This is a genomic window from Bacillus sp. FSL K6-2944, assembly GCF_038005385.1.
GTDB lineage: Bacteria > Bacillota > Bacilli > Bacillales > Bacillaceae_G > Bacillus_A > Bacillus_A cereus.
In genome coordinates, this window is record NZ_JBBOTE010000007.1 from 1 (window position 1) to 94,870 (window position 94,870).

Genomic DNA, 94,870 nt, shown 5'->3' on the forward strand with positions numbered 1-94,870 from the left:
ATTGGTTTGATATTAGTAAGCGCTTTGATTGCTATTGGCTTAGTAAATTAAAATTTGAATTTTATTGAAGAGCGGAGAGAGTAGGTGGAATATCTTTAACGCATAAGCATTTGTACCTGTGAATTTTGTAGAGCAATTGGTGGATGAAGAAAATGCCCACTGAATAAATTTTGAGGAGGGAGTGTTATTGCTGTAAATAGCGGGAGAAAGGTTGTTTTTCCGCCACTGGTAGAACCAGTACCAACAACCTATACCATTCGTTAAAACGGAAGAAATTCTAATTTTATTAAAGGAGATGGAGATCATGAGAGAACGTGAAAATTGGGATGTATTATGTGAGGTTTGCGAGATCAAGATTGAGCATGGAATAGCAACAGAATCTGGTGAGAATTATTGCGAATCATGTTACAGCAAATTAGCGTATGAAACAAAAGCGTAATCTAATAAATTTTGAATTGTACTAAGAAAGGAGAATGCTGAATGGGTCAATTCATTCATACTTTACAACAAGTAATAGTGCTATATGACTCTTCAAAGAATCCTTATAAAATTGGTGACGTGGTAAAGTTGAAAGGAAAATCGTTTCTTATTATCGGCATCGAAGCTTTTAAAATATCCGGCATAGAATTAACAGTATGGTACACCATGCAGGATTTAGAATTTCATGATTTTATCTCTGTATCGCCGAAACCTACGTTAAGTAAGTTGGAACATTTGTCAGTTTTATACCGATATAATGATGAACGTTTTGAAGACCTTCAGCCAGGGCGGACAGTTCCACATCGAGGGAAGAGATATAAAGTGATAGAGCATACCCGTATTGCTGTAAACAATGACATGATTACATTGCATTTTTTAGCAACACAAGTCCTACCTATGGAACGTGGGATTGTAAGAACAAAATATTTTGATGAAAAAAAGAAACAAGTAGAACTCAATGGTTATTAATCAAAACGTTATTTTGCACAAAAATTAAGATTATACGTAAAAATGGCAGGTAATTGACTAAGTTACCTGCCATGCTCAAAACAATACGGAGGAACGAGCTCCGATTTGAAAGAGTGTAGCCGTGGGAAGCTGACTTGTAGATAGTATGTGTAATGTTAAAAAGATTATTCGAAGGAGAATGAGAGATGAAAATTAGTGTATCTGAATGGAAAGCGCTTCGCAAAGAAACAAAGTTGAAATTACTTCAATATGCGGTGTTGGAAAGTAGAAATAGGAGGGCTGTATCATGATAAAGTCTATAAAATTGTTAAAAGGTGAAGAACTTGAAATTGGGACGGCTGATAGACATGGAAATCAATTAAAACAATCGGATTTTGTTGTAGCACAAGATGATTTTGAAGGAATTAGTATATGCCAAATTCTTTATAACGGCATTACAAAAGAATTTGTTGCTATGAGTTCCTCTGGTTGGTGGGTCCCGTATCACGATTTATCAATTGCAACTGAAAAGCTAGAACACGTCATTGCACAGGAATTTCTAGGGTTAGAGAAGTGTGGAGCATATTGGGGAAAAGGAAATACACCATTTATCCGTATGTCAATTGAATACTTTAATGCTGTTGAAGAATCTACATTGATTTTAGAAACGTTAGGTAGACGTTACAAAGACCTTTTTACAGTGATAGAGAATGGCTGCTGGTATTTAACAGTAAACAAGCAGATATATAGTGAAGAACGTCTTGGAGTAGCTGCATGTTTAGCAGCAGTCAATAGTGTAAGAAATAAGGATTAATTAGAAATTGATACTCACTTTAGGAAAAATGGATAACTTAAAGACTGAATATTAAATCTATTTGTAAAGGGGAAATCAAAAATGTTACATGTAGCATTACAAGAGCAAACCTATTGGAAAGAACAACAAAAAATTCTTCGGAAAAATAATAAAAAGTTACTTATTTCATTAGAATCAAATTTATACGAAAAACTGCAAGGTCTAGCACTCTATAATGAGGATTTAGATCAAATTGCCTCGGATCTTGTTATGGAAGGGATAGAGTACATTTATATGGAGGACACCCCTGTTCGTGAATATCATGCATTTCAATATTTTATAGAAATCGAACTATCGCAATTTCAACTAAAGTTACTGCAACAATTAGCACTCAAAAGAGGATGTTCAGCAAGAAAAATGGCGTATACAGTGTTACATTTCATGCTCAAGGCACAGTAAAAGAACCCTACACAAAAAGCAGGATTCTTTTCATAAGGTATTCTGTTGGCAAATGAGTTTTCACCACGAGGAATTGAGTCTAGTCCACTCAATTCCTTTTTATGTTATAACAATCTGGAATGAGATTTCAACAACAATACGAAAAAAGATAGGAATAATCCTATCTCTCTTTCGTACAAGGGTTTCGATGACAGAAAACTCATTCAGCTCATACTTTATTTTAAATTAATAAAACAGAAAATTCAATTTTTTATTAATTTCTCAATATGATTTTTTTGCATTTTTAAATTATAATATAGTTAATTCTTTTTATTGTTATATATTTGTTATTTCCTGTTGGAATCCTTATGAAGGGTTCTTTTTTTTATAATAAGTATACAATTTAATCCCTGCAATAACTATGTATTTTTTATACAGCTACGGTTGAGATAGCCTGTTTATATATCAATTGTTGTTTATCATTGTTTTTAATCATTGTTTTTAATCAAAATTGTAAACTTATCCACTGCAATAATCTGTCCTGGTATTCTAAAACCATTTAATAAAATAATTATAACTTCTTTTTTAGATTGGATGACTTGTTGATACAGATCTTCTTGAATGTTAATCATTTAGATGGTTGCAACTCCTTTACTTTTTTAGAATCGTTCATGGCTTCTAAAAAAGCATATTCTTTTACCGTCATTTCAACGGTTGGACAATATTCAGTTTTTGATAATTCATGAAGTAAAGAAAGGTTTTTACTTAATTGTTTTACCATTTCATCTAATGTAATTTGATTCGTACCATATCCAATCACTGGGTTTAAAAATACATCTAACCTTATGAGACTTGGTTCAATGAGAGAAACAATCTCTTGTACTTTTGGCAATATAGCCGTTTCATAACGTTCTTTAAAGGATTCTAAATCATCTGGCGTTGGTTCATTTGAACAGAATTTTTTAAATGCTACCACACGAATATCACTACGCAATTCCTCAATACGTGTTTGATACAATTCCTGGTCAAATCCGTCTTTATCCGCAACATCAAAATGGAGCTCCGTCTGTGATCTACGCTTTTTCTTGTAAAAATTCATGAGGAGCTGTTCTTTTGCATTAAACATCATAATAAAAACAGTACGCTCTAAATTCATAACTTGGTTTGCGACGCTTAATGTTTCATCTAACACTTTTGCGCGTTCTTCTTCACTTAACTTTTTTATAGAGGATGGAACAAGTTTTTTTACATTCTCAAACGACTCTGAATTTGTAATGTGTTGAAGAGAAAATTGAGCGACCTCTGGTAAACAAGGATCAGTTGTTTTGTCGAAAAGTAACAAATCTTTAATCGTTCGCACTGTATTTTTGATCTCTTTTTGAGCTTGGCGAACTTTTTCTATGCTTCTTTCCGTGTATTCTGGTTGTTTAAGACGATTGAAAATGTATTCTCTTCTTTCTTCAAAATGTTGCTGTAATCGTGACATAGTTGTTTCCCCTCTCTAATTTTCTGAATTGAATAAACTTTCCTTTTATATTGTATCATTAAACTTTATGGATTGGAGGACGATAGCAAGGTTTATTTAAAAAGACAACACGTGACAACGTATATGAGACAATCAACAACGAATATTCTTTACCAAGGTAATGATCAAAGTGAATACCAAGTTCATAGCCAAATCGTCAACCATGGTATGACTACCAAAAGAAATCGTTGATTTCACTATGTATTTATGCATTTTTGATTTTTGTTTATAAAGGGGGAAGTGCGGTGGAAAACAAAATGGTAGCAAAAGAAAACTGTGAGTATTGTCACTGTCTGTTGTCGCTTTGGATGTATTGGGAGTATTACGGAAAGAAGTATTGTTCTGAATCTTGTAGGCATCTAGATAACAAATAAGGGGACGTGACAATGGAAAATACCTATGAGGTGATTGGTAACAAAATAAAATTCTATTTGAAGAGTGATCCAATGAAAGGATGGAATCAAATCCCGAGTCCGCAATTTCGAACTAGCCAAGAAATAGCTGAATGGTGTAGGAGTTCGACAAACGAGTTCATGTGTCAATGGGATGCGCTAAATCAAAATGCAATGAGTGCAACAGATACGACGGATTTTTTGTACAGGTGGATCAGCTGGTATGTGACAGAGCCACTAGATGGTACTGCACGCGAAATACGAAAACTACCAGATGAACTTGCAAACTTCCTAACAAATGTACCTGTTGATGCATTTGAGCTCATCAAAAATACCTCTCACATGGTTTTAGATTGTATTTACATTGCATTGGACTGGATACCGCAATTATTAACGATTTTGTTTTTCTAGGAGGGAACAATATGTTGAAGCGAAAAGAGACAATTTCTTTCCAATCCTTCATGAATCAGTCCTATAAGAAGAAAAGACAAACAAAGATATATAGTATAGGTCCTATGAGTCCACTTGCATTCTTTCATATGTCACAGCCACTTGTTCATACGTATCTTGCACTTGGCGTATTAGGAGGGCTTACAATTGGAGCTGTTTTATTAGAGAAATACCTAGTACGTAATGATCATATGTTTCCGGCAAAACTTGTTTCAGAAGGGCTGTATTACGGTGTACGGATAGGTGGAATTGGCTGTATTGGCTATGTATTTATTCGTATTTTAATGATGTTATAGGGGGGCGATGGACTTGAAAGAGTGGTTACAAAAAAGAAAGTATAAACATCAATTAGAAACAGTGTTTCGAAAAGCGAAGTTGTATGATGAACATCTTACAAGAGGAGGAAAGGTTCCGGTTTTCCCTAAAATCCATGACATCTTAGAACAAAAAGAAAGTGTGCGGTACACTTTTACATTGCCAAATGGAGTGGATCCAGCGCAAATCCAAAAGAGATGGTTTTGCTTTCAGCAAATTTTAGGGAAGAATCTTATGATTCAAGGTAGTGTGAAAAAATTTGTACTTCATGTATTCTTTTCCGATGCGGGATTACAGCAATACACATACCGATATAAGCATTGGCAGCCCTTGCTACAAGAGTACCGTTTGCCAGTTGTCGTAGGACGTGACCAATTTGGGAAAATGATTGTCTATGATATGGTGGAGGCAAATACACCACATCTATTGATTGCGGGGGAAACTGGGAGCGGAAAGAGTAGTATGGTGCGTGTTGTTTTATCTACACTCATTCAATATAAGTCACCGGACCAACTCCATCTATACCTGGGGGATTTAAAGAATTCAGAGTTTCATTTTCTACGAAGAGTGAAGCATGTAAAAGATGTTTGTATGGAAGAAGTGGAAATGGCAGCGATGTTGAAAAAACTGTGGAAAGAAGTGCTGCATAGAAGAAAACTGATGGAAGAATATGAAGTGGGTCATATTGATGAATACAATGAAATGACCTCAAATGAACAAATTCCTTACATCTTACTTGCAATTGATGAAGTGGCGATGCTACAGGATGAGCAAGAATGTACCACCATCATAGAAAAAATATCCGCCGTTGGCCGATCGCTTGGTATTTTTCTGATGCTGAGTATGCAACGTCCCGATGCGAAAGTGCTAGATGGTAAATTAAAGCTCAATATGACGGTAAGAATGGGATTTAAATGTGCTGATTCTATAAATAGTAATATTATGGGCACTCCTGGATCTGAACACCTAGAACAATCTGGCCAAATGATTCTAAAATTAAATGGATTGCAGAAGGTGCAAGCTCCTTTTCTAGAATTAAGTAAAGCGAAAGAAATCGTAGAACCCTATCGTATCCCAAAAGGCCAGGATATTGTGAATAAGGAGCTAGAAGAGCATAGACAAGAAGCTGTATTTGGGGTGTTAGATGATGCTAACGAGTAGAGATAAACAAATCATAAGTCATTTACAGCAATTTCGTTGCTTATCAAGGGATGATATTATGGATCTTCATTTTAATAAAGTAAAAAATGCAGTGACTTGTTGCAATACTGTCATGAAGCGCTTATGTCGTGAGGGATACATTGATGTAGACACTTCTCAACGCCCATACGTATATTTCCCCTACCCTAATCCAATCCGTAAAGGAAGCCAAAAAATCCGGCATTTCTTAGCTATTGTAGATGTATACAAACAGTTACTACAGGTTGAAAAACCAAAGGTATTCCAGGTAGAACCAAAATACCAAAAAGGGTATATGGAGCCAGACATATTTGCGATTTGGCGAAAAAGTCCATTCTTTATTGAAGTGCAAAATTCAATTTATAGTAAAGCCGTGATGCAAGCAAAGATAAAACGATACGAATTATATTTTCATAGTATGGATTGGCAAAGGGAACCTTGGCAGCCAAAGCATACACATGTATTCCCTTCTCTGTTACTTCTTACCGATTCTATGTATCCTATCTCCAGCTCAAATTTCCGCATCTTTCAAGCTCCTTCTATTCAGCACTTTCTAGAGCAAGTAACTCCTAAATCGAAAAATATTTCTGTGCAGGTTGGATCTTCAAGAAAACAATTGTAACGAATTGGCGAAAAAAATCATCTCTAAAAAAATTAGAGATGATTTTTTATTTCAGGTTAACACGTCTTAATTAGCCTATTGAACGTTCGTGATAATGTATTTTCCTTCTTCATTTTTATCAATTTCCTCTGTGGCAAAGGAATCTACCGTAACCTCATTCATTTTCCAAGCTTTTTGATCTGTATCATATAATGCTTTTGCTTGCACATTATAAACTGCATCTTTTTCAGGTGAGTACTTTTGAGCTGGAAGATGGTACTTTACCTTTCCTTCCATTTCTAAAATAGGGTATCCTTTATCATTTGAAACAATCTTTACAATCTCTTTATTCAAATAGGATTTTACAAGTGTTCCTTTCCAAGGATCAGACCATGTATTACGTGCTGCCGAAGCAAAAGATTCTGCTTTTTGATTTTTATATTTTTCAGTTACTGATTTGAAAGGATCAATGCTTTGTTTTGTACTTGCATCCCCATATTCTTTTAAAAATGTATGGAAAAATTGATTCACTTTTTCTTCATCGACTTTAAATATATATTTTTGTTGTTTTCCAAAAAAAGAGTTATTTTTTTGATCGTTTAATTTAGAAATACCATTTTTGCCCCAAGGAAAGTCTGCTTTTAATTGTATTTTTTCTTCATCTTTTTTATTAATTGGACCAAATTTTTTCGATTCAGCATCTCCAACCTTAATACCTGTAGGTTTTCCCTTAAATACAATTTCTGAGCCTATAAATTCCTTAGATAAGTCTAGTTCGTCGCCTTTTAAACTGAGTGATACAGTTTCAACGGGATCATCTCCACCTAAATTGATAGTAGTTTTATCTGTTACAGTGGTCCATTTGTATTTTTTTACTCCAGTTAATTCGTATACGCCAGGTAAAAAAGGTTTATCAAATACGGAAGGTGAAACTTTTTTGCCGTTTAAAGATAAGACAACATCTTTATCTATATCTTTAAGACTAACTTTTACCTTTACTGGTTTAATAGCATAATTATCGAAAAATATCCAGGTCTTTCCTTCTTTTGCTATGGTATAAGGTAATATAGCTTTACTACGCGCTTCCAATGCCTTAGCAGAAACGGTTGTATTCTCTACATCCATGACATCTACCATCACAGGATACATTTGCTTATATTTATCAGATTCCTTTAAAAAAGATTGTACACCATCCTTAGCAAAAGGAGCGGACTGTGCATCTTTTGGTAAAAGTGATAAAAATGTATCGGCATCTTTCTTTTGAAAAGCCTGTAGTAATTTTTCTCGTACTTCTTCTTTAGAATGACGGGCTATTAATCCAGTTACAATGAATCCTATGATACATAATAAAATAATACCTGTTGTCAGTATTCCTTTTTTCCTTTTTAGATAAGAAATTTCCACAACTTCTGTCCCCTTTTCAATTTTTTATAATCTCATTATAAGATAATGAAAAAATGGAAAGAAGTGGTTAAGATAAATTTTTCAGAAAAATAAATTTTATCAATAATTTTCAAGATTATCAAATCCTACTTCCACGTTACATATCCCAGAAATCACTCATTTTTTTATTAGGATCAATTTTGCGTATTGCTACTAACAGTTTTTTTATAGTACTTTGGCTTGGAATATAATAAGGATCGTTACAGATACGAGAAATAGTAGTACGATTGATTTTTGATTCTTTTTGCAAATCTTTTTGATATAAACCATGTGAATCTAGCCATCTACCTAATTTGCTCCGTTTCTTTCCGAGGCCCCACATACTACATACTCTCCCTTTTCTTTTTTACCTCAAGCTTGTACAAAATGTTAAAATTATATACCTTTGAGGTTAATAAAAATTAACATAAAGCTTTTGTAGATTGCATATCTTATAGTAATAATGATTAGCAGCCTGCAAAAGTTTTGTAATTTTTTTGTGGAATATGGAATACATATACATTGCAACACTTGTTGATAAAAACATGTATAGTGACAAGTGTTGCATAGCCGGTTTCGTGAAAAGATTGTAATTTTATTAGATTGATAGTCGATTTAAGAGAGCATTGCGGTAAAATCGCAGTGTTTTTTTGTTGCATATATGCTAAGGTATCGATCTTATTTTATTTGCCTGTATCGTTAATTATTTTTGTTATTCAATAAGAGGTGATTAAAATAAAGTTCAAAGGCATGTCTTTTTTAATGTAGAATAATAACAAAATAGGAGGTGGACGTGTCCATGGACGATACCATGAATATAGATAATACTACACAAGAAAAAGCCTATTGGGCTGCGGAGGTTGCAGAGCGCCTGAAAACAAATACCTCTACATTGCGTAATTGGACAAATGCATTAGAAAAAGAAAATTATCAGTTTATTAAAGATGCTAACGGACGTCGAGCATTCTTAGAAAAAGATATTGAAAATCTAAAATTACTCCAAAAATGTTTGAAAAATAATATGAGTATGAAAGACGCTGTCCATGCTGTTATATCAAGTATTGAAGGGCAAATACGGACAGGTGTTGTCCGTGAAAAAGACCGTCCGTTAATACGTCCATTAAGTGAGGACGCTGTAGAAAGAATTGTAAATGAGGCATTAGAAATTCAACAAAAAAAATTCGAAGAAAAATTAGAAAAACAGAATAAAGATTTCGAAAGAATGCTGAATCAAAAACTGACGGAACAAGCAGAATTCATTTTTAAAAATATAAATGAAATAACGGAAAAAAGGGATAGAACAGCCTTGGAAGTAGAAGTTAAAAAAATAGAAGAAACTAAAAAAAATGGATTTCAAAAATTACTGGGTTTTTTTAAAAGTTAAATTTAAAAAAGAGTTGCCCTTATATAAGAGCAACCCTTTTTATTTCACTGTATTATGCATAGGGATCATCGTCTAAATCATCTAGTTTACTCCAAGATTTATTTTCTTCTTCGTCACGGGATTCCCCAGGCTTCGTTATTTCTTGTTTTGTTTCGATATGTGTTTGATCCAGAGCAAGCGAATGAACTGGTTTTGACGCTTCCTCTTGTTTTATTGGTAAAGGCTTTGTTTCGCTATCTAATGTAAAAGTATATTTGCGCGGTAGAATTTCCGCCACATCTGTATCACCGATTTGTTTATGAAGCTGTTGCGCTGCATACAAAAAGAACATTGTTAAATCGCTTTGTTTGTTGATAAAATCAAGCATTTCATGTGAAATGTCTTTTTTGATGTAGACATTTGCTCTGTCTCCAGCTTTGTATACTTTACGAGCCATTATTTTTCACCGGCAGGAGTCATAGCTTTTTCTTTTAAAGCCTTAAACCGTGGAGAGCAAGTATATACCAACAAACCACGAGCGTTTACGAAAAGTGGATTTTTTAAGAAAATAACATTTGTTAAGCGTCCTTTTTGTTCTAAAATTTGCTGTAAGCTTTCTTTTACGATTGCGGCACCACCACCATAAATAAACACATATGGATCATCTTTCATATCATCGATTTTATTGATAATATCCGTTGCAATTCGATTAGCTAAACCTAATAACGCGCCGCGTGATGCTTCTTTTAAGCGAGTATGACGGGGATGCTCTGAATCTAGATAAATCGCATTGAATTCAGCAATACTATCAATTGTTTTTTGTTTATTGTTCAAGTTCCAAACTTTGATGATATCAAGTAAAGTTTCTTTAACTCCATATGGTAAGCCTCTACTCATTTTATGTTTAAAGCTAACACCTTGTGAAACAACTTCTTCAGTAGTACCAGCGCCAATATCAAAAGATAATAATGTTTTATCAACAAAGTCTGTTTCTGTAACTTTGTCTTCTGTAGTTTCTACTTTACGTTTAATTACTTTACCTTTTTCATCATATACAATTCCCCATGACCCAGCAGCGCCCTCTGGTAAGCATTTGCAATACTCTACCTGGATATTAACTGTTACTTCGCGTCCGCTTGGATGATGGAATTTTACTGTATGATGATTCATATAGCGTTGTGCATATTCTTCGGCTGTTTTAGGTGTGATTGTTGCGACAGGTAATGCAACAGAAAGATCATACTTTACATTGATTGTATTTTTGTCTGGTTGCTTTTTAATTGCACTAACTGCTAAACCAGCTAAAGTCACAAGGACCACAAGATCATCCTTAGATTTATCAGATTTCTTTTCCATTTCAATTCCTTTGATGTTCTCTTCGATAACCTTTTGCCCAACGATATAACGCATATTGTTTACTGTTAAGGCTGGTGATGAAATTGTAACATCAATATTATTTTCTAATTCTTCAACTGGAATATCTTCATCACTTAAAATGTTTGTTGCTTCTCCAATATGATGTGAATAGATACTTGGTATAAATAAAGGGTCTTGCCCTAAAACCATTAATTTTAAACCACTGTTCCCCGCGTCTGCACCAGCTTCAAGAATTGTCATATATAAAACCTCCTAAAGATTATTTATCATCGATTAACTTAATTCCATTATATGCTAAATATAACAGAAAAGTCAATACAATTTCACACAAATAAATATAATTTAATACAAGTCAATACAAAAATACCCACAAAACCTCATGAAAATCATAAAAATAACAGCAATTTTTATATTGATAAGTATTAACTTATATTCATTTGTATTGACTTGTATTCACTTTCCCGCGAATGACATATAAAAGCCTTGGCTTTCTTGCACCAAGGCTTTTATATGTTAATTAGATTGTGTTTGTTTTGTTCTTGATTCCAGAATTGAGTGTATCTATGCAATGCTTCAGTGCTTTTTAAGCCTAAAAACGCTTTAATTTCAAGCGGCTTCATACCGTTTTGTAGTGCGCTTAAAATGAATCGATTCCGCAACATAGTGGGCGTCACTTTAATTTCAGCTCGTTTCGCTTCTTTCTGTAACATCCTTTGAACGGCAATTCTTGTTAGGGCAGCCGGTTGATCTTTGCCATAATCCCAGCGGAACGTTTGCGGCGCAAAGTCAAATGCAACAAAGAAGGGATCCCCTGTCTGTTGGCGAGGCCGTATGAGTTTTGGAATCTGTTTGTAATAGGATAGGGCAAGCTTTACATCTTCTTTGGAAAGCTTAATAGAGCGCTTATAAGCATGCAAACCGCCTGGCGTGATGGTATTGGTCCCGAAATGAATATCGTGCATAGAGAGCGTGATAATGTCTTGTATTGATAAACCATAATGCAGCATGAAATGAACCAATAATACATTGCGGTCCATAATGAACTTCCTACCAGATGCCTGGTATTCCGTCAGTCTATTGTAGCTTCGCATGAATCGTAATAACGTTTCTATTTCTTCATCGGATGCAAAGTGCTTAGAGGTTAGTTTGGGCGGCGCTATGTCGCTTTTTAAACTGTCTGCAGCACCGTGAAATTGTAAAAAGTTAATTAAAATCCCTCGGACACGTTTCGCATTCGAAATCGAAGCCCCACGTTCCTTTCTAAGTGCCTTTAGATAACTCTCTAATACATTTACATCAAAAGAGAGGAAAACGTCTTCTGGAGCCGGTTTAAGCCGTTTTCGAATCCAAGAGACAAACAAGGTCAAGTCATACCGATATTGTTTCACTGTGGAAGGTTTGCGGCCACGTTTTAACAAATCAGCAAGAAACAAATCAAGGGCGGATTCCCATGTCATGGCTATATACTCCTTTTTCCTAAAAATTGTGTACCGCAATTATATCTGAAAACCACAAAGACATGCAATAGGGGATCCTTGCTCTGCTCGTTTGTGTCTGGGCTCTGACCACCATTGTTGCCATGCTGGAGGGATTTGCTGCTGCGCCGAGAAGCGACGCAAGCGGAGACACGAGGGCCGGGCTAGACAGGAGAAGGCACTAGAGGCAGAGACACGCGCGATAAGTGAAAGACGAATGGAAGGGGGGCCGCCGCGCCGTGACTGTAGTTGTAGAAACTTTCTGCCTGTCAACGGAATCTGATTCATAGCTGAATCGAGATACCCTTAACAGGAGAGCTTCACCTGGTACTTATATTTTGTAAGTAGCAGGGCCGCCGAGTCTTCAAGGGATTCCGCGGAATATGCCCTATGCTAAATAGATGCCCCCAATATTGATTAAACATATATATTCCATAACATAAACATAGGTTTAGCATTGGTAGTTTGTAGCGTTTTTGAATATCCTCGTTTTGTTCCTGTAGGCCCGACACGACCAAAATAAGAAAATTGTACGTTGACAAATTTCGACATAGTAAAGGTGTTTTTATAGCCATTATACAGTTAACTAAACACAATATTATCAATAGGGTACACTCTATTGAGAGTGAAATTAACATTATAATAAACATTGAATATAAGAATAATACAATAAAAAACGCATAAGTTCATGTGGATTTGGTATATTTTGTCTTATTCCCCCTTTTCGGGGGTTGGGCAAAGAAACCCAAACTAAAAATATAGGATACTCTTATTCATTAAATCTTGTTTTAAAAGAATTAAAAACATTAAATACATTAGGATTTATTTTGGGGCTTTTATCCTTACTCTCCCAAGGGATTAGAGATTTCTTCTTATTCAATTTCTTATTTAATTGCTGATGAAAGTCAGTTAGCATTCTATGATAAATCTCACGTGTTTTTTTGCTGAAAATGGCGCTAACACATTAAAGTTAAATAATAAGATTAGTAGATTTTAAAAATAACAAGTATGATTGCATGACAAAAAGCCTTGTTAGTTTCCATTTTTTTGAACAAGGCTATCGTATTCTTATTTTGTTGTTAGGCACGGGCTTTAAGAGTTTGGATCTAGACATTTTCGGAATACATCGAATGAAATCTTACCCTTATAAGGCTTTCTAAGTGCCGTATTAGCGAAATATTCGTTTGCTTTACGAGTTCGGCGTTTTCTAAGTTCTTTTACACTATTCGTATACATTTTTATGAAATGTGCAGGGGTACTTACATCTGCTTGGTTATATTCAAACCATTGTACACAATCCTTGAAAACCTTTTTTGTATCTCGATCTGGATCTGCTGGCATACGTAAAGCGATTGTATACGCATCTTTTTCAGTTATATTCGTGTCTTGGGTTAGAATGTACACATAAAGTTTCTGTTGTGCTTCACTCATGTGGTCCTTCATTTCTTCTAATCTTGCCGCCAGTTTATCTCGTAAGCTAGCTTCTAATTTTTTATCTTTGTCAGAATTCGTTTCTTGTTCTTCAACTTCTACTTCAACAGGTTCGACAGGAGTGAATAAATCGAATCCATGACATGTAGAAACGGGAGCATCCTCTTTTGTATCTGTATCCTTATGTTTTTTCTTACTAATTTTCTTGGACAGAAACTCTGTAAATGTAGAAAAAACATCGATTGTTAATGCCCATTTTTGCTTAAAATATTCAATAATTTTCAAGTAATTATTATGTAGGCTTAAAATGTAGATAGATGGCGCAATTTTATTGTGACGTCTGGTTTTAATTTGATGACATACTTCTAGATCTTCTAGCCAATTCAGAATAAAGTTGATTAGTGGTACAGAAATACCCGATTTTTGGCTAATTTGTTCTTGCTTTACCTGGGAGTACCCCTCCTGAACAAGGTAGGAAAGTACGACTTCCAATGCCTGATATCGGCGTGGAGTTTTTTCGAAGAATTCTTTTGTAGTTACGTTCTCCAAATCTAAAAGAATGCTATCAATATCTTTGATTACACTTTGGACTGCTTGATTGATAGCGCCCTCTTTACACTTAGGGATACGGTATAATTGCGGACTTAATTCTCGTTTTGCGGTACTTAGTAAAAAATTAGTTAATAACACAAAAAGCCCTCCTAATTTTCCCACCTTAAATAAACAGAAAAATGCTGGAAAAACAGAGGTTCTATATTCACATTACATATACAATATGGTATAATTTCAGTATCAAGTATGATACTGAAAAAAGTCATATACATTTTTTTGTGAATGAACCCTGTTAGGGAGCTTTTATTTGGCTGAAGTTTGGCGACGACACCAGATAAAAGCTCGAGGTGGGTTTATTTTTTTTTGTTATATTTGTATTGTAAAACGTTCCTCGCAAAATATCAATAAAAGATGAATAAAACCTATTCGAAATTCCAATAAAAATTTTCTGAATTTTTAGTGTTTATTTTTTCAACTATTCTGATGAAGTTTCTTAATATTTCAAAATAAAAAACATAAAGTTATGTTAAAATTTTGTAAAGGGCTAATAGGGTTTAGTGAGGAGGAATTGTCACTATGAACGAGATCATTACAAAAGAAACTACAATGAAACATCTTATGGATGAAATATCACAAAAGATAAATGAAAAATATACATTACGTAAAATAGCTAAATTATCGGGGGTAAGTAGAGAGAAAATAACTAGGGCAATTGAATGTAAAAATAAATATGAAATGAAATTAGATAGCTTTTTAAAAGTGGTTAGTATCTTATATGACAATTTAGAGGTTAGGCGCCAAAAAATTAATACCTTTATACTCTTGACAAAAAGTCCTTTGAACATTAGGAAAGCTTTATGTTATTCGCATGTTTCTGGTGATTATGAGATTATAGATGTGTTAATAAAAAAGCATATTAATACTGACAGTGTGAGTCAGTATCTATTAATTTATGATTTGTTTAATCAAAGAAATAAAAATGAAATTAAAGGGCAAAAAATAGTCGATGAAATAAGGGAACTAAAACTTTCTTCTAACGCAGAATGTCAAGCCTTATCAAACTTGCTTTATACTGTGGCTATGTATGATGAGGACGAATCAAATGCAGTTGCTCCATTTGCAAAAGACGCGGAAAAATTTATAAAAGAAATTAAACAGACATATATAAAAGAGCATTTATATATGCAATATAAAGAAAGGCTTGCATATATATATTTGTTGAGTGATAAAATTGATAAATGTAGAGAGGTCTGTGAATCCATCTTAAAATCAGATTTAGAAATTCCGATGATTAAGGCTGTTGCAAAAGGGTGTTTAGGGGAAAGTTACATGTATGAGGACCCTTTGATAGCAGAAATGTACATGGAATCAGCTTTGGAGCTTCTTGATAATATCCATGTCCCTAGAAAGTCTCAAAAATATTTTGCTTTTAAAACAACATTAGCACATCTTTATATCGAAAATAATTTCAATCTTCATAAGATTGATTTTAATTATATCCATATTGGTGAACATGCTCACTATGAATGTTTACATGGAGATCGAGAAAAAGGGCTTGCAATGTACCAAGATTTGGAACAAAATGGATTTAGTGCACATCAATTATATTCTTATTCAAAAGTAATTGGAGACATACAAGGATTAAAAGAGGCATTAATATCTTTTGAAAGATCTGGAAACTTGTTTTATGCTAGAGGTGTGAAACAAGCGCTATTGAAAAGCGAGGTGAATTTAGTTGACTAAATATTTAATGTGCATACTACTTGTTTTAGGGATTTCAGTAACTTCTTTACATAATGAGCCTGTTGAAAAGTTTGCTAAGGTTCAAGAAAATCCCTCTGTAAATTCAACTTATATGGTAGACCCTGGGACTGGTTGAGTGTAAATTAAAAAAACTGAATTTTAAAATGATTAGACGCTACTTATTGTAGCGTCTTTCGTACTTTTTAGGGCGTGGTGCGATTTTTGATTTAGTAAAAAAAATACACCACCTTGACGCTGATTCTTAAACTATAAGAAAAGGACGTGGCATTGTCATGGAATTAAATATTCATTGGTTAGAGCAAAACGTTAAAAATAATTTTGGTGAAACTGATGTATATACTATATTCAGCCTATATATGGATTTGATCCAAATATGCAGACAAGAAAGTACAGGAGAAAATATAGAAAAGACAGGATAATTTAAACATAATTATCAGAATTCAACCTATTTGATATTTTTTTGGGATTTAAATTTATTCATATAGGTGATTAATTTTTTTTCTAATTCAGCTTTATGCTCATCTGGAACACTTATGTACGTTTCAAATAAATTCTTAGATAAGCGTGAAATGAGCTTTAATTTATCTTCATCCCTAACGGCCGCTTCTGGATTTAATAAATCATTTATACTTACTTTGTAGTATGAAGTTATATTATTCAGTGTGGAAATATCAGGCTCTCTGAATCCATTTTCCCAGCCAGCATAGGTGCTATAGGGAGTATTTAATTCTTCGGCAATCTTTTTGCGACTTAATCCTTTCAATGATCGTAGTCTTTTTAAATTTTCTTCAAGTGGCTTTAATACATCCGTTTTTTCTAATTTTTTTATCATATCTAGTTTTTGAGATTGTATTTCTATAGAATCTGATGAAATTATTTGTGTATTAATTAATTCATCAATAAGAATGTCATAGTAAATAGAAAATTTTTTTAAAGATAGCAAATCTGGTTCCCTTAAATCATTTTCCCAATTGTTATAAGCATAATAAGAGATATCAATTTTTGAAGCTAGCTCTTTTTGAGTTAGCTTTTGTGAATTTCTGAGATATTTAAGGTTTTTTCCTAGAAATGTATTGGCCATAATTAAACTCCTTTACATGGATTTTTTAAAAAAAGTTGTGTTTTTGAATAAAAATTATTCGTTTTGTGTTGACTTTCGGCTTAAAGCCGAATACAATGTAACTAAGGGAAAGGAGGGTGAAAAAATGCTAGCGTCAGAACACAAAACCATTGTACGAGAATATAGGGAATCCAAAGGTTTAAGTATTAAGGAAGTCTCTAAAGGCGCTAAAATTCCAATCGGCACATTATATGATGTTGAAATTGGGAGAAGGAGTCTCAAAGATAATAAAGCTAAAAAAATAGCGGATTTTCTTGAAGTTCCGATCGAGAAAATTTTCAGACCAACATATTATCGTGCAATACCCATCGCAGAATGAATTAACCTTATGTTATTGATTACATCTATTTTGTTCATATTCCTACTAAATGTATTGTAAATGAAATTCGGCTAAAAGACGAAAAAATTATTACTAAAGTATATTGTTCTATATTTAGAAAGGTAAAATTCTGAATATTCCGCCCTTTAAAAACTGAATAATCCTAAAGGAGCTGTAAAAATGATTTTGAAACGATCCTATCAAACATTACTACTCGTCATGAGTGTATTCTTACTACTCACGAGCTTCTTCATACCGCTTAATCAAGCAAGTGCGGAGGTCATCAATCATGAAAAATACAACATGGATTGGGCGTACTCTCCACAGTATGGAAAAGACGTACGGACAGAACTACTCAAGAATGCAAGTGGTCAAATAGCTTATTGCCTGGTATATGGCCTGAAATCACCTAATGGTCAAGACCTTCCTGAGAGTGGAAAAACAGATGATATTGTGTATCGTGTCTTATTGAATGGATACCCACAAAAGAGTCCAGAAGAATTAGGGGTTTCCACTTGGCAACAGGCACATTATTCAACGCAGCTCGCCTTATGGAATGCACTTGGGCAAATCAATACGGCAGAATTACAATTTAAAGATGCAGCTGTTGAAAAAGCAACGAAAGCAATCATTCATGCAACGGATCAGAGTCAAGACACACAAGATGTATACATGAATGTAGTTCCAACAGATAAGAAAGAAGCACAGCTAAACGGCGAATATTTTGAAACTACAACATATGCAGTACAAACAAATGCGAAAAAGGGTACATTCGTAGTGCAAATGAACAATGAACCAGAAGGTACACGTGTTGTCACAGAACAAGGTGAAGCGAAAGAAACGTTTCAACTAGGAGAAAAGTTCCGTATTCAAGTGCCAAAATCCTCTAAGAGTAGTGAACTATCTCTAAAAGTCGTTTCAAATCTAACGAACTACAACGCTGTTGTATACAAGGGAACCAGCACCATCCAGGATGCAACGGTTTTATTAGAACGTAGTACAGAGCAAGTAAGTACAGACTTACAAGTGTACTGGAAAGCAAATGGTGGCTTAAAAGTTATGAAAATAGATGAGAACAAAAAGCCACTTCCAGGTGCAGTATTTGAAGTCTTTAATAGTAACCAACAAATCATGGGAACGATTACAGCTAACGACAAAGGAATTGCTGAACTTGGTAATCTAGAGCTAGGAACCTATATTGTAAAAGAAGCGAAGGCGCCTGTAGGATATGTTTTGGATCAAAATCCAAAAACATTTGAAGTGAAAACAGGGGAAGTTGCTGTAATTGAAATGAAAAATGAACAAATTAAAGGAAATGTACAGCTTTTGAAAGTAGATCAAGATGGTAAAAAGAAATTAGAAGGCGCAGTATTTATCCTTGCGGATGCAAAAGGGAATTTAATTCATGAGTATACAACGGATAAAGAGGGCCTAATCAAAGTTGATAATTTGAAGTATGGGGAGTATCAGTTTATCGAAAAATCTTCTCCAGTAGGTTACATGTTAGTTAAAGAACCAATTTCTTTCAGTATTAAGGAAAATGGAAAGAAAATTGAATTAATCGCAAAAAACACACAAATAAAAGGATCTCTTGAAATCACAAAAGTGAACGTAGCAGATGAAAATAACAAACTACCAGGCGCAGAATTCACAATTTACGATGAGCAAGGAAAAGAAGTAGTAAAAGGAACAACAAATGAGCAAGGCATTGCGAAATTTGAGAAAATACCAGTAGGAAAGTACACATATAAAGAAACGCTTGCACCGGAAGGATTTTTAATTAACGAAGAGACATTCTCTTTTGGAATTAAAGCAGATGGCGAGATTATCAAACATACAGTACAAGATAAGAAAAAAGAATTTCCACCTACACCAACGAAACCACAACCAGAAAAGCCAGAACATCCTCAACCACAACCGGAGAAAACACCACAGGTAATTAAAAAGCCTGTACCAACACCAGAGAAACTACACATCATTGAAAAACAACCAGAACAACCAAAACAAATCAAAGAACAACCGAAGAAAGTAGAAAGTCATTTGCCAACAACAGGCGGTAAAGCAGAAAATCCATATTGGTACTGGATTGGAGCTACACTTGTCGCTCTTGGCAGTGTCGTAGCAGTTTACGCGTACAGAATGCGTAAAAAAGCAAAACAATAAATGTAAGTAACACTCTCAACTGATAAGGGAGGGCGGGACACAATGTGCGTGTTTGATGTACATTATCAGATCGATGGGATCAAATACAAAAAATCGTATTTGCTAGCATTACCTGAAGATGGGTTTCAGTTGCGAAATAATATACAACATGTTCTATATCAAGATCACCAACAAGCAGTTACGATCCTTTCTACAGATTTAGAAGAGCTATATGTAAATGAATTGTAAGGGGGAAAGTAATAAGTATGTTAATACAGTATGAGATCTTTCAATACGCTGTACTTACAGGAGCTCAAATCGTCATTTGTGCAGCTTTATGGTTATACAAATCAAAAATTATAAATGCTGTGCAAAAGTAGTAAAAGAATCTAAATTAAGAAAAAGAAAGGTGCGATTTTTATGAACGGAATGTTTATTGGAAGAAGTGAAAAGTCATTAAATTTTATCAAGCCAGAGTGTTATGACAGGAGTAAGTCAAATGTATTGGTAACGGAGACAGCGGGAAAAGGAATCAGTCCACATTCCGTGTTTGCAGAAGAGAATAGAAATATCTTGGTACGAGGAAGCGTAGGCAAAGGGAAAACATGGCTACTGAAACAATCAATCAACATCATGATACTAGAGGATGTCCAATTGACCCTATTAGATGGTTGTGGAGAATATCAAGAATACGAAGAACAGGTTTGTGTGATTCCTTTTGCACATGAAGGAGTGTTTCTCACCTTGTCAGAACAACAGCAGTGCAAGCAATCTCAGGTTGTTGTGATAGATGAAATGATGAAATGGTATCGTCAAGATTCAGAGCGGTTCCTTACATTTTTAGAAGAATTAGAGCAGTTGAATATAGGAATCATTGCAAGCTGTCAAGAGGAACCACCACCAGAATTAGCAGTGAAATTTGGTGAACCGTATCATTTAGATGAGGAGCAGTCTTAAAATCACACAATATTTCCATTTAACGATATAAAAAGATAAAAAGATGAAAGGGGAAAATGGAATGAAACCAATGAAGCATATGCGTAGCAAACGTGGTTTTTATATCGGTAGATTGAGACAGGGAATGGGAAAACACATGAATCCCTCAACGTTATCATCTGAATGTATTGGGAAACCAGGTGGAGGCATGGGATGGGCATTTCATCGACTGATGACATTAGATGGAGGTCATCAAAAGAGAATGAAAGTCATAGATCCAAAAGCGAATTTCCATGAGCATTTTCACAAGTGATCACAAATGTAGTGTAGGAAGGATGCTCTTTCATAGAGTATCCTCCATACAAAATAACGAAGGGGAGGGAAGAAAGCGAATATGAACATCCAAAATGAAAAGGTATTTGCAGATAAGGTATTAGAACAGCTGGAACTCAAGGTGGATTTGGTAGCAACAAAATTGATGAAAAGACAATGTATGTATATGACATGATTCAGAGAGCCTCTCAATTGTTTGATGAAATGGAGGGAGTTGGCTCCGATTGTAAATGAAAAAGTAAAAAAGAAATATGGCGTGCATGCAGAAAATAAAGATGCTCTTTTGTTAATTGGGAAGAGAGTTATAAGGGTTTTGTGTATTGTTCTCTTTATCAAAGGAATGAGATTGTATTTCATCCAAAATGAACATCTCAAAGAGAGTATGAGTCGGACGTTGTCTCAAATGGATATCGAACAACTTGTACAGATGGTTTCTGTTCGGATGATGGTTGCGATCTTTATCGTTGTCTTCGGTGGTTATCTCATAAAGGGGATTTCAATCTTAGATCATAAATGGTTCACCTACATGGTTCTATTCGGTTTCATTGATTTGGTATTGATGTATGTGTTTCCCGAAATCTACGTCACCATGTTTCAAACGATGTTTATCGAATAGGTTCTAAAAAATGATAGGAAAAGAGAGGAGAAAATGTATGTATGAAAACAGGCAAGTATGCTGGGAGCAATTTTGGAAAGAACAACTTACCATCAATGGAGAAATGGATATAGAACAAATCAAGCAAGAACTCTTCGAATATAAAACACTTTTAGAACAAATCAATCAACCTCAACAAGCAGTGATGCAGCCTCAAATATTGATTCAACTAGCCGTAGAACAACGCATACAAAAACATCAAGAAAAGACGTTGGCACTCGCGTAAACCATGTCATGACTAGAAGGGAAGGAAGTGAAAGAGTGGCGCGCAGCAAGTTTGATAAAGAACTTGAAAATATGATTGAGAAGAACTGGAAAGTACTTTTAGTGTTAGGGGCTGTGGGATTTGTCTGGTTCTCCAGAGAAAAAATAGTGATGGAAATCATGAAACGTGTACCAACAGTGCTTGATGTAACAGTTCGTATATGCAGCCTGATCTTGTGGGGAATTTTCATATATGCTGTGATCCGCATAGCTCTGCATTACTTGTACTTGCATTTTGAAACAAAACGGTATCGATATGTCATGTTGATTCCGCATATTGAGGATGAAGTGACAACGGAAAAGTTAGGACAAATGATCCGACATGTACATGGTACAGGACGTAAACCACTTGAACGCCTGAGAAAAGGGCGGGATTGGTATCGGATGATCATGTATCGTCCAGAAGGTCGCAAGGAACGGGTTCGTTACTATATTGGTGGTCCAGAAGATAAATTACAGCTCATTGTGGAAGCCGTGCAGAGTGTGTATACCAACAGTGAGGTGTATACCATTCGGAAAGAAGAAATGCCATTTCCAACGAAAAAAGCAGTAGGAGGAAGAATGGTATTAAAAAGAAAACGTTTAGAGGCAACGTTGTCATTAGCACGGTATACACGAGATGTACTACCGATGCTGGGAAATGCGATGGAGGAAAAAACATGGGTAGACGTCGCCTTTTCTCCAGACAATGGATATCGATTGACAAAGGGCATAAGAAAAGCAGAGAAAGCAATCAAAAAAAAGAAAAAAGATGGATTAGATGCTTTTGAGAAAGAAGAAATACGTGCATTAAACAAACGCTTTTCCAAGAACGAAGTAGCTTTTCAAGTGTCTGTTTCTTTTGCAAGTGATCATTATCCAGGTGTACCAGTCATTAAAAATATTGGTCACATGGTAGCCAGTTTGATGGCAGATGTGAATGAGCTTCGGTATAGAAGGTTGAGACGTTGTATAGCATTTGTCCCGCGTCCCGTATACGGAAAAATGGTCTGGACGGGATCAGAGCTCCTCAACTTGATGCATCTTCCGAATGTGACAGGTGATAAAAACAATAAAACAGAGAAGAACATTTTATACCTCGATAAAGGAGAAGCAATGATACCAGATGATATGTTAGCAGAAGGCATTACGATTGGCCATGTCATGCATCCTTATATCAAAAATAGATTGGTAAAGATTCGAGAAGAATTTTTCAAGAATCATGGCTACATTACAGGGAAAGTTGGTTCTGGTAAAAGTACAGTTGCTATGAAAGTGATGCAAAGCATCATAGATGAATGGTTAGAAAATCCAGATGAAGCTGGGGGACTATCTCTTTTTGATCCAACAAAAGATTTGGCGTATGTTGCGCTCAATCGTTTATTGAAAGCAGAAAAGGATGGGAAACGTGTTGATTGGAGTAAGGTTCATTTTATCCGTTTCCGAGATACGGATTATCCACCAGCACTTAATTTATTTCATCGCTTTCCAGGAGAAGATATCCAAACGGTTGTTGAGTCCATTATGGAAATGATTCAGTTAATGATTCCAGGGCAAGCGCAACAAACAGAGCGTTTATTACGAGCAATTATTGGTACCTTGCTGTGTGATGGGAGTCAAAATCATACGGTTTTAAGTATCCCGTTATTCATTAGCGATGAATTATTTCGAGCAAATGTGTTGCAAAATTTACAAGGGATAGAGAAAAAGTACTACGCTCATTTTTGGAGAAATGAAGTAGGGAAAGCGTTAGAAGACAGCACACAAGCGATATTAAATCGGTTAGATATATTCCGAAATACCTTGTACTTGAAAAGGATGTATGGGCAAACTGACTTTTCATTAGACATCCGCAACTGGATGGATCAAGGCCACCTCATCTTTTATGAGGTAGCAGGAATGAGTAAAGAAGATATTCAGCTTACAGTCGGTTATATCAGTAGTCAATATCACCGCATTGCACAGCAGCGTCCACATGGCTCTAAACTTCATTTAGCGGTGATTGACGAAGCGCATGACGTACAAGTGCCAGTTCTTCCAAAAATTATTGCGAAGGACCGGAAGCATGGATTAGGTCTTTGGGTGATTACGCAGCAAGTATCAGGGCAGCTAGACAAAGAACTGACAGACATGTTAACAGAAGCAGGCGGAAATTACTTTGTATGTAGGCAAGGTTTTAATTCCGCTAAAACATTGGAAGGAATTATGCAAAAGCAATTTCGTACAGAGTACCTGCAAGGTTTGCCTAACCTGGTGGTGGCGATTCAAACACAAGACCGAATCGATGGAGATGCTCAAAATGTGTGGTGTACCATACGTGTTCCGCCATTAGAGCGATATTTACCAAGTGGAAAGGTAGCCAATTATCAAATCGAACAAGAAATTCAAGCTTCGAATGAATGGACGAAAACAAAAATTAAAGAACTGGAGCGCAGCACTGGAAAATCCGGATCAGAAATTGATCAAGAAATTGATGAGTTCTTATATGGAAAAGGGAAGTATTTGACTTCTGAAAAAATCACACTCAAAAAAGAAGAACCAGTTGTTGAGTCTGGATGGGAGGCGTTAGAGCAAAGTTCTCCTTCAGCACAACCGAAGAATAAATCAGTAAAAAAGCAGCCAACAGAAGTTGGGAAGAAGCAAGAAACAATACCAGAAGTACGAACGGAGTCAAAGCAGCAAGCACAAGTCATTCCGTTTCCTAACACAGCCATAGCCACGATAGAGCGGGTGGAAGAGGAAAAAGAACGAAGTGTAGAGCCTAACCTAGATAAACAGAAAGAGCAATCAACGTTAGCTGATGCAACGAAAACAGAGAAGAAAGAAGAAATGGAAGAAGACAGTATTTTTGATATCTGGGAAGAGGAGTAGAGATGATGAGCAATATTTTATTACACGAATCAGATTTGGGGTTGCTTAATGATTTACACAATCATATGTACCTAGATATGGAATACATTCGCTTGAAAGATTATCCGAATCATACACCAAAATCCGTGTCCAATCGACTTCGCAAATTGGCAAAAGAAAACTACATTAAATACGAGCAATTGCCGTTATCCTCGACTCGATCCGAGGCGCGAAAATCAGGTAGACCAGAGCATGTTTTTACACTAACGCGAAAAGGGGTTGACATTGTTCGAGGGTTGAAAGGAGAAGTACATTGGAAATCGAGTTGGTCACAACGTTCCGCTACTTTTGTATACCACAGTTTAATGTTAGCGCGTATTGAATGTGCGATGACACTTTCTTCACAGCAAGAGGGAAGGTTGGAATTAAAAGAGTGGATCAACGAACCATGTGCCACCTTTCAGTATGCAAAAGGGAAGGACCGGGTACTTCGGCCTGACGGTGTTGCAATTGTAGGATTAAAAGAAGAAGTAGATAAAAATTTAGGTGTTTTTATAGAGATGGAACGCTCTTATGGATCAAAGAGTGTTTTGGAAAAGAAAATCCTTCGGTATAACGATTTTTTACAACGGGAAGAAAAGCTAGCTGATTACCGTATGCATATGGGAATGGCTTATGAGGTTCCAAAAGCGAAAGCAGTACCTGGAAAAGATGTATCTGTTCCGCTTTGGCGCTTGGTCTTTGTAGCGGGAAGTGAGAGTAGAGAAAAAGAATTAATCCGCTATTTGAAGGATGTCAGTAGTCCAGACATTCCAGTGTATATCACAAGGTATGAGGAGATATTACAAGATCCATTTGGTAGCATTTATCGCAATATTCGAAATACAGACAAGAAAGTGAGGTTGTAAGAATGTGTTCAAATTTATTATCTCTTCTGTAGCAAGTATCATCGTATTAGTGGTTTTCTCGGATTGGATTTTTGCAAGAGTACCAGGAGCGCAAGCAGCGTGGGGAGCGATACAAGAAACGGTAATCGAGACGTATCATAGCCAAGGCTGGGAAGGGGTACTGATTTTAGGAGTAGTTGCAGTTGGTATATATAAACTGGTGGATCGATAAAGGAGGAACAGGGTGATGGATATGATACATCCCATGATGCTTGTAAGGTGTGTAGGTCTCGCCATATGGTTGTATTCGCTTTTAGGGTTAATCATTTGTGCCAAACGGAAACAGTGGGAAGGCTGCGTGAAATTCTTAGGATATGGCCTGGTTGGTACGACGCTCTTCTTTAGTCAAGAAATGGTAGAGGTTGCAAAGTTTCTGGGTGGACCAATCGCTGTTGGTGGTGAATTGTAACAAATAAAGGAGGAATGATAGCCGTGTTTCAAAAAATCAAACAATGGTTTCAGAACATGAAAAATGGAAAAGAAGGAGAACCACGCAAGGCGTTACGTGTCCCCTCGTATAAAGGGAGATTGATAGGGAAATGGCTTTTTTGGGGGATATTAGCGTGGATGTTTTTCGTTTCTTGTACAACAGTCTTCAAAACAATGAAAGCAGATGCGAAAGTAACCCCGCAAACCGAAACAAAACAAGTCACACCTAAACAAAACCTGACGACACGTCCAGAAGGTATCGAATTTGCTCGCTTATTTACAAAAGAGTACTTTACCTGGAAGCGGGGAGAAGAAGAGCTTAGAAAGCGCGCAGAGCGCTTAAAAGGATATGTGTCACAAACGGAAGATTCGCAAGCTGGGCTAGAAACAAATGGTCTACAGTGGGATTCAGACTTTCTCTATGCAACGCTTTTGAAAGTGGATGAAACGAAGGAGAATGGATCGAACGTCATTTTTAAAGTGAAGTATAAATTACACAGGCAGAAACCAGATAACAGCGGAGAAGAAGTAAAAGAAGTTTGGCAACAAATATCCGTTCCCATCCAAACAGACGGAAAAGCCTTTGTTGTCAATGGGTTACCGCAAATTGTGAAAGTCGATGAAAAAGCAAATGTGAAAGAAAGCGAAAAAGAAAAGGAACGAGAAGAAATAAAAGATGTGAAAACAAAGAAAGATATCCAAGAGTTTTTACCCACATTCTTTAAGTCGTATACAACAGCATCACCAAAAGAATTAGCGTATGTACTTGATAATTCTCGTGTGAAAGGGTTAGAAGGGGCCATGAAGTTGGATAAGGTTACTTCCTCAAAAGTGTATCCAGGCAAAACGAAAGGCTCTTATGAGGTGCAAACAGAGGTCGTGTTAACGGATGCACATTCTGAAACAAAAATGAAGACCGTATACACCTTGTTTGTAAAAGAAGATGGCAAACAATTTGTTGTGACAGATTTACAAAATTAAAGAAGAGAGAGGGGCATGTGATATGTTTCAAATGCTAAACGATATGGTATTAGGAATGGGATTAAAAGGGGTTTTCGATGAAGTAAAAGAGCAAGGAACGTACGCTTTATATATTGTGTTTATTTTCGGGGGTATCTTTTTAGCGGTGAAACGTGCATGGACGATTTTTGCATCTTTAGTGGTAGGCGGTGCGGCAATGGTGTTCTTCATCAATAAACCAGATGCACTAAAAGCAATTGGGACATTCCTCGGGGGACTCATTGGTCTGTAGGAGAAGGAGGGCATAGCATGCAAGAACCAAAACAAAATTCTATCGTGGTGTATTGCTACGGGAGCTACATGAAGTTTTTGAGAAGGCAATATGAACTCATGGGGAAACGACTTCCCCGCGCAATTACTTGGCGTGCAATGGGTTACTTTGTTGTGGTAGAGGCGGGGCTTGTAGCGCTCCGCATCCTGCCACCATTTAAATGGTGGCTCGGGGATTTTATTGATCGATTCTATCTCATTTACTACATTGTCCTTCCTGTCTTTCTTGTTTGGGGTGTGGATCAATATAAAACAGACGACAAGTCATTATTCGCCTATTTTCGTGCTCGGATTGGATTTCTGTTTCGAAAACACCAGAGTAGCCGCTTGGCTCGTATGTCTAAACTGAAAAAACATGTGATAAGAGGAGAGACGTTTATACAGTATGGTCCATATGATTGGCAAAATAGAGAAGAGCCCATAGAAGAGAAGAATGTAGATGTTCATGCGTACTCGCTCACATTTTTACATCAAAAGGAGGAAGGAAATAATGTTGAAAAGTATGAAACGGAATCCACTGAAACACATTGAAAGAAATCTTGTGATTAGTATAGATGGTCGTTATTCCGGGGTATATGAGGTAGACGGTTTTGGATATGATCACAAAGATGATAGTACAAAGAAAACGTATTATCGCAATCAGCTTGCCTTATTTAATCAACAAGATTATGACGTGCATTTTCTGGTGATTCCGCGTACAACCAATTGTGATGAGATTATTGATGAACATATTGCGACATTAAAAGGGCCAATGGCACCAACGGGAAGATACTTTTTTGAACAAGTAAAGAAGTACCTTCGAAATTCATCCATCGCAAAGGAAAGTATGGAGTATCGCTTTTATATTTTGGTTCAGATGAACCAAGCAAAAAAAGAAAGAAAAATTATGAATCCCGTTGTAGAGTCATGGAAGTTCTTAAAAAAGATGGGAGAGGGATTCACGCAAACGGCAAGCAACATTTCAGGATTAGCTGTAACAGATATTTTAGAAGAGGAAATCGAATCGTACTTAGAAGTAGAAGAACTCGTGTATCACCAAGTACGTAGTGCGTTTCCCAATACAAAGCGGGCAACACCATCTTCGATTCGTTTTCTCTTCCAGCATAACTTTACACGTGGCATGACGGAACCAACGCAGAACAAGAATTGGAGAGTGGGTACAACAATGGAACTCCCGAGAGAAGATGGCGAAATGGTAAAAGTGCGCCGTCCAAACTTGCAAGAAATGATTCAACTGACAGATTGCGTCATTGATGAAAGTCCAGGACGTTCTCTTATCCTAGAAGGACAAAATGAAGAGGGTGAGGTAGAACAAGCGCATGTTGCCTTTTTAGCAGTCAAGAGTATGCCAGAGGCCTCTCTTTTCCCAGGTGGGGAATGGATTTATCGACTCCAGTCACAGGCGTTAAAGTTTCCTGTGGAGCTGAGTATTCGTGCACACCATTTAGAAAATGAAATGGTAACCAAAACTTTAACGAACAGTGAAATGGAATTAGAGGATCAGCAAAAACAAGCGATGATGGGACGCGGTTCAAAAGATATGACCATTGAGGGGAAACGACAAGGCGTTCGGATGGTGAAAGACCGCTTTGAAAGAACAGGTGCGCCAGGGTATGAGTTAAGTGTTCTATTTTGTGTCTATGCAAATGATGCGAAGACATTACAAAAGAGAATCAAGACACTGATTACCGAGTATAAAAAAATGAAAATTGAACTGGTAAATCCATATGGAGACCAATTGGCCTACTTCTATGAATTCTTACCAGGATCAAAGCGATACAACAAAGACTTTAAGTTGTTTGTAGAACCAGGTGTACTCGCACAAGGCATGTTTGGTGCCACCACACAAATTGGAGATAATCAAGGATTCTATATTGGGAAAACCAAAAAGTTAGAGCGTCCGGTTTTTATTCGTCCAGACTTGGCGGCAAAAGCATTAGAACATATTGTGACAGAGTTTGATAGTTTATCCGTCATCTTTGCAGGACAAACCGGAAAAGGAAAATCATTTTTAATGAATCTATTAGCCTTTTGGATTGTCCTAAGTGGCGGGAGAGCATTTATTACAGATCCTAAGGGCGACAGGACCAATTGGCCCAAGCTATTACCTGGTTTTAACAAACCAGAATTAGGATTCTTAGAAGTTTGGACACTCGGAAAACAGCAAGAAGATGCTGGCTGTTTAGATCCATTTCGGATTAGTGCTTCTATAGAAGATGCGAAGAGTTTGGCTCTTGAAATCTTAACGTTTTTAGCGGAAGTTGGACTAAATGATACACGATACGATTACTTATACAAAGCAATTGATACAGTAGCGGAAGAGAAAGATGCTTGTTTAGCACTTGTTCGAGTAGAGTTAGAAAAAATGAAATTAGGTTCCGATATACTGCCAAATGAACTAGAAAAATTAAACGCATTAACAAACAGACTAGCGACGCTAGAATCCATTCAGCTAGGAAACTTGTTATTTGGAAAACCGGGTCAAAACTACCGTGTACTGAGCTTAGAACGACCACTACAAGTCTTACAAATTCAACATCTACGCATTCCAAAAGGGAACCAAGACCATGAAGGTGTATCGGATAAATTATCTCGTAGTATTTTAATTGCGCTAGGTGCATTTGGAAAATCGCTTATGTTCTCGGATCGTGAAATTTTCAAAATTTACATGGTCGATGAAGCTTCTAGTATGTTGAAAAACCGTGAAGGTGCAAGCGCTTCTGACAAAATAATTCGGGAAGGTCGTTACCATAACATCGGGTTATATCTAGGAACACAAAATGCATCTGACTACAATTCAGAAAATAAAGAGATTGCCAATGTCGGAATGAAGTTTTGTTTCTCTCTTAAGCAGGATGAACAGGCAGAAGAAATGTTGAAATATTACAACTTACCAGTGACAGAAGAGAATGTTCGCATGTTACGGGAATTACGACGCGGAGAAGCCTTATTCCAGGATGTGCGCCCATACGGGCTTGTAGAGAATCTGTAATGACCAAACAGTGGGTAAAAGGTACAAAGGAAACATACCCATCATCAGCCAGCTTATCCGGAAGGGAAACCTAAAGGGGAGCATAGCATGCTGGAAAAGCCGTAAGTTGACTAGTTACCGTGTCACTACTGAACGGCAAGATGAACGGTTATGAATAAGGATGAAGGCTATACTGCTTGAATGACAGTCTGGCTGGGATAAAGAGACCCATAACGAAAAGGTAACTATATACGTTATGCAGTTCAACATTTGTACAGAGAGACAAATGTTAGGGAATTAAGATAATGTCTTGGTCTTAATTTGAAGTACCTCCGAACTGAGCGCTTCCAATAAGGAAGAAAACAGGCGAACGTCACATCCGACATCATAACAAGTCTGTCTCTACAAGCACTAAATGGGGATTACCTAAGTTGGAGTGCCGTAATAGGCTATGACAGTTTCGTGTCTAAATATCCAATATGGTAACGGAAATCCCGTAGTAGTCAGAGCTAGGGAAAGCCTAGTACACGGCGAAGGGGATTAGCTTGTTTCGTTTAATAGAATCCAGGAAGGAGCGAGAGGCTCTATGAGAAATCCAGAGTTTGTATTAAACAGTCTAGTCCAAAAGTCCAATACTATCAATTTTAAGTACGAAAGATTATATCGAAACCTTTATAACAAAGAATTTTTCCTACTTGCTTATGCACGTCTAGCTTCAAAAGAAGGGAATATGACGAAAGGAATCGATGATTCCACTATAGATGGCATGAGTATGGAAAAAATAGAAAAACTGATTGAACTCTTAAAATCAGAAAAATACCAACCCAAACCAGTAAGAAGGGTTTATATTCCTAAAGCAAATGGAAAGATGAGACCCTTAGGGATACCATCTTTTGAAGATAAACTCATACAAGAAATCGTAAGGATGATATTAGAAGCAATTTACGAAGGGATTTTTTCAAACCTATCGCATGGTTTCAGACCTAAGAGAAGCTGCCATACGGCTCTTCAGCAAATTAAGAGTACATTTGGTGGAACAAGATGGTTCATCGAAGGGGATATCTGTTCTTTCTTTGACAATATTCATCATCATACTCTTGTCACACTTCTGAGAAAAAGGATACAAGATGAAAAATTTATCCGTCTTATTTGGAAGTTCTTACGTTCAGGTTACATGGAAGAATGGCAATTTTATAAGACGTATAGTGGCACTCCCCAGGGAGGCATTATAAGTCCGATTTTATCCAACATATATTTACATGAACTAGACCGATACGTAGAACAATATATCCAAAATTTTAACAAGGGAACACGACGAAAGACAAATCGAGAGTACAAAATCCTAGACAGTAGGATATATAGACTTCGAAAAAAAATGGAACTGTATCCAGTAAAATCTCCAGAACGAATGGAACTCTTACGTGCAATCGAAGAACTTCAAAGACAAATGAGGCAAATACCTTGTGCAGATCCTCTTGATGAAGGTTTTAAACGTCTCACATACTGTCGATATGCGGATGATTTTATCTTAGGTGTGAGTGGTTCGAAAGCAGATGCAGAAAAAATTAAGTTGGAATTATCAGGTTTCCTTCAAAAAGAACTCAAACTTGAGCTATCGAATGAAAAAACATTAATTACTCATACTAGTAAATTTGCGACATTTTTAGGATATAAACTTACGATGTGTAAAGATGAGTCCATTACGAAAAATAATTTAGGAATTAAGAAAAGGCATCACAGTCATAAATGTAAACTGTATGTCCCGAAAGAAGTTTGGGTAGGAAAAATAAAGGAATTCGGTGTTTTGAAAATTGATAAAAATGGAGTTTGGAAACCGGTACACAGACCATACCTTCTACAACTTAGCGATATAGAAATAATAAGTATCTATAATGCGGAAATAAGAGGTCTCTATAATTATTACAAACTAGCAAATAATGTGAGCGTATTATATAAGTTTATGTATTTTATGAAATATAGTCTTTACAAAACGTTTGCAGCTAAATATAAAAAAACGATGCGAAAAATAATCAAAAAATATAGCCGCAACAAAATATTTATGGTCTCTTACGAGACAAAAGAAGGTACGAAATATAGGGCGCTCTATAATGAAGGATTTCCTAGAGAATTGAGACCAATGAAGCAACAGCAAATTGATACACTTCCCAATAAAACAATGTACACATGTCGGACAGAATTAACCCAAAGACTTCTTGCCAATCAATGTGAGTGGTGCAAAGAGGAAGGTAAATCTGTTGAAGTACATCATGTGCGAAAGTTAAAAGATTTAAAAGGAAAGAGTAAATGGGAAGTAAAAATGATCGCAAGGAAGAGAAAAACAATGGTGTTGTGTAAGACATGTCATCAAGATTTACATGCGGGTAAACTAGATTAACAAGTGGAGAGCCGTATACCCTGAGAGGGGTACGTACGGTTCGGAGGGGAGTTCATGGAAACCTACCATGGAAACATGGCAAGGCGCTGGGTACTTACCCTACATTTACGGTAGAACAGCGATTGTAGATATTGATCCTGTATTCGAAGAATTGGCACATGCATTTGATTCCTCTACCAAAACCGATGAAGAACGTTCCATGCAAATGGCATAAAGCGTAGTACAATACAGGTAAGAAAAGTCTAAATTATCTGTATATGGAGGATGAGGGAAATGAAAAAGATGAAATTCGTATCTGGAATGTGTGTGGCAGGGATGTTAGTAATTGGGGGAATGGCTGGCTGTGGAACGAACGAAACAAAGAGTACAGTAAACCAACAAGAAAGCCAAAAAGAAAGAGATATGAAGGAATCGGATAAGGCTGCAATGGAGTATGTAAGAGCGTTTATTGAAGTAGACACGGTTAAATTAAATGAGCTTTTATATAACAAATATAAATTCTATGAAGAACATGTAGTTGATCCTGGCACAAGTAAAGAAATGGGAGAAAGATACGATTTATATCGATACGATTTAAAGGAAGGGAAAAAAGAGTATTTTTATAAAGTCCAGTATTATCATCCTGTAAAAGAGACAAAGAGTACGATGGAATTAAGAATAGTGAAAGATGAGAAAGACGGAAAGTGGAAAAATTATGAATGGTCATGGGATACACACTACAATGTTAGTGATTTTGCAGGGAGTATAAAACCAATACATGTTCATAAATGGGGGCAAAAGGAATGAAAAAATTACTTTCACTTTGCATGATCTTTGTATTTCTACTCATGCCGCTAGGGTCATCAGTTACCCTAGCGGAAGAGGAAAAAAAACAAGAACAAACAGGGCAACGGATATCAGAGAACTTGTTCAAAGGATATACAGATGAAGTTTATAAAGATAAGTATTATGAGATTGATACAGAGTCTCCCAAGAAGGATGAAAAAGGAACGTTAGAAAAAATAGGTGGCTATTTATTTGGAGACGACAGTGTAGGGCAAGATATTCAACGTATGATTTATACGACTTGTCAATGGTTTGTAAACTTGGCCTTTAAACTGAACATCATGTTAACACAACTCACCATGTTTTTAGTGGATCAAGCGTTGAATTTAGATATTGTTTCGGGGGTAGCGGATAAATTAGCAGCATCCATGCAAAATATCTCTGGTATTGGTGAAGGTGAAGATGGGAATGTAGGCTTTTTAAGTGGAGGGTTATTTCCGTCTATCATTAGCTTGATGTGCGTATTATCAGCATGCTATGCAGCGTATGTCTTTTTTATAAAGCGTCAGCCTACAGCGGGATTAAATGAATTGGTGAAAACAGTGTTAGTGATTGCGTTTATCCTAGTTTTTATTGGAAATGCAGGAACTGTACTGAAAACTGCAAATACAATTAGTTCGGAAGTTAGTACAACGATTTTAGCGAAGGCAACAGGTACAGTCGCTGGAGATCCAGGTCGCTCACAAAAACAAGCAATATCTTCAGTTAAGAAACAAATTTGGAGTATTTTAGTAGAAAGACCGTACTTATTTATGCAGTATGGGGAAGATTCAAAGGAGAAAATTGGTGAAGAACGTGTAAATGAATTATTAAAAACAAAATCTGGAAAAGAAAGAAGTAATATTGTCAACAAAGAAGTAAATGAAAAGAAAAACCAAATGATGAAATTAGATTCTGTAGGGGATCGAATAATCTTCACGATTATTTATTACATCGTGAACACATTTATAGGAATTCCTATTCTTGCATTCTGTTTGCTGATTGTAGCTTTCCAATTATGGTTCCTTGTCATGAGTTTAATTGCACCAATTGTTTTAGCTGTAGCTTTATTACCAGGGCATCGTAAAGTCATTGAGAGCTGGGTAACACAATGGATTAGACCGCTCGCATTAAAAGTCTTAATGTCTATTATGTTGGTTATTATTTTCACAGTATCAGAGTTATTGTATGTGTTACCAGAAGCAGGGCTTGCGGGATATGTATCAACAATGGTGTTCCAAATTATCGTGTTTATCTTATGTTATATCTTCCGTGACAGCATTACAGCATCCTTCAAGAAAACAAAAAATATTTATAGAACAGTGACAGATATCTCGCTGATGACAGAGAATTTTGCAAATCGCGGAAAAGAAATGGCAACGGATGTCGGTGGAGCAGTAAGTGAACGAGTTGGAGATCATTTTAACTCGGCAGCTGAACTAGTTGCAGCTGGTGAGCCAGAACCGATAGAAAAGGGAGAAACAAAAGAAGAGGAAGATAAGAAACCAAAACTCGCGAAAGTAGATGTTCCAGCCGATTTGTCAGCTTATGAGAAGAATGAAGAGAGCGAAGAAGACGAAGAAAACAGTAAAAGTAAACAACTCATTTCTTTACAAGATCATAGACAAGAAGAGCAAGAAGATCCAGAACAAAATGAACAGGATATGCCAGAGCAACAACTTGCACGATTGGATCCAGAAGAATTAGAAAAAGCAATGGAAACAGCTGAAGAAGCGGGAGCAATAGATACTGAAAATCAGGACCAAGATAGAGAATATGCGAGTTTAGGAGAATTTACAAATACAACACCACTAGAAGAGAATCTAGAGGAGTTACCACACTTAGGTATTCCACAAGAACATATATCCGATGACATAGTACCAAATGATCCAGTAGCATTAGATGAAAATGTTATTCCAAAAATCATGCCAGAACAAATAGGCACTGAAGGAGTTATTTATCCGCAAGATACAGATATAGATGTAGAGTCAACTATACAAGAAAATATAACTGAAACACCTACCATTTCAGCACCAAGGGAAACGGCAACTATTCCAGATTTAATTCCAGCTGCAGTAAACCCAGATGGAGAAATTCGTCCAAAACAAGAAATCGGGATTCCGGTAACGCCATCAGAAATTGCAAATACAAATGTAGGTTCTATGGCGTCACAAGGTGTTATTGAAACGCCAATTGTATCTACACCAGCTGAAACCGTAACTATTCCAGATTTAATCCCAGCAACCATAACCCCAGATGGAGAAATTCGCCCACAACAAGAAATCGGAGTTCCAGTACTGCCATCAGAAATTGCAACTTCAACTATTCCAGTAAATACACACGTGGATGCTGTGGTACCACAAGATGTTATTGAAACACCTAGTGTATCGACACCAAATGAAACAGTAACTATTCCGGATTTAATTTCAGCTACAGTAAGCCCAGATGGGAAGATTGAACCACGACAAGAAATTGAAGTTCAAACACCACCTGTTATTCCGGATGCTATAGCTGCTGGAAGTGAAGATTGGAACTTGCCAACACAGGAGCCGAAACAATTAAATCATCTAGACTCAATGGAAGACAAATAACATTCTAGAGTGTGAGGGTATCCCTCACCTCTAGTTCCAATATGGGAAGGGGGAAGTAGGTGATGAAGGCACAAATTAAAGAGCACATCGATGAGATGGTGCAAGAAGAACTTGTAAAGAATACGCAAAAAAAGAAAAAGAAAAAGAAACCTGGGAAACTTCGAATCTTTTTCTTTATCTTACTTGCTAAGATTTTCGGTGTGTTATTGTTTTTTAGTTTCCTTGTATTTGTATTGTTTGGGCAAGGAATTGGGAAGAAAGAGGAGACGACGCCATCATCTACGGTCCAAAGTAATGGGATGACAGTGTGTCGTCCAGGTGGGAAGACAGTGACGCCGGAAGAAATCCAACCGCATTTAGGTGGTGTGTTCACGGGGCAGGCACAGTCTTTTTTAAACGCAGGAACACAAAATCAAATTGATCCTGTTTTACTAGCAGCGATAGCGAAACTAGAGACAGGGAACGGTACTTCAAACGCTGTTAAAAATTATAATAATCCAGGTGGTTTGATGGACCCAAGTAGTTCTCAAATGAAGGGATTTCAGAAGTTTGCCACACTTGAAGAAGGGATTAGCGCCATGGCGCGCAACTTATATAAAAACTATATTGGCATGGGGATTACAACGATTGAAGCAATTGGCGCCAAATATGCCCCACCAGGTGCCGCAAATGATCCACATGGTACGAATGGGTTGTGGCCCATATTGGTAACGAAATTTGTCGGTCAAATGGGAGGGCTGTCGTTTAATTGCGAAGCTGGGAAGCCTGGGGGCGTCGTGGATACAGGAACAGCAAGTTCGCAAGGTTTTATCCGTCCGATTGCACAAACAACGATTACAAGCCCATTTGGCCCACGTTGGGGTACGATTCATAAAGGTATTGATTATTCTTGCCAAGACGGTGTCACCGCAATAGCTTCGTCGAAAAGTGGGGTTGTAGAATTAGCGAAGTTTGGCGAAGGCGGTTCTGGGTTCGGCGGCTACGGAAATGTCGTTGTAATCAATCATGGAAATGGATATTGGAGTCTATATGGCCATATGTCATCTATTACGGTACAAGAAGGACAGAACATTGGAGTCGGCCAGCAAGTCGGTGTTTGCGGAAAGACAGGGCAAGTTACAGGGCCGCACTTACATTTTGAAATCAAAACATCCTTTACATTTGGGCAAGTCGATCCAGCGCCATTTTTACCACAATGATAGGGAGGAATGAGAATGAAACAAGGGATAGCAGCCATTCTAATTGTTGGGCTCGTAATCACAAGCACCTGGTTATGGAGTCAAAATCGTGCATTGCAAAATAAAGTGCAAAAAACAGAGAAGAAATGGACGGAACAAGTCAAAGAATTGACAGCAGAAAATAAATCGCTCCAAAAACGGATTACAGTGTTAACAGAAAATACACAAGACAAAGGGCAGGAAGTAGCAAAAAAATTCGTGACACTTCTGATGCAGCAAGATAATCAACAAAAAGAAAAGTCCGGATTAATGCAGATTAAAGAAATGGTGACAGGAGAGGCAAAGAGAAAGTTATTTGAAGCACCTGATGATGCACATGGACATTTGATGGATCCTTCGCTTCAGATTCAGACAAAAGCAAACATTACAGATGTGTATTACAGGAAGACGGCTGATAATAAAGCAGAGGTAAACGTGAAATACGATTATGTGGCTACGGTAAATAGTACAGAGCAACAACAAAAACACACGATGAAGCTTTATTTGATATTAGAGGAAGAAGAATGGTTTGTAGAAAATTACGAGTTTCAAATCAATGCAGGAATCGAAGGGCCATAATACGGAAATGGAAGGGGAGAGGATATGAATCAAAATATATTACACGATATCGGACATGAGATATTGCAGGAAACATTCTTACTCATTCGAAATGTATGTTCACATCCAGGAGAAGATTTTTATAGCATGAAATACGTGCGGGATATTGTTGATGCCATACATAATATCCCGCATTCTATTCAGAAACAGAGTGATAAGTTTTTAGAATTCGAGCTAAAATTGTTGCAAGAAACTTTACTGTATATGGATTTTGGAAAAGTAGCTGTAGAAAATGCTCCGTATTTTAGAGCATTTTCTACACATGTATATCATGTACTACAGAAAAGGCATGAAAGGATATAACACAATAGAAATGGGGCGGTGGGGAATGATCGCAATTGGAATAGGGCTGTCGGTTTTGCTGATAGCCTATTTGTGTATCCAGGTATATCCGTTTCAAGAGCAAAAGTTAGAACAAGGTAAATATGATGGATATGGTTTTTGGTTTATTCTTTGGACTGGATTCTCTATGTATATATCTGATCATGTTTTGCAAGAAAGTGAATTGCAATGGGGCATCAAAATGGGAGGAGTCATTTTGATGACAGGAATTGGAGTTGCATGTGTGGGAAAACAGCTTATATATGATTTGAGACATAAAAAATTACCATTTCAAAGAAAATGACTTTTCAGATTCGCTTGTAATCCTTTTTAAATGAAGTGTGAATACATTTGGTATTAAGTGACGTTTTTTTCTTTATTCGTTTTATTAGATAGCTCAAATGGTTATAGGGGTATGGCAACCAAAAGCGAAATATGGGGCCATATGCAATAATTTTCCAAAACAAAACCAAATATTGTAACAAAAATGGTGTTAATTCATATTGTGACAAATTATTTTTGGTACAGTATTTAGTTACAGCTAATTCAACAGTTAGGACATTTATATTTTCAAATAGAAAACGTAACAAAAATGTTCGTTTTTGTTACAGTTTTCCCTCTATATTAAAGAGAATTGGAATTTATTTGCATATGGCCCCAGAAAATCATTTTGGTTGTCATACCCCTTATAGGCAGAAAAAGGAGAGGGAAATGATTTTTTCAAGGGTAATTGCATATATTTTTTTAAGTATTGTAATTTTTCAAGGCTATTGTAGCAGGGTTAGCTGGGATTGTGAAGAAACATAGTGTAATCGTGAAAATATACAAAAATAAAACGCATGTCAAGGTGAGTTGTAAGTGAACTTTTGGAAAGGAAGTGGGGAAATCGTGATACATCGGTATGAAATTGATTTTTCTGTGATGTATGATGGAAAGGTAACAGACTTACAATCAGCAATTATTCCAGCACCTTCTTTAGAAGAAGCAAACATGAAATTACAATTGGAAGTAAAACGACGGTTAGGGAAATGTCGTGTCAAAATTGATCATACAAGTTTACTTGTTTCAGAGGATAGTCGATACACAATTAGATGAAATAAAGAGAAGAGTCTTGCGAATAGCAAGGCTTTTTCATTTGGAAATGGACATGAATCTTTCTTGAAAAGATTTCATCTGAACGGAGACTTTTGAATGTTAATTTAGATGTTGTGCGGTAGTAGAAATGTCAAAATTGTATTTCGTTTTTTATAAGAGCTTTTTGTGGAATAGAGACATATTTCTAAACAAAATCATCTATTCCAAGGGGGTATTAAGTTGCCGTTTTGAGAGGTGTCTTTTTCTTTTAAAAAGCCGACTGAAAATCTAAGTTAAACATTTTCGTTATAAGGTTCTTAAGGAAAGCAGGTGTATGTACATAAGTTATGCACCCTAACATAGACTTAAGCACACATACCTAGACATATGTGCTTAAGTCTATGTGACTATCGTTATGTGACAGATGGAGAGAATTTCGGAGTTATGGAGCATCAAAAATCTATTTTGGATACAAAACATAAGAAAAGAGTGCTTCTACTGATTGAAATGGCTAGATTATATGATGAAGTGGATAATTTTAAAGTGATTGAAAGTGTCTTGGGAAGGGAGTAGATTTTCTGTTATGATAGAAAAAGTAATGAATCAGCGAGGTGAAAGTAATGATTTTTTTGTTTCGATTTGATGTGACAGACAAGGGAATGGATTTTATTCTAAATGAAGAAATAGCAAAAGATATGTATCCTGACTTGGAAGAAATGCTCCGTGATGTAGTGAAATCTTTATGCTCCATGCTTGATTACTATAAAGTCTATAACAAAGAGAAAACCATCTTTTCAGGAGTCATTCACGATAATGGGGAAGCTGAGGTTACACTCAGTAAAGGTTTGGGAAAGTACATTGACGCATATACCAAGAATCAAATTATCTTTGAGCATGGAAAACTAATTACTGAACTTTGTACCACAATCATGGATCGGAGATCGGCAGAAGCCAAATTAAAAGGAGAACGATGGTAGCGTATCGTTCTATTTTTATAAAAAGTTTGATTACATTGTAAGGATTAATTAGTGGCGAGTAGTTCAATGAAAATATGTGTTAGAAAAGCTTTATACATACGTAGAAAAATAGAGTACTCATGGCTCATTTGTTGTATACTAAAGAAGCTCAAGCAAGAACTATATTATGCGGTTTTAGGCATAAAAAAACGTCTTTTATCAGCACGTAAAAGACGTTTTTTTATTTGAACATTATAAATATAGCATGTCTTATGAGTAGTAAGACATGCCACGTTCAGAAAATGTGCTGACCCAGAAACGTATATTATCCCTACATAGCTTGTTGCACAAACAGAATCCGCAAGTTTATCATATCATAAATCAATGATGAAAAAGCGATATATTTCACCATTCCTTGTATATATTTCTAATTAGATGTATACTAAATATGGTTTCTTTTGTAAAATTTTTAGGTGTTTTTCAAGTCAATTTATGGTCGTTATCTAATCTATTGTATGTATCGGCAGTCGGGCTCTTATGTTCATCATAAGAGCCTATTTGCATGTTCAATTTGTTTTTATGTACAATAAGAAAAAAGAGATATTATCAGACAGGGAGAGGAAGCCCATGTCCAATCAAAAATTGGTCAATTTACGCATTGATTTTGCATTTAAACAATTATTTGGTACATCGGGAAGTGAAGAAATTCTCATTACATTTCTGAACGCAATGTTAAATAATTCGTTAGAATCACCGATTCAATCGCTTCAATTTGAAGACCCACATTTGCATAGGGAACATGAAGAAGATAAATTATCAATTTTAGATGTCTCCGCAACATTAGACACGGGAACTAGGATTAACATTGAAATTCAAATGAATAATCATCACGACATTCTAAAACGTTCCCTTTATTATTGGAGTAGATTGTATGCATCTCAATTAAAAAAAGGGAAGCCATATAGTTCCCTTCATAAAACCATTACCATTAATTTATTGAACTTCGCCATGTTTAAAGAATATGAAGATTTTCATACGACGGGGAAACTGTGGAATATACAACAGCAGCAACTCCTAAGTGACGATATAGAAATTCATATCGTTGAAATTCCAAAATTGCTACAGCAGTGGCGTGAGGAAAAAGTAAACCCATGGGAGGATTCGTTTGTTCGTTGGTTATTATTGTTACCAGCCAATGAAGATGAACATTTAACACATACACTGGAGGAGATTGCGATGAATCAGGATCCAATTTTACAAAAAGCGATGGATAAATGGGAACATATGAGTCAAGATGCTTCTTTTCGTAAAGAGTATGAAGCAAGGGAAAAAACTTTGATGGATGAAGCGGCCGGTATTGCACATGCATTAAATAAAGGGGTTCAACAGGGAAAACGTCAAATGATTCTGGGTATGCATCGATTACAAATCCCAATAGAAACCATTGCACAAGCAAGCGAACTAACGATTGAAGAAGTAAAGAAAATCATAGAGCAAGCATAAAAGAGGCGGACTTTGGACCGCTTTTTTTACGAAAAAACACAACAAAGACAGTTATGCCAGACTGTCTTTGTTGTGTTTGTGATTTTGCAAGCATTCGTACATATATATCATATCAAAATAGCTTCTACCATACAAAAGAAAAGCCTATACGTATAGAGTGTGTTGTGTAAATACTTCTCAAAGGGGTAGTTAAGACGATTCGTGCTCTAGTCCGTCAGCTACCTCCTGGTTCACAATGGTGCCCCATACACCCATCTGCATATTTCCAACCTACACCAGGTTCGTTAATATGATGCCCTGTATCTCCGTGAGCAGCCACCATTGCCATGTTGACCCTTCAACTCATTATTTCTGCGATTGTAACTTGGAATTCTATCTATATCTCTCGTGCAATTGAAACGTTACGGAATAATGGTATTCATATTCCAGAGGAATATATTCAGCACATCTCTCCATTAGGTTGGGAACATATCGCACTTACAGGAGATTATATTTGGAATTTAAATCAAGAATTGAATTTTGAAAACTTACGGCCACTACGGAAAAATAGAATAAAACAAAAATAAAAACACAGGGAAAATTATTTTCTCTGTGTTTTTATTCCTTAATAATATGTAAAAATATTCCTTAGCGTACAATTTTCTTTTTTCGGTCGTGTGCCCCCTTTAAGCAGAATGCTTTTATTTATATTCCTTTCGCAAAGCGGATGAGGTTAAATTTGCCGTATGCAAATACATACATTTTTATAATCATCAAAGATTTCAAAAGAAATTAAATAACCTGAGTCCATATAAATATAGAACTCAGGTTATGTAGCTGCACTTTTTAATTACACACTTTTCTTGTGTGATCCAGGTGTTACTGTAAAGTAGTATTTTGAACCTTCATATGCATAATTCGTATTTGCTAATGCAGCTGTACGCACAGGATCTTTAAGATCTTGCTTTGCTACAACACGAGATAATCCTTTACCCGGTTCTAATGTATAGTCTGTTTGTATTTTGTATACAGCTGCCGCATAGTCATTATACTTATAGTCAGGGTTATCTACTCTTGATATGTCAAATTTTACTTGCGAACTCGTTTGGTTTGAAACGTTTACAGTATGCTGATAACTAGCTGTTAAACTTGCACTAATCTCTGACGTAACGTCTGCAACAAGAGGAACAACCGATACTTTTATCCCCATTTTCCACCCAACTGTTGTCGCTATTCCAAACATATTTGTAGTTGATACACCCGAAGTTAACGTTTGATTATAACCAAATGCCGATGCGTCATCCTGTAGACCTGAGGCATTTGGCAGAAGTTTATAGTTTGTTTCTCGTTTTAGTTTACTTGTGCCATCCCATATATCGCCATATGCTCGATTTAAATCTTGTTGCATCTTAGCTTTCGCTTCTGCTGACAGTCCGAAACCTGGTACTCCTGCGAAAGCATAGTTTGAATCTGTAATCAGAGATAAATCTTCTGGATTATAATATCCAACTCTAATTTGACCATCGGCTTGTTTTTGAACAAAGTATCCTACACTTTTATATTTCTTTGAATCTACAACTACGGCCCACTGAGAAGTATTATCATCAGAGTCACCTAACGCTAATACATTATTTTGAGGGGTGTCAAATGGTTTGAAATATACAGTATCTCCTATATCGGTTGATTCAACATATGCAGTTCCATGATCAGGAATTGGATTATATGGATTCTCTGGGAGTAGTGGAAGGCCAGGATCGATATCGCCGTCTGTATCAAACTTAGTAAGTTTATTTTTGTACACAGGGGTCATCTTACCATTTTCCATTAGGTAACCCTGGGCCGTTCCTTCTTGTAGTGAAACTTCGTTTTTTTGTGTTTCCGCTGCAAAAGATGTAGCCGGTGCAACCGCAATCGCTGACATACTTAACATACTTGTAAGCGGTATAATAGTAGCTAACTTTTTATAACGTTTTCGCAATATAAACTCCTCCGTTTCTATGTATGGATAAAGTAGGATACTAGTAACCTACTTACTTAAGTATAAAGGGAAAACTGTATATTGCCTCCCTCATAATGGGTTTTTATAAAGGTAATATTGAGGTGTCGCCACAGTACTATTAAGTTGACTTAGTGACAGGTGAAGTAGGAAGCCAAGCGCCCTCAGGTCGCATCAACTCCCCCTTCCCGAACCGTACACATGCCACTTTCACGGCATACGGCTCTCCAAGAACCTACAAAACTATATAAGTCCTCTTTAAAAAATCGACATATCTGCACGTTGAATACGACTGAGGATTGCATCAGGATTTTATCAATAGATTCTATAAATTGATAGATTGAATCCACTAAATAATCCATCGTTTCATGATAACAATTTGCTAATAGGCCTCACGATACATGCCCATCAACTTAAGCATTTTTACTACCCCCAAGTACAAAAAAACGTTATTCTTTCTTAATAGACTATAAGGTAGTTGTAATTGCTTCGCAATAAAGTGTAACATGTTCTTAGGAACTTCACTTTTTCCTGACGGAAAACAGTATTCTAACTGAAAATATTTCAGTAGAACAGCAAAACCAACTCGAGTCGCTTTATGCTTACTTGTAATTAACGCTAATTCTTGAGGATTTAACATAAAAGCTTCAATTTCTTCGTTAATATTTAATTGTTGTTTCATAAAGTGCTCCTATCGTTGAAAGACATTGTCTATTGCTTGTTCCAAATCGGTCATTGAAGGTGCGGCATACATGCCCATCAACTTAAGAGTTGTGAACCTTTTTTATAAAAAACAAACATTTATGTTAATGATGAACCGCTATTTTTAACTATAATTTGGAAATTATCTTGCGGACCATAGCAGCTACCCTGTCAATAAGCCTAATAGTCCTATTTTGTTTGTAAAGGTATGGATAAAAAGATGATTTATTGGAATGATGTAGTATGAAGTATATATCTTTTGTATCTCAATATATAACTAATCCAAGAAATGTAGGTGCTGTACTTCCCGGTCCAAAGTTTCTTGCAGAAAAAATGATGGAAAGTATCAAATTTGAGAAAGCTAAATATATTAGACCTCTTCGAAAATTAAAACCGGATAGGAATTTATTGCAAAAAAATCCTAAAAAACACTTGGAAAAATGCGAGCTGACCAGAGAAGAAAACAAGCAAAATCAGGCACTAGCTATCAAGTACATCTTACTTATGGAATGTATAACTTTGAATTTTGATACTGAATAATTAATTTTCGAAGAGGTCTATTGTTGAATATGGACCAGGTACGGGTGTATTCACTGAAAAATTACTTGAAAAACGAAATTTGAATATCACTCTCTTATTAGTGGAAAATAATAGAGAGTTTTATTTAATATTGAAAGAAAAGTTTGCAACAAAGAAGAATGTATTCATTGTATGGGGGTCTGCGAAAAATACCGATGAGTATTTAAAAGACTTTACTATTCCTTATGCAGACTATATTGTTTCAGGCATTCCTTTTGCTAGTCTACCTCAACATATTTCAGATGAAATCTTATTCACTACCACCAAAGTGTTAAAGACAGAGGAGGTATTTATTACTTTTCAATATACAAAATTTAAAACGAAGTTCCTTAAGCAGTTTTTTTCTAAAATAGATGTGAAACGGGAGCTTAGAAATGTACCTCCAGCTTATGTCTTTAGCTGCTCAACACAAAAAAACAAGGAGGTGTATTATGGAAACTAATATTCTTGTTGTTGATGATGATAAAGAAATCAGAAACCTTATTTCTGTTTATTTGAAAAATGAAGGTTTGCAAATTCAAAAAGCTGAAGATGCTATTGAAGCTTTTAGATTATTGGAAGAAAAAGAATTTGATCTCATTATTTTAGATGTTATGATGCCTAACATGGATGGAATTGAAGTATGTATGAAAATTAGAGAAGAACGAACGATTCCAATTATCATGCTTTCTGCAAAATCAGAAGACATGGATAAAATTCAGGGTCTTACTTCTGGTGCGGATGACTATTTATCCAAACCGTTTAACCCATTAGAATTAATTGCTAGAGTAAAATCTCAATTAAGAAGGCATTCAAAATACAACATTACAACGAACAAGCATACACATAGGATTGAAATAGATGATTTAACTTTACACACAGATACACGCCAAGTATGGGTAAAAGGTAAAGAAGTGAGACTCACTCCTAAAGAATTCGATATACTGGAACTTCTTGCTCGCAACAAAGGGGTTGTCTTGAGCATAGAAAGAATATATGAAACTGTTTGGAAAGAGGATTTTTATAAATCGGATAATACTGTAATGGTACACATTACAAAGATTAGAGGTAAACTAGACGAAGATTCCAAGAACCCTCTCTATATTAAAACCATCTGGGGGATAGGGTATAAGATATGAGAATGTTTGATTTTCAAACTAAGTTAATGGTAAAACTTATTATTGCGGTAGCAATTAGTATTGTTATCACATTTGGTGTGACAATACTAAGCTTCTTGAGTTTATTATCTATTAACAGTCCAAGTTTCTTTTTGAATATTACCTCCCTTTTTTCAGTGGTGATAGTCACCTTTATTAGTATATTATGGTTAATAGTAAGAAGAAAATTATTATATTTGAAATCCATTACAAAAAGTGTTCATGATATTGCTAATGGAAAACTGGGTTTAACAATTAGAATAGAGAGTAGGGATGAATTGGCTCACCTTGCAAAAAATATCAATTATATGTCCAAAGAACTAACGAATAAATTTGAGTACGAAAGAAAATTAGAAACGATAAAAAATGAATTGATTACAAATATATCCCATGATTTACGTACACCTTTGACATCTATTATAGGCTATTTAGATTTATTGAAAAAGGGAAAATATAACACTGAAACGCAACTTCAAGAATATATTGAAACCATTTATTCAAAGTCACAGAGATTGAAATATTCAATTGATGAGCTGTTTGAGTATACCCGTTTATCAAGTCCTGATACTAAGTTACACCTTAATAAAGTTGATTTATCAGTGTTATTGGAGCAATTAGTTGGAGAATACACTCCTATATTTGAGAAAGAAGGTTTAAGTGTTAAAAAATCGATAACGAACGAAAACATACCTATTGTCATGGATATAGAAAAAATGGTCCGCGTTTATGAAAACCTGTTTATAAATGCGATAAAATACAGTGTAAAACCATCTGAATTATCAATATATCTCGAATGTGTTGGCAACAAAGCAATTTTAAAAATATCAAACACCGCCGAAAGGCCTCTCGTAAATGATGTAAATCAATTATTTGAGCGATTCTTTATGGGAGATCAAGCTAGAATAAATGAACGAGGAACTGGTATTGGACTGGCTATCTCGAAAAGAATTGTTGATCTTCATAATGGTAGCATTTATGCAAAATATAAAGACGGACGGATAACCTTTGTTATTGAGCAACCTAGAAATATATAAAGGGGCATGGAATTTAGACTTCTATGCTCTTTTTATGTCGTAATTCACTGTACATTTAAAAATTTAAGTCTGGTGTAAAATAGGGTCTCTGTTTAGAAAAAAGTGGAGATATCTCTCCTTAAAAATATCTCATTTAGGACGCTCCTCACCCTATTCTATAAAGGAAAGACCTATTAGACATACAGGATATTCGTACTCTATACCGATACTGGGATGTTCTTTTCCAGACTCTCAAAAAATGAGATAAGTTTCATTCAGACGGGAAAAATTACCGTTCTTGTAACGTAGCTAAAAATTTAAAGTTTTACCTATAGATCTTAAATTTTCTATTTTTGTTAAGAAAACTTAAGAAATATATGCAGGGTTTATTAAGAAATTCCATTTATAATTCAAATTATCTTACAAAATAATTAGTACAGAGGTGAAACTTATGAAAAAAAAATCTTATGTAAATACAATATTATGGATATTAGCCCCATTCATAACGATTATCAGTCTTTTATATATATTAGAGCACAACATAATCTCATATCCGATTATTGTTGGTATTCTTGTTATTCCGTATATTATAAATGTGTGCTATTTTATTTATAGTAAAAAAGCTGACTTATAAAAACAAGCTATTAAAGTTCTTCTCTTAGTTTGAATCATAAACTAGGAGGCGTTCTCAGAATTTGATTTGCATGAAAAACGAAAATAGGAGGATATATATGATAAAGCCAGTTGTAGATGTAAAGAACGTTCAAAAAGTATACGGTAAAAAAGGGGATAACGAATCACATGCATTAAAAGGTGTCTCATTCTCCATTCAAGAAAGTGAGTTTGTTGGCATTATGGGACCATCTGGTTCGGGAAAAACAACACTATTAAATGTTATTTCAACCCTCGATAAAGCAACAGGCGGCGTTGTTGAAATTGCAGGTACGGATATTACAAAAATGAAGCAAGGTGAGCTTTCAGATTTCCGTTCACAAAAGTTAGGATTCATCTTCCAAGACTTCAATTTATTAGAAAACTTATCTATTTATGAAAATATTGCACTTCCACTTTCGCTTCAAGGTGTTTCATCACATAGGATTGGACCGAAGGTAGAAAAAGTAGCCGATATGTTAGGAATTTCAGCAATTCTACAAAAATATCCATCTGAAGTATCTGGTGGACAGAAACAACGCTCAGCAGCCGCACGTGCATTAGTTCATGAACCGGCCATTATTTTAGGGGATGAACCTACGGGAGCCTTGGATTCTAAAAACGCAACGAGTTTACTGGATGCCATGACAAACTTAAATACAGAACAAGGCGTTTCAATTATGATGGTTACACATGATCCATATAGTGCAAGTTATTGTCAGCGTATTTTATTCATTCAAGATGGTGAGTTATATAAAGAAATTCATCGCGGTGGTACACGCGAAGGTTTTTATAAAGAAATTTTAGACGTGCTGGCAGACTTAGGCACACAAAAAGCATAAGAGGAGGCCTAAGGACATGTTATTTAAACTTTCTATGTCAGGGCTAAAAAGTAAGTTACAAGATTATATTGTCTTACTCATTGGTCTTATTATATCTATCTCAACTTTTTATATGTTTCAAACGTTAGCACTCAATAAGGCGTTTCTTAACTCTAGCTCCTCTATTAAGAATATTGCATTTGTATTCTACATTGGTTCCACGTTGCTAGCGATTATCACATTTTTCTTCATTTTATATGCAAACTCTTTTTTAATCTCTCTTCGCCAAAAAGAGTTTGGTATGTATATGATGTTAGGAGCAAAAAAGCATACGGTTACACTACTTATGTTTATTGAAACAATCCTATTAGGCGCAGCGTCTCTTGTGATTGGAATTACAATTGGTGTAGGACTTGCATCTGGTATCGGACAGTTACTAATGAAACAGTTAGAATTCTCTGGCGATGGGTATCAAGCATTTTACATACCATCTATGACTGTTACTGGTATCTTCTTCCTTGCATTATTTGTACTATCAGCAGGTATGAATAGTATTAAATTAGCACGGATTTCTGTATTACAACTTGTACATGCAGATACACAAACAGAGCCTGTCATAGTAAAAGGGAAACTGACATCTGTCGTTGCATTACTTGGTCTGATTTTGCTAGGTATTAGTTATGCATCACTGATTTATATGAGACAGGGAAAGGGGCCGGAGATTCTCGGATTCATGGCTCTTGGATTAATTACAGCAACAATTAGTACTTACATGTTATTTGGATCACTTCTCCCCGTTATGATCAAAAAGTTAAAGAGTAATAAAAAACGTAGTGAAAAAAGGCTTAATGCTTTTACGTTTGCTCAATTAAACTTCCGCATTAACAGTCTAACAAATGTGCTTGCTACGGTAGCGATGTTAGTGGCTCTTGGAGCTGGTGGAATCTCGTCGGGTCTAGCATTTAAAAATAACATTATGCCGATGGTTGATACAGTGGGAATTTACGATTCAGTCGTTCATAATCCAACAGCGGAAGAAAATAAAGTTTTGAGTGGTATCCCATTTAAAGAGAAAGTTGAATATCACTACAAAGTAGATGATAAGTATGTTTACTATATAAAAGAAGAGTTAGAAAAAAATCGTCCCTTAGCAAAAGATTGGACAAACATGTTACCGGGACAAAAAAGGGTTTCAGAAGACTTACCCATGGGTGCATTTTCAACAAAATGGGGTAAAAAAGATGCGAATACGAAAAAATTACCAACACAATGGAGCGACGCTTTCAACACTATTCAGCCAGATTATATATATCCTAATCATGGCATAAAAATTGTAGATCAACACATGTACAATAGTATGGAGAATAGAGAAAATACTGTATTTATGGGGAAAACAAATAATTTTGAAGCATACTTAAAAGAATGGAAAAAACTTGACGAATTACAAGTAGTTAAATATACAAATGTGAAATCTGAAGCACTATGGGGTAGTAAGTATCAAACGTACAATTCTTTTTATAGTGCTTTCAGTGGATTGATGTTTATGGGCATATTTGTCGGAATTGCGTTCTTAGCAATGATGGCAAGCTGCCTGATGTTTAAAGTTCTGTCTGGTGCATCAAAAGATATTACACGTTATCAAATGCTTCGTAAAATTGGTGTTCGCCGAGAATTATTAACAAAATCGATTTATAAAGAGCTATTCTTTGTATTCTTATTCCCAGCAATTGTGGGTATTGTTCACATATTAGTTGGTATGAATATGTTCAGCGGTCTTTTAAGTAATCCGTATGCCCGCATTTGGTTACCACTTGTGATTTTCGTAGTGATTTACTTGATTTACTACCTCATTACAGTTCAATTATATAAAAGAATTGTACTTCCGAAAGAAAAGTAATGTAAATATGATTTATATGAAGTGTCAAAATAATCAGCCCTCATGTATTGATTATTTTGAAGGAGGACAAAAAAACTGGAAATAAAAAAAGGACTCGCACTATGGTTAAACAATTGGTTCTTGTGCAAAAAAACTCAAATTGTATCATCTCTCTCAGAACAGATTATTTCAATAATCTGTTCTTTTTCGTTCGTAAAGACATGTGTAAGCCGCTTCATGCAAGGTCCCTCACTAAAGGGAGAATAAGATGAAAAATAATTCTAAAGAATGAGGTCAAACTTGCCGTGCGTAAATATATGTACTTTTATAATCATTAAAGATTTCAAAAGAACAGGCTCATTCCAACTAAAAAAATGATGACTATGTAATGAATCGATGGAATAAGAACGCAACATAGAATGACTTCTAAGCATAAAGTACCTCTTTTCAAAACTTCGTAATTCAAAATTTTTGTGTCATGTAGGCATTCATTAATCACAATAGGTTAATCCCTTATTTACCTCTTGTATATCGAATGCAGTAGGATCAAAATCTAATAAATCCCATTCTGCGAAGAGTTTATATTGTGGATGTGAAGAATCTTTTATTGCCTCTAAAAATTCAATATATCCCGGAATACCTCCGATATCCTCTAAAGGAGCTGCATTTTCTCCTCCAATGCATGTTATTTCATCAGAGTTTTGATCGAGTACATCTTCAACTTGAATCTGTAGCAACCAGTGATCTCCAAAGTCGTATACATATTGAAAAATTTGCCCCTTCTTTTTGATTTGTTCAAGTAGCATGGTTCTATGAGCGCGCAGCATTCGAGATGGTGTTGTCAATTCCAACATGGAAAAGGGAATACTCGAATCAGGTGGATCCGATATAGTATATTTTCCTACAGTGAATTCAAATAAATGTTGGTGCTCCCATTGAAATAAGCATTGAATCACATCATGTAAATCATCAAAAGTTAATTTCGCAGGTAAAATAACTTTTCTCCAAATAGGGAAAGGGCATCCCACTAATTCCAAATGTAATTGATAGCATTTCATTCTTGTTTCCTCCCGTCTGAAGTAATAACATATTTCTCATTTTCACCGAAATCATGAGAAATAGATAGTAAAAGGCAAATGAAGGAATCAAAAATTTTGATATTTTACAAAGAATCACTTGAAATGTGTCTAAATTGTGTCTAAACGTACAATTTTCCCGAAATGGTATCGTGAGGCCTAATACAAAATGACGTGTATTTTATAACATAAATATATTTTAACTAAAAGGATGGATTCTTAAACAGATATGAACACGAAGAACAGACTGAAGATTTTATCAGATGATGAAATACATCGCCTTTATAGCAGACCAATATTTACCCATCAAGAACGTGTGCGGTATTTTACACTTTCACATGTCGAAAAAGAAGTATTACATACTTTACGTTCTATAAAATCTAAAGTATATTTTATTCTCCAACTTGGATATTTTAAATCAAAGCAATTGTTTTTTCAGTTTAAATTATCAGAGGTGAAAGAAGATATTCAATACATTTTAAAAATCTATTTTAAAAACGAGTCTTTTGGGGATTATGAATCAATTGATAAAAAGACACGATCTACTCATAAAAAATTAATTCTTAAAATATCTAATTACCGTATTTGTGACTCCTATCACCGAAGTGTTTTAGAAGAAAAAGCCCGCAGGGCTGCAACAGTAAGTGGAAAACCGATTTTTATTTTTCGTGAATTACTTAATTATTTAGTAGAAGAACATATTATTATTCCTGCGTATAGTTTTATGCAAGATGTTGTAGGGACTGCGATTACATCTGAAGAACAACGACGGTTCCGTTGCAAAGTTTTTGGAGCTGAGCTAGACTGTAGAAAAATGAGATGAGGAGCCTAACATATGGGATATTTTAAAGGAAAACAATTCGAGAGAGACATTATCTTGGTAGCTGTCGGCTACTATTGTCGTTTTTCTTTAAGCTATCGCGACGTATCTGAACTTTTGAGAGAGCGTGGTGTTTCAGTTCATCCTACAACTATTATGCGTTGGGTCCATGAATATGGAAATATCATTTATCAAATTTGGAAGAAGAAAAATAAATCAGCACATTCCGTATGGCATTTAGATGAAACCTATATCAAAGTCAAGGGAAAGTGGCGTTATCTTTATCGTGCGATTGATAAGGAAGGTCACACATTGGATATTCAACTTCGCAAAAAGCGAGATCATCAAGCAGCCTATATGTTTATGAAAAGGTTAGTGAAAGCTTTTGGAGAACCAACGGTTCTCACAACAGACAAGGCTCATACTTTACTTTGTGCGTTTAAAAAACTAAAACATAATGGCTTTTATGTGCATACGAAACATTGTACTGTTAAGCATTTCAATAATCTCATCGAACAAGACCATAGACATATCAAACGACGTTTTGTTAAATCCGCAGGATTTCAAAACCTGCGTCATGCTTCACGTACATTGAAAGGAATCGAAACGGTTCATGCCATATATAAACAAAAGAGAAGTCACATTCCAGACTTCTCTTTTTCAACGTACAAGGAATTACAGCAGTTATTTAGAACTGCTTAAACTACAACCGTATTTTGTAAGCAGGTTGATGTTTTTTCAAACTTTGCAACAGAACCTTATTTTTTGGGAATGTATCCTTTATTTGCACCAGAACCCAAAAAATTAACCCGTTACACCTGGAGTAACTGTTAAGTATAAAACAGAATCAGCATATGAGAATTGTTTTTGTGCTAAAGTAAGCGGAGCATTTTTCAATGCTGGACCTGGATTTACAGTATAAGTGGATGATAATTGATATACAGCTCCTACATATCTAGCATATGGATAAGAATCTGCAACTTTATTATTACTTAACGTTCTTGTATCCGTTTCTTGATGCGAAACTGTAATTGTATGATTATAACTTGCTGTTAATTGTGTGCTAAATTCATGTTCTGCTTCCACAGGTAAAATACCGCCCCCTGCTTTTACTTTTAATTTATACCCTAATGTTAAAGCACCACCAATGGCATCTGATGTAGTTAATCCAGAGGTTACGGCTTTACTAAATGTATATATACCTGTTTTAGGAACAATTCCAACATCTATATTTTTATAGGATGTATCTCTTGTCAGTGTTGTGCCATCCCAATACGGTTTATATTGTGCATCTATTAAATCTTGAAGTTTATGTGTACCGTTCATATTATCCAGACTTTTCATTATATTTTTCTGCATGCCTGAGAGTTCGTTACCAGATGAATCTAGTATAAGACCTGCAGTATTATCGGGCGTTCTTTCTAAAGTATCTGGATTATATTTTCCAAGTTGAATATGACCATCATCTGTTTTCTCAGCGTAAGTACCATAATCAAAATCCGAAGCAAACTTATTAAAATATAGTATGGAACTTGGTAATGCACTTTCCGTTTTTATCTTTCCTTCGTATGGAACTGGATCATTTGGATTAGCTGAAAGTTCCGGGTAAGATATATTATCATTGGTTTGATCTAGAGCCACATTGTTTTTATATACCGGTGTCTTTACTCCATCTTTAATTAGATAACCTTTAATTCCTTGTGCTTGTTCCATCGATTGGGACTGCCTAGCCGTTGGTGTTTTTTCTGCTGCAAAACTAGATGCTGGCGAACATAACATCGTCGCACTTAATACAGCAATAGGGGCAATTTTCTTCATTTTCTTATACATTTCCTTCACCTCTGATTATGTATTTTAATTATCTGATAATTAAATTGTAACGTAATAAATGTGAATCCTATATAATAAAAAGGACATTTATCAAAGGTAACTCATTAAGACGTTCTTAATAATAGGGGGAGAACCCCACATCCATCAACTTAAGGATTTTTACTACCCCCAAGTACAAAAAAACGGTATTCTTTCTTAAATAGTGTAAATGAGAAAGGGGCTGTTTTTTTATGAATCTCTCGATTCAAGAAGAGTTACAACCATTTGCAGAAGAATTACGGTTCTGGTGCAAAAAAGTTAGGTTAATTGCAAGTAATCTTCTAATTTGGGACATACTGATACGATTACTCTACAAAAGGGATGTGATCAGTATGAAAAAGGACAATTTGTTTAAATGGAAGCATTACCAACCAGATATAATTTTATTAACTGTACGTTGGTACCTACGGTACAATCTAAGTTTTCGAGATTTGGTGGAAATGATGGAAGAAAGAGGATTATCTTTAGCTCATACAACGATTATGCGCTGGGTCCATCAATACGGACCGGAACTGGATAAACGTATCCGATGTCATTTGAAACAAACAAATGATTCATGGCGAGTGGATGAAACGTATATAAAAGTAAAAGGGCAATGGATGTATTTATACCGTGCGGTTGATTCTGAAGGAAATACGATTGACTTCAATCTTAGTAAAACTAGAAATCATAAGGCTGCAAAGCGATTCTTTAAGAAAGCTTTGCAATCTTTTCATGCCTCAAAACCTCGTACAATTACAATTGGGGGTTTCTTGCCCATCCCCTCCAAAAGGTACATTAAGGATTTATTCCATAAAAGGAAATGTCTCTGAATCAGTCTGCCCTACTCGATTCAGAGACATTTTAGTGATTATATTCGTAAGAATAGATACAGCGAAGTTAAGATTCTTTCATTAGCCCACGTTTTTCAATCTCACGATATAATGTTGATTTTGTTACAGTCGTCTTTTTCTCGATTTGCTTAATCGTGTACTTTCTCGTTTTCCAAAGATCAATGGCATGATCTACTAAATCCTTGTTTTTTCCTTTACGTCCAAACTTTACTCCATGTTCCCTCGCTCTGAGTTTACCGGCCATCGTCCGCTCACGAATGAAATTACGTTCCATTTCCGCGAACAGCCCCAACAGCGTAATCATTGCTTTGGTCATAATATCGTTGTTCCGGCGTGTGTCAATCCCGTCAGATATGCAAACGAGATGAATCCCCCTCTTAGTAAATGATTCGTAGGTCTTCAACACATCAGATATGGATCGTCCCATTCGATCTAATTTGTAACCAACCACAGTATCACCGGGTTGCACTACTTCTAGTAACTGCTTAAATTCTGTACGGTCATTCACATTCTTACCTGATATCTTTTCACAAAATAGCTTATCGACACCATATCGTTGTAATTCTTCGATTTGTATTTCTAAATCTTGATGTGCAGCTGACACGCGAGCATATCCATAAACATTCCCCATTTAAATTCCTCTTTCCTGTAGATTTTCTCTTGATTATAACCTTGCATTTAGGGAGAATAAATAGGGAACGTTCTAGACTAGGAAAATGGGGATTCCTAAAGGATTCCCTAAATTTCAGATTTTAGGGAATATAACGAGCTATATATGCTCTGTCACAGGGAGGACAAATATTATGGATATCGAAAAAAACACAACGAACCAAAAACGTTTGAGAATTCTTAATGAAGATGAAATACAAACGATTTATTCTATACCGAACTTTACCTATGAAGATCGCTGTCAATATTTTTCTCTCACTCAACCAGAAAAAGAATTGGTAGAAACATTCCGCTCTGTAAAATCTAAGGCTTACTTTATCCTACAACTCGGCTATTTTAAAGCGAAATGTTTATTTTTTACCTTCGATCTCCATGAAGTAACGGAAGATTTGCGACATATTCTAAAAAAAAATTTCAATGGTAGTAAAATAACTGACCTTAGTTCCATTGGTAAAGTTACTAAGCTTAAACAACAACACTTCATTCTTGAACTGTTCAATTACCAAAATTGTGATGCTGAAAAACGGCGACTGTTAAAGAAGAAGGCTCGTAAGTCTGCCACATTTTGTAGTAAGCCAATTTATATCTTCCGTGAAATGATGAATTATTTATCCGAACAACGGATTATTGTCCCTGGTTACAGCTTTATGCAAAAAACGATAGGGAAAGCCATTACCTACGAACAAAACCGTTTAATTACAATGTTGCAAAATCATCTGAGTGTACCCACTATCAAAGCATTGAAGCGATTGTTAGAAGATTCTTCAGGTCTATATGAAATCACCCGACTGAAACACGAACCGAAAGATTTTAGTATCACTGAAATTAAGAAGGAGATGGATCGAGGAAAGCAAATACAAAATTTATATCAACACGCTCAAACATTGCTACCCAAGTTTGCTATCTCTAACGAGAGTATCAAATATTATGCTTCCTTGGTAGATTATTACTCTGTTTATAAACTGAAACGATTAAATGAGTGGATTGGTTACTTGTATTTATTATGTTTTGTTTTCCATCGCTATCAACGGATGCATGACAATCTAATCCATACGTTTACATATCGAGTAAGACGTTACATGGATGAAGCGAAATCGGCAGGAAAGGAACAAGTATACAAATCTCATCTAGAAAGAAACCAGAATATAAGGAAAGTAGGAGAAGTACTTTACCTATTCACTGATGATCAAATCCCTGCAGAGGCTACTTTTCAGGAGATTCAGGATCGAGCCTTTGCTATCTTGGAACGTCCCAAATTGGCAGCCATCGCTGATCAAATCGTTACCAATACCAAATTAGATGAAGTTGCTTTCCGATGGGAATACATTGATCAGTTATCTCATCAATTTAAACGATCTCTGCGTCCCGTATTTTTGATGGTTGATTTCTTAGCCGCCTCTGCTCATGATCCATTGATGGAAGCTGTCCATTTTCTGAAAAAAGCTTTTATGAAAAATAAGCCATTAGGAAAGTATCCTTCCGATACGTTCCCTCAACAATTTATCCCTAACGGGATGAAACGATACCTCTATCAATTAAACTCTTTAGGACAAAAAGTGCTGCAGGCTGATCGCTATGAATTTTTCGTCTATCAACTTTTACGAAATGGTTTAGAAGCAGGAGATATTTTTTGTCGGGATAGTATCCGATTTCGCAGTTTTGAAGATGATCTCATTAGCGATCTAGAGTGGAAACAAAAAGAAACTTTACTTGCTGAGAACGGTCTAACTATTTTTAATCAACCGATTCAAGTCCATTTAGCAGAGCTTGAGAAGGAACTTGAAACTCGTATTAGGGGTAGAACCAGCATCTCCGAGTAAATCGGTAATTTTGTAATATTCTGAAAATATTTATATAATTAATGATGCCGGTTCTCCTTTTAAATAGCCATTCTTTTATCCATATCTAAACGAAATTCACCATACGGATTAATATGAGAGTAAATCATAGGTGTAAGTGCTCGATAATCTTCTTCGTCCAAACGATTTTTCCATTCATCTTCACTAAGTAATTGTTGGATGATTAAAGTATTAATATAAATGATGCAGTTTTGGATTAATTGCAAGCTTAACATGGCAACCTCTTGCTCTTCGAGCTCATTACGACGTATTTTCCCACCTTGGCCATAAAAAATAAAATCACTTGCTGAATGCCAATTTTCAACCGTATTCAATCCAGAATGGATTTCTTTTCTTAATTGTTCTGAAGCTAAATAATCACACAAAAACATTGTTTTAATCACTTTTCCTAACTCTTGAAATGCTAAAAATGTTGGATGAGAGCTATTCTTAGAAAATTGTTTCAAAATGGCTTCTGTATCAGCAGTATTTACTCGTAGTGCTGTCGCATACTTAACCATTTCGTTATATTGCCGCTTAATTAAGTCCCAATTAATAGCTCGTTTCGCAATGACAGGAGACAAATCATCATAACAATCTGTCGCAGATGCTTTATAGAGCTTTTGAGATTGAATATTTTTAAAGCGTGGTAACAGTTCGAAACCCAGTAAATGACAAAAGGCGAAACCCACTGTACTTTGGCCATGTGTATCTACATAATTACGATCTATCTCTTTATCTGTATCATGATTAAGTAATCCATGTAACATGGCAGCCACTTCAGAAGAATTAGGTGCGTTTACTTGAGAATAAATGCACATTGATTTTTCCTCAACGTGCCAATAAACAGAAACACCTGGTCCACGATATCTAGGAAACCATTGTGTCCTTAAATTTTGATCGTAAGCTACTACGCGTGAGGAATCGGAAGCACAAGAAGTGGTACCTTGTCCCCAAATAGCTTCAGCTCGTTCAGTTAAAATTGCATTCACTACACTTTGATTTGCAATTCTTAAATTTTCTACATGTATGTACTTTCTCTTCACATATAAAAGTGCTTTATATTGCATACTGGCATCACCAGAAGATACCCGTTTAATTCCAGTATTTGTTCCTATGCCATACAAGCATAGCAATAATCTTTTTTGGATTTCATCCCGATCTAATCGTTCGTGAGTAGCTAAGCTTTGGAAGTGATTGATAAAACCAGTCCTTAGCGCTGTCTCTTTTAAAATATCGATCAAATTTGTCATCCACCAACGGTTGGACAGTTCTTTTTTTAGACGACCTAATTGTTTTGGTTCTGGGCTTAATTCATTTGGTGCTATTGATATCCACCCATTGTGTTTACTTAAAATTTTCACTTTTTTATTCTTAGGAATATTATTGTTTAACATATCTAGTTTTGCACGTAGTTGTTTTTGTAGGTCATCTATTTTCTCTTGAGATTCTAAAGGTTGATTTAATTCTTCATAATGTTGAATACGATTTTCCTCAAAATCAGCTGGTAAATACTCTTCTGGATTCCGATAACGATGAGAAAAAGCAACCCAAATTTCTCTACATTTCAATTTATCTCTTAAGGCATGTAAAACGCAGATTTCATAGTTGATTCGATTCACACGTATATCTCCATTTTTATCTTCTGTTACAACTAAATCATACCATTTCCTTGGAATGATTTCTGTTCCAAGGGGAATAGCTTCATGCGGTGAAAATGTGATTTGTTTGGAACCATTATAACTTCGTAGAAGTTCAATCGCTTCAATAACAGGTTGATGAAGATGATTGTTAGATTTAAAATCAAGTAATTTTAATATTTCTGTTACGGCTGTCCGATAAGAACTACTGTAAGAATTACGGATTTTCCAGTGAACTTTTTGTTGATACATAGACTTTTTATACTTTAATTCTTTCACGATATCCTCAAGAATCTGTGGCTTTACGACTGGAAATAAGGTATCTTTTATAGTCCCTTCGGGATTTTGAAGTGCTGTTTCGAGTAAATCAATTAACATTTTATTTTTTCCAAACACTTTTTTTACCTCTAAAATCATTTCCATTTTTACTTTTTTCTCAGCGCGACCATCAATTTTATGAATCAAAGTAATAAGGAGCTCAATTAAGTTGTCGTTCAATTCTTTTATTTTTAACCAGAAAAAAGTGGCGAGTAATGTATACCTAATCGGATTCTTGTGACGTTGCAACTCTGTTTTATCTTCAGAAGTAGCACGTAACCTGTATTTCTGGAGTACTTTAGGTGGTATTTCAGAAAATAAATTCATAGGTAGCTCTAAAGCTAGCAAAGTTTTTAATTTATCAAGTTCATTAAATAATGTAGCTTGGCTCAAACGTCCAGGTCCCATTGTTAATTTTCGGAATGTGATTTCTGATGTTTCACCTTCATTAGAACCGCTTTCTTGACTTTCTAGATATCCCCAGTAGTCCAGTAAATCATCAATTTTTTTCAAAGTACTATCCGAAAGTTTATTATAAGTTTCTTGATAAAAATCTTGTTCTCTCTGAAAAATAAGTTGCTGAATCAGTTGATTTATTTGCCACTCGGGAGGAGCTACAATTTTCTCTGTTCGATATTTGATATATAACTGTTTTCTCAATAGATTAGCATCTAAATTATATTCGTAGATCCGATTATAGAGCCATGTTCGAATGAATTCTCGGTCTTTATCTTGTTCTTCTTTGAAACCAAAAAAATCAAGTATTTCTTGTTTATGTTTTCTAGCTGTTTTAGAATCAAGAATGTAAGTGTGATAAGAATTTAAAGAAAGATTTAATTGTTTAGAAAGAAAGTGTAGCATGTCAGATGGAATTTGACTTTTTTTCGTTGGGAATTGATGAAACAATTGAAAATACTTAAGTAAAGCTGCAAAACCGATTCTAGTTAGTTTATATCTAGCATTAACTAATTTTAGTTCTTCAGAACTCAGTATAAAAGAAGTAATTTCTCGATCTAAATTCCAATGTTGTTTCATTTCATTCATCCTAACTATTAAATATTTTTTCAACAGCTTGCTCTAAGTCACTCATTGAAGGAGCTGCATAGCGTTTGGTTGTATTCACATCATTGTGCCCCATTAAATCAGCAACTGTTGCAAGATCAATACCAGAAGCCACAAGTTCACGTCCATATGTATGTCTGAGCATGTGTGCACCAATGCCGTATTGTTCAAATATTCTTTGGGCTGATCGTTTAGATAATCGTTTTCTAAAATTAGAAAGAAACAGCGGAACTTCCAAGTCTGTTCGTTTTTGTAAATAGTTTTGTAGATGATAACGACTTTCTGCTGGTAAAGGAATTTTTCTTGAAATACCACCTTTACCATCTCTAATAATTATAAATCCAGACCGTTCTTTCATTTCAACATCATCACGGTTTAAAGCCACAAGTTCAAATACTCGAACACCTGTATAAAGCATTGTATAAACAATAGCGATATTCCTAAGGTTTTGAGACTTCTCAACTTCTCTCAATAATCGATTTCTCTGCTTTTTAGATAAGGATTTCGGAGAAATATTACGAATATGCCTAACTTCTGGTCGTTTTATATGATTTAGAAGTTCTTCTTTTCCGACAAACTTCATATAAGCTACGATAGCACTGTATTTCGGTGTAATGGTTGTTGCTTGGTTTCCTTGAATGGATAAAAAATTGATATATTGTTGAATATCATAACGCGTAATGTCGTGAATTGAGCTACCTTCAGTAACTAACCATCGATGAAAATTACAAATATGACGAGAATAATCATGTACAGTATTGGGACGTTTCCCTTGCTCAAAAAGAAATTTCTCGAACCCTCCGAGTTCTATGTCACTTTTTTTCACTCTTAATACCTCCAAATTTAATATATTTCAAAGCTATTATAACAAAAAGTGGCACAGAATGACTCTTCTGTGACGAAATCACATAATGTAAAATGTTAATTTAGAACAGAGTTCGATGTATGTTCCTGTTTTACTTTGCCTAGACTATGAAAAAAATGTACTTTTTCAAACTAAAAGTACAAACATAGTAGGAGGAAATTATATTGACACATCCTTTGAGAAAAAATGTGATAAAGTTTCAAGAGGAAGGGAAATCAGAAGAAGAAATACTAAGAACTATATATACATGGGGCACACAAGCTGATATTGCCGCAGCACTAAGTATAAGCGTAAGAAGGGTTAAATATTTATCAAAAAAGTACGAATTAAAAAAGAATGATAAGTACCGTGTGGTAAAACGGTGTATGAATTGTGGTGAACAAACACATATATCCAATTTTGACACAATTTTTGTAGATGGTATTCCAAAGACAAATCTCTTGTGTTGTTGGTCATGTAAAAGAGAATATAACAAACAAAAATACATGAACAAGGTTATAGAAGAACATTGGGAACAAGAACGAATTAAAAGAGAAATTGGAACAAAGGAAGATGAAATCGAAGGATTAAGAGCTCTGTTGAAATAAATTAGATTTTAATCAAATCCCATCCCATAAAATATTCTGAAAATTACAAAATTACCGATTTGCTCGGAGATGCTGGGTTTACCCCTATTACAAAGGTGAACCACCATATTGCATCTGGAGAAAATAAATATATTCAGATCAAAAAGCGTGGCTCACATAGTCGCTGGACACTTCCATATGTTCGTGATAGTGAATCGATGAATCATCCCTTCTTTGAAACGGTAAAGCCTGTTGAGATTAAAAATGTTTTGCATTATGTGAATCAACGCTGTCAGTTTCTTGAAGCATTTGAACATATTTTAGGTCGTTATGCAAAACAACCCCGGGAAGAGCAAACCCTAGTAGCGTGCTTACTCGCTTGGGGAACCAATATGGGCTTAGGGAGAATGGGTGACATTTCTGATATGAATCATTCCACTCTTATTTCCACATCGGATAACTTTATTCGATTAGAAACATTAAAAGAAGCAAATGATCGGGTCAGTAATGCTACAGCTAAACTGCCTATCTTTCAACATTACAATATTGACGAAGTTATTCATTCCAGTAGCGATGGACGAAAAGCTGAAACAGGTATTCATACGATTAATGCTCGTCATTCCCCGAAATACTTTGGGCTGAGAAAGGGGGTTGTTTCTTACACGATGGTAGCGAACCATATTCCTGTAAATGCGCGAATCATTGGAGCGAATGAACATGAAAGCCATTATGTATTTGACATTCTTTACAATAACACCACAGATGTTCAACCAGATGTACATTCCACAGATACGCATGGGACGAATGAAGTGAACTTTGCCATTCTCCATTTTTTTGGTTATCAGTTTGCGCCTCGTTACAAGAATATCCATGATAAAGTCAGTAAATCCCTTTATGGATTCAAACATCCCAGTCAATATGATGATGCGCTGATCAAACCTGTTCGAAAAATCAACATGAACCTGATTATAGAAGAGTGGGAAAATATACAACGTATCATGTTGTCACTTGCCCTTAAAAGTACGACACAAAGCATAATTGTCAGAAAATTGAGTTCTTATGCCCGAAAAAACAAAACCAAGCGTGCTTTGTGGGAATATGACAACATCATGAAAAGCCTGTATTTCTTACATTATATCGATTCCCCGCCTTTACGTCGTAATGTACAAAAGGCATTGAATCGAGGTGAAAGCTATCATCAATTATGCAAAGTAGTATCGTATGCTAATTTTGGTAAGCTACGTTTTAAAACGGAACAAGACCAACAAATATGGGGAGAATGTAGTCGTCTTATCGCGAATTGCATCATTTATTACAATGCCAGTATTTTGTCTAATATGCTAACTTACAGGGAGGAAAATGGTCAAAGTTCAGACATGTTGAAACAGGTTTCTCCGGTGGCGTGGCAGCATATCAATCTTTATGGTCGTTACGAATTTCATAGTAATCAAGAAATGATTAACATGGATGAGATTATTCAAGAATTAGCACAATCAAAAGCTATAACCGCAACAAAAAACCACACCTCATCTGAGTAATATTAGAAAAAAAGTACCTCTTAAACCAATAAAGTTTTGAGAGGTACTCCTTAATATACCTTTTGGAGGGGATGGGCAAGAAACCCCTACTTGCGGTATTACTTAGTTGAAGCCGCCAACTCTGTAAGAAAGCATGTATTGGAATACCAAGAATATTACGCAAAAAAGTATAATGAAGTACCAAAACATCAACACAAACGTGCACTCGTTCTAACCGCAAGAAAATTTGTGCGATTGGTGGATGCGCTACTACGTAATCACCAACTCTTTACGCCTGAAAGGTGTGTGAAAGTGTGACATAAAACCTGTCATCGCTACCTTTCAATCAATTCCAGTATTTTACATTCGGTGCTGGTCTAGTTTCGTGATGTCTTTTTTAAGCAATTTGTCCTTTGATAACTTCAAAATATATTATTTTTCAGTTGACATACTACCGCAGGTCTTTTCGAGGGGATGGACAAAGATACCCAAATACACAATTTTAAAGGTTATCCTGCATTTTATCTTTATACCAGCATGTTATTTTCTTTATATAATTATGTTACATTTAGTAGCGATGGAAATAGTGAAAGATTTTTAATTGGTTAAAATATAAAATGAACTATTTCTTCATAAAAATAAATCGTGGAGAAGATAAAATATGCAAAGAACAATTTTAATTGTAGAAGATGAAGATATTTTACGTGAGATTATGAAGGATTACCTATTAAACGAAGGATATAACGTGTTAGAGGCGACTGATGGGAAAGAAGCATTATCTATATTTGAGGAATATGAAGTACACTTAATTATTTTAGACATTATGCTGCCAGAGTTAGATGGATGGTCTGTTTGTAGACGGATACGCAAATCATCCAATGTACCTATCATCATGTTGACAGCTCGTGTAGATGAGGATGATACTTTACTTGGTTTTGAATTAGGTGCAGACGATTATGTGACCAAGCCATACAGTCCACCAATTTTGTTAGCAAGAGCAAAACGATTAATGGAAAGCCGATATTCTTCAGCTGTTAATGTACCAGCTGAAGACACATTAACGAGTAGTGGTATCCATGTACATTTTCCTTCTCGTACAGTAACTATAGATGGGGAAGACATAAATTTGACTCATACAGAATTTGAAATAGTAACGTATCTCATGCGAAATCAAGGAATTGTAATTTCGAGAGAACAACTAATCAATAAAATTTGGGGTTATGAATTCGCTGGGGATGATCGCACTGTTAATAGTCATATTCGTAATTTGCGTCATAAATTAGGACAAAAAGCAGCTTGTATTGTAACGGTTGTACGAGCTGGTTATAAATTTGAGGGACAAGTATGAAAAAAGGAATTGTATTAAAGTTATTTATGTTAACAACAGCATTATGCACACTTATTTTAGTAACTATTTTTATTGGACAAACTATATTTTTTAAGCAATACTACGCAAATCGAAAAGTTAATGATATTAAAACAAATATTCAATCCTTTGAAAAAGCATATATAAAAGCTGGAGATGATGCGAAAGTAATTCAAGAATTAGAACAAAATTTCTATCAAGAGAATGCGACATGGATTACAACGTTAGATAGTGTAGGTAATATAAAATATGCAAATGATTTTTCTATAGAAATTCAATTAGACCCAAACGAAAATAAGATATTTTCTGAACGTTCCATTCACATACCGTTGTATAGTTTTATCAATTTAGAAGATATACAAAGGATGAAATATAGTTTAGAACAAGGGAGTCATATTATTATCGACGGAGTACAGAAGGGGGATATAGTAGTCCCTGCGATGTTAACAATAAAAGAGAAGAATGTTGGGCTAGAGAACAAGCAACTGTCAGAAAGGTTGTATGGGCCAAAAGCCGTATCTTCAAAAGAAAGTTCACAATTATATTTAGCGGGAAGCATTCAAAACGTGCAATTACCGGAGGGGACTGTAGGAACGAACTTTATATATGGAAATCGTGTGCTTATAGATAGAATAAAACAATTTCAGGTTGATTTATTATTGAATCAAAAATCTAATGATGTTACTTCTACAGAAATAATGGATTACGAAGAAAATGATATTAAATATAAAGTTTTAATCAAGCCAACAAAAGACGCGGGGGGTAAGACAAACTATATATTTGCTATGACATCATTGCAACCAGTTGATGAAGCGGTACAAATGATAAAGGATTATTATGTATATTTAATTATCTTTGTATTGATTTTAATCGTTTTGATATCGTTTTATTACTCAAAAAAAATCGCCAAACCACTATTGCAAATAAATGCTACTACAAAAAAAATCACTGGTTTAGATTTCTCAGAGACGATACCTATTACTACAAAAGATGAAATAGGTGACTTATCACAAAATATTAATACACTTTCTCAAGCTTTGCATTCGTATATTCATCAATTACAGCAAGATATAGAGAAAGAAAAACAATTAGAAAATACTCGTAAAGAATTTATCGCTGGTGTTTCACATGAATTAAAAACACCTTTAAGTATTATAAAGAGCTGTATTTCAATTTTGGAGGATGGTGTTGCCCGTAATAAAAAAGATTATTACTTTAAAGCAATGTCAAAAGAAATAGATAAAATGGATATGCTCATTATTGATATGCTGGAGTTAGCAAAATTCGAGTCTGGTACATATAAAATGGAAATGGGTATTTTCCATATCGACGAGATGATTGATTATATATGCGAGCAATTAGCCTCGGATATAACAGCTAAACAATTACATCTTCATAAGCAATTTTCTAAAATCGAGGTAGTGGCAAATCCACACCGAATCGAACAGGTGGTTACTAATTTTATTACGAATGCAATTCGTTACACACCAGAACATGAGAATATTATTATTTCTACAATAGAAGAGAATGAACGTGTAAAAGTATGTATAGAAAATAAAGGGACTCATATCGCGCCAGAACACTTAGAAAAAATATGGGACCGTTTTTATCGAGGAGATACGTCTCGTCAACGTTCTAAAGGTGGAACGGGGTTAGGTCTTGCTATTTCAAAGAATATATTAGAGCTGCATGGAGCAGAATATGGTGTTTTGAATACAGAAGATGGAGTATTATTTTTCTTCTACTTAAATAAAAACGTGTAGAATTTTTGTTCTACACGTTTTTATCATTTTTAAACAAAATCGACATTATCTGCATTTTATCTTTATCGGCATTCATTACTATTTTCATTAGAAACTGAATGAAAAACTGATAAGGAGATTGTTAAAAATGAAAAAAAGAGCGATATTGCTTTTATTTATTACATTAATAATGTGCACAGGATTTGGTTTAATACATGCTAAGGGACATAAAAATATATCAAAAGAGGATTTACGCTTAAGAGGAAAAACAATTGTAATTGATCCGGGGCATGGTGGAGGAGATAGAGGGACGAAAGGAAAGAGGCTTGGAACAATTGAAAAAGACCTTAATTTAAAAGTAGCACAAAATATAAAAAAAGAATTAGAAGAAAGAACTGATGCAAAAGTTATATTGACACGTGAAAAAGACACTAGCTTACTTCCAGAAACAAAACAAAAGGAAGAATTACAAGCACGTGTCAAAATAGCTAAAGACCATTCGGCGGATCTTTATATCAGTATCCATCATGATGCTTTTGAGGATACAAATGTAAAAGGAATAACAACTCATTATGGAGCTAATAAAAGAGAAGATAAAAAGTTAGCTAAGAGTGTACAAAAAGCTATTTTTAATCAAAATATAGATACTCGAGATAGAGGTATTCGTGGAAGTGATTTCCTTGTCTTACGAGAAAATCCTTCACCGGCCATCTTAATTGAATTAGGGTTTACGTCAAATGAAAGTGATGAAAAAAGAATGAATTCAGAAGAATTCCAAGGGAAATCAAAAAAAGGTATTGTGGATGGCATTATTAATTATTTTACTATCTAACAAAGTAAGTAAATAGAAAAATACTATTCTTTCTATATCTTAATCAGAAAGAATAGTATTTTTTATTTTAGGTGTATACAACTAATAATTGTAACATTATATACATTCATTCGATAAAAATTGAATGTTTTTTTGCTGTTTTTTAAGTGTACAACCAGATTTCAAATTCAATAATTAACTTAACTGTATTAGAGAGAACAATACTTTTCTAAAGAATGAACACAATACATTATTCTTTAACTGATTTCGACATTGTCTGCATTTTATCTTTATCTTTCTCTATTAAGCTATTCATTGTAAATACCGGTTGAGAATAATAATTCAGTCGAGTAAAGGCTTAACTTTATAAATAATTAATATGCAAATCAATAGAGAAAGGATCGGAAAATAATGAAAGAATCAAAAAATAAGAATAAAACAAGTGTATTAACCAAAGCAATAATATCGTTAGGAGTTGTTTTAGCAACGACCTTTTTCATGTTCTTTTTAATTGGGAAATGGAACTCTACCCCAGCGAGGGGAGTAGCTAATGAAAGTATGAAACAAATTAATACGCAACACCAAGAAAAGAAAAATGAAACATCACCGACAAAACAAAAAAGACCGGATGGAAAGCCAGTAGGAAAAATTGTTTATTTAACATTTGATGACGGTCCTAGCGAATTAACTGGGAAATTTTTAGATGTACTAAAAGAGCAAAATATCAAAGCAACATTTTTTATGCAGGGTAGCAATTTACAAAATACAAGTTTTCAGGAAAATGTAAAACGAGCAGTAAAAGAAGGACATTATATTGGTGCACATAGTATGACACATAATAGTGATAAGCTATACAAAAAAGGACAATTTGTACCAGAGATGAAAGAAACGTTAGCTCTTATCCATGATATTACAGGTACAACTCCTAAGCTAGTTCGTCCACCATATGGTTCCGCACCAGGATTAAAGAGTGAAGAAATTCGTAATCAAATTGTAGAAGCTGGAATAAAAGTTTGGGATTGGACAATAGACTCAAGTGATTGGAAATTAAAAGATAATCCAACTCAGATTATAGAAAATGTAAAAAAACAGACAACAGAAGACGTAGAAGTTGTTTTAATGCATGAAAAGGCGCAAACATTACAAGCTCTTCCTGAAATTATTAAATTTTATAAAGAAAAAGGATATGAATTTGGTGTTTACAATAATGCGGATCATTTTCGACTAAATTTCCAGAAAGATCAACGTCTATAGTATTTGAACTACTCACCACTTAACATCCTCACGGATTGTTTGAAGTGGGAGATTCCTAAGTACGGAAACCTATCGGTTTCTAATTGATTAGGCTATCCCCGTAGTCCCTACGGTTAGAAGTCTCAAAGCTTCCTTTTTAAGATTGATACTTGCGTTAATATCTCTGTCATGATGTGTGCTACAAGATGGACACTCCCATTCACGAAGATTTAGATTCTTAACGTCTTTATTTTTGTAACCACAGCACGAACATAACTGAGAACTTGCAAAGGTTTTAGATACAGTAATTACTTCTTTACCGTACCATTTCGCTTTATATGCAAGCATAGTTCTGAATTGTGACCAAGATACTTCACTAATCGCTTTGGCTAACTTGTGGTTTTGTAACATATTAGATACTTGCAAATCTTCAATCCCTACAACATCGTGGTTTTTGATGATATAGGTTGAGATTTTTTGCAAGTAATCTGTTCTTGCATTTACGATTTTATCATGAATTTTAGCTACTTTACGTTTTTGCTTTTGATAGTTCTTTGCTTCATCTAATTTACATGTTCGTTTTAACGCTAATTCTTGACGTCTAGAAAGAATACGTTGTGCATGTACTAATTTTCCTTCAAGTTTACGAAACCATTTTGGGTGTTTTTGCCCATCCCCCGAAAAAGAGGAATAATACAAAATATCCCAAATTGTATTTTGTATTATTCTTCAAATGAAGAATCTTGCGTTAATTTGGTTAACATCTCATCTTCATTAATGTTCTTAATGATTGTTTCTAGATCGATTACTGTTGGGGATTTACTAAATTCATAACGGCCATAAAAATTGATTTGTTGCCAGGCAACTGGTGAAATGTGTTACGTATAATTGTAGCCAATTTGATATACTATAAGTAAAATTGCCAGAAAGGTGATGAGATTATGTACCAACAACAAAATAATAGGGATCGAGACCAAGAAATGATGTTTTCTATACAAGGAGTCCCAACAAATAAAGTTAACATGAATCAATTACCAAAATGGATTCGAATTTTTGGCTATGGTGCTTTTACCTTTATGGCATTAAGTGGTTTAGCGATGCTTATTTTAAGTATTTTTAGAAGTTAAAAAATATCTCAATTATAAATACAACTAGCATTTAAACACAAAATATGAGTTTATATTTCATAAATAGACAATAAATACAAAATAAAGAAGAATCCATAATTCGCTGGATTCTTCTTTATTTATTTTTTACTTGCTAATCCATTTGGAGATAATCGGATAATGAAAATCTTTTCCTTGTAATACATATAAAATTCCTTTAAGAGGCCCGAAAAATAATAAAATAGTTAGGATTATATATAATGGGGCTGTCCACAATATCATTGACATATTACTCGCATTCATATCGAAATGGAACATAGAAAACATTAAAATCCTCATTACAAAAGTATTCCAAATCAATACAATAATCCAAGTGAATAGCTGATAAACAGCTGTTTCAATAGCAATTATACGAAGTTCTTTTGCTTTGAATATGAAATAAAAAATGAACGGTACATAAAAAATTGTAATGCCAAAAAAAATGAGAATGATGAAAGATAATAAAGTAATAGTATGCATCATTAATTTTAGTTTTTTTTCTTGAGATAAGTTCACTCAAACCCCTCCTATATGTAGATTTGGTTCTCTTAAAGTTAAGGATATCTCATTATAACATGCCGACGCCTGTAACAAAAATATGTAACAAAATTAATTTGTAACAATATCTATTTTAGAACATTTTTGATACAATAAAACTGAAAAAAGGAGGAATTATATGAAATTTGGATATATGCGAGTATCTACAATTGATCAAAATTTAGATCGCCAGGAACAACAACTAAAAGAGGCTGGGTGCGAGCGTATGTTTTTTGAAAAAGTAACAGGAACCAAGCGAGATCGTCTTGAGTTAAATCGTATGTTAGAGTTTCTACGTAACGGAGATACAGTGGTAGTAACAGACTTGACTCGACTTTCACGTTCTACAAAGGACTTAATTGAAATTACCGAACTCATTTCTCAAAAAGGAGCGAATTTGAAAAGTCTAAAAGAGGCTTGGCTTGATACAACAACTGCACATGGAAAAATGCTTTTTACTGTTTTTGCTGGTATTGCTCAATTTGAAAGAGACTTAACTTCTGAACGAACAAAAGAGGGTATACTTGCAGCAAAAAAAAGAGGAAAATATCCTGGTAGACCATCTGTAGACAAAGAAAAATTAAGTTATGCATTTTATTTAATGGAACAAGGAGCAAGTATCACAGAGGCTGCTGAAAAATCTGGTATATCTAGAATGACCATTTATCGAAATATGAACTAATACAAAATGACGTATACTTTGTGACATAGTAAGTTTGATTATAAAATATTTTGTGTAAAAGGATGGATTCCAAGATAAATATGAACACTAAAAACAGACTGAAAATTTTGACAACAGATGAAATTAATCGTCTTTATAGTAGACCTGTATTTACACCTAAAGAACGTGTGCAATACTTTTCGCTTTCACAAGTAGAAAAGGAATTATTATATACTTTACGTTCTATAAAGTCTAAAGTGTATTTTATTCTTCAACTTGGATATTTCAAATCAAAACATTTATTTTTTCAGTTTAAATTATCTGAAGTCCAAGAAGATATTCAATATATTTTAAAAGTCTATTTTAAAAATGAGTCATTTGGAGATTTTGGATCGATTGATAAAAAGACACGATCTACTCATAAAAAATTAATTCTTAAAATATCTAATTACCGTATTTGTGATTCATATTATCGAGGTGTTTTACAAGAAAAAGCCCGTAGGGCTGCAACAGTAAGTGGAAAACCTATTTTCATTTTTCGTGAATTACTCAATTATTTAATAGAAGAACACATTATTATTCCTGCGTATAGTTTTATGCAAGATATTGTAGGAACTGCTATTACATCTGAAGAACAACGACTCATAAAGATTATACAAAATCATCTATCTGAAACAGATAAACAGCATTTAAAAGAATTATTATATAATTCTTCTGGATTATATGAGATTACTCGGATAAAACATGAACCTAAAGATTTTAGTATGAATGAAATTAAACGTGAAATTGAATGTGGGAAAGACATTCATTCTCTCTTTCAACTGGCCAATACAATTTTGCCTAAACTAAAGATCTCTAATGAAAGTATAAAATACTACGCTTCTTTAGTAGAATATTATTCCGTGTATAAATTAAAACGGTTTGATGAATCCCTTATTTATATTTATTTACTGTGCTTTATTTTTCATCGTTATCAAAGAATGAATGATAATTTGATTAATAGTTTTATTTATAAAATGAGAAAATACAACGATGATATACTATCCTTTGCTAAAGACCAGGTATATACCTATTACACAGAAAACCAGGGGGATTTCAAGAAAGTAGGCGAGGTCTTACAAGTTATAGTAGATGAAAACATTTCAGATAATACCGCATTTAAAGACATTCAAAAACGTGTATTTTCTATACTAGACCGTCCAAAATTAACAGAACTAGCCAATCAAATTCTGGATAATGCGAAAATAGATGAAAAAGCGTTCCGTTGGGAACGTATTGATACATTGGCATTACAGTTTAAACGACAAATTCGTCCTATTTTTATGATGGTTGATTTTGTTACAACGGATATGGGTGACTCTCTTATGGATGCAATAACTTTTTTAAAAGAAGTCTTTACGAAACGAAAAACCTTAACTAAATATGATATCGAAGATATCCCTCAAACCTTTATAACAAATAACAACAAACGTTATCTTTACACGAAAGATGAGCCTTATTCAAAACGTTTACTAATAGATCGATATGAATTTTTAATTTATTATTCCTTATGGCATCGTTTGCAATCAGGAGATATTTTTTGTAGAGATAGTATACAGTATAGAAGTTTTGAAGATGATTTAATCGATGAAGATAAGTGGGAACAAAAAGAGAGTATCATTCAAGATCTCCATTTAACTACGCTACAACAGCCCATCGAACAACATTTAAAAGAACTTAAAAACAAATTAGAAGCTCGTATCATCTCAATTAATAAAAGGATTACTTCAGGAAAAAACAAACATGTTCAAGTAAAAAAGCATAAAAATCATCATTCCTGGACACTTCCATATACTCGAGCTTCAGCTCCTATTAATCATTCGTTTTTCGATGTATTACCACAAGGTGATATGAGAAGTATTCTGTACTTTGTAAATCAACAATGTAATTTCCTAGATAACTTTGAACATATCCTGGGACGCTATGCAAATCAAAAAGCAAATGATACTATTCTCATTCCATGTTTAATAGCTTGGGGAACAAATATGGGATTATATAGAATGGGGGAAGTCTCTGATATAGATTATTCAAAATTAGCAACTACCTCATCTAATTTTATTCGATTAGAAACGTTAAAAGAAGCGAATGACTGTATTAGTAATGCAACAAGTAAACTTCCCATTGTTCAATATTATAATATTGATGATTTCGTCCATTCGAGTAGTGATGGTCAAAAATTTGAAACACAGATTCATACGCTACAGTCCCGTCATTCCTCTAAATATTTCGGAATGAATAAAGGGATTACCTCTTATACAATGGTGGCCAACCATATTCCGATTCAAGCAAGAATTATTGGTGCGAATGAACATGAAAGCCATTATGTATTCGATATCTTATACAATAATACAACTGATATAAAGCCTAATATTCATTCTACAGATACACACGGAACGAATGAGGTTAATTTTGCAATTTTAGATTTGTTTGGTTATCAGTTTGCCCCAAGATATAAAGATATTCATGCGACAATATCCCGAAATTTATATGGTTTTCAGCATCCAAGCCAGTATGAAGAATTCCTTATCAAACCTTTGCGGAAAATTAATACAGAGCTAATTATGAAGGAATGGGACAATATTAAACGAATTATGCTGTCTCTTGCTTTAAAAACGACTACTCAAAATGTGATTGTTCGAAAGTTAAGTTCCTATGCGCGAAAAAATCAAACAAAACGTGCGTTGTGGGAATATGATAATATCATCAAAAGTCTATATTTTTTAGAATATATTGATTCGCTATCCTTACGTCAAAATGTTCAAAAGGCGCTAAACCGTGGGGAAAGTTATCATAAATTACGTCGGGCTGTATCTTTTGCAAACTTTGGGAAACTTCGTTTCAAGACTGAACAAGATCAGCAAATCTGGAATGAATGTAGTAGGTTGTTAACCAATTGTATTATTTACTACAATGCGAGTATATTATCAAATTTATTAACGAAATCTCAGAATAAAGGTATCGAGATGAACATACTAAAGTATATTTCACCGGTTGCCTGGCAACATATCAATTTTTATGGCCGTTATGAATTTAGCAAATCCCCAACAGTGGTAAATTTAGAGACAATCATTGAGAACATCAACGAAGATGATATTTTAACCAGATTAACGCAAGAACATTCACTTGAAGAAGAATAAGACAAAATATGATTTGGTATATTTTGTCTTATTCCCCCTTTTCGGGGGATGGGCAAAAACACCCTATGAGGTATTTTGTATTGTTTACCGCTACGGCTACCCGTGAGATTCTTCTTCACTTGATTTTGTAAATGAATAGATGCTGCTGTAACCTTTTCAACACACATAGCGTTAATATGCGTCTTTATTTGCTCCATATTGCTTGAATACTCAATTTCTACTGAATTAGCCATATAGAATCATACCTTTTCGCAATAAATTTCAATGTGGTGATTCATAAACACAGGATTACGCGGTTCTCCTTTTACTTCAAACATATAATCAACGCCTAATTCTTCACTTTTGAAATGAATACGATCATTAGGCTTAATTTTGTAAGAAGCAGGTGCATATATCTTAAAAGTTGTATCGAAATTTTGTTTATCACGCTTAAATCTCTCATTATCAGCAGCAGAATTAGTAGTTACACGACAAGTCATATTCTCATAAATGTCTTCTTCTGTTTCTGCATAATTACCAGAGGATTGTTTCTTTTTCATTTTTCGTTTTACAACTACCTCATGAATATATAAATCATCCATACCGCCATCATCAAAGTACATATTCATGTTGCCATCACCGGCTTAACTCTTGCTCTAAAGCCTTTTAAACCATTGAGCATCTTATTGTTTGTAGCTGGTTCATCTAGCGTTTCTGGGCTAATCTGGTACGAATAATCCCCTATACTCTCCGATGTCTTCATACCTTTTCTTTGTAAGTTAGCACGAACTACTGCAGAAACAACCAAATCAATAATACATTTCTTCATAAGTACCTGCAGATCATCATAATCTTGTATCTTATATTCGAATTCATATAACTGATTTTCGGATAAACCATAAACAATACGCCCATTTACAGTAATAGAATCGGTCATATCTTGTTTCGAACTAACATGAATTACTTTTGCTATAGATTCAGCAGGAAAAGAAAGCCAAGCTAGTTTGCTTGTTTGAATGACTTCTTTCATTGGATTCTCCGGCTTAACTCTTAAATACTTTCTAACAATAACTGTATAGTAATCTATTAGTTCTTGAATAACCGTATCGGGCATTTTTTGCACATTTACGCGTTCTTTAATGTCCTGCAAGGTAATGTCCATTATGTTTCTTTCTCCTTCTTATCGACTTCTTTTACAAGTTCAAAATGTCCAGTACTTACAAGATAATCAGCTTTATCATTTGCAACTGTTTCTTCTTGGCCATTCTTAAACTTTTGTCCATAAGCGGTATAAGTGCCACCGTATCGCAGCGTAACTACTTTCATAATTAACACCCCTTTCACGAATGTAAACTATTACATGAAAGTTTACATTCGTATTGTTGGTTTTATTGGTTATATCTCGTTTTCCATTAAAAACAAGAAAATATTAAAAAAGTATACATTCAAAACCCCAATAACAAAGGGTTTATTTCCATAAAAAATACGCCTGGATATTAAGCTCCAAACGCATCCGGAATATTTGTTAGGATTGCTACTGCATCCATTTCTTGAATTACAGCATCATCATCAAAGTGAATTACATAGAATCGTTTATCTTCCATTACTGCAGTTTTACCTTCTGTAGTTTTACGAACACGAGTGTCGTATGTATTGACTGCAATAAAGTTTTTAGGGTCTGCAAGAATAATAACATCGTCTTCTAAAGATGGAACCGTAACAATTCCGTATCCCATTGGTTTATTAACTTGATCTCCTGCTCCAAGTAACGCAGCATCACCAGCACCAGTAGGACGATTTGTTAAATACTCAATCCATTTCTCTCTACGGCTTGGAGACATAATCCAACGTAGGTTGCTGTTTTTATATTTATTTGGCATTGCACCGGATAAAGCAAAGATAGAGCCTTTTCCAAATCCATTTGCCGCAGCAGCTTCACCTGTACCAGTTACCAATTTAGCATGATCTACAATATGAGACTCTTTCGATTTCTTGATTTTTTTCAACCATCCATCATTGATAGATAACATTCCGTCGGAAGATTCTGTATCACCATTCCAATGTAAATCCTCTAAATCGATACCTAATTGTGTAGACATAAGAGCCATTACAGTATCTTCATAACCTTCACCTTCAATATTTTCGCGGAGTAATTCTTCTGTAATTTCCCAAGGTAAACGAATAGCCTTTGTATTGTACTCAATTTTAGAAGTTTGAACACCTGCGCGGTAATTATCATCGCTGTTTTCTGTTTTCTTGCGTAAAATACGGCCACCAATTGCAATTTTATCTAATTCACCTTGTTTTGCTTTACGCATTTCTTTACGGTGTAATTGTGAGAATGGCGTTGTATCAAAAGCCATACGGAAGAACTCTTTACTTTGTTCTGGATTTAATAGCCCAGCAGCTGTTCCTCCTGTCGTCATTGTGCTTTTTGCGATTCGTTGCATATGAGATAATAATTCTGTGTTAGTCATTGTCATAGTGGTAATCCTCCCCTTACAGGTTTAATCCTGCCCATTTAGATTTTTTAATTTGTTGTCCTGGTGTAACTTCTTCATCTGGATCTAAACCTTTACGGATAGAAGCAGCATTTTCGATATTTTCAAGTCGCTTTGTAATTGGTTCTAGTGCTTTTTGAATAACTGCTGCAGCTTTTTCTTCCTCTGTTTGCTCTTCTGGTGTCGGTTCTACTTCCTCACCATTCACTTGTTTTTCAATCTTATCTAACTTAGTAGCTAGTGGTTCTACTGCTTGTTTAACAATCTCTGCAATATCTTCTACTTTCATTTCATCTTCCTCCTGTGGTGAAGCAGCTTCTTTTATTTCACTAATTAAAGCTAATGCTTCATCTAATTTTGCATGATTCTTTTGGGATAAAACTTTCCCGGCTTTTTTAATACTTTCTAATACAATGCTTTCTGCTTGTACACTATCTTGGGTGTTTTTGCCCATCCCCCGAAAAGGGGTATTAAGACAAAATATTCCATTTTAGGGTTCAGTCTTAGTTGTTCGATTTGTAACATAAACGTTCGTTTTTGTTACAGTTTTTATTTAAAAATATGAAATGTCTTAGCTGTTGAATTAGCCGTAACAAAATACTGTACCAAAAATAATTTGTCACAATATAAAAATGATACCTTTTTGTTACGTTGATTATCTATTAATTGGTAGTTTCTGTCTTATTCCCCTTTTTCGGGGGATGGGCAAAGAAATCCATAGTCCGTTCTTTAAAAAGATAATCATAGAGATTTAATCATAACCTAAAATACAGAAATTTCAAACTTTTCCTTATCAAACGAAGATTGACAGGAAAGATTTATGCAATATTTCTGTTACCTACATAATTCTCATCCGAACAACACACGCTACTATACATACCAATTCTTAACAGAAGGAGTGTATATGAAAGCGATTCTAAAACTCATTTTTGCTAGTTCTCTTCTTTGTCTATTGTGTGCTTGTGCGGAACGAAGAGAAATTGAAGAATTAGGGTTTGTTGTTGGCGCCGCGTATGATCAAGCACCAGGGTCGGGAATCAAAGGAACCTATCAAATGGTATTACCCAATACACTGAGTACCTCAGAGCGTGGTACATCTACACAAAAAAATTATATTAATTTAAGTGATACAGGAGAAAGTATTTTTGCACATTTCCGCATGATTGCAAAAAAAATTAGTCGACCTTTATTTTTCCCACACATACAAGTCATTATTTTCTCTGATAAACTCTTACAAACACCGTATATGTTACAACATATTTTAGATGTGTACACACGTGACGACGCAATGAGAAGAAATATTCGACTCTTTGTATCGAAGGGGAACGCCGAACATATTTTAGAGCAAAATGCAGGTCCTGAGTATTTACCTGCCAAATATGTGGAAATGTTATCCGAACATACGCAAAAAAATGCACACATGGTAGAGAAAAAACGAATTGGAGATATTCATAGTAAGATCCTTGCCAAGAAAAGCTTTATACTGCCAGTTTTATTTCAAACCAAACAAGGAATAGCATTAAGTGGGGCCGCTTTATTTAGAGGAAAGGATAACGGTTTCGTTACAATTTTACCTGCAAAAGATACAGCTTCCTTAAATTATATGACTGGTTCGCAGGTAAGAGGGATTTTTACCGTTTTAAAACAGAAACAACTCATCACATTTGAATTTCAGCGTGTCCACCATCGTATGAAACTAGATGTTACGAATCAAATCGATCCTAAAGTAGATATATACGTTACGGTAGATGGGAAATTGGCAGAGATGCATTCCTCTTTACAGCATCATTTTTCAATACAGCAATTGAATAACTTACTAATGAAAGAAATGGAAAAACAATTACAAAGTACGATACAGCGTATACAAAAACAATATAAATTAGATGTCCTCGAAATAGGAGATGCATATCAGCGTAAAGACTATAAAAAATGGAAAACGATAGAGAAGAATTGGGAAAATGGAAAACACTATTTTACTATGTGTCAAATTCGTATCCATGTAAAACCAAACATTACACAATCGGGTTCTACATTACCAAAATAGTACGCGAGAAGATCTACACGGAACTTTTCTTTCAGCATTTCTTTTTTACACCACCATATAAAAATCAATAGGAGTATAAAAATAATGAAAGTAAACCAAGCATATCAAGTATCTCCCATCTATGTATTTTTTTTAATCCATAGTGCCCAATTTGGAGCCGGTGTCTTGGGTTTTTCTAGAATTGCAGCTGAAAAAGCAGGTTATGATGCATGGATAGGTGTTTTACTAGCAGGGATTGTTCTCCATATTTTGATGTGGATGATATATCGTATGCTTTCTTGGATACAGGGCAGTATGTTAGAACTCCAAACGTATATGTTTGGAAAATTATTTGGTACAGGTTTAAATGTACTCTTTCTCTTCTATTTTTTTATTGTGAGTGCTTCTATCTTACGCACTTATATTGAAATTGTACAAGTATGGATGTTTCCTACCGCGTCTACTTTTATACTTGCCACAGTTATGTGTATGTTAGTGTATTATATCGTTTCATCTGGATTTCGAGTCATGACTGCGATCTGTGTACTCTCTATTTTTATGTCTATCTTATATATTTTCTTATGTATATACTGCATGATGAAATATGGTGAGATGGATGGTTTTTTACCGATTTGGAATCATTCGATGCAAGATATTGGCGATGCCATGAAAAAGTCCATTTATACGATGGCCGGATCGGAAATCATTCTCATGATATACCCTTTTATTCATCATCCGAAAGAATCCCATAGATTTGCGCAATACGGATTGCTTTTTTCTAATTTTCTCTACCTCTTGACGATCGTTTCAGCACTAGCCTGTTTTAACGAAAATATGCTTGCACATCGAATTTGGTCACAATTGTCTCTTTCTCAACTGATTACATTCCCTTTCATCCAACGGTTTGAATATATTATGGTATCCGGGTATGCATGGGGGATGATTACCAGTATGATCTTACCCATTTGGGCTTGTACACGAGGCATACGAGAAATATTCGCTGTTCGCCAAAGATATACATTACTAGCCTTGTTAGGGATACTGATTGCCATCGTATGCGAGCTGCAAGATCGACATACAATTAATACATTTATTACGCAAACTTCTCGTTTTACATTTTATTTAATCTATATCTACATTCCGATCCTCTTTTTGTTATTTTGTTTAAAGGTACAGTATCAAAAGAAAAAGAATGAAATATAGGTTCTGATGCAAAAAATAAATAACTTGAAATAGGTCTTTCTACCTCGTTTATACGAGGTAACTCCCGCATTTTGGAAATAAACCACGTGAATTACATTTAGACGTAAAAATCCTTACGTTACGTTTTATCCTGTTGACCAGGTCAATATCCCATTGCTAAAATGGGTGTTTTTGCCCGAATCCCCGAAAAGGGGGAATTAGCTATATTTATGCACCATGCCAAAAAGTACACTTTATGACATAGCTAAAAATCTAGTTTTTTTCATTTCAAAAATACAACTTAATCGTATTTGAAACATGTCAACATAGTTGTCTATGTTTTGAAACACATATTTTATGAGTAACGAAAAATCCTTATAAATAAGGGTTTTTCACACCGTTTTTTCTTATTCCCCCTTTTCGAGGGGATGGGCAAAAATACCCTTGTACAAGTTAAAAGAAAAATCCTTTTTGTATTCTATACCAATTATAATACTTACTCAAAGACATTTGTGATTTTTATTTAAAAAAAGCCAAATGTATATACAGTTCGAATTTTTTCATTGAATTTGTTCTGTTTGGGTTTCTACTTGAATGAGTTAACCCATGTTAACTCGGTTAACCTAAGTTATATCAAAGTTTTTTAAGTATTCAGATTAACTTTAAAGGAGGTTTGTATGGGGAGGAATGCAATTGAAAATGAACAACAACAGATATATCATTTAATTATCATTATATAATTCGGTTTTGATCATGTTGATACAACCAATTTATATAAAATGAATGGTTTTGTATACCAATTGTATACGAATTCATTTGAAACAAACCATTCAGATTGGCTAATAAACGTTTTTAATTTATACAGAATAGAAAAACATGCGAACGAATCAAAATGCATACACAGACCTATAAGAACCATTAAAATGACCGATGGCGTTTTTCTAATAAAAGAGAATGGCATTTTTGGTATAATTCCCTTAAAGTAGGCGCATACCATACAAAATATACACCTAGGAGTGTGATACACAATGAAACCCATTTGCAAATCAAGTATAGCCATCACGCTGTTCGCTCTTTCCCTCATGGGATGTCAGTCACTACAAGTACAGCCAAAACAAACATCTTCACTAACCGAACAACAAGTTATGGCAGATGCTTGGTATCAAACGGCTGGCGAAGTCAAAGCGCTCTATCATCAAGGATATAATATTGGAAAGATGAAATTAGATGCCGCACTTGCTAAAGGTACCGAGAAAAAGACTGCCATTGTTTTAGATTTAGATGAAACGGTCGTGGATAATAGTCCGTATCAAGTCATGACCGTGAAAACAGGAAAAGGATATCCTTATAAATGGGAAGAATGGATTCAACAAGCGAAAGCAGAAGCTCTTCCTGGTGCCATTCCTTTTTTACAATATGCAAATGAAAAAGGGGTAGCGATCTACTACATCTCAAATCGCAAACAGAGTCAATTAGATGCTACTTTACAAAACTTACAGAAATTGCATATTCCACAAGCTGATAAGGAGCATGTCTTATTACAGGGAAAAGAAGAAAAAGGGAAGGAAGAACGCAGAAAGAAAGTTGCGACAGAACATGATATTATTCTATTCTTTGGAGATAATTTATCTGATTTTACCGGATTTGATGAAAAATCTGTACAAGATAGAAATCAAACGGTAGAAGAGATGCACGAAGCGTTTGGAGAAAAGTTTATTATGTTCCCAAATCCAATGTATGGGGATTGGGAATCCGCTTTATATCAATACGACTTTAAAAAGTCAGATACTGAAAAAGATAAAATCCGTAAAGATACATTGCATGTATTTGAAGATACGAAATAATAGAAGTATTAAGACAAACAGATACAGGTTTGCTAGTATATTCTATAAGCTGTGGTAAGCTGTCATTTGGAAGATTGAGCGAATACGCTCAATCTTTTTTCCTATTTTTTATGATTCCATGATTAGATTGCAACATATGGCGAATACATACTACCTATCAAGGGGATTTCCTTGAGGGTGAAATGTTGATGTACCAACCATAGAGGACTTCTATCACGGTTTTTATGTTTTAAACAAACGTTTGATTCGGCACTCTTCGTACGAAACCCATACGGATTCGCTACAATTCGTCAATGTTTTATATATTATAACTGAAAACGCACTTTACTTACATCCAGTTGTGTTATTGTCTATTATGTTGATTACAATTGTAGGCGTCATTCTTTTTAGTGATTTTCATGATCAAACTTATTTGAAATATATCCTCTTTATGGGATTACTTCTGTATCTTTTGGAGGGGATGGGCAAGAACCCCCAATTTATAAAGTTTTTACGTTTCTCAAAAATGAAGGTTTTTGAGAGTGTAAAATCATTTCAATAGCTCTTTCGAAACTTCTAATTTAGGTCAATCCTAATGGATTGTACTTTTGGTATTAAAAGGTACAATTCTACATGGATAGTAGTGTGAACAATGCATTGCAAAAGATACCCTAATGTGTATATATACCCATACTTATAATTTGTTAATGTAGTTTTTCAGACTCTGTATACCTAATTCCAAATCACTTTTTGACATTACTTTTTCAATGGTCTCTTCTTTTAGTTTGTTTGCTAAATTTAAGATATCAGTTAAAACCTGCTTCCATAGTGTTACTTGTTCTTGCAGTCGTTTTATTTCATTTTGTTGAGTGAGTGTTAAACTCACTTCGTTTTGCCACTTTTCGAGTTGCATTATATATATTGGCAAAAATTCAAGCTGATCGGTATATACTTGAATGACGCGATGTACGGTGTAGTCATCTAACACATGTGGTTTTTGTTGCGTTTCCAATAGAGTAATGTATTGTTCCTGTGATTCCTCTAGTTGTCCATCAATCATATTAGCAATCATTGATAGAGCACTGATTGGCTGCCAATTGGGTTCAGGTGTCTTTGTCATATCTATTTTAGTCCTTCCTTTGTATATATGGTGTCTTCTCAACTTAATTGACATATCGTCCTAATTCTTGATAAAAATTTTCTCTAGTTCCAAAATATACAAAGACAAGGTGATTGTCTGCCATATAGTACACATATGCTAAACGAATTCCAGTTCCTTGTATCGTCCAATCATACACCCTATACTCACTTAGATCACCTTTAAGTGTCTTACCGATACCTGGATTTTGTAAGATAATTTCCTTTTTATTTTCATATTCATCTACAAGCTTCTTTTGTCTTTTTTCTAACTTTTTAATCAGTTTCTCCATCTTTTTCGTCAAAGAAAATGTCAAGTCCATTAAAATCATCCTCCTTACCTACAGAACCTTCCATCTCTTTTTGGAATTGCTCAATCTTATGATCTAAAAACTGTTCGTATTCAGCAATTCTTTTTGATAGCTTCTCGGCAAGTTCGCCACCCTTATAGCCCCTGGCAATTAATTCAGAAACAATTTTTTGAATATCATCCTCATATACTGTTTGTTCTTTCTTAGATGGTTTTAAAAAAATCCCTTGAGGGGTAAGGATGGCATGGAGGGAATCCTTCATACCTAAATAATCATAATAATTTTTAGGAATGGTAATTTGTCTTTTTCCTGTAATTGTGATTTCTTTATTTTCGATAGACTCAAATTCTTTTTCAAAAAGGTTACCCATGTATATCACCTCACATAACGTATTCCTTGATAATCAAGGATATCGATATTTTAGCATTAGTAAAATTGAAATTCAAGGAACAGCATGGATAAAGTGTTTAGAAAATCTTCTGTTTTATTCTTGAATGAATCCAAAAAGTAGGAACTCTTGCTTTGACCTATTTATGGTAATATAAGACATATGGAATAAATACATAAATATGGGTTTTCAGAAAGTTATAGGGGGATTTTAAAATCTATGATACACGCAATTAAAAGAATCGTTTTAACTGTAGTTCTTATCGGTATGGTTGTTGGGATGGTCATTTTATATTTTTACATTCATGCTCTTCAAGATGCGGTACAAAAAATTGTTCAAGATCCGATATATGGTAGTGTCGTGAGTCAAGATTATGCTAGGTTATCTGAAAAAGATGGTAATTATGTATACACTATTATGACTGATATTGAGAAAAAGTCATTAGATCAAGCGAATAAGGAAAATAAATTTAAATCTTATCCTTCTCAAACAGGAAAAATTGCAACAACACAAGCGATGACAATTAAGAAAGATAGTGTATGGTATCATTTAGTTTGTAAAGATGAAGATACAGACAAGCCATATTTAGTACAGTATCAAGAAGAAAATGGTACATTGAAGGTTATAAATATAAATGAGTACCAAGAGAAAATAAGCCGAGAGTTAGGTATTCCAACTTTTCATTTTCTTGAAGCAAAAGAAATGAAAAACTAAAAACGATTTTTACAAAATTAGAGAAATAGCAAATTCATAAATGGGAACAACACCTACAAATATTTTGTAGGTGTTGTTTTTTAATGGTAGCTTCCGCCTGGTTCAAAATGGTGACCTGTATCCCCATGTGCATATTTCCACCCTACACCTGGTTCGTCAATATGATGACCACCAGTGTTACCATGTTGTGAATATTTTAAGCCACTAGGTTCTTTGGTATGATATCCAGTATTTCCATCTGCATAGCTATAATTCATTTGAACTCTCCTTTTTTGTTAAAGCTAACATAGTCATTCACATGAAAAATAAACGTCTTAGTTTTTGTGGTCTGCCTTACAATTTATGATTTTTAGTCATTGCGAAAAGTTAAATACCTTTTCCATGCCCTTTAATAGGTGACCCACCTGTATTTCCATGAGCTGATTTAGAACCGCCACCGACCCCGGGCCCTTTGATATGGTGGCAGCTATCTCCATGAGTAAATTTCAGTTTTACGTATTTCATTTGAATTCCTCCTCGTAAGATTATACTTTCATACTAGCACAGTATCTCAAAGTACAATATCATTTTATGACTAAATATTCTGTTTTTATAATAAGAGAAAAACGATTTTTACAAAACTTATAAAATGTAAAACTAAAAAACCAGTTACATATGTGTGTTTTCTTATTTGTAACTGGTTTTTTCCTAATTAAACAATTTTATCAAACAAAAAATATAAAAACATCGAATCACTAATTATACCAATCATACCCTAGACGGATAATATTTGCGTCGTTATAAGAACATGAATTCTCTTCTAGAAAGGTCTCAAAATCTATAAAGTTGTTTAAATATATTTCATTATTTGTTAACCAAGTTGCATCACATTCATCACATACATATACAATCTGATTTAGTTTTTTAATTTCTGCTTTATAAATTAGCCCATTCCCATCGCATCTAGGACAAATAACTTTCTCCCTAAATAGTTTCATGTAAATTTTCCTCCATTAATTTTTAACTGGATATGAAGTAATAACCTTATTTGTACCAGGTCTTACTACTATTTTAACCGCAGTTTCACCTTCAGTTCCTACAATTCTTCCCATAGGAATTATATATGCACCGGAGTCGCCAGGTACATGGGTACCTTTCTTAGACCAGGCCTCGTCTACTAATTCTAATAACTTTGTTTTATCAACATTAAACACAGAATGTGTAGGTTTATTAGGATTAGGTTTTGTATGATCTAGTACATGCTTCACTCGATTCCCGTGAGCACTACCTTGAGTATATTCAAGTCCACCGGAAGAAGTCCATGATTTTGTTTCTTTATTATAAGTTAATTTTCCGAACTTACCTAAGATAGGAAGTTCCTTTAATAAAAACGTATTACCAATTTTAGATAGCCCAAGCATTAACGCTGATTCGCCTGGTATCGGCATAGCTTGTAAGATGGCTAAATCGCCATCAAATAATGTTTCATAGATGCTTCCTTCAGCATCCCTACCTAAATCTACATCACGTTTGGCATAATATCGAATACGATCATCAATATTTGCATCTTCTTCTAGCATCTTCCCACTAATTGCAACACCAGGATCCCATTTATTTAGTACCTTTTTATAGGATATCAGTGACATATAAAAATCAGAGTTATAAAAGCCTGTCAAATCACCAAAATAGAACTTCATTTTTTGTAAATTCTTTTGTAATTCTAAGATAGCACTTGTGTCAGTCGTTTTATTTAATTGATTAAGTGCCGTCATTAAATCTGGGTCTGTATTAAGATCTTTATTGTTCCAAAGCTTCACGTAGTACGTTCCAGCAGCTGTTGGTTTAAATGTATTGGAAGCATTTCCAGGGAACATCGTTTTTATGACTTCACCACTTGCATTTTCAATGGTTGCTACATTATTTGTAAGATTTATTTTTTGTTCATTTAGTGAAGTAAGATTCACCTTATAATAATCTATATCATGTAAAGATGTAAGATTATGATCTTTTATTTGATCCCAGTTTACAGCTTCTGCTGTTTGTTTCGTGCTATTAAAATCACTTTCAGCCATTACTGTTGTTTTTAAAACATTTTGCCCAGAAGGATTCGATAGTTTTAAAACATACGTTTTTCCAGCTTGTAGATTATATTCGATTTTTGCATAATGAGCACCGTATGGACCGCCTGAATCCATGTTGGAAGCAAGTCTTTGTTCTTCCTGATATAGTTTTAATTCATTTCCTGATCCTTGTTCTTTTCCTTTATAAGGCATAGTAAAGAATCTGTATAATCCTGTTTTATCCGGTTTGAAATAAAAATCCATAGAATTTTTATTTTCATTAACATCAACAGGTGTAAGATTCTTTAGGTCAACGTAATTCGTAATTTTATAGTTCAGTGTAGCACGATTTACTATGTTTGAACCTTTTAACCCAATTGCTTTTACTACTGTATCAGCTTTAATAGGAATAGCACCTGTATAGGTAGAACCATGACTAGCTGTAGGTTCTGTTCCATCTAATGTATATATTATTTTATCTGAGCTTGTAGAAGTTAGAGTAACATCGATTGGATTTCCATAGCTTCCCTCAGGATAATTAGTACTTAATAATCCAGGACTTCGCCAACCATCTCGAATAACTTGTGCATATGCCCAAATATATACCTCACCTAATTTTTGATTAAAGCCATCATTAATTGCCTCATTTATATTATTCCAAACATGTTGTTGCTCTTTATTTAAAACAAACCCTGAGAAATAATGAACCTTTTCTTTTGGGTAACCTAAATTTTCTTGTGCAAACTTTAACGTTTCTTTGTGCTTATCCATATGTCCGTCAATCAGGTAATCATAGTCCTCAATCATAAAGAAGTCCAGATTTGGATATTTCCACTGTTTTTTAGGGAAATTAACGATTGACATCATTGGTGGAACACGATCTGTATCAATTACAGAAGGAGTAAAGAATAAAACAGTAAATTTAGCATTAGAATAAGAATTTTTTAATGTATCACGTAACAGTAAAGAAAATTCACCATTTTTATTACTTAACCACTCTAACATATCTTCATGGCCAGTCATGTCTTCCGTTGATGAGTGAAACTCATACATAGGATATCCATTTTCTTTTTCAAATAGGTCTTTTGTAGCTTGATCATAAAAACAAGGCGGCTTCCCTGCTATATCTTCTTTATGCCACCACCAAGGTTCTCCTAATTGGACCATTGGTGTAATACCAGCATCACTTGAGATTTTAGCTAATCCTAAAACGTATTTTTTATAAAAAGCTTTTACGTCCTCATTCGTAAAACTTAAAAGATGAGGAGTAGGTGTCCAGCCCGTTGTACCAGGAACATTATCCCAAGTACGCTGCCACCATGACTCTGGAGCATCTACAGATTCCATTGAAATAGATTGTATAAGATCCATATTATTTTCTTTTAAACGTTTCGCGTAATTGCTATACCACTCTTCAAAGCCTTGATTAAATGGGTAATCAGTATTCATTTCTACGCCAGAATCCGTTAAAATTTTGTCATAATAATGAGAAGCACCTATATAAAAATTGACTAGCTTACTAAACCCTAATTTTTTATAATCACTTACAACCCTTTCAGGAGTTAAATTATAGATGTCATCATAATCGTCAGTCATCCTCACATTATGACTTGGTGCACTTTTAGGTTCATCCATCAAGTATGTATTTCCTGATACTTTCCAATTGTTAAAATGAAGCTTGAATTTTTCAGACTTCCCTAATTTCTTACTGGCTTCAGAAGACTGATATCCTTGTGGAACAACAGACCACATAATTGATTTAATATCATTTACAGGTATCTTCTTCCAATTGGGGTCTGGCGTATATTTTCTTTGTTCAGTATTGTAGCTATAGGGCGTCCAACCAGCATATAAATTATTAAAATCTATTTTAATATGTCCAGTTTCCCCATTGGCAGTTCCTTCTTTTCGGTTTTCAGGAAAACGAATTTCTTTATCTACGTCTCTAGTGGCACCAAGTTCCCAAGATTCCGCAGGACGATCTACAACGTAATTCCAAAGTCGTACATAATGAACTTCACCATTATTGGTTTCAATTGTTAAACTGGGTGCTAACCCACTGTCCATTAGGTTCGTAAAACCTTCAATTTTATAATCATATTCAAGATTAACATTACTAAAATCAGGTTTCGTTGGGTATTTTAAATCAGGATGACTATAATTATCTTTCGTTTCCCACTTTACTCCAACTAGATCCTTTCCTGTGCGGAAATTACCAGCAACATAAAAGTTATTTTTATCAACAGTAACAGTTGATGCATTCATATCAAAATTAAAATTGGTTACTAAATATTTAGGCATTAATTTATGAATTGCAGTAGAATTTGAAGGTGTTTCAGCTTTTATGTGTAGCTGCGGTAACCAACTCAATTGAGAAAGTAATAACACAGCTGTAATTATAAATATACTCCATTTTTTGAACATATTTTTCCTCGTTTCTGGAAATCTTATTATTTATTAGTCCATAAATTTTCTGAAAAGATAAATATAAAATTACTATATTAATAAGAACATTTTTCCTTGAAAAAGAATGATTAACTCGAATTCATTTTATTTCCCCCGTGGATATCATTAGTAATACATAAGGATATTAAAGTAGAAAAAATATAATGTAAATATATTTCGATATGCAATTTAAGGTTTATGTTACTTATTTTCACTTAAATGGAATTTTGTTATGATTTGAAATAAAAAATGTGTATTGACCTCATTCTGAATTTGTAATTACACATCTTAAAATGAGTTTTACAAAACTTACAAAATGTTAAACTCACAATAACCAGTGATATCATGCGTTTTTCTATGGTATTACTGGTTTTTTTCGTTGCATAATTAATAAAAAGATATTGCTACTTTTACAAATTATATGTATAGTTAAAGTAAGTTTTACATATTACAGTTAACAAAACAGTGTTAGGAGGTCATTTTATATGGCGAAGGGGGGACGAAAACCTGGCGCAAAGGAACCGATTCGATCATTAGAAAAAGTTGAAGAAATGAAAGATTGGTTATTGCAGAATTCCTCGTATCGAAATTATTTTCTGTTCTACTTTGGAATTAACACAGGTTTACGAATTAGCGACATTTTACGGTTACGTGTGAAAGATGTTCGTGGAAAAAATGTCATGAAAATCAAAATGGAAAAAACAGAAACAACGGTGGAAGTTTACTTCAATACTGTATTGCAGCAAGAAATTGCCAAGTATACAAGTAATCGAGCGGATTCTGATTGGTTATTTTCAAGCCGGCAAGGAGATAAGCCGATTACAAGACAAATGGCTCATACATTCTTACACCAAGCAGCGCAGGCTTGTGGTATTGACTCAGAACAATGGGGAACTCATTCCATGAGAAAAACATTTGGATACCATTACTATCAAAGAAAAAAAGATGTGTATTATTTGATGAAGTTATTTGGTCATGCGACGCAAAGACAGACACTACAATACATTGGTGTAGAAGCTGATGAAATTCGAGCATCAATGGAGGACTTCACACTTTAAGAATTAAGGGGGAAACAAATGAACGCTAGGTCTATTATAGGGATTTTGGGGATTGCTAGTGTATTGCTTGTAGGTTGTAAACCAACTCTTGAAACATCATCGCCAAAAGTAAAAGAAGCAATTGGCTCTGAACGAGTAGAGCAAGTCTTAGAATTTCCTTCATCTAAATATCCTGAAACAGGTGCTCATATTAAAGAAGCAATTGAAAAAGGAAAAACAGACATTTGTACAATCGATCGTAAAGGTGCAGCCGATAGAAGAAAGCAATCTCTTGCAAATGTTCCTACAAAAAAGGGATACGATAGAGATGAATTCCCCATGGCTGTATGTGCGGAGGGGGGAACCGGCGCTGATATTAAGTATATCAAACCATCTGATAATCGTGGTGCTGGATCATATGTAGGAAATAAATTAGAGAAATTACCAGATGGAACACAAGTCAAAATTGTAGTGAAATGAAAAAATCAAAAAAATTAATAAATCTCTTGATTTAAGTAACTTAATTATTTATAATAAAAGTAACCTAAATCAAAATAACAGAAAGGAGAAACAATGCAGAAACATGGAGGGAAAAGAGAGGGTGCGGGTCGTCCATCTCTTGGAATTACAAAAAAGGTTTCCATTACATTATTAGAAGAAGATTGGAAACGTATTGAAGATACTAATAAAGCTTTTTCGCAATTTTTTAGAGAGTTAACGCTAAAAGAATTTAAAAAGTAAAAGTGCATAAGAAAAAGCCCTGACTCGGCCTAGGAAACTTTGACAGGACTCTTTCTATCCAAAAACTTTTGAAAGAAAGGATGATTTGTTTTGGCAAATAACCTATTCAAAATCAAAAGCGATGAGTCAATTTTAACATACCCTCATCGTAAACAAAAACCCCTTAAAAAATTTTACAATTTCATTTCAGAAAATTAAGAAAAAACAAATGTGTACTTCGGTATTGAAGAACACATTTTTGATCAAATCTGGTTCTATGGCTTTTTCACTGCACCTATTTCATTGCTTCTTTTCACATATCTCATCAGCGGAATTATGTACGGATTTTAAAAAGAAAAGTTTATTTTCGTTGCCATCCGGCTAGAGAGGGGGAAAAACATTGATTCAAACACTAAAAAGTACGATGCAGTTTATTGGGCTTAGTGACAGGGTAGCTGCTCTAGTCCGCAGGACTTTTCCCATTAAAAGTAAATAGGGAGATTCATACTATGATGTAACTGTACTTTCTGTGGCATTCTCTTTTTTTAATTGCCTCTTTGCTCTGATTAATGTACTTTTTGAAATACCCATTTTTTCTTCCACTTCTTTGTAGGAATGATTATGTAAAAGAAATAAGGCATGTTCTATTTGTTTCTTATTATATTTCTTTGGCCGCCCTTCTTTAAAATTAGGATTTAGCTTTGCGATTGCTTTTCCTTCTTGCGTACGTTCTACAATCATATCTCTTTCGAATTCAGCAAATGCGCTCATTACATTGAATACAAGCCTACCTGTTGGTGTATCTTCAACTAATCCCATATTGAGTATATGAACCTTTACACCTTTTTCAAATAGCGTTCTAATTATATGTATCGCATCAACGGTTGAACGTGCAAAACGATCTAGTTTTGTCACAACAAGCATATCCCCTGTTTTTAATATAGATAATAATTCCTGAAACTTTGGACGATCTGTTTTTGTTCCAGTAAACTTTTCAGAATAAATTTCTTCACAGCCTTCATTTTGCAATGTTTGAATTTGGGACCCCAGGTCCTGGTGTAATGTACTTACGCGTGCATAGCCATATTTCATAAAAATCGCTCCTATTTCCCCGTAACTTTAGACCTTAAGTTATGACACCTGTCTACATACTGATATTACAGCACTTCAAAAACAGAGTCAAAACTTAAAAGTTATGACTCTGTTTGTACAAGAATGATAACTTTTAAGCTACTTGTAATTTAATTGGTATTCTTTGATTCATATTTAATTTAAAAATTCCATATGGATTCACATGATGATAAAATAACGGGGTTAAACCTCGGAAATCTTCTATTGTCATTTTTTTCAACCAATATTGTTGGTTATCGTATAGAATTTCTTGTACCATTAAGGTATTCATATAGACCAAACAATTTTGAAGTAGCTGTAGTGATAAGGCCGATACTTCTTGATCCTCTAGTGAATTGGAGCGTAATTCACTATTTTTCCCATAGAAAATATAAGTAGTTACTGAATTCCATTGCTCTACAGTATTTAGTCCTTCTTGAATTTCTCTACGAATATCTTCGGAGTGTAAATATTCACATAAAAAAATGGTTTTCATTGCTTTTCCAAGTTCACATAATGCTAAATATGTTGGATGTTTTGTATCCCTTGTGAATCGTTTTAAAATAGATTCAGCAGAAGCTGTTCCCAGTCTTAGGGCAGTCGCAAACTTAACAATTTCTTCATATTGTTGTTGAATAAGATCCCAGTTAATCGGTCTACTTAAAACAGGATGTAACTGAGGGTATTCTTCGTTCATCCCAGCTTCAGGACGATACAATTTTTGAGAACCAATATTCTTGAAACGTGGCATAAGTTTGAAGCCTAACAGATGACAAAAGGCAAATGCAATCACACTTTGCCCATGCGTATCTACATAGTTTCGATCAATTTCCATATCTGTGCAGTGGCGCAATACACCTTCCATCATTGCAGCTACTTCAGAAGATAAACAAGATTTAATTTGAGAATACACACATGCAGAATTTCGATCTGTGTGCCAATAAATCATAATTCCATGTTTTCTATAACGAGGATGCCATTCTGTTAGTAGGTTTTGATCCCAAGCGCCATAATGTTTAGAATCCGAGGCACAAGCAGTGGTAGCTTCTCCCCATACATTTTTCTCTCGATGATTCATAATTTGATTGATTACTTCTGCATTCGCTTTTCTTAAATGATCTTTATGTATAAATTTCTGACGCATATATCGAAGCTCTCGATAATTATCAATGGGGTTTCCAGCAGCTACTGCTTTTAACCCAGTGTTTGTTCCTAATCCAAATAAACAAAGAAGTAAACGACGTTGAATCGTTTCTGAATCTAATATTTCTCGGTTAGCTGTAGTTTTAAAATGTTTGGTGAATCCTGTATGAAAGTCTGTTTCTTTTAATAAATCTAATAAATTAATATCATTCCATCTATTTTTAACTTCTTGTTTAATAGTTGGTACAAGTGGAGGCTCCAGTTGTTTATCAAGGGGAGTAACTTGGATCCATCCTTTATTACTTTTGGTAGTAATCACTATTTTTTTATTGCTTTGACTCTCTAATCCTTGATGAAGCATTTGTAGTTTTTCTTTCATTAACTGCTTTATATTTTCAATAAAAGGCTTCACATCAAGTGGTATCTTTAATGCTTCAAAATATTCTTCCTTATTTTCTTCAAAATCTTGTGGAAGATCTTCATCCGGGTTACGATATCGATTTGCTCCTTCAATCCAAATTTCTTTACACCGAAGCTGCGTACGAAGAGATTGAATGACTGCAATTTCATAGTTAATTCGATTGACTCTTTCAACTCCCTGACTATCCGCTTCGATAATGATATTTTTCCATTTAGGTTGAATGACACCCTCAATTGGAACAGTATCTTCAATTGCAAAATAACGTTGGCCACTTTCTTTATATTCTCGGATAAGTTGAATAGCTTCAATTACAGGTTGATGTAATTGGTTATTAGACCGGAAGGTAAGATTCATCAAAATATCAATAAATGTCCGTCGATAGTGTCCGCCATAAGAAGCATGCATCCTAGTATAAATTTTTTCTTTATATTCACGATCATTTTTTGTCATCTCTTTTATTATATCTTGAATTGTGTTAGCGCTAACAATTGGAAATAGGGTATCTTGAATAATCCCTTCGGGATGTTCTACAGTTGCTTTTAATAAGCTTATAATATGTTTATTTTTTCCTTTTACCCGTTCCAATTCTGTAATGGCTTCTTTCCGAGTTGTATTTTTAGCTCTATTTTTGATTTTAAGTGTAATTTCATCTAATAAATCTGCTAAAGAATCAATGACTTTCCCATATTGGTGTGAAAAAAGGATAGCTAATAATGTATAACGAATGTGGGACGGATGCGCACGTAATTCTGTTACAGTTTCTGTTGCTGCGCGGAAACGATATTTCTTTTCTAACTTTGGAGGTAAATGCTGAAATAGTCTAGGAGGAATTTCTAATCGTTGGATGGCTAACAGTTTTTTTAATTCTGTTTCCATAGTATTTACACTCGGTTTACATGCAGACGATAAAAGATATCGAAAAGATAACTGATTTGAATTTGTTTTTTCATACATGATGTCTACAATTTCTAAATCCTCATTTGATTGCACAGCTAACAATGCATCTAATCGACAACAAGTTTCAGCGGATAAATGTTCGGAAATTGTATAATATAAATCTTTCTCATACGTATCAATAGCGGAATGAATCATTCGTTTTAAACTACCTTTAGAAGGTGGTTCTACTTTCCATTTGCGAAATAAATGATAAGCTTGATCAGATAAATCTTCCATATCATGTGTAAGTTGTACTTGTTCTTTTAGCCATTGTATCAATTGGAGATTATCTTTTGAAGTGATCTCTCTGAAACCAAAGAGATCACGAATGATTTTTCGATGATCTGTATAACTTCTTTCTTTTCCGCCCCATTTATAATGTTCAAAAAAATCTTCAGGTAAAGCATCTATTTGATGTGCTAAATGTTGCACAATATCTTTCGAGATATCTTGTTTTTCGCTTGGAAAACGAGCTTCCTGTTGAAAATATTTTAGTAAGACAGCAAATCCCAGACGATTGGCGTTTGTTTTTTTACTCAATACTAAATGACGTTCATTTGGTAACAGCATGTAGTTCTCTAATAATTCTTCTTCAGTCCAACTTTTTTTCAATATTTCCCCTCATCTCATTACGTTTATTTAATAAATAGTATAATTGAGAGAGAGCATAACCTTCAAGAACACCCTGTTTTACTATTAATGGAAAAAGTCCTGCGGACTAGAGCAGCTACCCTGTCACTAAGCCT

Annotated in this window: 88 protein-coding genes and 12 pseudogenes; 67 read left to right on the forward strand and 33 right to left on the reverse strand. The window is 34.7% G+C overall.

What is annotated here, in order from left to right:
* Positions 1-304 precede the first annotated feature (304 nt).
* The 4 genes from MHH55_RS33635 to MHH55_RS33650 all read left to right on the forward strand — a co-directional run bounded on the left by MHH55_RS33635 (position 305) and on the right by MHH55_RS33650 (position 2,179).
* Complete coding sequence (locus MHH55_RS33635) at positions 305-439, forward strand: hypothetical protein (protein ID WP_078186440.1); 135 nt, start codon at positions 305-307, stop codon at positions 437-439.
* A gap of 41 nt (positions 440-480) precedes the next feature.
* Positions 481-948 carry a LacI family transcriptional regulator gene (locus MHH55_RS33640; protein WP_078186441.1) on the forward strand — a complete coding sequence of 156 codons (468 nt, stop codon included), beginning with the start codon at positions 481-483 and terminating at the stop codon, positions 946-948.
* Positions 949-1,234: 286 nt separating this feature from the next.
* Positions 1,235-1,741 (forward strand): hypothetical protein, encoded by a 507-nt coding sequence (locus MHH55_RS33645; protein WP_254849733.1) that lies wholly within the window; start codon positions 1,235-1,237, stop codon positions 1,739-1,741.
* Between the two features lie 81 nt (positions 1,742-1,822).
* Positions 1,823-2,179 carry a hypothetical protein gene (locus tag MHH55_RS33650; RefSeq protein ID WP_078186442.1) on the forward strand — a complete coding sequence of 119 codons (357 nt, stop codon included), beginning with the start codon at positions 1,823-1,825 and terminating at the stop codon, positions 2,177-2,179.
* Positions 2,180-2,588: 409 nt separating this feature from the next.
* On the opposite strand, the pseudogene hfq reads toward MHH55_RS33650, so the two are convergent.
* Positions 2,589-2,790 (reverse strand): annotated as a pseudogene (gene hfq, locus MHH55_RS33655) (RNA chaperone Hfq).
* Positions 2,787-3,644, reverse strand: a complete 858-nt coding sequence (locus MHH55_RS33660; protein WP_078186443.1) for a hypothetical protein — start codon at positions 3,642-3,644, stop codon at positions 2,787-2,789. The pseudogene hfq and the gene MHH55_RS33660 overlap by 4 nt, the downstream one beginning before the upstream one ends.
* Before the next feature lie 425 nt (positions 3,645-4,069).
* Here MHH55_RS33660 and MHH55_RS33665 point away from each other — a divergent pair, with 425 nt between their 5' ends.
* The 4 genes from MHH55_RS33665 to MHH55_RS33680 are packed head-to-tail and all read left to right on the forward strand — an operon-like array spanning position 4,070 to position 6,641.
* The gene (locus MHH55_RS33665; RefSeq protein ID WP_078186444.1) at positions 4,070-4,486 is read left to right on the forward strand and encodes a hypothetical protein; all 417 of its coding nucleotides are present in this window, start codon (positions 4,070-4,072) and stop codon (positions 4,484-4,486) included.
* A gap of 11 nt (positions 4,487-4,497) precedes the next feature.
* Positions 4,498-4,821, forward strand: coding sequence for a hypothetical protein (locus tag MHH55_RS33670; RefSeq protein WP_078186445.1), 324 nt, complete (start codon positions 4,498-4,500; stop codon positions 4,819-4,821).
* 7 nt (positions 4,822-4,828) lie between these two features.
* Positions 4,829-6,001, forward strand: coding sequence for an FtsK/SpoIIIE domain-containing protein (locus tag MHH55_RS33675; protein ID WP_078186446.1), 1,173 nt, complete (start codon positions 4,829-4,831; stop codon positions 5,999-6,001).
* Positions 5,985-6,641, forward strand: a complete 657-nt coding sequence (locus MHH55_RS33680; RefSeq protein ID WP_078186447.1) for a replication-relaxation family protein — start codon at positions 5,985-5,987, stop codon at positions 6,639-6,641. The genes MHH55_RS33675 and MHH55_RS33680 overlap by 17 nt, the downstream gene beginning before the upstream one ends.
* Positions 6,642-6,716: 75 nt before the next feature.
* Here the strand turns inward: MHH55_RS33680 and MHH55_RS33685 are convergent, their stop codons facing one another.
* Both MHH55_RS33685 and MHH55_RS33690 read right to left on the reverse strand, forming a co-directional pair.
* Positions 6,717-8,024 (reverse strand): TcaA 3rd/4th domain-containing protein, encoded by a 1,308-nt coding sequence (locus tag MHH55_RS33685; protein ID WP_078186448.1) that lies wholly within the window; start codon positions 8,022-8,024, stop codon positions 6,717-6,719.
* A gap of 136 nt (positions 8,025-8,160) precedes the next feature.
* Positions 8,161-8,385 carry a helix-turn-helix domain-containing protein gene (locus MHH55_RS33690; RefSeq protein WP_078186449.1) on the reverse strand — a complete coding sequence of 75 codons (225 nt, stop codon included), beginning with the start codon at positions 8,383-8,385 and terminating at the stop codon, positions 8,161-8,163.
* Positions 8,386-8,841: 456 nt separating this feature from the next.
* On the opposite strand from MHH55_RS33690, the gene MHH55_RS33695 reads away from it, so the two are divergent.
* On the forward strand, positions 8,842-9,426 hold the full coding sequence (locus tag MHH55_RS33695) for a MerR family transcriptional regulator (protein ID WP_078186450.1): 585 nt from the start codon (positions 8,842-8,844) through the stop codon (positions 9,424-9,426).
* Between the two features lie 52 nt (positions 9,427-9,478).
* Here MHH55_RS33695 and MHH55_RS33700 read toward each other — a convergent pair whose 3' ends face one another.
* The 4 genes from MHH55_RS33700 to MHH55_RS33715 form a co-directional block, all read right to left on the reverse strand.
* Positions 9,479-9,862, reverse strand: a complete 384-nt coding sequence (locus MHH55_RS33700) for a hypothetical protein (protein WP_078186451.1) — start codon at positions 9,860-9,862, stop codon at positions 9,479-9,481.
* Entirely contained in the window at positions 9,862-11,022 is a 1,161-nt protein-coding gene (locus MHH55_RS33705; RefSeq protein ID WP_078186452.1) for a ParM/StbA family protein, read from the reverse strand. The genes MHH55_RS33700 and MHH55_RS33705 overlap by 1 nt, the downstream gene beginning before the upstream one ends.
* Positions 11,023-11,288: 266 nt before the next feature.
* Positions 11,289-12,239: a tyrosine-type recombinase/integrase gene (locus tag MHH55_RS33710; protein WP_078186453.1), complete on the reverse strand. Its 951-nt coding sequence runs from the start codon at positions 12,237-12,239 to the stop codon at positions 11,289-11,291.
* 1,110 nt (positions 12,240-13,349) lie between these two features.
* The gene (locus tag MHH55_RS33715) at positions 13,350-14,378 is read right to left on the reverse strand and encodes a Replicase RepFR55 (protein ID WP_078186454.1); all 1,029 of its coding nucleotides are present in this window, start codon (positions 14,376-14,378) and stop codon (positions 13,350-13,352) included.
* Positions 14,379-14,816: 438 nt separating this feature from the next.
* Here MHH55_RS33715 and MHH55_RS33720 point away from each other — a divergent pair, with 438 nt between their 5' ends.
* Positions 14,817-15,983, forward strand: a complete 1,167-nt coding sequence (locus MHH55_RS33720; protein WP_078186455.1) for an AimR family lysis-lysogeny pheromone receptor — start codon at positions 14,817-14,819, stop codon at positions 15,981-15,983.
* Between the two features lie 293 nt (positions 15,984-16,276).
* On the forward strand, positions 16,277-16,423 hold the full coding sequence (locus MHH55_RS33725) for a hypothetical protein (protein ID WP_176116548.1): 147 nt from the start codon (positions 16,277-16,279) through the stop codon (positions 16,421-16,423).
* A 26-nt stretch (positions 16,424-16,449) separates the two neighbouring features.
* On the opposite strand, the gene MHH55_RS33730 is transcribed toward MHH55_RS33725, so the two are convergent.
* A complete protein-coding gene (locus MHH55_RS33730) occupies positions 16,450-17,085 on the reverse strand; it encodes a helix-turn-helix domain-containing protein (protein ID WP_078186456.1) in 636 nt (211 codons plus the stop codon).
* 124 nt (positions 17,086-17,209) lie between these two features.
* Here MHH55_RS33730 and MHH55_RS33735 point away from each other — a divergent pair, with 124 nt between their 5' ends.
* From MHH55_RS33735 to MHH55_RS36635, 28 genes and pseudogenes are all read left to right on the forward strand, one after another.
* Positions 17,210-17,443: a helix-turn-helix domain-containing protein gene (locus MHH55_RS33735; RefSeq protein WP_078186457.1), complete on the forward strand. Its 234-nt coding sequence runs from the start codon at positions 17,210-17,212 to the stop codon at positions 17,441-17,443.
* Positions 17,444-17,623: 180 nt separating this feature from the next.
* Positions 17,624-19,606 carry a thioester domain-containing protein gene (locus MHH55_RS33740; protein ID WP_078186458.1) on the forward strand — a complete coding sequence of 661 codons (1,983 nt, stop codon included), beginning with the start codon at positions 17,624-17,626 and terminating at the stop codon, positions 19,604-19,606.
* 42 nt (positions 19,607-19,648) lie between these two features.
* On the forward strand, positions 19,649-19,834 hold the full coding sequence (locus MHH55_RS33745; protein WP_078186459.1) for a hypothetical protein: 186 nt from the start codon (positions 19,649-19,651) through the stop codon (positions 19,832-19,834).
* Positions 19,835-20,089: 255 nt separating this feature from the next.
* Positions 20,090-20,542, forward strand: a complete 453-nt coding sequence (locus tag MHH55_RS33750) for an ATP-binding protein (protein WP_139362424.1) — start codon at positions 20,090-20,092, stop codon at positions 20,540-20,542.
* A gap of 61 nt (positions 20,543-20,603) precedes the next feature.
* Positions 20,604-20,834, forward strand: coding sequence for a hypothetical protein (locus tag MHH55_RS33755; RefSeq protein WP_078186461.1), 231 nt, complete (start codon positions 20,604-20,606; stop codon positions 20,832-20,834).
* Positions 20,835-21,068: 234 nt separating this feature from the next.
* Positions 21,069-21,470 (forward strand): hypothetical protein, encoded by a 402-nt coding sequence (locus MHH55_RS33760; RefSeq protein WP_340882416.1) that lies wholly within the window; start codon positions 21,069-21,071, stop codon positions 21,468-21,470.
* Between the two features lie 37 nt (positions 21,471-21,507).
* Positions 21,508-21,735: a hypothetical protein gene (locus MHH55_RS33765; protein ID WP_016123651.1), complete on the forward strand. Its 228-nt coding sequence runs from the start codon at positions 21,508-21,510 to the stop codon at positions 21,733-21,735.
* Positions 21,736-21,770: 35 nt separating this feature from the next.
* Positions 21,771-24,623 (forward strand): hypothetical protein, encoded by a 2,853-nt coding sequence (locus MHH55_RS33770; RefSeq protein WP_078186463.1) that lies wholly within the window; start codon positions 21,771-21,773, stop codon positions 24,621-24,623.
* Between the two features lie 5 nt (positions 24,624-24,628).
* Positions 24,629-25,510 carry a replication-relaxation family protein gene (locus tag MHH55_RS33775; RefSeq protein ID WP_078186475.1) on the forward strand — a complete coding sequence of 294 codons (882 nt, stop codon included), beginning with the start codon at positions 24,629-24,631 and terminating at the stop codon, positions 25,508-25,510.
* 4 nt (positions 25,511-25,514) lie between these two features.
* The gene (locus MHH55_RS33780) at positions 25,515-25,721 is read left to right on the forward strand and encodes a hypothetical protein (RefSeq protein ID WP_078186464.1); all 207 of its coding nucleotides are present in this window, start codon (positions 25,515-25,517) and stop codon (positions 25,719-25,721) included.
* Positions 25,722-25,736: 15 nt separating this feature from the next.
* Entirely contained in the window at positions 25,737-25,958 is a 222-nt protein-coding gene (locus MHH55_RS33785) for a hypothetical protein (RefSeq protein WP_254849734.1), read from the forward strand.
* A 23-nt stretch (positions 25,959-25,981) separates the two neighbouring features.
* Complete coding sequence (locus tag MHH55_RS33790; RefSeq protein ID WP_078186466.1) at positions 25,982-26,959, forward strand: conjugal transfer protein; 978 nt, start codon at positions 25,982-25,984, stop codon at positions 26,957-26,959.
* A 22-nt stretch (positions 26,960-26,981) separates the two neighbouring features.
* On the forward strand, positions 26,982-27,230 hold the full coding sequence (locus tag MHH55_RS33795) for a TcpD family membrane protein (RefSeq protein ID WP_016123645.1): 249 nt from the start codon (positions 26,982-26,984) through the stop codon (positions 27,228-27,230).
* Positions 27,231-27,247: 17 nt separating this feature from the next.
* Positions 27,248-27,799 (forward strand): TcpE family conjugal transfer membrane protein, encoded by a 552-nt coding sequence (locus tag MHH55_RS33800; protein WP_078186467.1) that lies wholly within the window; start codon positions 27,248-27,250, stop codon positions 27,797-27,799.
* Complete coding sequence (locus MHH55_RS33805; RefSeq protein WP_340882424.1) at positions 27,759-30,260, forward strand: ATP-binding protein; 2,502 nt, start codon at positions 27,759-27,761, stop codon at positions 30,258-30,260. The genes MHH55_RS33800 and MHH55_RS33805 overlap by 41 nt, the downstream gene beginning before the upstream one ends.
* 565 nt (positions 30,261-30,825) lie before the next feature.
* A complete protein-coding gene (locus MHH55_RS33810) occupies positions 30,826-32,634 on the forward strand; it encodes a reverse transcriptase/maturase family protein (RefSeq protein ID WP_289670104.1) in 1,809 nt (602 codons plus the stop codon).
* 67 nt (positions 32,635-32,701) lie between these two features.
* Positions 32,702-32,848 (forward strand): ATP-binding protein, encoded by a 147-nt coding sequence (locus MHH55_RS33815; RefSeq protein ID WP_233937110.1) that lies wholly within the window; start codon positions 32,702-32,704, stop codon positions 32,846-32,848.
* 59 nt (positions 32,849-32,907) lie between these two features.
* Positions 32,908-33,420 carry a hypothetical protein gene (locus MHH55_RS33820; RefSeq protein WP_098954914.1) on the forward strand — a complete coding sequence of 171 codons (513 nt, stop codon included), beginning with the start codon at positions 32,908-32,910 and terminating at the stop codon, positions 33,418-33,420.
* On the forward strand, positions 33,417-36,029 hold the full coding sequence (locus tag MHH55_RS33825) for a CD3337/EF1877 family mobilome membrane protein (RefSeq protein WP_098954915.1): 2,613 nt from the start codon (positions 33,417-33,419) through the stop codon (positions 36,027-36,029). Before MHH55_RS33820 ends, MHH55_RS33825 begins: the two co-directional genes overlap by 4 nt.
* Before the next feature lie 62 nt (positions 36,030-36,091).
* Positions 36,092-37,228 (forward strand): peptidoglycan DD-metalloendopeptidase family protein, encoded by a 1,137-nt coding sequence (locus MHH55_RS33830; RefSeq protein WP_098954916.1) that lies wholly within the window; start codon positions 36,092-36,094, stop codon positions 37,226-37,228.
* A gap of 15 nt (positions 37,229-37,243) precedes the next feature.
* Complete coding sequence (locus MHH55_RS33835; protein ID WP_098954917.1) at positions 37,244-37,825, forward strand: hypothetical protein; 582 nt, start codon at positions 37,244-37,246, stop codon at positions 37,823-37,825.
* A gap of 24 nt (positions 37,826-37,849) precedes the next feature.
* Positions 37,850-38,167, forward strand: a complete 318-nt coding sequence (locus tag MHH55_RS33840) for a hypothetical protein (protein ID WP_098680036.1) — start codon at positions 37,850-37,852, stop codon at positions 38,165-38,167.
* Positions 38,168-38,192: 25 nt separating this feature from the next.
* Entirely contained in the window at positions 38,193-38,489 is a 297-nt protein-coding gene (locus tag MHH55_RS33845) for a hypothetical protein (protein ID WP_180255200.1), read from the forward strand.
* A 584-nt stretch (positions 38,490-39,073) separates the two neighbouring features.
* On the forward strand, positions 39,074-39,280 hold the full coding sequence (locus tag MHH55_RS33850) for a hypothetical protein (protein WP_098955005.1): 207 nt from the start codon (positions 39,074-39,076) through the stop codon (positions 39,278-39,280).
* 599 nt (positions 39,281-39,879) lie between these two features.
* Positions 39,880-40,236: a hypothetical protein gene (locus tag MHH55_RS33855; protein WP_098771068.1), complete on the forward strand. Its 357-nt coding sequence runs from the start codon at positions 39,880-39,882 to the stop codon at positions 40,234-40,236.
* A gap of 606 nt (positions 40,237-40,842) precedes the next feature.
* Entirely contained in the window at positions 40,843-41,718 is an 876-nt protein-coding gene (locus tag MHH55_RS33860) for an Rpn family recombination-promoting nuclease/putative transposase (RefSeq protein WP_098954918.1), read from the forward strand.
* Between the two features lie 335 nt (positions 41,719-42,053).
* A pseudogene (locus MHH55_RS33865) lies at positions 42,054-42,284 on the forward strand (Tn3 family transposase); the annotation flags it as partial.
* Positions 42,285-42,402: 118 nt separating this feature from the next.
* Positions 42,403-42,534, forward strand: a pseudogene (locus MHH55_RS36635) (IS3 family transposase); the annotation flags it as partial.
* A 13-nt stretch (positions 42,535-42,547) separates the two neighbouring features.
* Here MHH55_RS36635 and MHH55_RS33870 read toward each other — a convergent pair.
* A complete protein-coding gene (locus MHH55_RS33870) occupies positions 42,548-43,675 on the reverse strand; it encodes a hypothetical protein (RefSeq protein WP_100910637.1) in 1,128 nt (375 codons plus the stop codon).
* A gap of 481 nt (positions 43,676-44,156) precedes the next feature.
* Positions 44,157-44,375: pseudogene (locus tag MHH55_RS33875) on the reverse strand (DUF4158 domain-containing protein); the annotation flags it as partial.
* Positions 44,376-44,638: 263 nt separating this feature from the next.
* Here MHH55_RS33875 and MHH55_RS33880 point away from each other — a divergent pair.
* From MHH55_RS33880 to MHH55_RS33905, 6 genes are all read left to right on the forward strand, one after another.
* Entirely contained in the window at positions 44,639-44,935 is a 297-nt protein-coding gene (locus tag MHH55_RS33880; RefSeq protein WP_233936892.1) for a hypothetical protein, read from the forward strand.
* Between the two features lie 19 nt (positions 44,936-44,954).
* Positions 44,955-45,416, forward strand: coding sequence for a class I SAM-dependent methyltransferase (locus tag MHH55_RS33885; protein WP_340882486.1), 462 nt, complete (start codon positions 44,955-44,957; stop codon positions 45,414-45,416).
* Positions 45,406-46,092, forward strand: a complete 687-nt coding sequence (locus MHH55_RS33890) for a response regulator transcription factor (protein WP_340882444.1) — start codon at positions 45,406-45,408, stop codon at positions 46,090-46,092. The genes MHH55_RS33885 and MHH55_RS33890 overlap by 11 nt, the downstream gene beginning before the upstream one ends.
* Positions 46,089-47,144 carry a HAMP domain-containing sensor histidine kinase gene (locus MHH55_RS33895; RefSeq protein ID WP_233936894.1) on the forward strand — a complete coding sequence of 352 codons (1,056 nt, stop codon included), beginning with the start codon at positions 46,089-46,091 and terminating at the stop codon, positions 47,142-47,144. Before MHH55_RS33890 ends, MHH55_RS33895 begins: the two co-directional genes overlap by 4 nt.
* A 710-nt stretch (positions 47,145-47,854) precedes the next feature.
* Complete coding sequence (locus MHH55_RS33900; RefSeq protein ID WP_197235076.1) at positions 47,855-48,616, forward strand: ABC transporter ATP-binding protein; 762 nt, start codon at positions 47,855-47,857, stop codon at positions 48,614-48,616.
* 16 nt (positions 48,617-48,632) lie between these two features.
* Positions 48,633-50,492: an ABC transporter permease gene (locus tag MHH55_RS33905; RefSeq protein WP_340882448.1), complete on the forward strand. Its 1,860-nt coding sequence runs from the start codon at positions 48,633-48,635 to the stop codon at positions 50,490-50,492.
* Positions 50,493-50,962: 470 nt separating this feature from the next.
* On the opposite strand, the gene MHH55_RS33910 is transcribed toward MHH55_RS33905, so the two are convergent.
* Positions 50,963-51,529: a plasmid pRiA4b ORF-3 family protein gene (locus MHH55_RS33910; protein WP_075716879.1), complete on the reverse strand. Its 567-nt coding sequence runs from the start codon at positions 51,527-51,529 to the stop codon at positions 50,963-50,965.
* Between the two features lie 247 nt (positions 51,530-51,776).
* On the opposite strand from MHH55_RS33910, the pseudogene MHH55_RS33915 reads away from it, so the two are divergent.
* Together MHH55_RS33915 and MHH55_RS33920 are read left to right on the forward strand one after the other, a co-directional pair.
* Positions 51,777-52,316, forward strand: a pseudogene (locus tag MHH55_RS33915) (DUF4158 domain-containing protein); the annotation flags it as partial.
* Between the two features lie 66 nt (positions 52,317-52,382).
* Positions 52,383-53,069 (forward strand): IS6 family transposase, encoded by a 687-nt coding sequence (locus tag MHH55_RS33920; RefSeq protein ID WP_340882454.1) that lies wholly within the window; start codon positions 52,383-52,385, stop codon positions 53,067-53,069.
* Positions 53,070-53,171: 102 nt separating this feature from the next.
* On the opposite strand, the gene MHH55_RS33925 is transcribed toward MHH55_RS33920, so the two are convergent.
* Positions 53,172-54,197, reverse strand: coding sequence for a hypothetical protein (locus tag MHH55_RS33925; RefSeq protein ID WP_340882456.1), 1,026 nt, complete (start codon positions 54,195-54,197; stop codon positions 53,172-53,174).
* Positions 54,198-54,568: 371 nt separating this feature from the next.
* Between MHH55_RS33925 and MHH55_RS33930 the strand changes: the two are divergent.
* Positions 54,569-54,979: pseudogene (locus MHH55_RS33930) on the forward strand (IS6 family transposase); the annotation flags it as partial.
* Between the two features lie 136 nt (positions 54,980-55,115).
* Here the strand turns inward: MHH55_RS33930 and MHH55_RS33935 are convergent.
* Entirely contained in the window at positions 55,116-55,700 is a 585-nt protein-coding gene (locus tag MHH55_RS33935; protein WP_078187650.1) for a recombinase family protein, read from the reverse strand.
* Between the two features lie 172 nt (positions 55,701-55,872).
* Here MHH55_RS33935 and MHH55_RS33940 point away from each other — a divergent pair, with 172 nt between their 5' ends.
* Complete coding sequence (locus tag MHH55_RS33940) at positions 55,873-57,558, forward strand: DUF4158 domain-containing protein (protein ID WP_340882459.1); 1,686 nt, start codon at positions 55,873-55,875, stop codon at positions 57,556-57,558.
* Between the two features lie 59 nt (positions 57,559-57,617).
* Here MHH55_RS33940 and MHH55_RS33945 read toward each other — a convergent pair whose 3' ends face one another.
* Complete coding sequence (locus MHH55_RS33945) at positions 57,618-60,569, reverse strand: Tn3 family transposase (RefSeq protein WP_078188030.1); 2,952 nt, start codon at positions 60,567-60,569, stop codon at positions 57,618-57,620.
* Positions 60,570-60,579: 10 nt separating this feature from the next.
* Positions 60,580-61,422 carry a tyrosine-type recombinase/integrase gene (locus MHH55_RS33950; protein WP_078188028.1) on the reverse strand — a complete coding sequence of 281 codons (843 nt, stop codon included), beginning with the start codon at positions 61,420-61,422 and terminating at the stop codon, positions 60,580-60,582.
* A 203-nt stretch (positions 61,423-61,625) separates the two neighbouring features.
* Between MHH55_RS33950 and MHH55_RS33955 the strand changes: the two genes are divergently transcribed.
* The 7 genes and pseudogenes from MHH55_RS33955 (at position 61,626) to MHH55_RS33985 (ending at position 68,717) form a co-directional block, all read left to right on the forward strand.
* A complete protein-coding gene (locus MHH55_RS33955) occupies positions 61,626-62,048 on the forward strand; it encodes a hypothetical protein (RefSeq protein ID WP_176116714.1) in 423 nt (140 codons plus the stop codon).
* Positions 62,049-62,134: 86 nt separating this feature from the next.
* Positions 62,135-63,565, forward strand: a pseudogene (locus MHH55_RS33960) (transposase); the annotation flags it as partial.
* 81 nt (positions 63,566-63,646) lie between these two features.
* Positions 63,647-63,862: pseudogene (locus MHH55_RS33965) on the forward strand (IS110 family transposase); the annotation flags it as partial.
* A 343-nt stretch (positions 63,863-64,205) separates the two neighbouring features.
* Complete coding sequence (locus MHH55_RS33970; protein ID WP_078186421.1) at positions 64,206-64,892, forward strand: response regulator transcription factor; 687 nt, start codon at positions 64,206-64,208, stop codon at positions 64,890-64,892.
* Positions 64,889-66,673 (forward strand): sensor histidine kinase, encoded by a 1,785-nt coding sequence (locus tag MHH55_RS33975; RefSeq protein ID WP_078186422.1) that lies wholly within the window; start codon positions 64,889-64,891, stop codon positions 66,671-66,673. Before MHH55_RS33970 ends, MHH55_RS33975 begins: the two co-directional genes overlap by 4 nt.
* A gap of 127 nt (positions 66,674-66,800) precedes the next feature.
* The gene (locus MHH55_RS33980) at positions 66,801-67,484 is read left to right on the forward strand and encodes an N-acetylmuramoyl-L-alanine amidase family protein (RefSeq protein ID WP_078186423.1); all 684 of its coding nucleotides are present in this window, start codon (positions 66,801-66,803) and stop codon (positions 67,482-67,484) included.
* A gap of 390 nt (positions 67,485-67,874) precedes the next feature.
* Positions 67,875-68,717 carry a polysaccharide deacetylase family protein gene (locus tag MHH55_RS33985; RefSeq protein ID WP_078186424.1) on the forward strand — a complete coding sequence of 281 codons (843 nt, stop codon included), beginning with the start codon at positions 67,875-67,877 and terminating at the stop codon, positions 68,715-68,717.
* Positions 68,718-68,804: 87 nt separating this feature from the next.
* Here the strand turns inward: MHH55_RS33985 and MHH55_RS33990 are convergent.
* Positions 68,805-69,374: pseudogene (locus MHH55_RS33990) on the reverse strand (RNA-guided endonuclease TnpB family protein); the annotation flags it as partial.
* A 263-nt stretch (positions 69,375-69,637) separates the two neighbouring features.
* Between MHH55_RS33990 and MHH55_RS33995 the strand changes: the two are divergent.
* Positions 69,638-69,823, forward strand: coding sequence for a hypothetical protein (locus MHH55_RS33995; protein ID WP_000284736.1), 186 nt, complete (start codon positions 69,638-69,640; stop codon positions 69,821-69,823).
* A 126-nt stretch (positions 69,824-69,949) separates the two neighbouring features.
* Here MHH55_RS33995 and MHH55_RS34000 read toward each other — a convergent pair whose 3' ends face one another.
* Positions 69,950-70,357 carry a hypothetical protein gene (locus MHH55_RS34000; protein WP_001054345.1) on the reverse strand — a complete coding sequence of 136 codons (408 nt, stop codon included), beginning with the start codon at positions 70,355-70,357 and terminating at the stop codon, positions 69,950-69,952.
* 160 nt (positions 70,358-70,517) lie between these two features.
* Here MHH55_RS34000 and MHH55_RS34005 point away from each other — a divergent pair, with 160 nt between their 5' ends.
* Both MHH55_RS34005 and MHH55_RS34010 read left to right on the forward strand, forming a co-directional pair.
* Complete coding sequence (locus MHH55_RS34005) at positions 70,518-71,060, forward strand: recombinase family protein (RefSeq protein ID WP_000668448.1); 543 nt, start codon at positions 70,518-70,520, stop codon at positions 71,058-71,060.
* A gap of 80 nt (positions 71,061-71,140) precedes the next feature.
* Entirely contained in the window at positions 71,141-74,215 is a 3,075-nt protein-coding gene (locus MHH55_RS34010) for a Tn3 family transposase (protein ID WP_001093351.1), read from the forward strand.
* A 65-nt stretch (positions 74,216-74,280) separates the two neighbouring features.
* Here the strand turns inward: MHH55_RS34010 and MHH55_RS34015 are convergent.
* The 6 genes and pseudogenes from MHH55_RS34015 to MHH55_RS34040 form a co-directional block, all read right to left on the reverse strand.
* Positions 74,281-74,448 (reverse strand): annotated as a pseudogene (locus MHH55_RS34015) (HK97 gp10 family phage protein); the annotation flags it as partial.
* 6 nt (positions 74,449-74,454) lie between these two features.
* A complete protein-coding gene (locus MHH55_RS34020; RefSeq protein ID WP_078186425.1) occupies positions 74,455-74,823 on the reverse strand; it encodes a hypothetical protein in 369 nt (122 codons plus the stop codon).
* Entirely contained in the window at positions 74,820-75,356 is a 537-nt protein-coding gene (locus tag MHH55_RS34025; protein WP_078186426.1) for a hypothetical protein, read from the reverse strand. The genes MHH55_RS34020 and MHH55_RS34025 overlap by 4 nt, the downstream gene beginning before the upstream one ends.
* A complete protein-coding gene (locus tag MHH55_RS34030) occupies positions 75,356-75,520 on the reverse strand; it encodes a YqbF domain-containing protein (RefSeq protein ID WP_000869887.1) in 165 nt (54 codons plus the stop codon). The genes MHH55_RS34025 and MHH55_RS34030 overlap by 1 nt, the downstream gene beginning before the upstream one ends.
* Positions 75,521-75,690: 170 nt before the next feature.
* Positions 75,691-76,677, reverse strand: a complete 987-nt coding sequence (locus MHH55_RS34035; protein WP_078186427.1) for a phage major capsid family protein — start codon at positions 76,675-76,677, stop codon at positions 75,691-75,693.
* A gap of 16 nt (positions 76,678-76,693) precedes the next feature.
* Positions 76,694-77,137 (reverse strand): annotated as a pseudogene (locus MHH55_RS34040) (XkdF-like putative serine protease domain-containing protein); the annotation flags it as partial.
* A 462-nt stretch (positions 77,138-77,599) separates the two neighbouring features.
* Here MHH55_RS34040 and MHH55_RS34045 point away from each other — a divergent pair.
* The 3 genes from MHH55_RS34045 (at position 77,600) to MHH55_RS34055 (ending at position 81,744) form a co-directional block, all read left to right on the forward strand.
* The gene (locus MHH55_RS34045; RefSeq protein WP_078186428.1) at positions 77,600-78,739 is read left to right on the forward strand and encodes a Ger(x)C family spore germination protein; all 1,140 of its coding nucleotides are present in this window, start codon (positions 77,600-77,602) and stop codon (positions 78,737-78,739) included.
* Between the two features lie 81 nt (positions 78,740-78,820).
* On the forward strand, positions 78,821-79,921 hold the full coding sequence (locus MHH55_RS34050; protein WP_078186429.1) for a GerAB/ArcD/ProY family transporter: 1,101 nt from the start codon (positions 78,821-78,823) through the stop codon (positions 79,919-79,921).
* A 1,007-nt stretch (positions 79,922-80,928) separates the two neighbouring features.
* On the forward strand, positions 80,929-81,744 hold the full coding sequence (locus MHH55_RS34055) for a 5'-nucleotidase, lipoprotein e(P4) family (protein WP_078186431.1): 816 nt from the start codon (positions 80,929-80,931) through the stop codon (positions 81,742-81,744).
* A 673-nt stretch (positions 81,745-82,417) separates the two neighbouring features.
* On the opposite strand, the gene MHH55_RS34060 is transcribed toward MHH55_RS34055, so the two are convergent.
* From MHH55_RS34060 to MHH55_RS34070, 3 genes are read right to left on the reverse strand one after another with little or no spacing between them, the layout of a single operon-like run.
* Positions 82,418-82,843, reverse strand: coding sequence for a hypothetical protein (locus MHH55_RS34060; protein ID WP_078186432.1), 426 nt, complete (start codon positions 82,841-82,843; stop codon positions 82,418-82,420).
* 43 nt (positions 82,844-82,886) lie between these two features.
* Positions 82,887-83,183 carry a type II toxin-antitoxin system RelE/ParE family toxin gene (locus tag MHH55_RS34065; RefSeq protein ID WP_078186433.1) on the reverse strand — a complete coding sequence of 99 codons (297 nt, stop codon included), beginning with the start codon at positions 83,181-83,183 and terminating at the stop codon, positions 82,887-82,889.
* Positions 83,137-83,541, reverse strand: coding sequence for an AbrB/MazE/SpoVT family DNA-binding domain-containing protein (locus MHH55_RS34070; protein ID WP_078186434.1), 405 nt, complete (start codon positions 83,539-83,541; stop codon positions 83,137-83,139). Before MHH55_RS34070 ends, MHH55_RS34065 begins: the two co-directional genes overlap by 47 nt.
* Before the next feature lie 237 nt (positions 83,542-83,778).
* Between MHH55_RS34070 and MHH55_RS34075 the strand changes: the two genes are divergently transcribed.
* A complete protein-coding gene (locus MHH55_RS34075) occupies positions 83,779-84,273 on the forward strand; it encodes an NADH dehydrogenase (protein ID WP_078186435.1) in 495 nt (164 codons plus the stop codon).
* An 80-nt stretch (positions 84,274-84,353) separates the two neighbouring features.
* Here the strand turns inward: MHH55_RS34075 and MHH55_RS34080 are convergent, their stop codons facing one another.
* From MHH55_RS34080 to MHH55_RS34095, 4 genes are all read right to left on the reverse strand, one after another.
* The gene (locus MHH55_RS34080; protein ID WP_176116544.1) at positions 84,354-84,530 is read right to left on the reverse strand and encodes a hypothetical protein; all 177 of its coding nucleotides are present in this window, start codon (positions 84,528-84,530) and stop codon (positions 84,354-84,356) included.
* Positions 84,531-84,639: 109 nt separating this feature from the next.
* Positions 84,640-84,777: a hypothetical protein gene (locus MHH55_RS34085; RefSeq protein WP_176116546.1), complete on the reverse strand. Its 138-nt coding sequence runs from the start codon at positions 84,775-84,777 to the stop codon at positions 84,640-84,642.
* A gap of 230 nt (positions 84,778-85,007) precedes the next feature.
* A complete protein-coding gene (locus MHH55_RS34090) occupies positions 85,008-85,250 on the reverse strand; it encodes a hypothetical protein (RefSeq protein ID WP_000765552.1) in 243 nt (80 codons plus the stop codon).
* 15 nt (positions 85,251-85,265) lie between these two features.
* Positions 85,266-88,736: a chitobiase/beta-hexosaminidase C-terminal domain-containing protein gene (locus tag MHH55_RS34095; protein WP_078186436.1), complete on the reverse strand. Its 3,471-nt coding sequence runs from the start codon at positions 88,734-88,736 to the stop codon at positions 85,266-85,268.
* A 506-nt stretch (positions 88,737-89,242) separates the two neighbouring features.
* Here MHH55_RS34095 and MHH55_RS34100 point away from each other — a divergent pair.
* The 4 genes and pseudogenes from MHH55_RS34100 (at position 89,243) to MHH55_RS34115 (ending at position 90,865) form a co-directional block, all read left to right on the forward strand.
* Positions 89,243-89,815: a tyrosine-type recombinase/integrase gene (locus MHH55_RS34100; protein ID WP_078186437.1), complete on the forward strand. Its 573-nt coding sequence runs from the start codon at positions 89,243-89,245 to the stop codon at positions 89,813-89,815.
* A gap of 138 nt (positions 89,816-89,953) precedes the next feature.
* Positions 89,954-90,274: pseudogene (locus MHH55_RS34105) on the forward strand (NucA/NucB deoxyribonuclease domain-containing protein); the annotation flags it as partial.
* Between the two features lie 93 nt (positions 90,275-90,367).
* Positions 90,368-90,535: a CopG family transcriptional regulator gene (locus tag MHH55_RS34110; RefSeq protein ID WP_078186439.1), complete on the forward strand. Its 168-nt coding sequence runs from the start codon at positions 90,368-90,370 to the stop codon at positions 90,533-90,535.
* 210 nt (positions 90,536-90,745) lie between these two features.
* Positions 90,746-90,865, forward strand: coding sequence for a DUF3961 domain-containing protein (locus MHH55_RS34115; protein WP_254849732.1), 120 nt, complete (start codon positions 90,746-90,748; stop codon positions 90,863-90,865).
* 156 nt (positions 90,866-91,021) lie between these two features.
* On the opposite strand, the gene MHH55_RS34120 is transcribed toward MHH55_RS34115, so the two are convergent.
* Together MHH55_RS34120 and MHH55_RS34125 are read right to left on the reverse strand one after the other, a co-directional pair.
* Entirely contained in the window at positions 91,022-91,606 is a 585-nt protein-coding gene (locus tag MHH55_RS34120; RefSeq protein WP_078187806.1) for a recombinase family protein, read from the reverse strand.
* A 133-nt stretch (positions 91,607-91,739) separates the two neighbouring features.
* Positions 91,740-94,694: a Tn3 family transposase gene (locus MHH55_RS34125; RefSeq protein WP_445661833.1), complete on the reverse strand. Its 2,955-nt coding sequence runs from the start codon at positions 94,692-94,694 to the stop codon at positions 91,740-91,742.
* Between the last annotated feature and the right edge of the window lie 176 nt (positions 94,695-94,870).

Excerpts from the sequence above, each read along its gene's own strand:
- MHH55_RS33855 (WP_098771068.1), top strand. The coding sequence starts at position 39,880 with ATGATTTTTTTGTTTCGATTTGATGTGACAGACAAGGGAATGGATTTT.
- MHH55_RS33660 (WP_078186443.1), bottom strand. The coding sequence starts at position 3,644 with ATGTCACGATTACAGCAACATTTTGAAGAAAGAAGAGAATACATTTTC.
- MHH55_RS33845 (WP_180255200.1), top strand. The coding sequence starts at position 38,193 with ATGATCGCAATTGGAATAGGGCTGTCGGTTTTGCTGATAGCCTATTTG.
- MHH55_RS33800 (WP_078186467.1), top strand. The coding sequence starts at position 27,248 with ATGCAAGAACCAAAACAAAATTCTATCGTGGTGTATTGCTACGGGAGC.
- MHH55_RS33765 (WP_016123651.1), top strand. The coding sequence starts at position 21,508 with ATGTATGAAAACAGGCAAGTATGCTGGGAGCAATTTTGGAAAGAACAA.
- MHH55_RS34095 (WP_078186436.1), bottom strand. The coding sequence starts at position 88,736 with ATGTTCAAAAAATGGAGTATATTTATAATTACAGCTGTGTTATTACTT.
- MHH55_RS33785 (WP_254849734.1), top strand. The coding sequence starts at position 25,737 with ATGGATATGATACATCCCATGATGCTTGTAAGGTGTGTAGGTCTCGCC.
- MHH55_RS33840 (WP_098680036.1), top strand. The coding sequence starts at position 37,850 with ATGAATCAAAATATATTACACGATATCGGACATGAGATATTGCAGGAA.
- MHH55_RS33900 (WP_197235076.1), top strand. The coding sequence starts at position 47,855 with ATGATAAAGCCAGTTGTAGATGTAAAGAACGTTCAAAAAGTATACGGT.
- MHH55_RS33725 (WP_176116548.1), top strand. The coding sequence starts at position 16,277 with ATGGAATTAAATATTCATTGGTTAGAGCAAAACGTTAAAAATAATTTT.
- MHH55_RS33720 (WP_078186455.1), top strand. The coding sequence starts at position 14,817 with ATGAACGAGATCATTACAAAAGAAACTACAATGAAACATCTTATGGAT.
- MHH55_RS33650 (WP_078186442.1), top strand. The coding sequence starts at position 1,823 with ATGTTACATGTAGCATTACAAGAGCAAACCTATTGGAAAGAACAACAA.
- MHH55_RS33740 (WP_078186458.1), top strand. The coding sequence starts at position 17,624 with ATGATTTTGAAACGATCCTATCAAACATTACTACTCGTCATGAGTGTA.
- MHH55_RS33975 (WP_078186422.1), top strand. The coding sequence starts at position 64,889 with ATGAAAAAAGGAATTGTATTAAAGTTATTTATGTTAACAACAGCATTA.
- MHH55_RS33690 (WP_078186449.1), bottom strand. The coding sequence starts at position 8,385 with ATGTGGGGCCTCGGAAAGAAACGGAGCAAATTAGGTAGATGGCTAGAT.
- MHH55_RS33710 (WP_078186453.1), bottom strand. The coding sequence starts at position 12,239 with ATGACATGGGAATCCGCCCTTGATTTGTTTCTTGCTGATTTGTTAAAA.
- MHH55_RS33985 (WP_078186424.1), top strand. The coding sequence starts at position 67,875 with ATGAAAGAATCAAAAAATAAGAATAAAACAAGTGTATTAACCAAAGCA.
- MHH55_RS33980 (WP_078186423.1), top strand. The coding sequence starts at position 66,801 with ATGAAAAAAAGAGCGATATTGCTTTTATTTATTACATTAATAATGTGC.
- MHH55_RS33890 (WP_340882444.1), top strand. The coding sequence starts at position 45,406 with ATGGAAACTAATATTCTTGTTGTTGATGATGATAAAGAAATCAGAAAC.
- MHH55_RS33920 (WP_340882454.1), top strand. The coding sequence starts at position 52,383 with ATGGGATATTTTAAAGGAAAACAATTCGAGAGAGACATTATCTTGGTA.
- MHH55_RS34100 (WP_078186437.1), top strand. The coding sequence starts at position 89,243 with ATGGCGAAGGGGGGACGAAAACCTGGCGCAAAGGAACCGATTCGATCA.
- MHH55_RS34085 (WP_176116546.1), bottom strand. The coding sequence starts at position 84,777 with ATGAAATACGTAAAACTGAAATTTACTCATGGAGATAGCTGCCACCAT.
- MHH55_RS33755 (WP_078186461.1), top strand. The coding sequence starts at position 20,604 with ATGAAACCAATGAAGCATATGCGTAGCAAACGTGGTTTTTATATCGGT.
- MHH55_RS34055 (WP_078186431.1), top strand. The coding sequence starts at position 80,929 with ATGAAACCCATTTGCAAATCAAGTATAGCCATCACGCTGTTCGCTCTT.
- MHH55_RS34060 (WP_078186432.1), bottom strand. The coding sequence starts at position 82,843 with ATGACAAAGACACCTGAACCCAATTGGCAGCCAATCAGTGCTCTATCA.
- MHH55_RS33820 (WP_098954914.1), top strand. The coding sequence starts at position 32,908 with ATGAAAAAGATGAAATTCGTATCTGGAATGTGTGTGGCAGGGATGTTA.
- MHH55_RS34090 (WP_000765552.1), bottom strand. The coding sequence starts at position 85,250 with ATGAAACTATTTAGGGAGAAAGTTATTTGTCCTAGATGCGATGGGAAT.
- MHH55_RS33700 (WP_078186451.1), bottom strand. The coding sequence starts at position 9,862 with ATGGCTCGTAAAGTATACAAAGCTGGAGACAGAGCAAATGTCTACATC.
- MHH55_RS33925 (WP_340882456.1), bottom strand. The coding sequence starts at position 54,197 with ATGTATAAGAAAATGAAGAAAATTGCCCCTATTGCTGTATTAAGTGCG.
- MHH55_RS33645 (WP_254849733.1), top strand. The coding sequence starts at position 1,235 with ATGATAAAGTCTATAAAATTGTTAAAAGGTGAAGAACTTGAAATTGGG.
- MHH55_RS33815 (WP_233937110.1), top strand. The coding sequence starts at position 32,702 with ATGGAAACATGGCAAGGCGCTGGGTACTTACCCTACATTTACGGTAGA.
- MHH55_RS33730 (WP_078186456.1), bottom strand. The coding sequence starts at position 17,085 with ATGGCCAATACATTTCTAGGAAAAAACCTTAAATATCTCAGAAATTCA.
- MHH55_RS34070 (WP_078186434.1), bottom strand. The coding sequence starts at position 83,541 with ATGGGTAACCTTTTTGAAAAAGAATTTGAGTCTATCGAAAATAAAGAA.
- MHH55_RS34045 (WP_078186428.1), top strand. The coding sequence starts at position 77,600 with ATGAAAGCGATTCTAAAACTCATTTTTGCTAGTTCTCTTCTTTGTCTA.
- MHH55_RS33735 (WP_078186457.1), top strand. The coding sequence starts at position 17,210 with ATGCTAGCGTCAGAACACAAAACCATTGTACGAGAATATAGGGAATCC.
- MHH55_RS33675 (WP_078186446.1), top strand. The coding sequence starts at position 4,829 with ATGGACTTGAAAGAGTGGTTACAAAAAAGAAAGTATAAACATCAATTA.
- MHH55_RS33970 (WP_078186421.1), top strand. The coding sequence starts at position 64,206 with ATGCAAAGAACAATTTTAATTGTAGAAGATGAAGATATTTTACGTGAG.
- MHH55_RS33640 (WP_078186441.1), top strand. The coding sequence starts at position 481 with ATGGGTCAATTCATTCATACTTTACAACAAGTAATAGTGCTATATGAC.
- MHH55_RS34080 (WP_176116544.1), bottom strand. The coding sequence starts at position 84,530 with ATGAATTATAGCTATGCAGATGGAAATACTGGATATCATACCAAAGAA.
- MHH55_RS34065 (WP_078186433.1), bottom strand. The coding sequence starts at position 83,183 with ATGGACTTGACATTTTCTTTGACGAAAAAGATGGAGAAACTGATTAAA.
- MHH55_RS33745 (WP_078186459.1), top strand. The coding sequence starts at position 19,649 with ATGTGCGTGTTTGATGTACATTATCAGATCGATGGGATCAAATACAAA.
- MHH55_RS33805 (WP_340882424.1), top strand. The coding sequence starts at position 27,759 with ATGTTGAAAAGTATGAAACGGAATCCACTGAAACACATTGAAAGAAAT.
- MHH55_RS33705 (WP_078186452.1), bottom strand. The coding sequence starts at position 11,022 with ATGACAATTCTTGAAGCTGGTGCAGACGCGGGGAACAGTGGTTTAAAA.
- MHH55_RS34030 (WP_000869887.1), bottom strand. The coding sequence starts at position 75,520 with ATGAAAGTAGTTACGCTGCGATACGGTGGCACTTATACCGCTTATGGA.
- MHH55_RS33825 (WP_098954915.1), top strand. The coding sequence starts at position 33,417 with ATGAAAAAATTACTTTCACTTTGCATGATCTTTGTATTTCTACTCATG.
- MHH55_RS34120 (WP_078187806.1), bottom strand. The coding sequence starts at position 91,606 with ATGAAATATGGCTATGCACGCGTAAGTACATTACACCAGGACCTGGGG.
- MHH55_RS33635 (WP_078186440.1), top strand. The coding sequence starts at position 305 with ATGAGAGAACGTGAAAATTGGGATGTATTATGTGAGGTTTGCGAGATC.
- MHH55_RS34010 (WP_001093351.1), top strand. The coding sequence starts at position 71,141 with ATGAACACTAAAAACAGACTGAAAATTTTGACAACAGATGAAATTAAT.
- MHH55_RS34110 (WP_078186439.1), top strand. The coding sequence starts at position 90,368 with ATGCAGAAACATGGAGGGAAAAGAGAGGGTGCGGGTCGTCCATCTCTT.
- MHH55_RS33910 (WP_075716879.1), bottom strand. The coding sequence starts at position 51,529 with ATGAAATGCTATCAATTACATTTGGAATTAGTGGGATGCCCTTTCCCT.
- MHH55_RS33695 (WP_078186450.1), top strand. The coding sequence starts at position 8,842 with ATGGACGATACCATGAATATAGATAATACTACACAAGAAAAAGCCTAT.
- MHH55_RS33665 (WP_078186444.1), top strand. The coding sequence starts at position 4,070 with ATGGAAAATACCTATGAGGTGATTGGTAACAAAATAAAATTCTATTTG.
- MHH55_RS33860 (WP_098954918.1), top strand. The coding sequence starts at position 40,843 with ATGTCCAATCAAAAATTGGTCAATTTACGCATTGATTTTGCATTTAAA.
- MHH55_RS33905 (WP_340882448.1), top strand. The coding sequence starts at position 48,633 with ATGTTATTTAAACTTTCTATGTCAGGGCTAAAAAGTAAGTTACAAGAT.
- MHH55_RS33995 (WP_000284736.1), top strand. The coding sequence starts at position 69,638 with ATGTACCAACAACAAAATAATAGGGATCGAGACCAAGAAATGATGTTT.
- MHH55_RS33935 (WP_078187650.1), bottom strand. The coding sequence starts at position 55,700 with ATGGGGAATGTTTATGGATATGCTCGCGTGTCAGCTGCACATCAAGAT.
- MHH55_RS33895 (WP_233936894.1), top strand. The coding sequence starts at position 46,089 with ATGAGAATGTTTGATTTTCAAACTAAGTTAATGGTAAAACTTATTATT.
- MHH55_RS33835 (WP_098954917.1), top strand. The coding sequence starts at position 37,244 with ATGAAACAAGGGATAGCAGCCATTCTAATTGTTGGGCTCGTAATCACA.
- MHH55_RS33670 (WP_078186445.1), top strand. The coding sequence starts at position 4,498 with ATGTTGAAGCGAAAAGAGACAATTTCTTTCCAATCCTTCATGAATCAG.
- MHH55_RS33880 (WP_233936892.1), top strand. The coding sequence starts at position 44,639 with ATGAAGTATATATCTTTTGTATCTCAATATATAACTAATCCAAGAAAT.
- MHH55_RS33775 (WP_078186475.1), top strand. The coding sequence starts at position 24,629 with ATGAGCAATATTTTATTACACGAATCAGATTTGGGGTTGCTTAATGAT.
- MHH55_RS34020 (WP_078186425.1), bottom strand. The coding sequence starts at position 74,823 with ATGAATATGTACTTTGATGATGGCGGTATGGATGATTTATATATTCAT.
- MHH55_RS33680 (WP_078186447.1), top strand. The coding sequence starts at position 5,985 with ATGATGCTAACGAGTAGAGATAAACAAATCATAAGTCATTTACAGCAA.
- MHH55_RS34025 (WP_078186426.1), bottom strand. The coding sequence starts at position 75,356 with ATGGACATTACCTTGCAGGACATTAAAGAACGCGTAAATGTGCAAAAA.
- MHH55_RS33810 (WP_289670104.1), top strand. The coding sequence starts at position 30,826 with ATGAGAAATCCAGAGTTTGTATTAAACAGTCTAGTCCAAAAGTCCAAT.
- MHH55_RS34075 (WP_078186435.1), top strand. The coding sequence starts at position 83,779 with ATGATACACGCAATTAAAAGAATCGTTTTAACTGTAGTTCTTATCGGT.
- MHH55_RS33830 (WP_098954916.1), top strand. The coding sequence starts at position 36,092 with ATGAAGGCACAAATTAAAGAGCACATCGATGAGATGGTGCAAGAAGAA.
- MHH55_RS34125 (WP_445661833.1), bottom strand. The coding sequence starts at position 94,694 with ATGCTGTTACCAAATGAACGTCATTTAGTATTGAGTAAAAAAACAAAC.
- MHH55_RS34035 (WP_078186427.1), bottom strand. The coding sequence starts at position 76,677 with ATGACAATGACTAACACAGAATTATTATCTCATATGCAACGAATCGCA.
- MHH55_RS33795 (WP_016123645.1), top strand. The coding sequence starts at position 26,982 with ATGTTTCAAATGCTAAACGATATGGTATTAGGAATGGGATTAAAAGGG.
- MHH55_RS33940 (WP_340882459.1), top strand. The coding sequence starts at position 55,873 with ATGGATATCGAAAAAAACACAACGAACCAAAAACGTTTGAGAATTCTT.
- MHH55_RS33945 (WP_078188030.1), bottom strand. The coding sequence starts at position 60,569 with ATGAAACAACATTGGAATTTAGATCGAGAAATTACTTCTTTTATACTG.
- MHH55_RS34005 (WP_000668448.1), top strand. The coding sequence starts at position 70,518 with ATGAAATTTGGATATATGCGAGTATCTACAATTGATCAAAATTTAGAT.